The organism is Neptunomonas sp. XY-337 (assembly GCF_004959845.1).
In the GTDB taxonomy this organism is placed as follows: domain Bacteria; phylum Pseudomonadota; class Gammaproteobacteria; order Pseudomonadales; family Balneatricaceae; genus Neptunomonas; species Neptunomonas marina.
Map to the genome: position 1 here is coordinate 288,358 of NZ_SPLL01000004.1, position 107,194 is coordinate 395,551.

Annotated in this window: 104 protein-coding genes (1 of these 104 cut by a window edge); 55 read left to right on the forward strand and 49 right to left on the reverse strand. The window is 50.0% G+C overall.

The genetic code is table 11. From position 1 onward, the window contains the following. The 3 genes in view from rsmB to E4L36_RS11340 are tightly spaced (at most 23 nt apart) and all read left to right on the forward strand, a layout consistent with a single transcriptional unit that may run on beyond the window. Window positions 1-545, forward strand: partial view of a 16S rRNA (cytosine(967)-C(5))-methyltransferase RsmB gene (rsmB, locus tag E4L36_RS11330; RefSeq protein ID WP_136680705.1) — the final stretch only. The gene continues 760 nt to the left of window position 1, outside the view; the window shows 545 of its 1,305 coding nt (coding positions 761-1,305); its start codon lies off the left edge, out of view; it ends in the stop codon at window positions 543-545. 3 nt (window positions 546-548) lie between these two features. Continuing rightward, entirely contained in the window at window positions 549-1,925 is a 1,377-nt protein-coding gene (trkA, locus tag E4L36_RS11335) for a Trk system potassium transporter TrkA (protein WP_127693578.1), read from the forward strand. Between the two features lie 23 nt (window positions 1,926-1,948). Further along, window positions 1,949-3,397 (forward strand): TrkH family potassium uptake protein, encoded by a 1,449-nt coding sequence (locus E4L36_RS11340; protein WP_136680706.1) that lies wholly within the window; start codon window positions 1,949-1,951, stop codon window positions 3,395-3,397. A 15-nt stretch (window positions 3,398-3,412) separates the two neighbouring features. Here E4L36_RS11340 and E4L36_RS11345 read toward each other — a convergent pair whose 3' ends face one another. Next, a complete protein-coding gene (locus tag E4L36_RS11345) occupies window positions 3,413-4,306 on the reverse strand; it encodes a lysophospholipid acyltransferase family protein (RefSeq protein WP_136680707.1) in 894 nt (297 codons plus the stop codon). 233 nt (window positions 4,307-4,539) lie between these two features. On the opposite strand from E4L36_RS11345, the gene glyQ reads away from it, so the two are divergent. Continuing rightward, window positions 4,540-5,511 (forward strand): glycine--tRNA ligase subunit alpha, encoded by a 972-nt coding sequence (gene glyQ / locus E4L36_RS11350; RefSeq protein WP_136680787.1) that lies wholly within the window; start codon window positions 4,540-4,542, stop codon window positions 5,509-5,511. Beyond that, window positions 5,511-7,592 (forward strand): glycine--tRNA ligase subunit beta, encoded by a 2,082-nt coding sequence (gene glyS / locus E4L36_RS11355; protein ID WP_136680708.1) that lies wholly within the window; start codon window positions 5,511-5,513, stop codon window positions 7,590-7,592. The genes glyQ and glyS overlap by 1 nt, the downstream gene beginning before the upstream one ends. A gap of 432 nt (window positions 7,593-8,024) precedes the next feature. On the opposite strand, the gene E4L36_RS11360 is transcribed toward glyS, so the two are convergent. From E4L36_RS11360 to E4L36_RS11370, 3 genes are read right to left on the reverse strand one after another with little or no spacing between them, the layout of a single operon-like run. Then, window positions 8,025-8,402, reverse strand: a complete 378-nt coding sequence (locus E4L36_RS11360) for a RidA family protein (RefSeq protein WP_136680709.1) — start codon at window positions 8,400-8,402, stop codon at window positions 8,025-8,027. Between the two features lie 21 nt (window positions 8,403-8,423). Continuing rightward, complete coding sequence (locus tag E4L36_RS11365) at window positions 8,424-9,689, reverse strand: FAD-binding oxidoreductase (RefSeq protein ID WP_136680710.1); 1,266 nt, start codon at window positions 9,687-9,689, stop codon at window positions 8,424-8,426. A gap of 14 nt (window positions 9,690-9,703) precedes the next feature. Then, entirely contained in the window at window positions 9,704-10,507 is an 804-nt protein-coding gene (locus tag E4L36_RS11370; RefSeq protein WP_136680711.1) for an IclR family transcriptional regulator C-terminal domain-containing protein, read from the reverse strand. Window positions 10,508-10,710: 203 nt separating this feature from the next. Here E4L36_RS11370 and hutG point away from each other — a divergent pair, with 203 nt between their 5' ends. The 6 genes from hutG to E4L36_RS17910 all read left to right on the forward strand — a co-directional run bounded on the left by hutG (window position 10,711) and on the right by E4L36_RS17910 (window position 17,012). Beyond that, a complete protein-coding gene (gene hutG / locus E4L36_RS11375; protein WP_136680712.1) occupies window positions 10,711-11,730 on the forward strand; it encodes a formimidoylglutamase in 1,020 nt (339 codons plus the stop codon). Between the two features lie 3 nt (window positions 11,731-11,733). Then, window positions 11,734-12,702, forward strand: a complete 969-nt coding sequence (locus tag E4L36_RS11380; RefSeq protein WP_136680713.1) for a TAXI family TRAP transporter solute-binding subunit — start codon at window positions 11,734-11,736, stop codon at window positions 12,700-12,702. Beyond that, window positions 12,680-13,180, forward strand: a complete 501-nt coding sequence (locus tag E4L36_RS11385) for a DUF1850 domain-containing protein (RefSeq protein ID WP_136680714.1) — start codon at window positions 12,680-12,682, stop codon at window positions 13,178-13,180. Before E4L36_RS11380 ends, E4L36_RS11385 begins: the two co-directional genes overlap by 23 nt. Then, window positions 13,177-15,423 carry a TRAP transporter permease gene (locus E4L36_RS11390; protein ID WP_136680715.1) on the forward strand — a complete coding sequence of 749 codons (2,247 nt, stop codon included), beginning with the start codon at window positions 13,177-13,179 and terminating at the stop codon, window positions 15,421-15,423. The genes E4L36_RS11385 and E4L36_RS11390 overlap by 4 nt, the downstream gene beginning before the upstream one ends. 70 nt (window positions 15,424-15,493) lie before the next feature. After that, window positions 15,494-16,267 carry an IclR family transcriptional regulator gene (locus E4L36_RS11395; RefSeq protein WP_127693599.1) on the forward strand — a complete coding sequence of 258 codons (774 nt, stop codon included), beginning with the start codon at window positions 15,494-15,496 and terminating at the stop codon, window positions 16,265-16,267. A gap of 433 nt (window positions 16,268-16,700) precedes the next feature. Further along, window positions 16,701-17,012: a hypothetical protein gene (locus E4L36_RS17910; RefSeq protein WP_206064544.1), complete on the forward strand. Its 312-nt coding sequence runs from the start codon at window positions 16,701-16,703 to the stop codon at window positions 17,010-17,012. 42 nt (window positions 17,013-17,054) lie between these two features. Here E4L36_RS17910 and E4L36_RS11405 read toward each other — a convergent pair whose 3' ends face one another. Further along, window positions 17,055-17,705, reverse strand: a complete 651-nt coding sequence (locus tag E4L36_RS11405; protein ID WP_136680716.1) for a hypothetical protein — start codon at window positions 17,703-17,705, stop codon at window positions 17,055-17,057. Window positions 17,706-17,835: 130 nt separating this feature from the next. Then, window positions 17,836-18,735: a LysR substrate-binding domain-containing protein gene (locus tag E4L36_RS11410; protein WP_136680717.1), complete on the reverse strand. Its 900-nt coding sequence runs from the start codon at window positions 18,733-18,735 to the stop codon at window positions 17,836-17,838. 802 nt (window positions 18,736-19,537) lie between these two features. On the opposite strand from E4L36_RS11410, the gene E4L36_RS11415 reads away from it, so the two are divergent. Continuing rightward, complete coding sequence (locus E4L36_RS11415; protein ID WP_136680718.1) at window positions 19,538-20,560, forward strand: LysR family transcriptional regulator; 1,023 nt, start codon at window positions 19,538-19,540, stop codon at window positions 20,558-20,560. 56 nt (window positions 20,561-20,616) lie between these two features. Here E4L36_RS11415 and E4L36_RS11420 read toward each other — a convergent pair whose 3' ends face one another. The 10 genes from E4L36_RS11420 to dnaA form a co-directional block, all read right to left on the reverse strand. After that, window positions 20,617-22,002 carry an MmgE/PrpD family protein gene (locus E4L36_RS11420; protein ID WP_136680719.1) on the reverse strand — a complete coding sequence of 462 codons (1,386 nt, stop codon included), beginning with the start codon at window positions 22,000-22,002 and terminating at the stop codon, window positions 20,617-20,619. Window positions 22,003-22,004: 2 nt separating this feature from the next. Continuing rightward, window positions 22,005-23,420 carry an aspartate ammonia-lyase gene (locus E4L36_RS11425; RefSeq protein WP_136680720.1) on the reverse strand — a complete coding sequence of 472 codons (1,416 nt, stop codon included), beginning with the start codon at window positions 23,418-23,420 and terminating at the stop codon, window positions 22,005-22,007. Window positions 23,421-23,436: 16 nt separating this feature from the next. Beyond that, the gene (locus E4L36_RS11430; protein ID WP_136680721.1) at window positions 23,437-23,931 is read right to left on the reverse strand and encodes an asparaginase domain-containing protein; all 495 of its coding nucleotides are present in this window, start codon (window positions 23,929-23,931) and stop codon (window positions 23,437-23,439) included. A 24-nt stretch (window positions 23,932-23,955) separates the two neighbouring features. After that, on the reverse strand, window positions 23,956-25,260 hold the full coding sequence (locus E4L36_RS11435) for a TRAP transporter large permease (RefSeq protein WP_136680722.1): 1,305 nt from the start codon (window positions 25,258-25,260) through the stop codon (window positions 23,956-23,958). A 14-nt stretch (window positions 25,261-25,274) separates the two neighbouring features. After that, window positions 25,275-25,805, reverse strand: a complete 531-nt coding sequence (locus E4L36_RS11440) for a TRAP transporter small permease subunit (protein ID WP_136680723.1) — start codon at window positions 25,803-25,805, stop codon at window positions 25,275-25,277. A gap of 107 nt (window positions 25,806-25,912) precedes the next feature. Continuing rightward, window positions 25,913-26,938 (reverse strand): TRAP transporter substrate-binding protein DctP, encoded by a 1,026-nt coding sequence (gene dctP / locus E4L36_RS11445; protein ID WP_136680724.1) that lies wholly within the window; start codon window positions 26,936-26,938, stop codon window positions 25,913-25,915. A 398-nt stretch (window positions 26,939-27,336) separates the two neighbouring features. Further along, window positions 27,337-29,757 carry a DNA topoisomerase (ATP-hydrolyzing) subunit B gene (gene gyrB, locus E4L36_RS11450; RefSeq protein ID WP_136680725.1) on the reverse strand — a complete coding sequence of 807 codons (2,421 nt, stop codon included), beginning with the start codon at window positions 29,755-29,757 and terminating at the stop codon, window positions 27,337-27,339. A 15-nt stretch (window positions 29,758-29,772) separates the two neighbouring features. Further along, window positions 29,773-30,861, reverse strand: coding sequence for a DNA replication/repair protein RecF (recF, locus tag E4L36_RS11455; protein ID WP_136680726.1), 1,089 nt, complete (start codon window positions 30,859-30,861; stop codon window positions 29,773-29,775). Window positions 30,862-30,910: 49 nt separating this feature from the next. Continuing rightward, window positions 30,911-32,014: a DNA polymerase III subunit beta gene (dnaN, locus tag E4L36_RS11460; protein ID WP_127693607.1), complete on the reverse strand. Its 1,104-nt coding sequence runs from the start codon at window positions 32,012-32,014 to the stop codon at window positions 30,911-30,913. Between the two features lie 27 nt (window positions 32,015-32,041). After that, window positions 32,042-33,604 (reverse strand): chromosomal replication initiator protein DnaA, encoded by a 1,563-nt coding sequence (gene dnaA, locus E4L36_RS11465; RefSeq protein ID WP_136680727.1) that lies wholly within the window; start codon window positions 33,602-33,604, stop codon window positions 32,042-32,044. Between the two features lie 466 nt (window positions 33,605-34,070). On the opposite strand from dnaA, the gene rpmH reads away from it, so the two are divergent. The 4 genes from rpmH to mnmE all read left to right on the forward strand — a co-directional run bounded on the left by rpmH (window position 34,071) and on the right by mnmE (window position 37,717). Next, window positions 34,071-34,205: a 50S ribosomal protein L34 gene (gene rpmH, locus E4L36_RS11470; protein ID WP_127693609.1), complete on the forward strand. Its 135-nt coding sequence runs from the start codon at window positions 34,071-34,073 to the stop codon at window positions 34,203-34,205. A 33-nt stretch (window positions 34,206-34,238) separates the two neighbouring features. Beyond that, a complete protein-coding gene (gene rnpA / locus E4L36_RS11475) occupies window positions 34,239-34,616 on the forward strand; it encodes a ribonuclease P protein component (RefSeq protein ID WP_136680728.1) in 378 nt (125 codons plus the stop codon). Between the two features lie 14 nt (window positions 34,617-34,630). Next, the gene (yidC, locus tag E4L36_RS11480) at window positions 34,631-36,283 is read left to right on the forward strand and encodes a membrane protein insertase YidC (RefSeq protein WP_136680729.1); all 1,653 of its coding nucleotides are present in this window, start codon (window positions 34,631-34,633) and stop codon (window positions 36,281-36,283) included. Window positions 36,284-36,349: 66 nt separating this feature from the next. Further along, window positions 36,350-37,717, forward strand: a complete 1,368-nt coding sequence (gene mnmE / locus E4L36_RS11485; RefSeq protein ID WP_136680730.1) for a tRNA uridine-5-carboxymethylaminomethyl(34) synthesis GTPase MnmE — start codon at window positions 36,350-36,352, stop codon at window positions 37,715-37,717. A gap of 184 nt (window positions 37,718-37,901) precedes the next feature. Here mnmE and E4L36_RS11490 read toward each other — a convergent pair whose 3' ends face one another. The 5 genes from E4L36_RS11490 to E4L36_RS11510 form a co-directional block, all read right to left on the reverse strand. Then, window positions 37,902-38,984 carry a BMP family ABC transporter substrate-binding protein gene (locus E4L36_RS11490; RefSeq protein ID WP_127693613.1) on the reverse strand — a complete coding sequence of 361 codons (1,083 nt, stop codon included), beginning with the start codon at window positions 38,982-38,984 and terminating at the stop codon, window positions 37,902-37,904. Window positions 38,985-39,032: 48 nt separating this feature from the next. Next, window positions 39,033-39,536: a xanthine phosphoribosyltransferase gene (gene gpt / locus E4L36_RS11495; protein WP_136680731.1), complete on the reverse strand. Its 504-nt coding sequence runs from the start codon at window positions 39,534-39,536 to the stop codon at window positions 39,033-39,035. 135 nt (window positions 39,537-39,671) lie between these two features. Beyond that, entirely contained in the window at window positions 39,672-40,598 is a 927-nt protein-coding gene (locus E4L36_RS11500) for an ABC transporter permease (protein ID WP_136680732.1), read from the reverse strand. Beyond that, window positions 40,598-41,692 carry an ABC transporter permease gene (locus E4L36_RS11505; protein ID WP_136680733.1) on the reverse strand — a complete coding sequence of 365 codons (1,095 nt, stop codon included), beginning with the start codon at window positions 41,690-41,692 and terminating at the stop codon, window positions 40,598-40,600. Before E4L36_RS11505 ends, E4L36_RS11500 begins: the two co-directional genes overlap by 1 nt. A gap of 9 nt (window positions 41,693-41,701) precedes the next feature. Then, window positions 41,702-43,267 (reverse strand): ABC transporter ATP-binding protein, encoded by a 1,566-nt coding sequence (locus E4L36_RS11510; protein WP_136680734.1) that lies wholly within the window; start codon window positions 43,265-43,267, stop codon window positions 41,702-41,704. 1,053 nt (window positions 43,268-44,320) lie between these two features. Between E4L36_RS11510 and mnmG the strand changes: the two genes are divergently transcribed. The 13 genes from mnmG (at window position 44,321) to E4L36_RS11575 (ending at window position 55,791) form a co-directional block, all read left to right on the forward strand. After that, window positions 44,321-46,216, forward strand: coding sequence for a tRNA uridine-5-carboxymethylaminomethyl(34) synthesis enzyme MnmG (gene mnmG / locus E4L36_RS11515; protein ID WP_136680735.1), 1,896 nt, complete (start codon window positions 44,321-44,323; stop codon window positions 46,214-46,216). Next, complete coding sequence (gene rsmG, locus E4L36_RS11520) at window positions 46,216-46,845, forward strand: 16S rRNA (guanine(527)-N(7))-methyltransferase RsmG (protein WP_136680736.1); 630 nt, start codon at window positions 46,216-46,218, stop codon at window positions 46,843-46,845. Before mnmG ends, rsmG begins: the two co-directional genes overlap by 1 nt. A gap of 2 nt (window positions 46,846-46,847) precedes the next feature. Beyond that, window positions 46,848-47,642, forward strand: coding sequence for a ParA family protein (locus tag E4L36_RS11525; RefSeq protein ID WP_136680737.1), 795 nt, complete (start codon window positions 46,848-46,850; stop codon window positions 47,640-47,642). A gap of 11 nt (window positions 47,643-47,653) precedes the next feature. After that, window positions 47,654-48,547 (forward strand): ParB/RepB/Spo0J family partition protein, encoded by an 894-nt coding sequence (locus E4L36_RS11530; RefSeq protein WP_136680738.1) that lies wholly within the window; start codon window positions 47,654-47,656, stop codon window positions 48,545-48,547. Between the two features lie 204 nt (window positions 48,548-48,751). Continuing rightward, on the forward strand, window positions 48,752-49,159 hold the full coding sequence (locus E4L36_RS11535) for an ATP synthase subunit I (protein WP_127693621.1): 408 nt from the start codon (window positions 48,752-48,754) through the stop codon (window positions 49,157-49,159). Window positions 49,160-49,175: 16 nt separating this feature from the next. After that, on the forward strand, window positions 49,176-50,012 hold the full coding sequence (gene atpB / locus E4L36_RS11540) for a F0F1 ATP synthase subunit A (RefSeq protein ID WP_127693622.1): 837 nt from the start codon (window positions 49,176-49,178) through the stop codon (window positions 50,010-50,012). Between the two features lie 90 nt (window positions 50,013-50,102). Beyond that, a complete protein-coding gene (gene atpE, locus E4L36_RS11545; protein WP_127693623.1) occupies window positions 50,103-50,339 on the forward strand; it encodes a F0F1 ATP synthase subunit C in 237 nt (78 codons plus the stop codon). A 68-nt stretch (window positions 50,340-50,407) separates the two neighbouring features. Continuing rightward, window positions 50,408-50,878 (forward strand): F0F1 ATP synthase subunit B, encoded by a 471-nt coding sequence (locus tag E4L36_RS11550; RefSeq protein WP_127693624.1) that lies wholly within the window; start codon window positions 50,408-50,410, stop codon window positions 50,876-50,878. Between the two features lie 12 nt (window positions 50,879-50,890). Beyond that, the gene (locus tag E4L36_RS11555; protein ID WP_136680739.1) at window positions 50,891-51,427 is read left to right on the forward strand and encodes a F0F1 ATP synthase subunit delta; all 537 of its coding nucleotides are present in this window, start codon (window positions 50,891-50,893) and stop codon (window positions 51,425-51,427) included. 15 nt (window positions 51,428-51,442) lie between these two features. After that, window positions 51,443-52,987 carry a F0F1 ATP synthase subunit alpha gene (gene atpA, locus E4L36_RS11560; protein WP_127693626.1) on the forward strand — a complete coding sequence of 515 codons (1,545 nt, stop codon included), beginning with the start codon at window positions 51,443-51,445 and terminating at the stop codon, window positions 52,985-52,987. A 71-nt stretch (window positions 52,988-53,058) separates the two neighbouring features. Then, window positions 53,059-53,919, forward strand: a complete 861-nt coding sequence (gene atpG, locus E4L36_RS11565; protein WP_127693627.1) for a F0F1 ATP synthase subunit gamma — start codon at window positions 53,059-53,061, stop codon at window positions 53,917-53,919. Window positions 53,920-53,956: 37 nt separating this feature from the next. Continuing rightward, the gene (atpD, locus tag E4L36_RS11570) at window positions 53,957-55,333 is read left to right on the forward strand and encodes a F0F1 ATP synthase subunit beta (RefSeq protein WP_136680740.1); all 1,377 of its coding nucleotides are present in this window, start codon (window positions 53,957-53,959) and stop codon (window positions 55,331-55,333) included. Window positions 55,334-55,365: 32 nt separating this feature from the next. After that, the gene (locus E4L36_RS11575; RefSeq protein WP_127693629.1) at window positions 55,366-55,791 is read left to right on the forward strand and encodes a F0F1 ATP synthase subunit epsilon; all 426 of its coding nucleotides are present in this window, start codon (window positions 55,366-55,368) and stop codon (window positions 55,789-55,791) included. Between the two features lie 355 nt (window positions 55,792-56,146). Here the strand turns inward: E4L36_RS11575 and E4L36_RS11580 are convergent, their stop codons facing one another. Beyond that, on the reverse strand, window positions 56,147-56,887 hold the full coding sequence (locus E4L36_RS11580) for a helix-turn-helix domain-containing protein (protein WP_136680741.1): 741 nt from the start codon (window positions 56,885-56,887) through the stop codon (window positions 56,147-56,149). Window positions 56,888-56,997: 110 nt separating this feature from the next. Between E4L36_RS11580 and glmU the strand changes: the two genes are divergently transcribed. Further along, window positions 56,998-58,356, forward strand: coding sequence for a bifunctional UDP-N-acetylglucosamine diphosphorylase/glucosamine-1-phosphate N-acetyltransferase GlmU (gene glmU / locus E4L36_RS11585; protein WP_136680742.1), 1,359 nt, complete (start codon window positions 56,998-57,000; stop codon window positions 58,354-58,356). A gap of 10 nt (window positions 58,357-58,366) precedes the next feature. After that, entirely contained in the window at window positions 58,367-60,193 is a 1,827-nt protein-coding gene (glmS, locus tag E4L36_RS11590) for a glutamine--fructose-6-phosphate transaminase (isomerizing) (RefSeq protein ID WP_136680743.1), read from the forward strand. An 81-nt stretch (window positions 60,194-60,274) separates the two neighbouring features. Here the strand turns inward: glmS and E4L36_RS11595 are convergent, their stop codons facing one another. After that, on the reverse strand, window positions 60,275-60,739 hold the full coding sequence (locus E4L36_RS11595) for a helix-turn-helix domain-containing protein (protein ID WP_136680744.1): 465 nt from the start codon (window positions 60,737-60,739) through the stop codon (window positions 60,275-60,277). A gap of 80 nt (window positions 60,740-60,819) precedes the next feature. Here E4L36_RS11595 and E4L36_RS11600 point away from each other — a divergent pair, with 80 nt between their 5' ends. Next, window positions 60,820-61,455, forward strand: a complete 636-nt coding sequence (locus E4L36_RS11600; protein ID WP_136680745.1) for a cation diffusion facilitator family transporter — start codon at window positions 60,820-60,822, stop codon at window positions 61,453-61,455. A gap of 11 nt (window positions 61,456-61,466) precedes the next feature. Here E4L36_RS11600 and E4L36_RS11605 read toward each other — a convergent pair whose 3' ends face one another. After that, window positions 61,467-62,231 carry a helix-turn-helix transcriptional regulator gene (locus tag E4L36_RS11605; protein ID WP_136680746.1) on the reverse strand — a complete coding sequence of 255 codons (765 nt, stop codon included), beginning with the start codon at window positions 62,229-62,231 and terminating at the stop codon, window positions 61,467-61,469. A gap of 131 nt (window positions 62,232-62,362) precedes the next feature. On the opposite strand from E4L36_RS11605, the gene E4L36_RS11610 reads away from it, so the two are divergent. Continuing rightward, entirely contained in the window at window positions 62,363-63,226 is an 864-nt protein-coding gene (locus E4L36_RS11610; RefSeq protein ID WP_136680747.1) for an SMP-30/gluconolactonase/LRE family protein, read from the forward strand. A gap of 46 nt (window positions 63,227-63,272) precedes the next feature. Here the strand turns inward: E4L36_RS11610 and E4L36_RS11615 are convergent, their stop codons facing one another. The 3 genes from E4L36_RS11615 to E4L36_RS11625 are packed head-to-tail and all read right to left on the reverse strand — an operon-like array spanning window position 63,273 to window position 65,079. After that, entirely contained in the window at window positions 63,273-63,959 is a 687-nt protein-coding gene (locus E4L36_RS11615; protein WP_136680748.1) for a transmembrane anchor protein, read from the reverse strand. A gap of 16 nt (window positions 63,960-63,975) precedes the next feature. After that, window positions 63,976-64,707, reverse strand: a complete 732-nt coding sequence (locus tag E4L36_RS11620; RefSeq protein ID WP_136680749.1) for a HupE/UreJ family protein — start codon at window positions 64,705-64,707, stop codon at window positions 63,976-63,978. 45 nt (window positions 64,708-64,752) lie between these two features. Then, window positions 64,753-65,079: a hypothetical protein gene (locus tag E4L36_RS11625; protein WP_136680750.1), complete on the reverse strand. Its 327-nt coding sequence runs from the start codon at window positions 65,077-65,079 to the stop codon at window positions 64,753-64,755. A 170-nt stretch (window positions 65,080-65,249) separates the two neighbouring features. Between E4L36_RS11625 and E4L36_RS11630 the strand changes: the two genes are divergently transcribed. After that, on the forward strand, window positions 65,250-66,740 hold the full coding sequence (locus tag E4L36_RS11630) for an FMN-binding glutamate synthase family protein (protein ID WP_169051529.1): 1,491 nt from the start codon (window positions 65,250-65,252) through the stop codon (window positions 66,738-66,740). Between the two features lie 4 nt (window positions 66,741-66,744). Here E4L36_RS11630 and E4L36_RS11635 read toward each other — a convergent pair whose 3' ends face one another. After that, entirely contained in the window at window positions 66,745-66,954 is a 210-nt protein-coding gene (locus tag E4L36_RS11635; RefSeq protein WP_127693640.1) for a hypothetical protein, read from the reverse strand. A 175-nt stretch (window positions 66,955-67,129) separates the two neighbouring features. After that, window positions 67,130-68,005 (reverse strand): transcriptional regulator HexR, encoded by an 876-nt coding sequence (gene hexR / locus E4L36_RS11640; protein WP_127693641.1) that lies wholly within the window; start codon window positions 68,003-68,005, stop codon window positions 67,130-67,132. 295 nt (window positions 68,006-68,300) lie between these two features. Between hexR and E4L36_RS11645 the strand changes: the two genes are divergently transcribed. Beyond that, complete coding sequence (locus tag E4L36_RS11645; protein WP_346763628.1) at window positions 68,301-69,323, forward strand: TRAP transporter substrate-binding protein; 1,023 nt, start codon at window positions 68,301-68,303, stop codon at window positions 69,321-69,323. 130 nt (window positions 69,324-69,453) lie between these two features. Here E4L36_RS11645 and E4L36_RS11650 read toward each other — a convergent pair whose 3' ends face one another. Further along, window positions 69,454-70,833, reverse strand: coding sequence for a TRAP transporter large permease subunit (locus E4L36_RS11650; RefSeq protein WP_136680753.1), 1,380 nt, complete (start codon window positions 70,831-70,833; stop codon window positions 69,454-69,456). After that, entirely contained in the window at window positions 70,830-71,381 is a 552-nt protein-coding gene (locus tag E4L36_RS11655) for a TRAP transporter small permease subunit (protein ID WP_136680754.1), read from the reverse strand. The genes E4L36_RS11650 and E4L36_RS11655 overlap by 4 nt, the downstream gene beginning before the upstream one ends. A gap of 166 nt (window positions 71,382-71,547) precedes the next feature. Here E4L36_RS11655 and E4L36_RS11660 point away from each other — a divergent pair, with 166 nt between their 5' ends. From E4L36_RS11660 to E4L36_RS11680, 5 genes are all read left to right on the forward strand, one after another. Further along, the gene (locus E4L36_RS11660; RefSeq protein ID WP_127693645.1) at window positions 71,548-72,156 is read left to right on the forward strand and encodes a YjaG family protein; all 609 of its coding nucleotides are present in this window, start codon (window positions 71,548-71,550) and stop codon (window positions 72,154-72,156) included. Next, complete coding sequence (locus E4L36_RS11665) at window positions 72,156-72,413, forward strand: hypothetical protein (RefSeq protein WP_136680755.1); 258 nt, start codon at window positions 72,156-72,158, stop codon at window positions 72,411-72,413. The genes E4L36_RS11660 and E4L36_RS11665 overlap by 1 nt, the downstream gene beginning before the upstream one ends. A gap of 24 nt (window positions 72,414-72,437) precedes the next feature. Further along, complete coding sequence (locus E4L36_RS17990; RefSeq protein WP_240770714.1) at window positions 72,438-72,869, forward strand: hypothetical protein; 432 nt, start codon at window positions 72,438-72,440, stop codon at window positions 72,867-72,869. 188 nt (window positions 72,870-73,057) lie between these two features. Then, window positions 73,058-74,044, forward strand: coding sequence for an ATP/GTP-binding protein (locus E4L36_RS11675; RefSeq protein ID WP_136680756.1), 987 nt, complete (start codon window positions 73,058-73,060; stop codon window positions 74,042-74,044). A gap of 10 nt (window positions 74,045-74,054) precedes the next feature. After that, entirely contained in the window at window positions 74,055-74,717 is a 663-nt protein-coding gene (locus E4L36_RS11680) for a hypothetical protein (RefSeq protein WP_136680757.1), read from the forward strand. Between the two features lie 18 nt (window positions 74,718-74,735). Here E4L36_RS11680 and E4L36_RS11685 read toward each other — a convergent pair whose 3' ends face one another. Further along, complete coding sequence (locus E4L36_RS11685) at window positions 74,736-75,677, reverse strand: NADP-dependent oxidoreductase (RefSeq protein ID WP_136680758.1); 942 nt, start codon at window positions 75,675-75,677, stop codon at window positions 74,736-74,738. A gap of 127 nt (window positions 75,678-75,804) precedes the next feature. Between E4L36_RS11685 and E4L36_RS11690 the strand changes: the two genes are divergently transcribed. Beyond that, on the forward strand, window positions 75,805-76,032 hold the full coding sequence (locus tag E4L36_RS11690; RefSeq protein ID WP_127693650.1) for a hypothetical protein: 228 nt from the start codon (window positions 75,805-75,807) through the stop codon (window positions 76,030-76,032). 8 nt (window positions 76,033-76,040) lie between these two features. Then, window positions 76,041-76,781: a sulfate transporter CysZ gene (cysZ, locus tag E4L36_RS11695; RefSeq protein ID WP_136680759.1), complete on the forward strand. Its 741-nt coding sequence runs from the start codon at window positions 76,041-76,043 to the stop codon at window positions 76,779-76,781. A gap of 3 nt (window positions 76,782-76,784) precedes the next feature. Here the strand turns inward: cysZ and phoR are convergent, their stop codons facing one another. The 4 genes from phoR to E4L36_RS11715 all read right to left on the reverse strand — a co-directional run bounded on the left by phoR (window position 76,785) and on the right by E4L36_RS11715 (window position 80,432). Beyond that, entirely contained in the window at window positions 76,785-78,089 is a 1,305-nt protein-coding gene (phoR, locus tag E4L36_RS11700) for a phosphate regulon sensor histidine kinase PhoR (protein ID WP_136680760.1), read from the reverse strand. Window positions 78,090-78,124: 35 nt separating this feature from the next. Continuing rightward, the gene (phoB, locus tag E4L36_RS11705) at window positions 78,125-78,820 is read right to left on the reverse strand and encodes a phosphate regulon transcriptional regulator PhoB (protein WP_127693653.1); all 696 of its coding nucleotides are present in this window, start codon (window positions 78,818-78,820) and stop codon (window positions 78,125-78,127) included. Window positions 78,821-78,906: 86 nt separating this feature from the next. After that, window positions 78,907-79,764 carry a 4-hydroxybenzoate octaprenyltransferase gene (gene ubiA / locus E4L36_RS11710; protein WP_136680788.1) on the reverse strand — a complete coding sequence of 286 codons (858 nt, stop codon included), beginning with the start codon at window positions 79,762-79,764 and terminating at the stop codon, window positions 78,907-78,909. Window positions 79,765-79,877: 113 nt separating this feature from the next. After that, on the reverse strand, window positions 79,878-80,432 hold the full coding sequence (locus tag E4L36_RS11715; protein ID WP_136680761.1) for a chorismate lyase: 555 nt from the start codon (window positions 80,430-80,432) through the stop codon (window positions 79,878-79,880). 125 nt (window positions 80,433-80,557) lie between these two features. Here E4L36_RS11715 and E4L36_RS11720 point away from each other — a divergent pair, with 125 nt between their 5' ends. After that, entirely contained in the window at window positions 80,558-81,145 is a 588-nt protein-coding gene (locus E4L36_RS11720) for a DUF1415 domain-containing protein (protein WP_136680762.1), read from the forward strand. On the opposite strand, the gene E4L36_RS11725 is transcribed toward E4L36_RS11720, so the two are convergent. The 6 genes from E4L36_RS11725 to E4L36_RS11750 all read right to left on the reverse strand — a co-directional run bounded on the left by E4L36_RS11725 (window position 81,142) and on the right by E4L36_RS11750 (window position 89,580). After that, entirely contained in the window at window positions 81,142-82,653 is a 1,512-nt protein-coding gene (locus tag E4L36_RS11725; protein WP_136680763.1) for a diguanylate cyclase, read from the reverse strand. The genes E4L36_RS11720 and E4L36_RS11725 overlap by 4 nt on opposite strands. Window positions 82,654-82,815: 162 nt before the next feature. Further along, window positions 82,816-83,553, reverse strand: a complete 738-nt coding sequence (gene phoU, locus E4L36_RS11730) for a phosphate signaling complex protein PhoU (protein WP_136680764.1) — start codon at window positions 83,551-83,553, stop codon at window positions 82,816-82,818. Between the two features lie 50 nt (window positions 83,554-83,603). Beyond that, on the reverse strand, window positions 83,604-84,437 hold the full coding sequence (gene pstB, locus E4L36_RS11735; RefSeq protein ID WP_127693658.1) for a phosphate ABC transporter ATP-binding protein PstB: 834 nt from the start codon (window positions 84,435-84,437) through the stop codon (window positions 83,604-83,606). Between the two features lie 38 nt (window positions 84,438-84,475). After that, window positions 84,476-86,164: a phosphate ABC transporter permease PstA gene (pstA, locus tag E4L36_RS11740; RefSeq protein ID WP_206064545.1), complete on the reverse strand. Its 1,689-nt coding sequence runs from the start codon at window positions 86,162-86,164 to the stop codon at window positions 84,476-84,478. 26 nt (window positions 86,165-86,190) lie between these two features. After that, entirely contained in the window at window positions 86,191-88,461 is a 2,271-nt protein-coding gene (locus tag E4L36_RS11745) for an ABC transporter permease subunit (RefSeq protein ID WP_136680766.1), read from the reverse strand. A 147-nt stretch (window positions 88,462-88,608) separates the two neighbouring features. Then, complete coding sequence (locus E4L36_RS11750; protein ID WP_136680767.1) at window positions 88,609-89,580, reverse strand: phosphate ABC transporter substrate-binding protein PstS family protein; 972 nt, start codon at window positions 89,578-89,580, stop codon at window positions 88,609-88,611. A gap of 214 nt (window positions 89,581-89,794) precedes the next feature. On the opposite strand from E4L36_RS11750, the gene E4L36_RS11755 reads away from it, so the two are divergent. Continuing rightward, on the forward strand, window positions 89,795-90,205 hold the full coding sequence (locus tag E4L36_RS11755; RefSeq protein ID WP_240656934.1) for a hotdog domain-containing protein: 411 nt from the start codon (window positions 89,795-89,797) through the stop codon (window positions 90,203-90,205). Window positions 90,206-90,211: 6 nt separating this feature from the next. Here E4L36_RS11755 and E4L36_RS11760 read toward each other — a convergent pair whose 3' ends face one another. The 3 genes from E4L36_RS11760 to E4L36_RS11770 form a co-directional block, all read right to left on the reverse strand. Beyond that, window positions 90,212-90,799 (reverse strand): DUF938 domain-containing protein, encoded by a 588-nt coding sequence (locus E4L36_RS11760; protein WP_136680768.1) that lies wholly within the window; start codon window positions 90,797-90,799, stop codon window positions 90,212-90,214. 66 nt (window positions 90,800-90,865) lie between these two features. Further along, window positions 90,866-91,429: a lysophospholipid acyltransferase family protein gene (locus tag E4L36_RS11765; protein WP_136680769.1), complete on the reverse strand. Its 564-nt coding sequence runs from the start codon at window positions 91,427-91,429 to the stop codon at window positions 90,866-90,868. 6 nt (window positions 91,430-91,435) lie between these two features. Further along, window positions 91,436-91,711 carry a DUF3144 domain-containing protein gene (locus E4L36_RS11770; protein WP_206052630.1) on the reverse strand — a complete coding sequence of 92 codons (276 nt, stop codon included), beginning with the start codon at window positions 91,709-91,711 and terminating at the stop codon, window positions 91,436-91,438. Between the two features lie 134 nt (window positions 91,712-91,845). On the opposite strand from E4L36_RS11770, the gene E4L36_RS11775 reads away from it, so the two are divergent. Next, window positions 91,846-92,217, forward strand: a complete 372-nt coding sequence (locus tag E4L36_RS11775) for a VanZ family protein (protein WP_127693663.1) — start codon at window positions 91,846-91,848, stop codon at window positions 92,215-92,217. Here the strand turns inward: E4L36_RS11775 and uvrD are convergent. From uvrD to E4L36_RS11790, 3 genes are read right to left on the reverse strand one after another with little or no spacing between them, the layout of a single operon-like run. After that, window positions 92,214-94,418, reverse strand: a complete 2,205-nt coding sequence (gene uvrD, locus E4L36_RS11780; RefSeq protein WP_136680770.1) for a DNA helicase II — start codon at window positions 94,416-94,418, stop codon at window positions 92,214-92,216. The two genes, E4L36_RS11775 and uvrD, sit on opposite strands and share 4 nt — an antisense overlap. 33 nt (window positions 94,419-94,451) lie before the next feature. Next, a complete protein-coding gene (locus E4L36_RS11785; protein ID WP_276317500.1) occupies window positions 94,452-95,480 on the reverse strand; it encodes a homoserine kinase in 1,029 nt (342 codons plus the stop codon). Continuing rightward, a complete protein-coding gene (locus E4L36_RS11790; RefSeq protein ID WP_127693666.1) occupies window positions 95,434-95,715 on the reverse strand; it encodes a DUF2782 domain-containing protein in 282 nt (93 codons plus the stop codon). Before E4L36_RS11790 ends, E4L36_RS11785 begins: the two co-directional genes overlap by 47 nt. A gap of 98 nt (window positions 95,716-95,813) precedes the next feature. On the opposite strand from E4L36_RS11790, the gene polA reads away from it, so the two are divergent. Continuing rightward, window positions 95,814-98,549, forward strand: a complete 2,736-nt coding sequence (polA, locus tag E4L36_RS11795; protein WP_136680771.1) for a DNA polymerase I — start codon at window positions 95,814-95,816, stop codon at window positions 98,547-98,549. Between the two features lie 187 nt (window positions 98,550-98,736). On the opposite strand, the gene yihA is transcribed toward polA, so the two are convergent. Next, the gene (gene yihA / locus E4L36_RS11800; RefSeq protein ID WP_127693668.1) at window positions 98,737-99,405 is read right to left on the reverse strand and encodes a ribosome biogenesis GTP-binding protein YihA/YsxC; all 669 of its coding nucleotides are present in this window, start codon (window positions 99,403-99,405) and stop codon (window positions 98,737-98,739) included. A gap of 205 nt (window positions 99,406-99,610) precedes the next feature. On the opposite strand from yihA, the gene E4L36_RS11805 reads away from it, so the two are divergent. From E4L36_RS11805 to tatC, 9 genes are all read left to right on the forward strand, one after another. After that, complete coding sequence (locus tag E4L36_RS11805; protein WP_136680772.1) at window positions 99,611-100,213, forward strand: c-type cytochrome; 603 nt, start codon at window positions 99,611-99,613, stop codon at window positions 100,211-100,213. 119 nt (window positions 100,214-100,332) lie between these two features. Further along, window positions 100,333-100,950, forward strand: coding sequence for a thiol:disulfide interchange protein DsbA/DsbL (locus E4L36_RS11810; RefSeq protein ID WP_136680773.1), 618 nt, complete (start codon window positions 100,333-100,335; stop codon window positions 100,948-100,950). Between the two features lie 139 nt (window positions 100,951-101,089). After that, window positions 101,090-102,625: a GGDEF domain-containing protein gene (locus E4L36_RS11815; RefSeq protein WP_136680774.1), complete on the forward strand. Its 1,536-nt coding sequence runs from the start codon at window positions 101,090-101,092 to the stop codon at window positions 102,623-102,625. A gap of 72 nt (window positions 102,626-102,697) precedes the next feature. Further along, window positions 102,698-104,329, forward strand: coding sequence for a ubiquinone biosynthesis regulatory protein kinase UbiB (ubiB, locus tag E4L36_RS11820; protein ID WP_136680775.1), 1,632 nt, complete (start codon window positions 102,698-102,700; stop codon window positions 104,327-104,329). Window positions 104,330-104,418: 89 nt separating this feature from the next. Beyond that, window positions 104,419-104,817: a phosphoribosyl-AMP cyclohydrolase gene (gene hisI, locus E4L36_RS11825; RefSeq protein WP_127693706.1), complete on the forward strand. Its 399-nt coding sequence runs from the start codon at window positions 104,419-104,421 to the stop codon at window positions 104,815-104,817. Beyond that, the gene (locus E4L36_RS11830) at window positions 104,817-105,149 is read left to right on the forward strand and encodes a phosphoribosyl-ATP diphosphatase (protein ID WP_127693673.1); all 333 of its coding nucleotides are present in this window, start codon (window positions 104,817-104,819) and stop codon (window positions 105,147-105,149) included. Before hisI ends, E4L36_RS11830 begins: the two co-directional genes overlap by 1 nt. A 41-nt stretch (window positions 105,150-105,190) precedes the next feature. After that, the gene (gene tatA, locus E4L36_RS11835; RefSeq protein ID WP_136680776.1) at window positions 105,191-105,445 is read left to right on the forward strand and encodes a Sec-independent protein translocase subunit TatA; all 255 of its coding nucleotides are present in this window, start codon (window positions 105,191-105,193) and stop codon (window positions 105,443-105,445) included. 11 nt (window positions 105,446-105,456) lie between these two features. Further along, on the forward strand, window positions 105,457-105,825 hold the full coding sequence (tatB, locus tag E4L36_RS11840; RefSeq protein WP_136680777.1) for a Sec-independent protein translocase protein TatB: 369 nt from the start codon (window positions 105,457-105,459) through the stop codon (window positions 105,823-105,825). After that, window positions 105,822-106,613 carry a twin-arginine translocase subunit TatC gene (gene tatC / locus E4L36_RS11845; RefSeq protein ID WP_136680778.1) on the forward strand — a complete coding sequence of 264 codons (792 nt, stop codon included), beginning with the start codon at window positions 105,822-105,824 and terminating at the stop codon, window positions 106,611-106,613. Before tatB ends, tatC begins: the two co-directional genes overlap by 4 nt. The last annotated feature ends 581 nt before the right edge of the window (window positions 106,614-107,194 follow it).

A 107,194-nucleotide genomic window follows, 5' to 3' on the forward strand; every position in this document is an offset into this window, starting at 1 on the left:
CCGGAGGGAAGCTATGCCACCTATTGGAACACCAACCGAAGGCTATCATTCAAGCCCTTGAGTTAGATCAGCGACGCGCAGCGCGCATAACTGAGAATCTAACACGGCTAAAACTGGATGCCGCCCTCGAGGTAGGCGATGCCGCCGAACAGGGCTGGTGGGATGGGTCGCTCTACGACAAAATTTTGTTGGATGCACCCTGCAGCGCAACCGGCGTTATCCGCCGCAACCCTGATATTAAAATGCTGCGTCAAGGCGAAGATATCCATACACAGGCGAAGTTACAGATGCGCATCCTAGAGAATCTCTGGACGATGCTGAAACCTGGAGGCACTCTGGTTTATGCGACCTGTTCGATCTTCTCCCAAGAGAACGAGCGCATTATCGAGCGCTTCGTGACTGAACATGACGACGCATCTGAAATTCCAGTCGACGCACCTTGGGGTGTTGCTAGACCATTTGGCCGCCAACTCTTCCCGCAAGAGAACGGCCACGATGGCTTCTACTACGCAAAGCTGGTTAAGGAAAAAGCAGTTCTTGGTTAACCGATGAAGATAATCATACTCGGCGCAGGGCAGGTGGGCGGTACGCTCGCAGAGAACCTCGCAAGCGAAGCAAACGACATTACCGTCGTGGATACGGATCATAGCCGTCTACGTGAATTACAAGACCGGTTGGATATCCGAACCGTTGAAGGCAAGGCATCCCACCCCAGCGCGCTCGAACAGGCCGGTGCACGGGATGCCGATATGCTCATCGCGGTTACCAACAGTGATGAGGTCAACATGGTGGCCTGCCAGGTAGGGCAGACGATGTATAACATCCCCACCAAAATTGCCCGCGTGCGAGAGCAAGACTATTTGCAACGTGACCGCATGCTGTTCGCTCGTGAAGAGATGCCGATCAATGTACTGATCAGCCCTGAGCAACTCGTCACAAAACACATAAAACGTTTGATACAACAGCCAGGTGCCTTGCAGGTGCTCGACTTCGCCGAGGGCAAAGCTCAATTAGTGGCGGTCCGCGCTTACTACGGCGGCCCTCTCGTTGGCCGCGAGATCGCCTATTTGCGCACGCATATGCCCGCAGTCGATACCCGTGTGGCAGCGATTTTCCGCCAAGGTAAACCGATCATCCCCCAAGGCAACACTGTTATCGAAGCCGATGACGAGGTGTTCTTTATCGCCGCACGCAAAGATATTCGTGCAGTGATGAGCGAACTTCGCCGCCTTGATAAGCCCTATAAGCGCATTATTATTGCCGGTGGCGGTAACATCGGAGCACGCCTTGCCGGCGAGATTGAGAACGACTTCCAAGTTAAAATCATCGAGCGCAGCATCAACCGTTGCAATCAGTTGGCCCGCCAGCTGAACAACACAATTGTGCTGCACGGTAGTGCCTCAGCAAAAGATCTATTACTCGAAGAGAACATCGAAGATACCGATGTATTCTGTGCGCTAACCAACGATGACGAGGCCAATATCATGGCCTCGATGCTCGCCAAGCGCCTCGGTGCACGCACCGTGATGACATTAATTAATAACCCCGCATACGTCGATCTTGTCCAAGGCGGCGTGATCGATATCGCCATTTCACCTCAGCAAACTACGATTGGCGCGCTATTAACCCACGTGCGTCGTGGCGATGTGGCGGCGGTTCACTCATTACGCCGCGGGGCCGCAGAGGCGCTCGAAGCGGTGGCACATGGTGATAAACGCAGCTCAAAAGTCGTAGGACGTGCGCTTGAGGATATCGACCTACCACCGGGCACAACCATTGGCGCGATCGTACGGAACGATGAAGTACTCATTGCCCACGATGATGTGGTTGTCGAGAATGGCGATCACGTGATTCTCTTCTTGGTCGATAAGCGCCGCATCGGCGATGTCGAGCGGCTCTTCCAAGTAGGTTTGACCTTCTTCTAGGTTTCAAAAAAGGCTAGGCAACTATGCACTATCGCGTCATCCTTCGCATTCTCGGTATCCTGCTGATGGTCTTCAGCTTGTCGATGCTACCCCCGGTGGGCGTTTCGATGTTCTATGAAGATGGCCATAGCTTTATCTTCGTTGCTGCTTTTGTTATCACACTCGCGACAGGCTTTCTTATCTGGCTGCCGGTGTATCGCGTAAGAGAGGATTTACGAACGCGGGACGGCTTCCTTGTTACCGTCTTGTTTTGGACCGTACTCGGCCTGTTCGGAGCCATACCCCTTGTGCTGTCCGAAAGCCCCCATCTTTCCATTGTCGATGCGGTGTTTGAGTCACTGTCGGGTCTCACAACCACCGGCGCTACTGTGATGACAGGTATCGACACACTGCCTGAATCCATTCTCTATTACCGCCAACAGCTGCAATGGTTTGGCGGCATGGGGATTATCGTGCTGGCGGTTGCCATCCTGCCCATGCTCGGTATCGGGGGAATGCAGCTCTATCGTGCTGAGACACCCGGCCCGGTCAAAGATAGCAAGCTGACACCCCGCATCACTGAAACCGCAAAGGCGCTATGGTACATCTATCTGTCTCTCACAATCGCTTGTGCAGTCGGCTATTGGCTCGCGGGAATGACACCGTTTGATGCGATAGGGCATAGCTTCTCCACGGTTGCGATTGGTGGATTCTCTACACACGATGCCAGCATCGGCTACTTCGATAGCCCAGCTATCGAGATGATCTGCACCTTCTTTATGACCGTCTCTGCGATCAACTTTGGATTACACTTCTTTGCTTGGCGCCAGCGCACCTTTCGCCACTATTTCGAAGACCCGGAAGTGAAGTTCTACCTTGGCATTTTGTTTGTCACCATCCTTTTCGCGCTATTTGTGCTGGTCATCACAGCGACTTACCCGCCTATCGAAGCACTGCGTAAAGCGGTGTTTATGGTGGTATCCGTCGCCACTACGACCGGTTTCGGTACTGCCGACTTCGCCCACTGGCCGGTGATGCTGCCTTTCTTGCTGTTTGTCGCAGCGTTCGCTGGCGGCTGTGCAGGCTCAACTGGGGGCGGCATGAAGGTCATCCGTATTCTGTTGATCTTGAAACAGGGCTATCGAGAGATCCAGCGTCTTGTACACCCTAATGCCGTTATACCTGTGAAGCTGGGCAACAAGCCCATCTCGGATCGCGTACTACAGGCCGTCTGGGGGTTTTTCTCCGTGTATTTGCTGGTGTTTGTCGTGATGCTGATCGCATTACTAGGAACCGGCCTTGACCAAGTAACGGCTTGGTCGGCGGTCGGCGCGACGCTCAATAACTTAGGACCGGGGCTTGGGGATGTATCTGCCCATTATGGCGGCTTGAACGATACGGCGAAGTGGATCTTATGCTTTGCGATGCTGCTAGGGCGTCTTGAGGTGTTTACGTTGCTGGTGCTCTTTACACCCGCATTCTGGAAGCGCTAACTCAGCATTGAGCCCCTACCGACTGTAGGGGCTGACAACGCCATCAGGTTGGTGGTTGAAGCGCTTGTACTCCCACTGGTATTGAGCCGGCAACGCTTTCACACACTGCTCCACTGATCGATTCAGCCCCAATAATGCCTCGTTCAAATCCGCGCTATAGATCAGTTCATCGGCCGCCTTAAAGTGAATTTCAAACCCCTCTCCACCAGGAAGGCGTTCGGCAAACCCACAGATAACACGCGCTTTGGTTTTGCGCACGAGCTGCGGCAACAACTTCATCGTATAAGCAGGGTGGCCAAAAAAGGGCGCCCACTCACCGCCAGTCACCGGCTCCTGATCAGGTAGTATACCCACCATCTCGGTACGTTTAAGCGCGCTCATAACCATCCGCACACCGGAGGCATCCGCAGGAGCCATCCGCGTACCAAGGCGTGCGCGCATACGTTTAATTAGCGTGTCTAAGAGCTTAAGTTTCGGCGGGCGGTACATGGCTGTAAACGGGTAACGCTTCGATAGATAGAGGTTCAGTATTTCCCAATTACCCAGATGCGGAGCGATCAAAATAACACCATGCCCCTGCGCTAGCGCCTCGTCGATTAGGTGCTCATGATGAACGGCTTTTACCTTCTTCAGCGAGCGCGCTGGGGACCACAGCCACGCCATCCCCATCTCTGAGAATGAGCGGCCTGTCTCGATCATACTTAGCTCAGCCAACGCCACACGCTCGGCTTCTGCCTGTTCCGGAAATGCAATATCGATGTTGGTGCGAGTTACGCGCATTAAGCTGCTCTCTGGCCGGGCAGCAAAGTACTTCCCGATCCGGCCACCCAAACGCTGAGCCCAACGCAAAGGCAACAAGGCTAACAAGCCCAAAAAGAGCACGGCAACAATAGCTTTGAGCTGCTTCATAACCACTCCAAAATTAAGAATAAGCAAATATTACCATGCAACGCAGTCGATTTCTTAAAGGGGAAGATTACGCCTTTAGGTAAATACGGTTTACTAACGGCACCAGCCGCGCACCTAAGATGTGTCACTGGAACAGATTTTTTGCCGCTATCGTGGCGCAAAGGGCCTCTATCAGGCGCATTCAAACACCATTCGTGTATAATTTAGCGCTTATTTTATTCCGTGATAAATGGGTGGTTATCGTGACTAACTCTACAACTCCAGACGTCAGCACCTTCCAGGGACTTATCCTGGCGCTACAGTCGTTTTGGGCCGAACAAGGCTGCGTTATTGTTCAACCGTTAGACATGGAAGTTGGGGCCGGAACATTCCACCCAGCTACATTCCTACGAGCTATCGGGCCAGAGACATGGCGCTCCGCATACGTACAACCTAGCCGCCGTCCTACTGATGGCCGCTATGGTGAAAACCCAAACCGCTTACAACATTACTACCAGTTCCAAGTGGTGTTAAAGCCTTCTCCAGACAACATCCAAGAGCTGTACTTAGGCTCCCTAGAGGCGATGGGGCTTGACCTATCGGTTCACGATGTACGTTTCGTAGAGGACAACTGGGAATCACCCACCCTTGGCGCATGGGGTCTGGGTTGGGAAGTGTGGCTAAACGGTATGGAAGTCACACAGTTTACTTACTTCCAGCAGGCTGGCGGTCTAGAGTGCTATCCGGTAACCGGCGAAATCACCTATGGTCTTGAGCGTATTGCGATGTATCTGCAAAACGTAGACAGCGTTTATGACCTTATTTGGGCGAAGAATCCAGATGGCAGCGTTGTGACCTATGGCGATGTGTTTCACCAGAATGAAGTTGAGCAATCAACGTACAACTTCGAGCATGCCGATGTCCCACAGCTGTTTGCTAACTTCGATCACCATGAAGCTGAGTGCCAAAAACTACTTACGCTAGAAACGCCGCTACCATTGCCAGCGTATGAGCAAGTACTGAAAGCATCACACACGTTCAACATGCTCGATGCTCGCCACGCGATATCCGTCACCGAGCGTCAGCGCTACATCCTGCGTGTACGCACACTGGCTCGTGATGTTGCATCAGCATACTTTGAATCACGCCGCGCGCTGGGCTTCCCACTTGCAGAAGAGGGAATCCGCCAAGAGGTGCTAGCCGCGTGTGAAGAGGAGAGCAAATAATGGCTACACAAGATTTTCTGTTTGAACTTGGCACAGAAGAGCTACCACCCAAAGCTCTGAAAGGCCTATCTAAGGCTCTCGAGAACGAAGTCGTCTTAGGCATCAAGCACCTGTTTGATAAGGACTCAGCAACAGCGCTAGAAAGCATGCGTGTTGACTCTTTTGCATCACCACGCCGTTTAGCTGTGCGCATCTCAGATCTTGCAGAACAAGTGCCTAGCTCCACTTTTTTGATGCAAGGCCCGCCAGCACGTATCGCTTTTGATGCGGATGGCAACCCAACCAAAGCACTGGAAGGCTTCGCGAAGAAATGTGGCGCGACGGTAGAGCAGCTAGAAGATATCGATGGCAAAATGTGCATGCGCCAAGAGGTACCAGCTAAGCCTGTTGCTGGTGCCTTACCTGACATCGTGACACACGCCTTGAGCAAATTACCGATCCCTAAGCGTATGCGCTGGGGTGCAACACGTACCGAGTTCGTGCGCCCCGTTAAATGGGTCATGATGCTGATGGGCGATCAGGTGATCGAGTGTGAGATCCTTGGCTTACCAGCCGGACGCACAACACAGGGACATCGCTTCCACCATAACGCGGCAATCGAGATTACAACGCCTGCCGAGTACGAAGAGAAGCTATTAAACATCGGTAAAGTTGTTGCAGACTTCGCGACCCGACGTGAGCAGATCCGCAGCCAAGTTGAATCAGAAGGGCAGCGTATCGGCGGTATCGCCCAGGTCGATGACGACCTGCTAGATGAAGTTACCGCACTGAACGAATGGCCTGTTGCGCTGACAGGCGGCTTCGAAGAAGCTTTCTTGGCAGTGCCAGCTGAAGCCCTGATCTCGTCGATGAAGGAACACCAAAAGTACTTCCACGTGAATGATGAAAAGGGCAACTTGATGCCATTCTTCATCACAATCGCGAACATCGCTTCCAACGACCCACAGCAGGTGATCAAAGGGAACGAGAAGGTTATTCGCCCACGCTTAGCGGATGCGAAGTTCTTCTTCGAGACCGACAAAAAAGTTACGCTTGAATCCCGCGTAGAGAAGCTCAAAACCATCGTATTCCAAAACCAGCTAGGCACCGTGTACGACAAAGCCGCTCGCATCTCCGCATTGGCTGGCTTTATTGCAGAAGCCCTAGAGCAAGATAGCGCTAAAGCAAGCCGTGCTGGCTTGCTATCTAAAGCTGACCTGCTTAGCGATATGGTTTATGAATTCACTGACCTCCAAGGTTTGATGGGTTACCACTACGCACTGGCAGATGGCGAGGATGCCGAAGTTGCGAAGGCAATTTACGAGCAGTACTTGCCTAAATATGCAGGTGACGACCTTCCTGAAACCAACGCTGGTATTGCCGTTGCGCTGGCTGATAGGCTCGACACATTAACCGGCCTTTTCGGTATCAACCAACCGCCAACGGGATCCAAAGACCCGTTCGCACTGCGCCGCGCGGCGTTAGGTATCTTGCGTATCTTGGTTGAAAAAGAGCTTAGTCTCGACCTTGAAGTGCTTGTGGAAAAGGCGGCTAGCCTTCACAGCGACCTGCCTGCGGCAGACACGGTTGTTACACAAGTCACAGACTTTATGCTGGAGCGCTTCCGCGCATGGTATGAAGACAAGGGCGTCGCTATCGATAGCTACCTTGCGGTAAACGCTGTACGCCCAACACGACCACTCGACTTCGACCAACGCGTGCGTGCAGTGAACAGCTTTAAAGAGCTAGCAGCGTCCGACGCTTTGGCCGCTGCGAACAAGCGGGTGTCTAACATTCTGGCTAAAAATGCGACGGAGTCTCAAGCGGACTTCGATCCATCTTTACTATCAGAAGCGGCAGAAAAAGAGCTTGCTGATGTATTGGCGCAAAAAGAAACAGTGGTTGCGCCGCTGTTTGCTGCCGGTAAATACGATGAAGCTCTGACGGAGTTAGCAGCATTGCAGGCAAGCGTTGATAACTTCTTCGACAATGTCATGGTGATGGCAGACGACGAAAAAGTGCGCGCAAACCGCATTAGTTTACTCGCTCGTCTACGTGCACTGTTCTTACAGGTAGCCGATATTTCTGTTCTGAGTAACTGATCATTCTGCTCTAAGTTAAAAGCCGGCGATAGCCGGCTTTTTTGTTTCACGTGAAACACGCTAATAAAAACTTCTTGATGCTAAAGCCCGTAACCGATACAGCGACTTAAACCGACCGAAGCAATTATAGAAAATATGCTGAGCACCTAATTATGCTCAAATTTTGAGGTAGCGTGATTTAAGCAGCAAAAGCCTAATGCCAAGCGTCAAGCATCTTAACGACCATCGCTTTAAGAGACTTATAAGCAAGAGAGCCAAACCAGAAAGAACGCCTGCTGTGTGAAACCAGCATGGTATAAAAGAGGCATTCGCCAAGTTATGAAAAATAGGGCACCTAAAAAGGGCGCCCTTGTAGCAGTCGCTACGAATACCGCATAGCTTTTCAGCAGCGATAGTTAAGTGAACGTAAAATCTTAGAAAACGGTTGTGTGGCTAACTCTCAAGCGCGGCGTAAGCGACCATCTCCACTAGCATCTCTTCGCGCGCTAAACCTGAGATCACCATCGCCGCGCGATTTGGGTAAGGGGCCTGTAGGTACTCTGCGTAAACCTTATTCACCACAGGTAAGTAGCTACGATCCGTTACATAGATCAGCACCTGAGTCAGTCGGTCAAGGCCTGCACCGGCCTTCTCTAGTGTGTGTTTCAGGTTATCCATGGTTTGGCGCGTTTGCGCCTCAATACCCCCTTCAACCACGTTACCATCGGCGTTAATCGGTATTTGCGCGGTAAAGAGAATGCCGTTGCCCACCGTTGCCCATTCAAGTGGGGAGGGTGAAGCGTAAAGGTCGGTTTTTACGGTTGTGATCATGCTGTTCTCCTGTCCTGTCGATTAGATTTCGCCACCGGCAAGTTGTTTTTCGAGCGTACTGACTGCCAAGAAGCCGAGTTGACGAAACGGCTCTGGAGGCATCCAGCTAGGCTGTCCAAAAAGTTCGTGTACGGGTATCGTCGCCGCGCCGGTCGCCAAGTCTGCAAGCGCACCGCCCAGCATCCAGCCCTTGACCAAACCCACACCATTGCAACCCACCGAAGCGAATAGCCCGGGACGTAGCTCACCCCACAGCGGCGCACCATTCGCTGTCAGCGAAGTTGTGCCTCCCCACCAATGGGCAAGTTGTTGTGCGCCTTCCAGTTCTGGATAACGGCTGTGCAGGCTGCGCAGTAGTATTTGCTCAACCTCGTCGCCTCCCTCTTGCTCGTATCCGTACATGCCACGCACCAGTAACCGGCCATCTTGCGTTGAGCGGAAAGTTGTCCCTAAACGGTGAGCGGGTAGTAGCCCCCACTCACCACGCTGATTGATCTGGGCACGCTCCGTATCACTGAGGATGGGTGTGAGCCCTGCATAGGTGTAGATGGTGACGCTGCGCGACGCGCCATAGCCAAGGCCTTTAATAAAGGCGTTGTTCGCAAGAAACAGGCGAGGCGCCTCAGCCATCGCCGACGCAGTGCGTACCACCCAGCGTGATGCGTGCTGTTCGAGTTCAAGCGCCGCTGAGTTCTCATATAAGGTGACGTTCGCTGGTAGCGTCTGTGCCACGGCACGAATCGTGCGCACCGGATTTAATAAGCGGTTACCCGGCAGCAGCAGGCCGCTGCAGTAATAAGTTGATCCGGTGATTTGCGCCAGTGCTGCGGCATCTAGCAACTCCGCCGATTGACCGCTGGCGACCATAAAACGCTCGAGCTGTTTGATGTAACGCTCACCTCGGGAGGTTGCCGCCGCTTTAAAGACCGGCTGCGTGTTCGTATCGCTCAACCCCGCTGCCGTTATCAGTTGCGTGTGAGCACGCTGATAGAGGGTATGCAGCTGCTGTGCTTGCGCAGTGCTAGGCGCACTCAATGCGGCTTCCAGCGCAAAGCCTGAATTACGCCCAGGGGAGCCACTGCCCACCTGTTCCGCTTCCAACACTGCTATACGGTAATTTGGCTGGCGCTCTGCCAAGCGGCGCGCGATCGCAAGCCCTGTATAACCCGCACCAATAATGATCGCATCAAAATGTTGATGCCCCGTTAGTGCGGGCTTTACTGCGCCATCAAACGCAGGGTCCGGCCAGCAACAGGGACGCTGATAGTGGGGGTAAGCTGTCGACATAACGCGCTCCTCAATTAGCGCTCTTCAGTAGCGCCATATAGCCGCTGCGTAATCACCTGAGCATGCTGCCGAAGCTGATCACACAACGCGTGGTAATACGTTTCATTCATTTGCTTTCGCGGTACGCTGCAGCTCAGAGCGGCCACTGGCGCACCGGATGGATCCATAATCGGGCTGGCTATGCCTGTAAACTCAGGAGGCTCTGTACCTTCAACACCGCCTGTCACACCTAAGCGCCGACACATCGCAACCGCTTGGTCGACATCAAACCGCTCAATACCGTACGAACGCTGCAACGTGGCGGCATTGCGTGCCAGTATCTGGTCGTACTCGCTACGACTTAGATGACTCAAGATGGCGATCGATGCTTGCCCTAAGCCATGGCGAATCCGATCACCCAAATCACTGACATAGCTGCGCGTCGGTTGGCTACCATCTTGAATATCCAAACACAGCACATTGAAGCCATCGGGCACGAACAGAAAAAAGCTGTTATCAAACTGGTCAGCTAAGCTACGCAACGGGCCACGCGCCGCACGCTTAATACATTGGGTTTGCCCCGCAGCACTGCCCCACACAATCAACTGATGTCCAAGGAGGTAAGGCCCCCGATCACAAATCTGGCGCAGTAAACCCAGCCGCTTCAGCGCCTGCGCTAACCGATATACCGTGGCAATAGAGAAACCACTCGCTGCCTCCAGCTGCGCCGCAGTCATTCCCTGATGTCCGGCGCGGGTAACTAGCTCCACCAGCAACATGCTGCGATCCAGTGTTTGGATGCCGCTATCTGGCATCACGGCAGGATCCGCTCGGTTCATCTTCTCGTGCTCCTTTTATTGCGCCCACTATAAATGGCGCTCGCCTCAAAGGCTTATCGCTATGCGATAAAATCCCGCAAAAACGCATTTTTTATACATATAGAAATTTAATTTTTATATAAAAATTTATTGATAATAAAAGCGGTTTAAAGCGCCGTTTAAGTATGTTTATATGTCTATAAAATTAAAAGAGAGATTTCCATATGAAGCGAGTTCTGCCTCCTGCACCTTGGCAGGGACGGAATGACCAAGATCAGCCCGAGCAGGCCAAGCGCTGGCATCATCAGGTTGAGATTCAAACCGACGCCCACATGCCTACCGACGCGACCCACGGCCTGATCGGCTTCTGCTGTGATGCGGGAGTGCGCCGCAATCACGGTCGTCCTGGTGCCGCAGAAGGTCCGGCTGCACTTAGACGCCAGCTTGCCAACCTTGCATGCCACGACACAGCGGTACGCTTGGGTGATTTTGGTGATGTTATTGCGGAAGGGGATGAACTTGAGGCGGCGCAGGTAACACTGGCAAACAGCGTTGCACAGGTGTTGAGTCACACGGATATCTCGCGCTTGTTGGTGGTCGGTGGCGGCCATGAAACCGCTTGGGGCAGCTTCTGCGGACTCTATCAAGCACTGGGCCCTGATGTGCGTATTGGCATCATCAACTTAGATGCCCACTTTGATCTACGTAAACCCGAAGCACTGGGGCCATCTTCCGGTACGCCTTTTTATCAGATTCGCGAGTTCGTCGGCGCCGATAACTTCTTCTATACCTGTTTGGGCGTCGCCCAAGAGTCCAACACCGCAACGCTATTCCAGCGTGCGACGGCGTGGGGCGTGCACTATCGAGCTGATCACGAGATGGCAGCCGCACACCTACCAGCAATTTGTGACGAGATAGACGCCTTTGCGCAATCTGTCGATGCGCTGTATCTGACAATCGATCTGGATGTATTACCGCACTACCAAGCGCCGGGCGTTAGCGCGCCGGCCTCCCGCGGGGTTAGCCTTGCTGTTATTGAGGCGGTCATCGCTCAGATCAAGCAAAGTGCTCAACACTGCCGCCTAGGGTTGCCCTTGGTGGAGCTAACCGAATTAAACCCCTCCTGCGACTTGCAAGGGGTAACAGCACGCACCGCTGCGATATTGGCGAACGCGCTGCTTAGTGACTCGGCATCTGCCGGAAAACCCGTGCGTGATCTCACGCCTCTAATCGAAAGGAAGTAAACAATGAAAACAAAGCTAAAGACACTTCTGATCTCCGCTGCGTTATCCACAGGGCTAGCAGCGGGTGTCGCTCAGGCTCAGGAACGTGTGTTTTTCGGTATCGCAACGGGCGGCACCGGCGGTACTTATTATCCACTGGGAGGGATGCTGGCACAGGTCATCTCTAACAACAGTGAGCTGCAAGGGAAGAAGATTTCGGCAACGGCAGAGACAGGTAATGCCTCGGTCGCTAACGCAGGCTTACTAGGCCGTGGTTCTATCGAATCAGCGTTTGTTGCCGCTGATGTGCTTGATGCAGCTTACAACGGTAAAAACCAGTTCAAAGGTAAAGAGATCAAAAACCTGCGTGCGCTGGGCGCTCTGTACCCAGAGACCGTACAACTGGTGGCTCAGCCGGGCATCAATAACTTCGCTGACTTGAAGGGCCGTTCTATCAGCTCGGGCTCGCCAGGTTCTGGCCAGTGGCAACTACTGGGCGACCTACTCAGCGCTTATGACATGAGCCGCGATGATATCAAAGAGGATTACTCTTCGTTCTCGCAATCTGCTGAAAAGATCAAGGATGGCAACTTAGATGCATCGCTGATCACGGCAGGCTCGCCGACCGCCTCCATTGTCGAGTTATCCAATGGCCACGATATCAGCATTGTGCCACTGACCGGCGCACCTGTGAAAAAGCTGTTAGAGAAACAACCCTATTATGCACAGACAATCCTGCCAGCTGGCACGTATAAGGGTGTGGATAAAGATGTGGAAACGATTGCTGTGCGCGCTATCTGGGCAACGCACACAGACCTACCAGAGGATATCGCTTACGCGGTGACCAAAGCGCTGTACGAAAACACCGATACATTGGCGAAAGTACACGTGAAGGGTAAAGAGATCAGCGTACAAACGGCACTAGAGTCTGTATCAATTCCATTGCACCCAGGTGCTGAGCGTTACTACCGTGAAAAAGGCCTTATTAAGTAAGGCTATCCCTTGGCTAGCAAGCTCGTTCGCGATGCTTGTCAGCCATCAGAGTGGGGCGGTTGCACTGCAGATAGAGGACTATCGTGCAGCGCAATCACTCACCTGTGTTGCTCTGCCGACACCTACTTTTTCGTTATCGTTTATCCATTCGGTTTCACTCACACCGGTGACCGATCGTTATCGTATCGAGCAGGATTCCGCAGGGTATCGCATCGTGCAAACGGCAGAGCACTTTATCGCCCACGGACAAGGGCTGCCATCCATGCTAGGGGAGCCAGATGCCATCGCTTTCGAGCATAAAGAGGGTGAGTTCGTATTACACATGGAACGGCCAATACCCGATCTGCTCGTGCGTACCGATGCACGTTTTAAAAACCGGTTGCACACCGACAACACAACAATAAATCTAAATCAGTGGTCCGATAACGGTTTACGTATTCGTCCGGTCAGCCACTGCAACACTGAGCAAAAGCTATGAACACTGAGCGCACCCAGGGCGAGCAGCCCACGCATGGAACGACGCAGATGCATCAGGAAGATCTGGACAACCTGATCAAAGAGTATGACAACGAGAGCAACTTTCGCGACCTTCGCGGCGGCCTGAAACACTTTGTCACCTTGGTGTGTGTCTCTCTGAGTGTCTTCCACATCTACACAGCAGGCTTTGGTCTACTCAACGAAGTTTCTCACCGCACCGTCCACATGACGATGATCATGGGGCTGCTATTCTTGGTTTTCCCGCGTAAAGCGGCAAAGCGCCCAAAAGTGGGCATCGCGTTAGGCCTGATGTATGGTCTCTTTTATCTGTTGATCGCCCACCAGCTGGTCTCGGCACTGGGTAACAACCTGTCTTGGGTGATCAATGCTGGCATCTATCTCTTTGCGGGGATGATGGCGCTATCGGCGTTGCCCTTGTCGTTCTTGGGTGGGCGCGGCAACAAGCCCGGTTGGTTGGACTGGCCGTTAGCGATACTCGGTGCGGGCTTCTCGGGTTATCTGGTCTACTTCTTTGATGAGATCTTCATCATCAACGTGGGCTTCCCGCAAACGATGGACTACCTGATGGGTGGCGTCGCCATTTTGATGGTGATTGAGGGTGCCCGCCGTACGATGGGCGAGTCGCTGTCTATTATTGGCGTTTTGGCGTTGCTGTACGCCATGTTTGGCCCTCAGCTGCCGGGCGTTTTAGCGCACCGTGGCTACGATATCATCCGCCTTGTTGAGCATCTCTACTTAGGCACCGAGGGTATCTATGGCATCGCCATTGGTGTTGTCGCAACCTACGTGTTCCATTTCGTACTCTTTGGTGTCTTGGCTCAGGCTTCCGGGCTTGGCCAGCTGTTCATTGAGCTGGCAACGCTGCTGGCTGGCCGCTATGCCGGAGGCCCAGCCAAAGTTTCCGTGGTGTCATCTGGCTTTTTTGGCATGATCTCCGGTTCACCGGTTGCCAATACGGTAACCACAGGCGCTTTTACCATCCCGATGATGCAGCGCTACGGTTTCAGCGGGCGTTTCGCAGCGGCAACAGAAGCCGCGGCATCCTGCGGTGGACAGATCACACCGCCGATTATGGGTGCATCTGCCTTTGTCATGTCGGAAATGCTGGGGGTGCCCTATAACGAGCTGATTCTTATCGCCATTATTCCCGCCGCATTCCACTACCTTGCGACACTGTGCATGGTTCACTTTGAGGCGCGCCGCTTGGGCCTTGAGGGTATGCCCGCTGAAGATATCCCGCGTTTTCGTGATGTTATGGCACGCCATTGGCACCAAACCATTCCACTCATCGTGATGGTTACGCTACTCTTGATGCAGTTCACGCCATTCCTTGCGGCATTCTGGGGCATTATCCTTACGGTGTTGTGTTCCTACATCCCGCTACTGCTCAAACCAATGGGTTTCACAAAACTTGATAGCGAGAGCGTGCTGACACCTTCACGGCTGATTTTCAGCCTAGAGGAGGGCGCTAAGCAGTCGATTGCGATCACCGCAGCCTGCGCTTGCGTCGGCTTCCTGTTAGGCGTAACCACGCTGACCGGTCTTGGCTTTAAGTTCTCCGGCGCGATTGTTGGCTTAGCCACAGATTTCGGCACCTGGTTGACGATGATCGTCCCCTTTGGCTTGCTCGATCAAGCCTCCACTACGCTGTTTGTCGCACTGATCTTGGTATCACTGGCCTGTATCCTAATGGGCGCGGGTATCCCAACAACACCGACATACATTATCTTGGCATCGATCGTTGCTCCGGCACTGGATGAGTTTGGCATTGCGCTGCTAGCCTGCCACTTCTTCATCTTCTACTACGGTGTATTAGCTGATGTGACACCACCCGTGGCGCTGGCGGCATATGCAGGCGCGGGCATCTCGGGGTCTGACCCCATGCGCACCGGCACAACCGCGTTCCGTCTATCGATGGGTAAAGCACTGGTGCCATTTATGTTTATCTATGCGCCGAGCTTGTTGTTCCTCGATTTTGATGCACAAGAGTTTGCCTTGGCCATGATCAGCGGTATCCTCTGCATCCTGGCACTGTCTGCTGCGTATATCGGCTTCTTCTGCGCACCGCTGCAAAAGGCCGAGAAAGCCCTGCTGACTATTGCCGGATTGGCACTGGTTGGATCTCTACCTTGGCTGGTGCTGCTTGCCGGTTCGGTGGTTGTGGCGATACTGCTGCGTAACTACCGCCAGAGCCGCGTGCAACCCTACGTTGCCGCCAACTAACGCACAGGACGCTGGCGAAAAAAGAGCACCTCAAGGTGCTCTTTTGCGAACCGTATACAGGTAAGGATTGATGGCTGAAAACAAAAACAACTACATAGTACCGGCGCTCGAAAAGGGGCTTCAAATCCTTGAGATGTTTGATAGCCAACGCCGTAACCTTTCACAAGCGGAGATGGCCGCCGCTTTAGGCGTTAGCTCGAACTCGCTGTACCGCATCGTACAAACGCTGACCTCCATGGGCTACCTAAAGAAAACAGGAACCAATACCTATTCATTGGGTTCGCAGGTTGTCAGCCGCGGCTTTAGCTATCTAGCCAGCCGCGAAATTGTTGAAGTGGCTGCTCCTTTTATCACTCAACTTCGGGACAGCACTTCCTTATCCAGCCACCTTGCCATCCGCGAGGGCAACGAGACCCTTTATGTGTTTCGCGCATTGGCGTTACAACGGGTTTCTGTAAACGTTCCTGTTGGCACGCGATTTCCTTGCCATATCACGGCCATGGGGCGCGCACTGTTGATCGGCTTATCACCAGATGAGCTTGAGCAGCTTTATCAAGGGCAACGCTTAGATGGCTACCCAGAGCCTGCGCCACAGACGTTACCTGATCTACTGGCGATGTGTGAAAAAGAGCGTGCACAAGGCTGGAGCATGCACTATTCCGACTACTCAACAGCGATTGCCGTACCGGTGCGGAACTTCACAGGTGAGGTAGTAGCGGCCATCAATATTTCTGGCCCAGATGTGGTGATGCATAAAGACGGTGTCCAAGAGCGCTTGGTGACGGCGCTAAAAAAGAGCGCCAGCCAAATTATGCACGAGCTGGGTGGCACAACCCGCCGTTAAACCTACCTATCAGCATGTTTTGGTGAGTGCCGTGCTTGTTATATACAAAGCAGGCACAGGCCAAGAGAAACTCTACCTTCACCGCACGATTATTTGCTTTCACTAGGCCAGAGCGGTTAATTTTGGCTCATAGCTGATACAAGCCGAAGCACAGGAGCATGCGCGTGACAAACAAAGAGACGCACTGGAGCAACCACCCCGGAGACGAAGGGCCAGTCACTGTTAGTGTTTCACGCAAGGTGAAGCCAGGCTCGGAAGCCGCGTATGAGCAGTGTGTATCTGACCTTGTGAGCGCCGCAGCTGATTTTAAGGGCCACCAAGGCGCCACTATTCTGCGGCCAAGTCAGCCACCAATGATGAGTACGTCATTATCTATCGGTTCGATAACTACACCAACTGCCAAGGATGGGAGCAGTCGGAGGTCCGTGCTCAGTTGTTGAAGCATCTGGAAGGCTTAGTTGAGGGCGAAGCATCAACCCAGCAGGGCACCGGCTTAGAGTTTTGGTTTACATTACCAGAGCTACCGGCCCATAAACCACCTAGCCCGCATAAAATGGCTATCGTGCTTATCGGTATCGTTTACGCTTTGGTGCTAGGCCTAAACCTTCTGCTAAAACCTTTCCTTGGACCACTCCCCAGCGCAATCACCATATTGATCGTTGTCGTCCTACAGGTTTTGCTGATGACATACGTCATTATGCCGAGAGTCACCGTCCTACTGAAGCACTGGCTCTTCGACAACTAAATTCACGAGACTAGATAATGACAAGCGGCGAGCTGGCCTAATTTACTTAGCCGATCTAGAACGCCTACGATTTAGATGAACTAGAAAAACAAGACATACAAGCATTAGCGACCAAGAAGTAGGTTCTGAAATGCCAGTAGGCCTCAGTGACTCCAACCACAAACGATAACCATCTGATGTTACGATGGAAAACTGCGACCACTCAGAAGGAGCATCGGACTTACTTAAAAGGGTAAATGTGCCAGCACGGACTCCTGAATAACAGCTGCCTTGCCAATAGGTCATGGCAAACAAGCATCCCATGCCCACATTTTGTCCAACAATCTCTTTAGATAGGTCCAACGGAGCAGGTGCGTACGTATGAGGAGTGCCAAAAGAAATTCTAGAAAAATCGTCCCGATTAAATATCTGCTTTACTCCTGAAGGGTAAATGACACTGAGAGAAAGCTCGGTTATCAATGGAGAGGAAGCAGCAACATGAGAATTCTTGAATTTACCTCCTGGGGGAGCGAAGATATCAGGATAATAGCCGGGTAATATCTGGTCATCGAAGGCTAGAAAACCATAGGCTCGAACCATGTTACCGTAGAGGGCGCCGCTCCACTCCATCTTAAGTCTTATCAAGCTTGCCTGAGAAACAGAACACAGAGAAATCAATAAAAGAGCTGAACAACACTTGCTTAAAAGCTTCATCACTAAGTCCATTTAGTTTGTTAAAAATAATATATTTCTTTAGTACATATAGAGATATAAGACTCTCGTAGACTAACAGTCTGAGCGACACACTCTGCTTCGAGACAACGCAAAAACCGATCTTACATTCTCAAACACCAACCAAAAGCGACTTCAACCACGCCAAAAAGACTTGGTTCTCACGCCGGTCTGCTTTTTCACGCGGGCACGCATAATAGCGTGCCATCCCCGTATCCATTGCTGTTTCTGGAAAGAGCTTAACTAAACGCCCAGCGCGAACGTCAGGCTCAGCCAATAAACTGCGGCTAAGGACAATACCAGCACCATCCATCGCCGCTTGTAAGGCGTGGTCTGCTTGGTTAAAACGCACACCACTGTGGGTATCGACGCCGGTAATCCCTTGCTGCTGGGCATAGCTTTCCCAGCTTGGCGCTGAGGGGTCAAAGAAGATGGAATCGTCATGAATAAGCGGGTGATTAAATATGTCCGCAGGCTGACGTAAGCTACCTTGAGCCGCTAGCCAACCCGGATGGCAGAGGGGCACAACAAACTCATCCACCAGCTTTTCCGCAAACAGGTGGGTATCATCAAAGCGCCCAAACCTTACTGCAGCATCAACGGGCTCCACTCTAAAGTTAGTAATGTGCAGGCTCGCCAAAATACTCGCATTCACATCAGGGTAGAGCGCCGAGAACTCGTGTAACCGCGGAGCAAGCCACTTGATAGCAAATGCAGGGCCGGTACTAACAACAAAATTAGGAGAGGAGACCTGCTCTAATAAGCCAATGCCTTTTTCGATCTGCTCAAAGCCTAAGCTCAATAACGGCAGGGCTTGCCGCGCTTCTTTAGTCAACACAACCTGCCGATTATGGCGCTCGAAGAGCGTCATACCCAGATGCTCCTCCAGCAGTTTTATCTGATAGCTGATAGCCGCGGGCGTCACAAATAGCTCCTCAGCGGCTTTCTTAAAGCTCAAGTGCCGAGAAGCCACTTCAAAGGCCCGAATAGCATTTAATGGGGGGAGTCGCATATCTTCTCAATAAAAATATTTTAATTGATAGGTCAATATAACTCGTTTGTCGCCAAACCTAAACCACCGCAATATAAGCCTGCAAATCAGTAAGCCAGAGGGTGTTAGGATGCAACCTAGAAAAGAAAATTTAACGAGCGAAGATATCGATTTCTATCTACAACGTGGCAGACTGGAGCGCGCAAAGGTGGCAATTAGGATGCTAAAGGCGCTGAAAAATGCTGCTTGTCGCATGCTATGTTATATAAAGAGAGGTGTGACTAGATCGTGCCAAAACCAGAACAGAGAGCAAGTGTAAGCTAGCCCCCACCGGGTGTTAATCTCTTGTAGCTACACACAGAGAAGACTTTATGCTGAGCACTCAATATAGAAAATCTAATTGGATCGGTTGGAACTTACGGTTTATAGCAGATGATGCGCAGCGGTCGAGCAGGTATCGAAAAGCAACTGCTGATTTTAGTAGCTAGCCGCTCTAACTACTCCAGCTAAATGAGAAATTACACCTGGCCAGGGTTCTCATTCTCCATGCAGCGTTATGTGAGCTCAGCTCTCACATAGCACGAGCCCTGCCAGATACCGATTGCCTGCCCAACGTTTTCTACCCAAGAGGGAGCTGCGAAGCACTATCAATTCTTTTTTAGCTTCACTACCTAAAAGCTCCCTTAAGCTTTAAGCAGTAAAAGGCATCAGGATCGAGTTATCTAATTGTTATGATTAGTTTTAACGATGCTTGCATCATTTTATATGATTATTAATAGCCGTAGCTTAGAATATTACTGAACTTGAGGGTGGGAGTGACACCATGAGATCGCCTACAAGACACAAGATTCATTCAGTTCTATACAGCTCCACACTGGATACCTTTCTAGCTGTTTGTCAGCATCGAAGCTTCACAAAAGCGGCAAAAGTACTAGGCCTTAGCCAGTCATCAGTTTCGCAGAATATTCTCAAGCTAGAAGAGAGCTTGGGAGTTAGTTTATTCGATCGCGAAGTACGCCCCATCATGCTGAAGCCTGAAGCGATAATGTTAAAGGAACAGCTCGAGAAGCAGTTTTCGGGCATCGAGGAAACTGTAGACCTGATCCGCGAAAAAAATGAGCTAAAGCCCATCGTTAAGATTGGTGTAGTTGATTCTCTCTCATCTAACATTGCCCCTGCACTTATAAGAATACTCACAGAGCAGACGAGGCAGATATCAGTATTGAGTGGTATATCTCCCAATATTGCTAACGACCTGATCAACAAAGAGGTCGATATTATTATCACTAGCGACTCTCTAGATGGAGTAGACGGGCTAAGTCGCTACTTTCTCTGCCAAGAGCCACATCTCTTAATACTCCCTAAAAGCTCTCACCTAGTGGGGGAGACTATCACCTGGCAGCAACTAATAAGCTGCGAAATACCTATGGTAAGATATTCTAGACGCTCAGCCTCTGGGAGAATTGCAGAAACTCATTTCTCCAGAATGCGAATGACTGTACCCAGTAAAATAGAAGCTGATACGACGAGGGTAGTGCTCTCTATGATCGCTGACGGTTTAGGTTGGGGTCTTTCTTCCCCTTTATGCCTAATGCAATGCCCTGACATGCTTAACGATATCCACTTTCAGCCTGCTCCTCAGCCTTCCTATAGCCGCGAGCTCTATGTCGTGACACGAAAGAATGAGTATCAGCCTCTAATTGAAATTATCCTTGCCGAATGTGCTCATCAATTAAAAGCTACACTGCTTCCAGAGATACAAGAAAACTTTCCGTGGCTTATCGATGATATTGTCATCGATAAGCACGCTTTATTGCTTTATGAAAATGAAAAAAAGGGGTGTTAAACCCCTCCAAAAGAGTGACAGCTACAAAACCATCACTGGGTAACCACGCTTGACTACTAACGTCCGAGTTGAGAAGTGACGGTTCTAATGCTGCTTACTTTGTCTAACTGAAGTAAATCATTTATGAGCGTCGCTGCTTGATCTTCTGAAAGAATCCCTTTTGTGCTCTCAGTGAATTTATTAGTAAACTCTTCATCTGAAAACGGTTTCTCGTGATTACCACGCGCCAAGTTGTTCTCTAGGAAAATTTGTTCTCCTGACACTAAATTGATCCAGACTTTGATGGGTGCCGTGCCGATAAACCCAAGCTTCGCAAGATCGTCATCTACACCCATCGTAATTCGAGACATCAAAGACTGAACTACCGGATCAAGAATCACTTCCTCTCGAAACTCTTCAAGTGTTACACGCCCGAAGATCAAAGCAGATGCCAAGGCAAACTGAATCGAGAAACGAGCTTCAACAGGCGATTGAGGCTGATGGCAAACTAACTCTTTTGGGCCTAATAAGCTGACACCACAGTGAATTGATTCGATTTCCTCAACAGGAATTTCTCTATAGCTGAGTAACTCCAAGAGGACATCACAAGCAGGGTGGTTACCACTACAATTGGGATACTTTTTAAACGCGAACCCTCTATTTGCGATATCCCATCCAGAACCGAACATGATTGGCCTAACCATATTCCTAGCTTTTTTGGCCAAGCACGCATTAGCGAAGCACTGAATGAAGCCGTCCTGACCTTCCAGCGCAAAAGGAGAAGACGTTACTCCATCAAACGTGAGAGTGACTGCTTCTAAACCTGCTTTTGCAGACATTCCTGCATGATAAGGTTTAGCTTGAGTACCAAAGTTACTTCTTATTCCACTGGATCTAGATAACGAAAGAGCCAAGGACTGCGTGGTCTGCTCCGCATCTAACTGCAATAACTGGCATACAGCCGCAGCCGTTCCTAGGGCATAAAAGATACCGGTAGTATGCCATCCATTTTCAGATGCTTCCGGCATCATCAGGTCAGCAATTTTATGCGTCACCTCAATACCAGCGATGTAAGCTAATAGAACACGTTTACCGGAAAAGTTATGCTCTTCTGCAATAGCTAAGATAGCGGGCAAAATTACTGTTGTTGGATGGCCAATGGTTGCCCAACTAGTATCGTCAAAGTCTAGAGCATGCCCAGAAGCAGCATTAACTAGTGCTGCGTTTTCTGGATCGAGTCTCACTTCTCGCCCAATAACTGTGGCATCAGAGCTCCAGCTCCTTTTACCTGCCCAACGAAATAGATTCTCAGATACAGGCTGGCGGCTACCGGGTATAGCGACCCCGATGTAATCCAAAATAGCTCGTTTGGAAGTTTCTACTACTTCGTTAGGAACATGGTCATATTCCAAATTGCTTAGAAATTGAGCTGCCTGCTCTAAAATTGGAAGCTTAGTATTCATGCTCAACTACCACGTTTTGAATTAAACAATTCGTTAAAGCGGTCCGGAGATGTCATCATTAATGGGTCCAAGTAACGACCAGCGTCCTCTTCACTCATGACTTTATTTTCGATGACCACCTGCTTGATGGTTTTGTTCTCAAGGTCAGCTTGCTTAGCCAACTTAGACGCAGTTTGATAATCAAAAAGTGTTGCTATAACGGTAGAAAGGGCGAGCGATTGCTCAGCATCCTTAAAGCACTTCTCGGAATTCGCGACAATTCCATCAATACACTTCTTTGCAAGCAGTGGCATGCATTCTGTCAAAAGCTCACAAGACTCTGTTACACAATTCAGAATCAGCGACTCCCAAACGTTAAGATCTAACTCCCCCTCACACGCTCGACTGATTGCAACATCATTACCAAGTACTCTGAAATAAACCTGCATAGCCATTTCAGGCATAACAGGGTTTACTTTACCTGGCATAATTGAGGATCCAGGCTGTACCGCAGGTAATGAAATCTCTTCTAAGCCAGCTCGAGGGCCTGAAGACATTAAACGTAAATCACCAGATAGTTTATGTAGGTTCAGAGCTACTGCTTTGGTAACAGCAGATACCTTAAGCCATAAATCAGCATTCTGAAGACCATCAAAGAGGTTATGCTCAATACCCCACTCTACACCTGTGAGCTCACAGAGCGCTTTATATAGACCTTCCTTATATCCAGGAAAGGTACCAAACTCTGTTCCGATAGCTGTTGCTGATAGAGGTAACTCCAAACATACGGACTTAACGTCTTGGACATCGACAAGCATCCTTTCAAAAGCGCTTTTGTATCCGCTGAACTGCTGCCCAAGTGTAATTGGAAGTGCATCCTGAAGGCAGGTTCTTCCTAGTTTAACGATCTCATTAAATTCCGACTCTTTTTTATCCAACGAATGAATAAATCCGCCTAACGCATTTTCTAGTTTTGTAAGACGTTGATAGACCGTCATCTTCATCGCTGCAGGAATCACATCGTTAGTCGATTGTCCCATATTTACATGCGTGTTCGGGTGAACAAAATCATACCCTTTATGCCCTGTAGCTATCTCATTCGCTCTATTCGCCAAGACCTCGTTTACGTTCATGTTTGCTGAAGTACCGCCGCCGCCGTGATATATATCTACGACAAAATCTCTTGGGCTGAGGTCTTTTAGTGTGTCGCTAGCAGCTTTACCAATAGCGTCGCTTACAGATTGATCTAGAACTCCAGCTCGATTATTAGCAATTGCGGCTGCATGCTTTATTTGCACTATGCTGGCAACAAAATCGGGAATATGGGCAATAGTCTTACCCGAGATTGCAAAATTTTCTTTAGCTCTCAGAGTTTGAATGCCGTAGCTTAGGCTTTTATCTAGCTTACGCTCACCTAGAGCATCATGTTCAATACGCATATTTCAATCTCCAAACTCAGTGCCAAACATCTTTTTCGTAGGGAAGATAAACCTTCCCATCAATACATACATATACACCCGGTGCAGCCAATTGAGCGGCCAATGCAGACGCTCCAAGATTGAAAAGCCCATCACTGTGAGTAAAGCCATCGATAGGCCGCAGAGCACCTGTAAGAACAACCGTCTTTCCCAAAAGCTCAGCCTGATGCTCAACTAGAAACCGTGCTGTTTCAAAGACAGTAAAAGACCCGTGTGTCAGAACGACTGACTGCATCGGACTATTGCTGATGGCTGCAACCATCCCAGCTCTATCTCGATCATTTATTTCACGACTATCTTTCATGCATAGCTGTGAAAACATGTAGGCTTCCTGGGTTAATCCAACATGCTGATTTAGGTACCTTGGTAATATGCTCTTGTCATAACAAAGGACTGTGCACTGGTCCGGATCATAATAAGAATCAATAGTTCCACCCGTTGCTATCAGATGAAATTTGGTTGAATTAGTCATAATTCCTCCATAAGAATATTCAAATTAAAGCCCGGTAATCAGGCGAGGCAGCCATAGTGCCAACTCAGGTACGAACGTTGTAAGCATCACAACGGGAAGGTAGGTTAGAAATACAAACACTAATGTGGGCTTTAAAACTTGAGGTAATTTCACACCTCCAATAAGCGTCCCGAAATAAAGTATTGGAGCGGTTGGTGGAGTTATTAGACCCATGCCTAAGTTGGTTCCAATAATCGCCGCAAAGTGAACTGGATGTACCCCGATCTCATTCATCACAGGTAATAGTAGTGGGGCTGCCAGCAGAATCCCTGAAACGTCTTCCATAAACATCCCAATCAAAAGTAAAAACAGATTCACTAACAAGAGCAGAACAATTTTATTATCGGAGATAGCTAGCATTGCTTCTAAGATTTGCTGCGGCACATCCTCAAAAGTGAGTACACGGGCAAGCATGCTTGCACAGAAAATAACAAGCATCAGTACTGCTGTTACTTGAGCGGCTTTCCATACGGCTTCATAAAAGGAGTTCCAAGTCATCTCCTTATAGATCCAGAAGGCAACAGGCAGAGCATAAACGACAGCCACTGCAGCAGCTTCTGTTGGAGTGGTTACGCCTCCGTAGATGAAACCAAGAATGATCAAAGGCATGGCCAAACCAAAACCTGCTTTCTTCGTTTTCACGAAAACGTTTTGACTTGCCGTTTTAAAGTCGGGTTTGTCATCTACAACCAGAGGCATATTCCGGGTAAGAACGAAGTTCCAAAAGCAAAATAGAATGACCAGTAAGAAAGCAGGCAATACTGGTGCTAGAAAAGCAGCTGTAATCGATGTGCCTGTTACCCAGCCATATAAAATCATTGTCGCGCTAGGCGGAATCAAGAGGGCTAATACGGCTGAGCAAGAGACTAATGCTGTCGCGTAGCCTCGGTCATAGCCTTTTTCAACCATACGGGGAATCATAATCGAACCAATTGCAGCCACAGCAGATGAGGCCATACCAGATATGGCCCCAAAGACAGCGGTTGTAACTACAGTGACAATACCAAGACCGCCGCGATAATGGCCAAATAGGCTATCGGCCAATTCTAATAGCCGTTTTGCGATCCCGCCGTTTGTCATCACTGAGCCAGCAAGGATATATAGAGGGATCGCAAGCAGAACCATTGAAGAGGTTTTACTAAAACCAGAAGTAATCAGGAATGAAGTACTTCCGTAATCCCCCATAACAATCAGAAATAGTGCAGCTGCAACAAAAGTTAGTGCAACTGGAACCCCTATAATCATAAGGGTTACAAGAAGGACAACGTCCCAAACAATAATGGCACTCATGGCAGAGTCCTCAATCAGTGGCTATGCCGGAAAAAATCGTAAATAGCTTCAATGACTTCAATAAAAAAGTAGAAAGTCATTAGAGCCATACCGACAAGCATACCGCTATATACCCAAGCCATCGGAATTCGTAGCTCTACGGAGCGAGTTTCCATTTCCAGATTAAATTGCACTAGATGCCAGGTTTCCCAGCACAGGTAAGCACATAAAAGCGTTGAGATAATACGGGTTATAAAGTGTGCGACATCAACAAAGAGGCCTGGCTGACAGAGAGTATCAACTATACTTGCCGATATATGACCTTTAGCTTGAGTACCATAAGCAGCACCAATGAAGTACATAATCGCAGCTAAATAGCTCGCGCTCTCTTCGATACCAAATATGGAGTAGTTGAAGATATATCGGCTTACCACCTGAATAAACACAAGTAAGGTGAAAGCGATACTAGCGATGAACATTACCAGCCTCTGCAACCTAAGCTTGAACTGCCAGATAGAGGATAAAGTTGTAGTTACTTTGGTAGCTTTAATTGTCGTTGTATTCATAGCCGCAGGCCTAATAAGTGAAAAATTGTGAGCAGAAGTTAGGTACAAACCTTCTGCTCTCAGCTCTGGGTTACTGAAAAAGACGAGTAACCCAGATGGCTTTGTTATCAGTTGCTGTAATGTGCGTTCAACTTCTGATACAACTCGTCACCAATTTCATCTTTAATTTTCGGCCAAACATCCGCTCGAATCGCTTTCGAAATAGCAGCTATCTCGTCATCAGAGAACGTTACGACTTCCACACCACTGTCACTCAGCTGTTTACGATAGTCCTCATCAGCTTGAGCTACGCGCTGAAAGCGCTCGCTCGCCATCTCAGCGGCAATGTCGCGCATGATCTGCTGGTCTTCCGCATCCAGACGTTTAAATTTACGACTGTTAACGAATAAAGAATTTACTTCAAAGAAGTTGTTGATCTGGAGCCATGTTTTAACAATACCGTTCCAATCCCGAACAGCATTCTCAGGCGTTCCTCCGATCATGCCGTCGATAACACCTGTCTGCACGCCAGTGTAAAGTTCCGCCCATGGCATCGTTGTAATGTTATATCCAAGACGCTCTAGTACAGGGCCTTGGGTACCTACCGCAGAGGGCCATACGCGAATCTTCAATTCACTATGTTTGGCATCAGGATCTGCAGGGTTTGTCACACTCGAGCCAACAGCCATACCGCCCATCCCTACGGCATAAGGGGCCAGCATAGTAATGTTCTGTGGCGCCAGTAGCTTATTCACCTCATTGAAGATGAAGCCGCCATCATTCCAAGAGCTCTCGGCTTCAGCATACGTAGAAACAGAGTAAGGGAACCAAGAAATACTCAAACGCTTGTCATACTTGGTGGAAAAGGACTGAACAGCTGCATCAATAACGCCCTGGCTTACTAGTTCATATACTTCTTCGATATCACCCAACTGGTTAGCAGGGTAGACCCTCACGTTAACTCGGCCCTCCGTTTGCGCAGTAACTCGCTTTGCAAACTCATTAGACCACACATCTTGTTCAGAGCCCGGAGGAGCTGGGTGGGATAGACGAATACTTGTCGCTGCATGAGAAATAGCGGCGGAGAGTGTTAATACCCCAGTTGTCAGGGCAATTGCACCAAACTTCAGAAATCGTTTCGAAGAGTTCCTCATCGGATTTACCTCTTAAGAATCATTATGCTTATTTTAGTTACGATGTAGCTGCTTAGTTTTAACTTATAACTACATAGCATCTATTTAGCTCTGATCTTTTGAGGAGCTCTATTAGGATCGAGAAATCTTATATCTACTATCGCTTGAGGTAATAACAAAATCGGTTCAGCTAATAGCGATACATAGCCACCAAATCGACACTGACTTAAGGACGGTTTAGCGAACCAACTAAAAGCTATCGGTACTCGAGTAAAGACCTACCCAAAACAGTGAAAATAAGACTAGAAGAGGTTGGTTGTAGCGAGGGAGCGGTGTTTACTATATATGGCTAGAGAACGAATAAACTAAAAAGCAGCCAGATGGCTGCTTTTTAGTTTTTACTTCATTTCAAACGAAAATTAAGCGTCGATATTCGTCGCATGCAGTGCGTTGCTTTCGATAAAGTCGCGGCGCGGTTCTACTTCATCACCCATCAGTGTAGTGAACAGCTGATCGGCCGTGATCGCGTCTTCAATCGTGACTTGCAACATACGGCGTGCTTCTGGGTCCATAGTGGTTTCCCACAGTTGTTCTGGGTTCATCTCACCCAGTCCCTTATAACGCTGTACCGAGTTGCCGCGGCGGGAGAGATCCAGCAGCCATTCGATGCCATCTTTGAAGCGGCTGATTTCTAAGCGGCGTTCGCCACGTTGCACATAAGCGCCTTCCTCTAACATGCCATCTAGCGTGTTTGCGAGGTTTGCAATCGCTGTGTACTCTTTCGATGCAAAGAAATCACCTTTAAACACATAGTGCGAATCAACACCATGGTGGATATACGTGATCTCTGGAATGTAAAGGCTATGCTCTTTGTCATAGGTGATACGGCCATCAAATTGCTCGCTAGCCAGTGCATTGTCTTGCAGTGCGTCAGTCAGTTGGTCTAGCCACTCACTGACTTGTTCTTCACTATGCAAGGCTTCTTGGCTCAAGGTTGGCAGGTAGATCATCTGCGTTAACGCTTGAGCAGGGTACAGTTTGCTCAGGCGCTCGATAATACGATCAACTGTGCGGTACTGGTTAACTAGCGCTTCAAGTGCTTCGCCTTTGACTGCTGGGGCGTCTTCACTCACGTGGAAGCTCGCGCCATCTAACGCGCCTTGCAGTAGGTAGTTTTCTAGCGCGTCATCATCTTTTAAGTACTGCTCTTGCTTACCTTTTTTGATTTTGTAGAGCGGCGGCTGGGCAATATATACATGGCCACGCTCAATCAGCTCTGGCATTTGACGGAAGAAGAAGGTCAGCAGCAGGGTACGGATGTGCGATCCATCCACGTCGGCATCGGTCATGATAATGATGCGATGGTAACGTAACTTGTCTGGATTGAACTCTTCACGGCCAATACCGCAGCCAAGTGCAGTAATCAGCGTGCCCACTTCTGCAGAGGTGAGCATTTTATCAAAGCGCGCTTTTTCTACGTTAAGGATTTTACCTTTCAGCGGCAGAATGGCTTGGTTTTTACGGTTACGGCCCTGTTTAGCCGACCCGCCTGCAGAGTCACCCTCCACGAGGTAGAGTTCTGAAAGCGCTGGGTCTTTCTCTTGGCAGTCTGCCAATTTACCTGGCAAACCCGCAATATCGAGCGCACCTTTACGACGTGTCATTTCCCGCGCTTTACGTGCCGCTTCACGGGCACGCGCCGCATCGATCATCTTGTTCACAACCGCTTTTGATTCCTGCGGGTTTTCCTGCAGATAATCAACAAACTCTTGTGCAAACAGCTGCTCAACGGCAGTTTTTACCTCAGAAGAGACGAGTTTGTCTTTGGTCTGTGAAGAGAACTTAGGGTCAGGGACTTTAACGGAGATAATCGCACACAAGCCTTCGCGGCAATCATCACCCGAGGTTGCGATCTTACCGCCTTTGTTAAGGCCTTCACTCTCAATGTAGCTGTTCAACGAGCGCGTTAGCGCCGAACGGAAGCCAGATAGGTGGGTACCACCATCACGTTGCGGAATGTTGTTGGTGAAACAGTGAATGCTCTCTTGGTAGGAGTCGTTCCACTGTAGGGAAACCTCAACACCCACGCCATTTTCGTGTATCGCAGTGAAGTGGAAGATCTTATTCACTGACGATTTGTTCTGGTTGAGGAACTCAACAAACGCGCTCAAACCACCTGCGTATTCGAACACCTCTTCGCGACCACTGCGCTCATCAAGCAGCACAATGCGTACACCAGAGTTCAAGAATGATAACTCACGCAAGCGTTTAGCTAAGATATCGAACTGGAACTCAACGTTGCTGAAAGTTTCTTCAGAGGCGCGGAAGCGCACTTCAGTGCCCGACTGATCCGTTTCACCCACCACTTTCAATGGCGCTTGCGGTACACCGTGGACGTAGGTTTGCTCGTGTACTTGGCCGTTGCGGCGGATCGTCATTTTCAGCTCGCTAGAGAGGGCGTTTACAACCGATACACCCACACCGTGCAAACCACCAGAGACTTTATAGCTGTTGTCATCAAACTTACCACCGGCGTGCAGTACCGTCATGATAACCTCAGCAGCAGACACGCCTTCCTCTGGGTGAATATCCGTTGGGATACCTCGGCCGTTATCCGATACCGAGACGCTCTCGTCAGGGTGGATCACGACCTTGATCTCGCTACAGTGGCCCGCGAGCGCTTCGTCGATGGAGTTATCGACAATCTCAAATACCATATGGTGCAAGCCGGTGCCGTCGTCCGTGTCACCGATATACATTCCAGGGCGTTTGCGAACGGCATCGAGCCCTTTCAGGACTTTAATACTACTGGAATCGTAATTCTGCTCTTCGCCGCTCATGGGCTATCTCCTGACTCAGTGTGTCTGCACCAGCTCTCCGGCGTTGATCTTGAAGTAGGCGACATCCGTTTCTGGGCGCCATACTGTGCGTAAACTCGCAGGATCAACACAGGTGATGAAACATTGATTAGTTGTTTGTTCTAAGTATTCGCAAAACAGGCGGCTATGCTGCTGATCAAGCTCTGACGGTAGATCGTCGATCAGATACACACATGGGCGACCACTCAAGCGGTGATACAACGTGCCCTGCGCCAGCTTTAATGCGCTGACCACCAGTTTCTTTTGGCCACGGGATAAACGCTCAGCAGCGCTAATGCCATCGGCTTTTACTCGTAAATCTGCCCGTTGCGGCCCAGCACTGGTATAACCTTGCCGGATATCACGCTCCAGTTGCGCTCCCAATAGCTCATCGAGTGGCACCTTCTGATCCCAACCAGGGGAGAAGTTCAGACGTATCTCTGCGCCACTGAACAGATGCGCCAAAATGGCTTCAAAGTCGGGAATAAGCTGCGCTATATAGGCAAAACGCAGCTCCGTAATACGCTGTGCATACTGGATAAATTCGCGATCCCAAACTTGCCGCACGGCAGGGTCGATTTTACCACATTTCAGTAGGGAATTTCTCTGCTGAAGTACACGTTTAAAGCCTCTCCACACCTGAATAAACGCAGGATCGAAGTAAAACGCACCCCAGTCGATAAACTGGCGCCGATTGGCTGGGCTACCCTCGAGTAGATCGAAGGTGTCGGTATTAATCACTTGCAGCGGTAGTAAGCCAGCCAGCTCGGCAAGATCAATCGTATTCGCATCATAGCGGATGCGCACATCACCGCTGGTTTGGCGCTCCACACCCAGTGGTTTAGCTGCATGTGCGCCCTGCGCTAGCTGCGCAAAAACCAGTGCTTGGGGGGTATCTTGCGTCACGAGATATTTAAACTGGCTGGTACGAAAGGAGCGCGTCAGGCCCAAAAAGTGGATCGCTTCCAACAATGAGGTTTTACCACTGCCATTTTCACCATAGATAACGTTTATCCGCGATGAGGGTCTCAGTTCGGCCTGTTGAATATTGCGTATGTGGGAGATCGAGAGGGAGCTAATAGGCATATAAAAAGAGCAGGGGAGCCATGCTCCCCTGACACCGTTTCGGGCGCGCTTACATACGCATCGGCATAACAACGAACAGACTTCCGTCCTCGTCGTAGCCCTCTACTAGGGCACTGCTGTTGGAATCAGACAGGGTGAAGCGCACCACATCTGAGTTCAGAATGGATAACACATCCAGCAGGTAGTTCACGTTGAAGCCGATCTCTAGCGTATCGCCTTGATAATCGATCGCAACCGTTTCTTCCGCTTCTTCCTGCTCTGGGTTGTTCGCCATAACCTGTAAAGCGCCGCTCGTCAGCGATAGACGCACACCGCGATATTTTTCGTTAGAGAGAATCGCGATACGGCTAAAGACTTTACGCAGTTCTTGGCGATCACCCAGTACCGCTTTATCGCCATTACGCGGGATCACGCGCTGATAATCAGGGAATTTGCCGTCAACTAGCTTCGACGTGAAGATAAAATCGCCCACGTGAGCACGGATATGGTTGGCGCCGATCACCAGCTTCAATGGCTCATCGCCTTGCTGTAACAGGCGCGCTAGCTCAAGAATACCTTTGCGCGGCACGATGATCTGATGTTGCGACGTCTGATCTGTCTCAACAGGGGCAACACTGGTTGCCAACCGGTGGCCATCTGTTGCAACGGTGCGCAACGAGCCGTCTGCGATCTCTAGCAGCATACCGTTAAGGTAATAGCGCACATCCTGCTGAGCCATGGAGAAGCCAGTTTGCTCAATAAGATGGCGCAGCTGACCTTGCGACAGCGTTAGATCCAAGGTTTGTGGGCTATCTTCAACGTTCGGGAACTCAGTTGCCGGTAACGTGGATAACGTAAAGCGGCTACGGCCAGCTTTAATGACCATCTTTTGGCCATCGAGCGTGAATTCGATCTGTGCATCATCCGATAGAGATTTACAGATATCCATCAACTTACGCGCCGGTACCGTAATGGAGCCAGCATCAGCAGGCTGGTCCAACGTGACGCGGCCCACTAGCTCGACCTCTAAGTCGGTACCCGTTAGCGACAGCTGATCGCCCTCGGCCACCAGCAAAATGTTAGATAGCACAGGTAATGTCTGACGGCGCTCAACGACACCTGCAACCAACTGCAGTGGCTTGATTAGTGCTTCACGTGAAATTACGAATCTCATGGTTATCTACCTTAGTTAGATCCGACACTACGCCGTCAAATGACGCAGCAGGTTCTGGTAATCCTCTCTTATATCTACATCGGTTTCGCGCAACTCTTTGATTTTGCGGCACGCATGTAGAACCGTCGTGTGATCTCGGCCACCAAAGGCGTTGCCGATCTCCGGCAAGCTATGGTTGGTGAGTTCTTTTGCAATGCTCATCGCAACCTGACGTGGCCGCGCGACAGAACGACTTCTGCGTTTCGATAATAGATCGGAGACTTTAATTTTATAATACTCGGCGACCACACGCTGAATATTGTCAATACTAACTTGTTTGTCCTGTAATGCTAGCAGGTCTTTCAGCGACTCTTTAATGAACGGCGTGGTGATCGCATTGCCCGTGAAATGAGCGTTGGCAATCACGCGTTTTAACGCGCCCTCAAGCTCGCGAACATTCGAACGAATCTTTTGTGCAAGGAAGAACGCTGCATCATCTGGCAGGCTGATTTTTGCCTCTTGCGCCTTCTTCATAACAATCGCGACACGGGTCTCAAGCTCAGGTGGCTCGATCGCAACCGTCAAACCCCAACCGAAACGGGATTTTAGGCGCTCTTCAACACCATTAATCTCTTTAGGGTAGCGGTCACTCGTTAAGATCATCTGCTGGCCACCCTCTAACAATGCGTTAAAGGTGTGGAAGAACTCCTCTTGAGAGCGTTCTTTGCCAGCGAAGAACTGAATATCGTCAATGAGGAGCGCATCAACCGAACGGTAGTAACGCTTGAAATCATTGATAGCATTCAGCTGCAAAGCCTTAACCATATCGGCAACAAAGCGCTCTGAATGTAAATACACGATCCGAGCGTTTGGATTTTGACGCAGCATCTCCATACCGACAGCGTGCATCAAGTGGGTTTTACCAAGACCCACACCACCATATATAAAGAGTGGGTTGTAAGCACCGCCGGGGTTGTCCGCTACTTGCTGAGCTGCCGCTAATGCCAGCTGGTTCGACTTACCCTGGACAAAAGACTGGAACGTAAACGCTTGGTTTAGGTTCGATTGATGGCGTACGCCGCCCTCAACATCAACATGGCGTTCTGGCTCAGCCGCTGGGCCTACATCTAGCTCCAGTTGTGGAGGTGGCGTGTAGAGCGACATCTCTGATGCAGGCTCTGGAGCTGCCATCGCAGGCACAGGTTGAACCACTTCCGGCTCCGGTCGATAGACAGGCTGCTGCACAGGTGCGGCAACCGGTGCTGGCTGCGGAGGCGGCTCGTAAGCTGGCGGAGCAGGGGGCGGCGGGGGAGCAACAGGGCGCGGCGGAGCGGGAGGCATACGTCGGCTCATCATATGCGGCGATACCGCACTGGCCTCTACCCGCACATCGGCGCTGATATCACCCGATACATCACACACCACTTGGCGAATACGGGATAGAAACTTGTCGTTGACCCAATCGCGTACAAAACGATTAGGCGCAACCAACACAAGTACGGAGCCACTGCCCTCTTCAACGCGCAGTGGCCGAATCCACATATTGTATTGTTGGGCTGGGAATTCGCTCTGCAAGCTAGGCAAGCAGCGTTCCCATAATTCAACCAACATAGTTGCTCCGAAACATAAGCAGTAAGATGACAGACGCTTGTAATGAGGGGCGGTGTAATGCCCGACTAACATCCGTTTCTAATTAATAATCCCGCCATTTTACATTGACTTAAAGCACTTATCCACACCCAGTGCATAAATAAGCACTAAATTGGATAAAAAGATTAGATACACGCCATTTCACGACAAATCGATACTTAAATGCATCGTTTTCTGGGATAACAACAGACTATCTAAAGACTTAATAACAGCACAAATATTTGTTTATAAACACAATATTTAAGTTAATAACATAAAAACAAAACTCTGTTTTTAATGCCGCTATCGTAAAATATCTGCCCTATTTTTCAAAAAAGGGTTTGATAATCGATCAATATTTAACTAGAATTTCGCGTCTTTAATTTTGCTCTTATGTCGGCCCCGCCCGCAATTACGAGCACCAACGAGCGTTAGACAGGACTGACTGATGAAAAGAACATTTCAACCAAGCGTTTTGAAACGTGCACGTACTCACGGTTTCCGTGCTCGCATGGCTACTAAAAGCGGCCGCGCAGTAATCAACCGTCGTCGTGCTAAAGGCCGCAAGCGTCTGTCTGCCTAATATAGGTAGCAGCCGAGGTCTGGTTACTTTTGAATGACCGAGTTCGGATTTCCCCGGCAGCTACGTCTTTTAACGGCCGGGGACTTCAAGTCCGTCTTTGACGACGTCACCCTGAAAGTACCAGACCAGCGGATCCTTATTCTTGCCCGCCCAAATGGACTCGACCATCCTCGGTTAGGGTTCGTCATCTCGAAAAAAAATGTTCGCAGAGCAGTGAAACGAAATCACGTTCGGCGTATCATTCGCGAGTCTTTTCGCCTCAACCAGCAGCAACTTCCACCCGTCGATATGGTGATATTGGCACGTTCCGGTTTGGGAGACCTCAGCGCGGATGAACTTCATCGCCTGACCAAAAAATGCTGGGCGCGGTTGAATAAAAAAGCCAAAAAACCAACGAACAAGCAAAGTTAACGGTCCCTTATCTTATGGATGTACAGCGAGTCATATTGGTTGCAGCTTTAGCTCTCATCTCCTATATGCTGGTGTTGCAGTGGAATGAAGACTATGGCCAGCCAGCCCAGGCACAAGCTCCGGTAGCCTCTGTTTCTCAATACGGTAGTACACCTGTTGCAGGCGATTTACCGACTGAAGAGAGTAAAGCGGCGGGAGATATTCCATCCACCGGCACTTCAGAAACTCAGGCACAGGCACAATTGATCTCTGCCAAAACTGACGTGCTAGATGTCCTGATCGATAGCAAAGGCGGCGACATTATTCAGGTAGCCTTGCCAAAACATGCGGCGAGCGTCGGTAGTGAGCTTTCCTTTGTGATGCTCGAGCAAACCGGCAACCGTACGTATGTATCACAGAGCGGCTTGATCGGTAAAGATGGCCCAGACGCAAGCAAAGATGGCCGCCCAACTTATCGCGTCAGCCAAACGGCGTTTGAGATGGGCGAGAGCGGCACGCTAGATGTCGATCTAACCTTTACTGATGGCCAAGGCGTGAACTACATTAAACGCTTCACGTTTACGCAGGGCTCATACCTCATCAACGTCTCTTACATCGTTGATAACCAGTCCCAAGAAACATTCCAAGCCAGCCTGTTCGGTCAGATCAAGCGTGACCGCAGCGAAGATCCAAATGCATCAACAGACATGGGAATGCAGTCATACTTGGGGCCGGTGTTCTCGACAGCAGAGAACAACTATAACAAGTACGACTTTGACGATATCGATGATGCAAACTTTAAACAAACCTCAGCAGATGGTTGGGTTGCGATGGTTCAGCACTACTTTACAAGTGCATGGATTCCATCACCGGGTGCAGATTACACCTACAGCTCACGCAAGCTAAACGGCAACTATATTGTTGGTTTTGTGTCACCTGTTCTGGAAGTGGCACCTGGCCAAGAAAAAACCGTTTCTGCTAATTTCTACGTCGGCCCTAAAGACCTTGACCAGATGGAAGCGGCAGCACCTAACCTTGAGCTAACGCTAGATTATGGCTGGCTCTGGTGGGTTGCATCACCTCTGCACTGGTTGCTAGACACCATCCATGACTTAGTAGGTAACTGGGGCTTGGCAATCATTGGTATCACGATTGTTGTTAAAGCTGCGCTCTTTAACCTGAACGCTAAGGCGTTCAAGTCAATGGCGAAGATGCGTAAATTCGGCCCAGAGATGCAGCGTCTCAAAGAGCTCTATGGTGATGATCGCCAGAAGATGTCTCAAGAGATGATGTCCCTCTACCAGAAAGAGAAGATCAATCCACTGGGTGGCTGTTTACCTATTCTTGCTCAGATGCCGATCTTCATCGCGCTATACTGGGTGCTGATGGAGTCTGTGGAGCTGCGCCATGCAGATTTCCTATATCTGACAGACCTATCCGTCAAAGATCCTTACTTTATCCTGCCAATTTTGATGGGCGCGACGATGTTCATTCAGCAGTTGTTGAACCCAACACCGCCGGACCCAATGCAGGCAAAAGTGATGAAAATGCTACCGATTCTCTTCACTTTCTTCTTCCTGTGGTTCCCAGCAGGTCTGACACTGTACTGGGTGGTTAACAACATCTTGTCGATCGCACAGCAGTACGTTATCAACAAACAGATTGAAGCAGGCGATAGCGCATCTTAAGATAGCGTCATCCCTCAAAAAGGCTCCTACGGGAGCCTTTTTTGTTACTAAACTCAGGAGTTTGCTATGTCTTTTGTCAACCAAGACACCATCGCTGCACAAGCAACAGCGCCAGGACGCGGAGGTGTGGGTATCGTGCGCGTCTCGGGCCCGAAAGCGCAGGCGATTGCCCAAGAGGTGCTTGGCATGCTTCCCGCGCCGCGTCACGCGCACTATGGAGCCTTCCTCGATGCGAATGGCGCTGAGTTAGACGAGGGCATCGCACTGTTTTTCCCAGGCCCCAATTCGTTTACCGGTGAAGACGTATTAGAGCTACAAGGCCACGGCGGTCCCATCGTGATCGACTTCCTGCTGCAACGTGTGCAAGCATTGGGCGCTCGATTAGCCCGCCCGGGTGAGTTCTCAGAACGGGCGTTCCTCAACGATAAGATGGACTTAACTCAAGCCGAAGCGATTGCTGACCTGATCGACAGCGCCTCACAACAGGCTGCACGCTGTGCGCTGCGGTCGCTACAAGGGGAGTTTTCCAAGCGCGTTGACGTGCTGCTTGAATCGCTGATCCAGTTGCGCATCTATGTAGAAGCGGCGATCGACTTCCCCGAGGAGGAGATCGACTTCTTGGCCGATGGCAAAGTGCTCAGCGACCTACAAGCGATTATGGCAAACCTTAATGCCGTTCAGCAGGAAGCGCGGCAGGGCTCCCTGATTCGCGAAGGGATGAGCGTTGTCATCGCTGGGCGCCCAAATGCAGGCAAATCGAGCCTGCTGAACGCACTGGCAGGGCGCGAAACAGCGATTGTGACGGATATCGAAGGGACCACACGCGATGTCCTGCGCGAGCATATCCATATCGATGGGATGCCCCTTCATATCATCGACACAGCAGGCTTACGTGACGCTCCTGATGAAGTGGAGCGGATCGGCATTCAACGTGCATGGGAGGAGATCCACAAGGCGGACCGCGTATTACTAATGGTTGATAGTACGAAAACCGCAGCAGACGATCCGCACCAGATCTGGCCAGAGTTCGTTGATCAGCTTCGGGACGACAGCAAAATTACCGTTATTCGCAACAAAGCCGACCTTAGCAATGAGGTCATTGGCATGACGAGCGCAGGAGAGATCCCTGTTTTACATCTCTCGGCAAAGGCTGATCAGGGCATTGAGCAACTGCGCGAGCACTTAAAAACATGCATGGGTTATCAAGCAACAACAGAGGGTGGATTCCTTGCGCGCCGCCGCCACTTAGAGGCACTACAAACGGCACAGGAGTCTTTGCAAACAGGTCTTGATCAGTTGCAGCTTCACGGGGCTGGCGAGCTACTGGCAGAGGATTTACGCCAAGCTCAGCACGCGTTAGGAGAGATTACCGGACAGTTCAGTAGCGATGACCTGTTAGGCCGCATATTCTCAAGCTTCTGTATCGGTAAATAAGTGAGTTGAGCCACGATTTATCAAAAAGTCTGTATTAAAGTAGCTTTTCTATATTGAGGATAAGAAGATAGTAAGCACTTACTTTTGAATATTTCCCAGCGTGACAAAACAAGTTTTTTAAATAAATAGATAGCCACAAAAAAGCCCAGCTATGCTGGGCTTTTTTTAGGTTAAGCAGAGCAGATTACTTTGGAATCTCGCTGCTAACACCTTCGATAAACCAGTTCATACCAGCCATTTCACCGTGCTCTAGGATTTCACCTTCAGCAACTTTTAGCTCACCCTTTTGGTTTTTAATCGGGCCAGCGAATGGGTGTAGCTTGCCTGCACTAATCGCATCGATCAGGCTCTGAGCTTCTTCAGCCACGTCTGCCGGAACGTTGGTAAACTCAGGAATAACGATCTCACCTTCTGCCATGCCGCCCCAGTGATCCTCGGACTTCCACGTACCATCCATCACCTGCTGAACGCGGTTGATGTAGAACGGAGCCCATTCGTTAACCACAGACATCACATGCGCTTTTGGACCAAAGTGCTGCATATCTGATGCTTGGCCGACTGCGTAAACACCGCGACGGTTAGCTGCTTGCATCGCCGCTGGGCTATCCGTGTGCTGCAGAATCACGTCAACACCTTGGTCGATCATCGCATTTGCCGCATCCGCTTCTTTACCTGGATCGAACCAGCTGTTCACCCATATGATCTTCAGCTCAGCCTCTGGGTTGTACTTGTTCAAAGCCATTTGAACGGCATTGATATCACGAATAACCTCTGGAATCGGGAACGATGCGATATAACCAATCTTGTTCGACTTGGTTACTTTCGCCGCCACAAAGCCTGCAACATAACGGCCTTCGTAGGTATTAGAGATATAAGTACCTACGTTTTTCGCTTGCTTGTAACCTGTTGCGTGCTCAAATGTTACACGAGGGAACTGCTTCGCAACTTTCAACGTCGGGTTCATAAAACCAAATGACGTCGTAAAGATCAGTTTGTGGCCAGTCTTTGCTAGGTTACGAATCACACGCTCAGCGTCAGCGCCCTCTGGCACGTTTTCAACGTAAGTGGTTTTCACTTTGTCACCAAAGTGCTTTTCAACCGCTAAACGGCCTTGGTCGTGCTGGTAGCTCCAGCCGTGGTCACCGATTGGGCCAACATAAACAAAGCCGACTTTCATTTGATCAGCAGCTTGTACGCTAAGGGTGGCAGCTAAACCTAAACCTGCAACAAGACCGGTTAGGAGCTTCTTCAACGCTGGTTTTTTCATTTACGCGTTCCTCGTTAAAACTTCACATTCAATTGGAGTAGTTAGGTTTCAACCCGAATGGCGGTCTGCCAATGGGGTCGAGAAGGTATATTCCATATCCCAAGGGAAGCGAATCCAAGTATCTTGGCTGACTTCCATCACATAGGTGTCCACAAGCGGACGGCCCGCAGGCTTGGCGTAAAGCGTCACAAAGTGCGCCTTGGGCAGCATCTCACGGACGAATTTAGCTGTTTTACCCGTATCGACGAGATCATCCACCAGCAAATAGCCTTCACCGTCGCCTTCAACAGACTTGAGTACATTAAGTTCGCCTTGTTGCATCGCTTCGCCTTGATTATCGGCCGTGCCATAGCTGGTGACGCAAATCGTGTCGATTAAGCGGATATCCAACTCACGCGCTAAGATCGCTGCCGGTACCAAACCACCACGTGTAATTGCGATGATGCCTTTCCAGGGGCCAAGCTCCAGTAGGCGCCACGATAGCGCACGTGAGTTTCGGTGTAATTCATCCCATGAAACCGGGAAATCTTTGCTGTAGGGCAGCTGAGCCATTGAGTCTTCCTCTTAAAGCGAAATAGAGCGCCCCAATCTCTACCTTGGGGCGATGTTAATCGCGAATTATAACCTAAAGGTCAGGTTTTATTGCCGTTACCTATCAAACCTTGATAGCGAGCAAACACTTGTGCATTAGCTACTCGCATGGAATGGCTTACCAAGCGACGCTGGTGTGTACAACTTACTGCGCCCGCTGTTGCGAGACAGCATAACCAAAACCAGAATTGTCGCGATGTAGGGCAGCATTGCCAGCAGGTTTGGTGATACCGCAAAGCCCAAACCTTGTGCCACAAGATGGAGAATGCTCGCCAAACCAAACAGATAGGCTCCCAAAAGCACCCGCTCAGCACGCCAAGTTGCAAATACCACCAGCGCTAACGCGATCCAACCACGCCCTGCCGTCATATTTTCTGCCCACAAAGGTGTATAGGCCAGCGATAGATATCCACCCGCTAAACCTGCCATAGCGCCACCAAACGCAACGGCAAGATAGCGCGTACGCATCACCGGTAAACCGATCGCATTCGCGGCGTGTGGGTTCTCGCCCACGGCTTTAACGACTAACCCCGTGCGGCTAGAGCGGAAGAACCAGTAAACGGCAGCAAATAAGCCAAAAGAGAAGTAGACGATCAGGTCCTGTGCAAACAGCATCTTGCCGATAATGGGAATATCGCTCAGTACAGGAATAGCGATCACACCTAAACCGCCGATCGGCTTGCCAACATAGTCAGAACCGATAAACGCAGATAAACCCGTACCAAAAATTGTCAAGGCAAGCCCGGTAGCCACTTGGTTGGCGCTCAGACCCAGAGCAATTACAGCAAATAACTGGGACATCAAAACACCGGCCAGCATCGCACAAATAAAGCCTAACCAAACGTTGCCAGAGAGCAGGGTAGCGATAAAGCCGATGACCGCTCCCATCAGCATCATCCCTTCCTGACCAAGGTTTAACACGCCGCTTTTTTCGCAGACCATTTCGCCCAATGCCACAATCAGCAGCGGTGTTCCAGTACGGATCATCGCATAGAGCACGTTGGTAATTAGATCGATATCCATTAGTTTACTTGCTCCGCTGTCGTCTTTTGCGAGGATAACCAAGGTAGGGTGACACGGAAGTTGATCAATACATCACATGCCAATAGATAGAAGAGCAGTAAACCTTGGAACAAGCCGGTGATGGCCACCGGCATATTCAGCTCGATCTGGGCCATCTCACCGCCCATGTAGATCAAAGCCATCAGCAAGCTCGCCAACAAAATGCCCACCGGGTGCAAACGGCCAAGGAACGCAACGATAATCGCAGCATAGCCATAGCCCGGTGAAATTTGCGGTACTAACTGACCAAGTGGGCCTGTCACTTCGCCGGCACCCGCAAGGCCGGCTAAGCCGCCGCTGATCAGCATGGTTACCCACACCAAACGCTTACTTTTAAAGCCCGCCAAACGCGCGGCGCTGTGATCCAGTCCAAGTACTTTAATCTGGAAGCCCATAAAGCTGCGGCTGAGCAATACCCATATTGCAGCAACAGCGAATAGAGCAAATAAAATACCTGCATGGACCCGTGTATCCTCAATTAAGATAGGCATCAGCGATGCATCGCCAAACATGGCAGATTCAGGGAAATTGAAACCGTTGGGATCTTTTAAAGGGCCGTGCACCGAGAACACTAATAGGTTCAAGGCGATATAGTTGAGCATGATGGTCGTGAGGATCTCGTTGGCGTTGAAGTGTGTCTTTAGCCATGCCGCGAGCAAAGCCCACAACGCACCACCAATAACACCTGCCAGAAGAATCGCTGGTAGTACCCAGATACCCTCCGCTTCGATCACATTCACAGCAACGCTACTGGCCAGTAGTCCACCCATCAATAACTGGCCCTCAGCACCGATATTCCACACTTGTGCTTTAAAGACCACAGCAAGCCCAATCGCACATAACAGAATCGGTGCTGCCTTTACGCACCATTCAGCCAGGCCATAGGTGTCTGAAATAGGTGTGTAAAGCATGGTTTTCAGGGCGTGTATCGGGTCGAGTCCTTGCAGGAAAAAGAAGATACCGCTAGTGATCAATGTGAGTACACCCGCCAGTACTGGCGATAGATATGCCATCTTACGCGAGTGCTGACCACGGGGTTCGAGCTTAACAAGCATGATATATCCTTACGATGTAGAGTTCGCATGAGTGGCGGTATTAAACACACCAGTCATCCACTGGCCGACCTCCTCTAAAGAGGTTTCCGGCGTCGGTTTCAGTGGCGATAGTTCACCATCGCAGATGGCGCACAAGCGATCAGAGATTAGAAATAGTTCATCGATATCTTCAGATACCACCAGAATCGCAGCACCTTGGTTACGCAGCTCAATGAGCGCCTGATGGATCGCTGTTGCCGCGCCGATATCCACACCCCAAGTGGGGTGAGCAGCAATCAGCAGCTGCGGTTTTTGCATGATCTCACGACCAATGATGAACTTTTGTAGATTACCGCCAGAAAGGCTCTTCGCATGAGTCTCACTGCCCGGCGTTTTGACCTTAAACTGGTTGATGATCTTCTGTGCAAAGCTTTCAGTGCCCTGGTGGTCGATCATGCCACGTTTACTTACGAGCCCTGTTAAAAAGCCCGTTAACAGCGCGTTTTCCTTCAAGCTCATATCCGGCACAGCACCACGACCCAAGCGCTCTTCAGGTACAAACGCCAAGCCTTTGCGGCGGCGTTTTTCAGGGCAAAGGTGCCCGACAGGACCACAAGGAAAGTGAATCGCATCATGGTTTTCAACGGTATCTTCACCACTGAGAGCAGCGAGTAGCTCCTCTTGGCCATTTCCCGCAACACCGGCGATACCCACGATTTCGCCCGCATGAACATCCAAATCAATGCCTTTAAGGTCCACACCAAATGGATCCTCGCTGATACGCGTTAAGCCGCGAACTTGCAAGAACACATCACTACCTAGCACCTTCTCATAGTCCATCGTGATCGGTGTTTCGTCACCCACCATCATTCTCGCCATGCTAGCCGGGCTCTCTTGTGCAGGGATGCAGTCACCCGATAGGCGGCCACCTCGAAGAATCGTGGCGTGATGGCAAAGCGCTTTGACTTCATTGAGTTTGTGGCTGATAAACAAGATGCTGCAGCCCTCTTCAGCAAGGCGGCGCAGGGTAATAAAGAGCGTATCAACCTCTTGAGGGGTCAGTACCGAGGTAGGCTCGTCGAGAATCAGTAGCTTAATATCCTGAACCAAGCAGCGCACAATCTCGACGCGTTGGCGCTCACCGACGGATAAGGAGTGCACGTGGCGATCTGGATTCAAGGCCATACCATAACGCTCAGAAACGGTACGTATCTTATCAGCCAAAGCCTTCAGATCCCCAGCTTCATCACCTAATGCCAATGCGATATTTTCTGTGATGGTCAGCGTTTCAAAGAGGGAGAAGTGCTGAAACACCATCCCAACACCGAGTCGTCTTGCGTGGGCCGGATCTTTAATTTGTACCCGCTCGCCTTCCCAGTAAACTTCGCCGCTATCTGGCTTTACGACACCATAGATGATTTTCATTAGGGTGCTTTTACCGGCACCGTTCTCACCGAGTAGCGCGTGAATCTCACCACCGGCGATCTCTAGATCAACCGCATCGTTAGCGAGACAGCCAGGATACTGCTTGGTGATACTTTTCATTACCAGCCTAGGTGGTTGGTTTGGCGTATCACCTGCCAAAGAAGTCGTCATTATCGTCCTCGTTCTGACCCGTTCAGCCCTGGCTCTCAAAAAACCTGACTCAAGAGTCAAAAATATGTTCTCTTTTCTGAAAAACGATGGCAGAATCTAAAGAACCTGACTAAAAAGACAGGTTCACAGTAGCAACAAACTCCCTCTCCATACGCTTTCGTGAAAAAGCTGGAAAATCCCTAGTAAACAAATAGATACGAAAGCTACAGTGGAAAATCTCGGAAAGAATACCGAGTTCTTTTAGCGTTCTGCTCGCGAAAAAACGCCAATTTTAACACGTATTCCTTATGTGGGCCTATCACTTTTCTGGCCTTGCCTCAGCACGCTGTTTTACCTCAACTTCAACTGCTACACACCCAATACACAGTCTTTAAGCACGATACCCCCAAAGAACTGTGGATAACATTTAAAAAGCTGACATAAAAATGATCATTTAGAGTTAAACACAAGCCACACAGGAATATTAAGCCTCAATAACAAGTCTGTGGGCATTTTGTTGGAAACAACGAAGTAGGAAATAACTCATTGTTTATATAGGAAAAATAACAGGAATTATTAAAAATCTTTTTGTGGATAACAGAATGTAAATAGATATACCCGCTTCTCACACACTTATACACAAAGCAATCAACATAATTAAGTTACTGCGAATACCCGTGAAGAAACCTGTTTAAAAAACGGTGCATATTTTAGTGGGTAACCAAGGCTGTGAAAAAAGCACATTTTTACTCACAAGCTACCAAAAGGGTGTGCTCACCTCTGAGACAACTACTCAACACGGTTAGATAGCAAGTATCTTGTTGTTATGTAATGATTTTTATCACTTGGTAACATAAATTCGGCGCTTAATAACAATCAACATAATAATCTTCTAAATATATATATTCTCTTTTCTTTATTTATATACAGGTGGATAAAGAAATTTGGTTAGACAGGTAGAGCTGATCAATTTTTATACATTTCTTCCCGTTGAATAGAGTTGTATAATGCGGCTCTTTTCTTTCACCGGTCAGCCGTATCGGTAGGTACATGTTTCATTGGGGTATAGATTAAGTGGATTATCCAGATCGTTTTGATGTCATTGTGATCGGCGGTGGACACGCTGGAACAGAAGCAGCACTGGCTGCAGCGCGTATGGGAGCGTCAACACTGCTGCTGAGCCATAATATTGAGACATTAGGACAGATGTCCTGTAATCCAGCGATAGGTGGTATCGGTAAGAGCCATTTGGTTAAGGAGATCGATGCGCTTGATGGCGCAATGGCAAAAGCTACTGATAAGGCAGGTATCCAATTTCGGACACTCAACTCCCGAAAAGGCCCTGCTGTTCGTGCTACGCGTGCTCAAGCTGACCGGGTGTTATATAAAGCAGCGATACGTGAGACCTTAGAAAACCAACCCAACCTTCAGCTATTCCAACAAGGCGCTGATGACCTGATCGTTGAACAGGATCAAGTTAAGGGTGTTGTCACCCAAACGGGTATTCGCTTTTATGCTGAATCAGTTGTGTTAACTGCAGGAACATTCTTGGGCGGTAAGATCCATATTGGCATGGATAACTACCAAGGCGGTCGAGCAGGCGACCCTCCATCACTGGCCCTAGCTGAGAGGCTACGTGCACTGCCCCTGCGGGTAGATCGCCTAAAAACAGGTACCCCCCCCAGAATTGACGCACGTAGCGTTGATTTCTCACTGATGCAGGAGCAACCTGGCGATACGCCAACGCCTGTGATGTCTTTCATGGGATCAACGGCAGATCATCCGCGTCAGATAAGTTGTTATATCACCCACACCAATGAGCGTACTCACGAAATATTGCGCAGTGGCCTTGATCGATCGCCGTTATACACAGGGGTAATCGATGGCGTTGGCCCGCGCTACTGCCCGTCGGTTGAGGATAAAATTATGCGCTTCGCGGACAAAGACCAGCATCAGGTTTTTGTGGAGCCAGAAGGGTTAACAACACATGAGCTATATCCAAATGGCATCTCAACCAGCTTGCCATTTGATATTCAGCTAGCGGCAGTGCGCTCAATTCGTGGCTTTGAGAGCGCACATATCCTGCGTCCAGGCTATGCCATCGAATACGATTACTTCAATCCGCAGGACCTTAAGCACACCTTGGAAACCAAAGTGATCGACGGCCTCTACTTTGCGGGTCAGATCAACGGTACCACCGGTTATGAAGAGGCGGGAGCACAAGGGTTGCTTGCTGGTGCGAATGCGGCAGCACGTGCACTTGATAAAGAGCAGTGGTACCCACGCCGTGATGAAGCCTATATCGGGGTGCTGGTCGATGACTTAATTACCCTCGGTACCTCCGAGCCGTATCGTATGTTCACAAGCCGCGCTGAATATCGTTTGATTTTGCGTGAAGATAACGCAGATTTACGTTTGACGGAAAAAGGCCGCGAGTTAGGTCTTGTCGGTGATGAGCGTTGGGCTTCATTTTGTCGCAAAAAAGAGGCGATTGAGCTTGAACAGCAACGCTTAAAGAGCACATGGGTTCAGCCGGGCACACAAGCTGCAGAGGTCCTTAACACTAAACTATCGTCACCGCTGACGCGCGAGTACAACTTAGCCGATCTGATCAAACGACCTGAGCTAACCTACAGCGATGTCGCAGCCTTAAAAGGCGAAGCGGTTGAGGATCCCCGTGTCGCAGAACAGGTTGAGATCCAGTTTAAGTACGCGGGCTATATCGATCGCCAAATTGACGATATAGAGCGTATGCGCCAACAAGAAAACACCCCTCTGCCTGATGACTTTGATTACGAGCTTGTGGGCGGCTTATCTAATGAATTGAAAACTAAACTAATTGCCCAAAAGCCGGTCAGTATCGCGCAAGCTTCGCGAATCCAAGGGATAACACCTGCGGCGATCTCGCTACTCTTGGTTCATATCAAAAAACAACAGATGTTAAAAAAGCAGAGTAAGGCAGCCAATTAATGGATTTGATGTCGCTTCGGGCGCTACTAGAGCAGCAAGCAACCGCGCTCTCATTAAACTTAACGGATCAGCAAATTGATCAGCTGATCAACTACCTTGAGCTGCTTATCAAGTGGAATAAAGCATACAATTTGACCGCTGTGCGGGATCCTTCCGAAATGGTGTCGCGCCACTTGGTGGATAGCTTAAGCGTTGTGCCTTTTGTTAAAGGCCCTCGCATCATCGATGTGGGCAGTGGTCCGGGACTGCCAGGTATCCCGCTGGCGATCTGTTTACCCAATATTCGCGTGGTGACGCTCGACTCCAACGGTAAAAAGACGCGTTTTCAAAATCACGTCAAGGTAACGCTGGGACTGGACAATCTCGCAATTATCAACGGGCGAGCAGAGGAGTGCGACGAAACCGCGTTCCCTGAGGTGATCTCTCGCGCTTTCGCATCACTGGAAGATATGATCACTTGGACAAAACAACTGTGCGCGGATGATGGGGTATTTTTAGCCATGAAAGGGCAGTACCCAGATGAAGAATTAGCAGCACTACCAGCCGGTTTCGAGCTTAAAGAGAGCCATCCATTGCTCGTACCCGGTACCGATGGAACGCGCCACCTGTTGGTGTTAGGAAGGGAATAACCATGGCCAAAATTCTGACCATCACTAACCAAAAGGGTGGAGTGGGCAAGACGACAACCTGCGTTAATTTGGCAGCATCACTTGCTGCAACTAAAAAACGTGTACTACTGATCGATCTTGACCCGCAAGGTAACGCTACGATGGGCAGCGGGGTTGATAAGCACGAGCTTGAGACCTCCGCGTATGAATTGCTGACCGGACAAGCTGATGCTCAAGAGTGTGTTATTAAAGGCTTGCCAGTTCACTATGATGTGATCGGTGCCAATGGAGATTTAACGGCGGCCGAGGTAGAACTACTGCAACTGCCACGACGCGAGTTCCGTTTGAAAATGGCGTTGCAAAACATTGCCGATCAGTACGACTTCATTTTGTTAGATAACCCGCCATCGCTGAACCTGCTGACAGTGAATGCATTAGCTGCTTCGGCTGGTGTCATTATCCCCATGCAGTGTGAGTACTATGCATTGGAAGGGATTAGTGCGTTGATTGGTACGGTTGAGAAGATCAATAAACGCCTCAACCCCGAGCTTAAAATCGAAGGGATTCTGCGTACCATGTTTGACCCGCGCATGAGTCTCACTAAAGACGTCTCAAGCCATCTAGTAGACTACTTTGGCGATAAAGTTTACCGTACGGTCATACCGCGCAACGTTCGTCTAGCAGAAGCGCCATCTCACGGCCTTCCTGCTCTTCTCTATGATAAAAACTCACGTGGCTCGCTCGCTTACCTTGCGCTTGCGGGTGAACTATCGCGCAAAACGGAAATGGATCAGCGAACTGCTGAACTGGCTGACTAGCAGGATATAACATGGCCAAAAAACGAGGACTTGGGCGCGGTCTTGATGCGCTACTTGGCGGAGTGAATAACCCTACCACGGACGCAGCTGAACCTGCATCAGAAGGCCTAGAGCAAGCGGCAGCCGACGCTTACCCTGAATTATCTGTCCATAAAATCCAGCGGGGTCGTTATCAGCCGCGCCGAGATATAGAGCCTGAAGCGTTGGAAGAGTTAGCGGAGTCTATTCGCGCTCACGGTGTCATGCAGCCGATTGTCGTTCGTCCCATCGAAGATGCACGTTATGAGATCATCGCCGGTGAGCGGCGCTGGCGAGCAGCGCAGATGGCGGGTCTGGAAGTCATTCCCGCCGTTGTCAAAGATGTACCCGATGAAGCTGCGATTGCGATGGCGCTTATCGAAAATATTCAGCGCGAAAATCTCAACCCAATGGAAGAGGCGATTGCTCTACAGCGCTTACAATCTGAGTTTGAACTAACCCAGCAACAGGTCGCCGATGCGGTTGGCAAGTCACGCTCAGCTATCGCGAACCTGCTACGCTTGATTAAACTCACTCCCGATGTGCGCAAAATGCTGGAGTATGGCGATATTGAGATGGGTCATGCGCGTGCATTATTGGCACTGGATGGAGCGCTTCAGGTTGAAGCTGCGCAAGAGGTGACAGGAAAAGCGCTGTCGGTGCGTCAAGCCGAAGAGCTTGTCAGACGTATTCAGGCCGGCGAGCAACCGCCACAGCAAGCGAAACCTGCACTACAACATCCTGCACTGTCGCAAATCGCCAGCGATCTATCTCGCCATTTAGCGACCAAAGTGGCAATCAATCAAAACGCCAAGGGAAAAGGAAAGATAACAATCAATTTCGATTCCGAAGAGCTGCGTGATTCGATACTTAACTTGTTGAAATAAAAGAAATATAAAACACACTAGTTAAGTTTAATCAGGAAACACCCGCATAAACGTTGTGATCTGCGTTAATACATTAGTGCAAAACCCGAAAACGCCGGTTGAGAATAGCGTGCGAAGTCCATATAATCGGCACGCTATTTCGGATCTGTGTATCCAAAATTTGCATAACATACAAAGACTGATGATGAGCTATCTGAGAAAGTCATGAGTAATTCATCCCCTGGTGGGAAGTTTACGCGGCTAACGCGTAAGAAAGTGACGCGAATCTTCCAGATACAAACCGTGTTTACGTTGTGCGTTGCGTTAATCTCGTTACTACACAGTGTGACCGCCGGGTACTCTGCTTTGTTAGGGGGCGTTACTTACCTTGTCCCTAATGCTTATTTTGCATGGCGGGTTCTTAGCCGAAGCAGCGATACGCCGCGAGGTGTATTGGCTGATATGTACATCGGTGAAATATGGAAAATGGTGATTACGATAGCGTGCTTTGCCGCTGTCTTTATCTTGGTTCAACCGTTGAGCCCATTTCCCTTATTTCTGACCTTTGTGCTGCTGCAGATACTTAATTGGTACCTGCAAATGAAGGTCGATGACCGATTCCTTAAACTTTGAAACGAGAGAACTGAGAATGGCTAGCAGCGGTGACACAGTAACATCCTCAGAGTATATATCCCACCACTTAACGAACCTCACGTTCGGCTATCACGAAAAGACAGACAGCTGGCGCTTCGTTGATACTGCAAATGGTGTTATGCCTGGTGACTTCGGCTTTTGGGCGATTCACGTGGATACTATGCTCTGGTCTATTGGGCTGGGTTTATTTTTCATTTGGTTGTTCAAAAAAGTTGCTGAAACAGCAACAGCGGGCGTCCCTGGGCGTTTGCAAAACTTCATCGAAACGATCATCGACTTCGTAGATGACAACGTTAAGAGTATTTTCCATTACAAAAATGCTGTGATTGCACCGCTTGCTTTGACCATTTTCGTGTGGATCTTCCTCATGAACTTGATGGACCTTGTGCCAATCGATTGGGTACCTTATCTTGCCCAGCAAATGGGTGTTGGTTACATGAAAATCGTACCAACAACTGACCCTAACGCGACACTAGGTATGGCGTTCAGTGTTTTCTTCCTGATCGTTTACTACAGCATCAAACAGAAAGGCGTTGGCGGCTTCTTAGCAGAGCTGTCTTTCATGCCGCTAGGTAAATGGTTCTTGCCATTCAACTTGTTCCTAGAGGTTGTAGGTCTACTTGCTAAGCCTATCTCCTTGGCATTGCGACTATTCGGTAACATGTACGCAGGTGAGATGATCTTCATCCTGATTGCATTGCTACCTTTCTGGGCACAATGGTTCTTGTCTGTACCATGGGCGATCTTCCACATTCTGGTAATCACTCTGCAGGCATTTATCTTTATGGTACTGACGATCGTTTACCTCGCTATGGCGCACGACGATCACTAAATCCCAGTGTGAACTGGCATTTGATTAATAACTGAAGATTTACATTTTAACTTTAACTTTAACTTTAAAACTTTAAGTGGAGAAAAACTGATGGAAATGGCTAACGCTCTAGTATTCCTGGCTGCTGCTGTCCTGATGGGCCTTGCTGCAATTGGTGCTGCTGTTGGTATCGGTAACCTAGGTGGTAAATTCTTGGAAGGCGCTGCGCGTCAACCTGAGTTGGTACCACTACTACGCTCTAACTTCTTCATCGTAATGGGTCTGGTAGATGCGGTTCCAATGATCGGTGTTGGTCTGGGCATGTACCTGATGTTCGCTGTTGCGTAACTCTCGGATAGAAAATTCTTAATCTAAATCGAGTTACTACGTAATAACGAACCGCGAGAGGTAATGGCGTGAATATTAATTTAACCATCATCGGCCAAGCTATCTCCTTCGCTATCTTCGTCATGTTCTGCATGAAGTATGTATGGCCACCTATCACAGGTGCCCTAGCAGAGCGTAAGAAGAAGATTGCAGATGGTTTGGACGCTGCTGAACGTGCTGAGCGTGACCTGCAATTGGCTCAAGAAAAAGCTGTTGCAAACATGCGTGAGAGCAAAGAGCAGGCAGCCGCCATCATCGAACAGGCTAATAAGCGGGCAAACCAATTGGTCGAAGAAGCTAAAGAGCAAGCGCGTGCAGAAGCAGAACGCATCAAGCACGCGGCTGAAGCTGAAATCGAACAGGAAGTTAACCGTGCTAAAGAAGCTTTACGTGAGCAAGTAGCTGTATTGGCTGTTGCTGGCGCAGAGAAGATTCTTGAAGCATCGGTTGACCAGGCAGCCCACGCTAAGCTGGTTGATAAACTGGCAGCGGAGCTTTAAGCGAGGTTTACGATGGCTGAACTCAATACAGTCGCTCGTCCCTACACGAAAGCTGCATTTGAATTTGCGTTAGAAAAGGGTGCGGTTGATCAATGGTCAACTATGTTGGCATCTGTTGCTGCGGTTTCAGTTGATGAAGCTATGGCACAGGTGCTGAATAACCCGGCAGTAACAACTGAGCAAAAGAGCGACGTTATCGTTGCTGTTTGCGAAAAAGTGCTAGATGAGTCTGGCAGCAACTTTGTACGTTTGCTGGCCGATAACAAGCGCTTAGCTTTGTTACCTGAAATTAGTGCGCAGTTTGAGCAGCTTAAAGCGATTCAGCAGAAGTCAGTCGATATCGATTTGACGACTGCTTATGAACTGGATGAGCAGCAGCAACAAAAATTAACTCAGGCTCTCAGCGCGAAGCTGGGTCGTGACGTGAATATTACACCTGCGGTCGATAAATCGATTCTTGGTGGCGTAATCGTGCGTTCACAGGACCTGGTAATCGATGGCTCTGTTCGCTCGCGTTTAGCGAAACTAGCCGAAGCTATGAAGTCCTGAGTATGAGGAATAACCATGCAGCAACTGAATCCATCTGAGATCAGCGAGATTCTCAAGAAGCGCATCGAAGAACTGGATGTGTCTTCTGAAGCCCGAAACGAGGGCACTATCGTCAGCGTATCTGATGGTATCATTCTGATCCACGGTCTAGCTGACGTAATGTACGGGGAAATGATCGAGTTCCCTAATGGTATCTACGGTATGGCGCTTAACCTAGAGCGCGACTCAGTAGGTGCTGTAGTACTGGGCGATTACCAAAGCCTAGTCGAAGGTATGACTGCACGTTGTACTGGTCGCATCTTGGAAGTACCTGTTGGCCCACAACTTCGTGGCCGCGTTGTTGACGCGTTGGGTAACCCAATCGATGGTAAAGGTCCGATCGAAACTGATCTGACTGATGCTGTTGAAAAAGTTGCACCAGGTGTAATCGAGCGTCAAGGTGTAGACCAGCCTGTACAAACAGGTCTGAAATCAATCGACGCAATGGTTCCAATCGGTCGTGGTCAGCGTGAGTTGATCATCGGTGACCGTCAGATTGGTAAATCTGCGATCGCTATCGACGCTATTATCAACCAGAAAGATACGGGTGTTACTTGTATCTACGTAGCGGTTGGTCAAAAGCAGTCGACTATTGCAAACGTTGTACGCAAGCTTGAAGAGCACGGCGCAATGGATCACACCATTGTTGTTGCTGCTGGTGCGGCTGATCCTGCAGCAATGCAGTTCTTGGCACCATACGCTGGTTGTACAATGGGCGAATACTTCCGTGACCGCGGTGAAGATGCACTGATCGTATACGATGACCTGACAAAACAGGCATGGGCATACCGTCAGATCTCCTTGCTGTTGCGTCGTCCACCGGGTCGTGAAGCTTACCCTGGTGACGTTTTCTATCTTCACTCTCGTCTGCTGGAGCGTGCTGCGCGCGTTAACGCTGACTACGTTGAGAAATTCACGAACGGTGAAGTGAAAGGCCAAACAGGTTCTTTGACAGCTCTGCCTGTTATCGAAACTCAAGGCGGTGACGTATCTGCATTCGTACCAACGAACGTTATCTCCATCACTGATGGTCAGATCTTCTTGGAATCTAGCCTGTTTAACTCAGGTGTACGTCCAGCGATCAACGCTGGTTTGTCTGTATCCCGTGTAGGTGGTGCAGCACAGACTAAGATCATCAAGAAGTTGGGTGGCGGTGTGCGTCTAGCTCTTGCTCAGTACCGTGAATTGGCTGCGTTCGCGCAGTTCGCATCAGATCTTGATGATGCAACACGTGCCCAGCTCGAGCATGGTCAAGCTGTAACTGAGCTGATGAAGCAGAAGCAGTATTCACCAATGTCTGTAGCTGAAATGGGCCTTAGCCTGTACGCTGCAAACGAAGGTTACCTGAAAGACGTCGAACTGAACAAAATCCTAGACTTTGAAGCGGCTCTTATCTCCTTCTTCAACAGCGAATACGCTGATCTGATGGGCGATATCAACCAGAGCGGTAACTACAGCGATGAAATCGCTGCGCAGTTCAAAGCTGGTATCGAGAAGTTCAAGTCAACGCAAACTTGGTAAGCGCTACTGCGTGATGGCCTGCTACTAACATGAGGCAGGCCTTACTAAGTTAAGGTAATAAAGGCGGAACTATGGCAGTCGGAAAAGAGATTAAGACGCAAATTGCGAGTATCGGTAGCACACGTAAGATTACCAGCGCTATGGAAATGGTTGCTGCAAGTAAGATGCGTAAGGCTCAAGATCGCATGCAGTCTTCCCGCCCGTATTCTCGCAGTATCCGTGGCGTTGTTCAGCACTTGGCGAAATCCAAACCTGAATACAAGCACCTTTACATGGAAGAACGTGATGTAAAGCGTGTTGGTTTCATCGTTGTCGCAACTGATCGTGGTTTGTGTGGTGGTTTGAACGTGAATGCGTTTAAGCAAGCCGTACTTAGCATGAAAGAGTACAGCGACAAGGGTGTAGAGATTGATATCTGTGCACTGGGGTCTAAAGCGGTCACATTCTTTAAGAATTATGGCGGCAATGTAGTAGCAGCAAAAACTCATCTAGGTGATGCACCGCAGATGGAAGACCTAATTGGGTCTGTAAAAGTGATGCTGGACTCCTTTAGCAATGGCAATATCGATCGTCTGTTCATTGTATCGAATGACTTCGTTAATACGATGACACAGAAACCTACCGTAGAGCAGGTGCTGCCGTTACCGGCAAAGGACGACGACGAGCTGAACCACCACTGGGATTACATTTACGAGCCGGATGCAAAAGAGCTACTAGATAGCTTGCTGACGCGTTACGTTGAATGTGTCGTTTACCAGGCGGTTGTTGAGAACAATGCTTGTGAACAAGCAGCACGAATGCTGGCGATGAAAAACGCAACAGATAACGCAGGCAACCTCATCGATGAGTTGCAGATGGTTTACAACAAAGCGCGTCAAGCAGCGATCACTCAGGAAATCTCTGAGATCGTTGGTGGTGCGGCTGCGGTTTAATGCGTTTAACGGGTTAAGAATTTAAGAGGATCCGAACATGAGTAGCGGACAAATTGTTCAGATTATCGGTGCGGTAGTCGACGTGGAATTCCCACGTGACAGTGTACCGAAGGTATACGATGCGCTGACCGTTGGTAAAACAGGTCTAACGCTTGAAGTTCAGCAACAGCTGGGTGATGGTGTTGTACGCGCAATCGCTATGGGTCAGACCGAAGGTGTGAGCCGTGGTTGGGACGTAGAAAACACAGGTGCTCCAGTATCTGTTCCTGTCGGTACAGCGACGCTGGGCCGTATCATGGACGTACTAGGTAATCCTATTGATGAGTGTGGCGAAATCGGTGAAGAAGAGCGTATGCCTATCCACCGCTCTGCGCCATCTTACGCTGAGCAAGCGGCCTCTAACGAGCTGCTAGAGACTGGTATCAAGGTAATCGACTTGGTATGCCCATTCGCTAAGGGTGGTAAAGTAGGTCTGTTCGGTGGTGCGGGTGTAGGTAAAACCGTAAACATGATGGAGCTGATCCGTAACATCGCGATCGAGCACTCAGGTTTCTCCGTATTCGCAGGTGTAGGTGAGCGTACTCGTGAGGGTAACGATTTCTACTACGAGATGAAAGAATCCAACGTATTGGATAAAGTATCTCTGGTTTACGGTCAGATGAATGAGCCACCAGGTAACCGTCTGCGTGTAGCGCTGACAGGCCTGACAATGGCTGAGAAATTCCGTGATGAAGGCCGTGACGTACTGTTGTTCGTAGATAACATCTACCGTTACACACTAGCAGGTACTGAGGTATCAGCGCTGCTAGGTCGTATGCCTTCTGCCGTAGGTTACCAGCCTACTCTAGCGGAAGAGATGGGTGTTCTTCAGGAGCGTATCACATCGACTAAGACGGGCTCTATCACGTCTATCCAAGCGGTATACGTACCAGCGGATGACTTGACTGACCCATCTCCAGCAACAACCTTCTCTCACCTTGACGCAACAGTTGTATTGTCTCGTCAAATCGCAGAGCTAGGTATCTACCCAGCGGTAGATCCACTGGATTCTACATCTCGTCAGTTGGATCCACTGGTAATCGGTCAAGAGCACTACGACATCGCTCGTAATGTTCAAGGTGTTCTGCAGCGCTACAAAGAGCTGAAAGACATCATCGCGATCTTGGGTATGGATGAGCTGTCTGAAGAAGACAAGCAGATCGTTGCTCGTGCTCGTAAAATCCAGCGTTTCCTATCTCAGCCATTCTTCGTAGCTGAGGTATTTACAGGTGCGCCTGGTAAGTACGTTCCTTTGAAAGAAACTATCCGTGGCTTTAAAGGCATTCTGGAAGGCGAATATGACAGCCTACCAGAGCAAGCTTTCTACATGGTTGGTGGTATCGAAGAAGCGATCGAAAAAGCCAAGAGCATGTAAGCGTCTGGTGACAACCTAAAGAGGTAAGAAACATGGCTATGACTGTTCATTGCGATATCGTAAGTGCTCAAGAAGAGATCTTCTCGGGCTTGATCGAATTCGTATCCGTAACAGGTAGCCTGGGTGACTTGGGTGTATACCCAGGTCACGCTCCGCTTCTCACGGAACTGAAACCAGGCCCTGTCGAACTGCGCAAGCAGGGCGGCGAGCAGGATATTTTTTATGTTTCTGGCGGCTTCCTAGAAGTTCAGCCTAACAAGGTAACAGTACTTGCAGACTCTGCGTTGCATGCTGCTGATCTTGACGAAGCAGCGGCTCTAGAAGCTCAGAAACAAGCACAACAGGCAATTGGCGAAAAGCAGAGCGAGCTAGATTATGGCCGCGCTGCATCTCAGTTGGCCGAAGCAGCTGCTCAGTTGCGTACGGTTCAAGAGATTCGCAAAAAGCTTGGAAAGTAACACTGACGTCGTCGAGTTACGACTCGCACAAAAAAGGCAGCTTCGGCTGCCTTTTTTTGTTTGGCTTAATCAGTCTCGGCGTAGCGGCGTGTTGCTGGGCTAATTTTCAGGATTGCTGAGCTCATAAAGAAAAGGGAAGACACTATTGGTGGGTAAAACGGACTTGTTGGCCTTCATATAGTCGCACTAAAGCATCTACACTCATCTGACCAGGTAGGTCGAAAAGTAGTGTTAGCAAAGAAAAACAGCACGAATGGCTGCGCGTGTCGCGTACGTTTAAATTCCATTTATATCCGCTGTGATACTAGATTGTCCTTAATATTTTCTTAGTATAACGATTATTGTGGCGCGATCGTTACAATAAGCGCCACAGTGTATCGAATATGATCTGTTGAGCGCCAGCAACCTCCTTTGAGTCGATGACCACTGCGGTGGGGTAGTTATTTGAAGCCAAAGAGATCACCGCACACTTCGGTGGGTAGATGGCAATATAGGCAGCATCGACTTTTCCTTCAGTTTTTATCCATTTTCGCTCTGATAACTTAGCATCTTCACCACCGTCTCCAATTGCAATCACCTGAACTTGGATCCCACGTTGAATACGCTGAACCGTATAGTTGGGAAAGGGGCGGTAAAGGTGATCCCTGATAGGCTTAGAAGAGAAAACACAGTAGCGCCTCTCGGGCAGCGTAGAGACGCTGTTCAGAATATCCCGTAGAACAAACTCGATGCCATCATCGCCTTCATAGAACTGGACATTGGCGGCACTAAAATCGGGTTGTAGGTGCGTTAGCTCAGGGATAATGCTGGTTTTAAGCTTAGTAATGGCGTCGTCTAGCGACTGTTGGCGCTGTTCTGCCAGTTGGAGTAATACCTCTGGTGGTTGCGGAGAGAATAAACGCCGCTTGCCTTTGGGCAGGTAACTGACTAAACCTTTTTGTAGTAAGACTTTTAGGCAGTCGTAAGTTGTGCCTCGATTTATGTCTGCTTTTTCCGCGATGGCTCTTATTGGGCTCGGGCCCAGTGCGAGCAAGGCTCGATAAATGGAGACTTCGCGTTGACTCAGGCCAATGTTTTCAAGTGCTGGATAATGCATTTGTCAAAATATTCCTGACAATGAGTATTGTATAGATATCGGTTTGATATAGATTAGCCGTAAAGACCCTATTAATGTCAATAAATGCCCTTCAATCAAAAGTGAACAACATGACAACGGATATTGTGATTCTGGCTGCGGGCCAAGGTAGCCGAATGAAGTCGGCGCTTCCTAAAGTACTTCACTGTGTTGGTGGTAAACCGATGGTGAAGCATGTTCTTGAAAACGCAGCAGAGCTTGGCAGTGTCCAGCCGCATGTGGTGATAGGTCATGGTGCGGAGAAAGTACGTGAAACGCTTGCCGATGCAGCGGTCACTTTCGCCCTGCAAACTGAGCAACTAGGCACCGGCCATGCGGTTGCGCAGGCACTGCCGGCGCTAGATCCTGCAGGTGTCTCACTAATTTTGTATGGTGATGTACCGCTTACACGTTCAGAAACGATGGCTGAGCTGGTGTCTTCTGCGCAGAATGACAAGCTAGGATTACTGACTGTGAAACTGGACAACCCCACAGGATATGGCCGTATTGTCCGAGACAACGGCCGCGTGGTTGCCATTGTTGAGCAGAAAGATGCCAATGCAGAGCAACTTGCCATCAATGAAGTGAACACAGGCATCATGGCGTTGCCGAACCGTTGGTTGATTGACTGGTTGCCTCAGCTATCTTCTGACAATGCGCAAGGCGAATACTACTTAACTGACGTAATCGCTATGGCATCGGAGCGCAGTATCGAGATCGAAACCCAGCACCCATCCTGTGAGCAAGAGGTACAAGGCGTCAATAACCGTGTACAGCTGGCTGAGTTGGAGCGCTGGTATCAAGCACAGCAGGCTGAGCAGTTAATGGTGAATGGTGCCACACTGGCAGACCCGAGCCGTGTTGATGTGCGAGGCCATGTCAGCGTTGCAGGTGACGTGATCATTGATGTAAACGCTGTTTTCGAGGGTACGGTTGAGATTGGTAAAGACGTACAGATCGGCCCTAACTGCTATATCAAGAACGCGTCAATCGCAGCAGGTACGGTAGTTAAAGCGAATACTGTCATCGAGGACGCTGTTATTGGTGAGGCATGTGATATTGGTCCATTCGCCCGTATCCGTCCAGGTACTGAGCTGGCAACCGGTGCAAAAGTTGGCAACTTTGTTGAGACGAAGAAAGCGAAAATCGGCCCTGGCTCAAAAGTGAATCACCTTACCTATATTGGCGATGCCGAAATCGGCAGCAACGTAAACGTAGGTGCGGGCACAATCACGTGTAACTACGATGGTGTGAATAAATCTAAAACCGAGATCGGTGATGGAGCATTTATTGGCTCCAATACGTCACTCGTTGCCCCAGTGAGTGTGGGAGCAGGAGCGACAGTGGGAGCCGGTTCTACGATCACAAAAAACATTGATGGTGATGAGCTTGCCGTCGCACGCGCTAAGCAAGTCAACCTATCCAACTGGCAGCGCCCGGTAAAGAAGTAAGGAGTTAATTATGTGTGGAATTGTTGGGGCTGCAGCAGAACGTTCGGTATCTGGTGTTTTATTGGAGGGGCTACGCCGTCTTGAGTACCGTGGCTATGACTCTGCCGGTATGGCTGTGTGGAGTGGTGCTGAGATTCAGCGTCTACGCCGTGAAGGTAAGGTTCAGGCGTTAGCTGATGCCCATGATGATACGCCGCTCACCGGCTCTACTGGTATTGCGCATACGCGCTGGGCTACCCATGGTAAGCCATCAGAACGTAATGCTCATCCGCACATGTCGGGTAGCGCTATCGCTGTTGTTCACAACGGCATTATTGAGAACTTCGAAGCGCTGAAAGCCGATCTAACGTCGAGCGGCTATGCGTTTAGCTCCGATACGGATACTGAGGTTATCGCTCACCTATTAGATCGTGCTATGCAAACAGGCTTGGATCTAACACAAGCTGTGCAGCAGATCGTTGCCTCATTGGAGGGTGCTTTTGCGCTGGGTGTAATGCACCGTGATAAGCCGGGTGAGCTGGTGGCTGCACGTAAAGGTAGCCCGCTGGTAATTGGCGTAGGTATTGGCGAGAACTTTATCGCGTCTGACCAGCTTGCGCTGCTGCCGGTAACGGATCGCTTTATGTTCCTAGAAGAGGGCGATATTGCGCTGCTGACAAAAGATGAAATCATCGTTTGGGATAAAGTGGGCGAACCTGCCGAGCGTGCAGTATCACAATACGAGCACAGCGTGACATCGGCCGATAAAGCAGGCTTCAAGCATTACATGCTCAAAGAGATCTACGAGCAGCCAGCGGTAACTCACGCGGCCTTTGAAGATCGCATCAAAGATGGCTTGGTTGACGAAAGTGCGTTTGGTGAACAAGCTGCAGCGATCTTTGATCAGGTTAAGCAGGTACAAATTATTGCCTGCGGTACCAGCTACCACGCCGGTATGATCGCAAAATATTGGATGGAAGGTTTAGCGGGCATCCCATGTCATGTTGAGGTGGCCAGCGAATACCGCTATCGCCCTGTTGTGATCAGTGAAGGTACGCTGTTCATCTCGATCTCTCAGTCGGGTGAAACGGCTGACACCTTGGCTGCGTTGCGCGATGTGCAAGACCAAATACTGGCGAGCCTGACGATCTGTAACGTACCTGCTAGTTCCCTCGTACGTGAATCGGATCTCAACTTGATGACAAACGCGGGCCCAGAAATTGGTGTTGCCTCAACCAAAGCGTTTACGACGCAGTTGGTCGGTTTGTTGCTGACTACACTGGTATTGGGACGCCGCTTCAAGCTGAGCCAAGAGAAGGAGCGTGAGATCGTTGCGTTGCTTGCGCAATTGCCGGGGCTGATGGAGCACGCTATTAAGATGGATGGCTCTATTGAAGAGATGTCCCAAGCGTTTGCCGAGAAAAACCACTCTCTCTTCTTAGGGCGTGGAACGCTCTATCCGGTGGCGATGGAAGGTGCGCTGAAGCTCAAAGAGATCTCGTACATCCACGCTGAAGCCTATCCGGCGGGCGAGCTTAAGCATGGCCCTCTTGCTCTCGTCGATAAAGATATGCCTGTGGTCACGGTGGCGCCGCGTAACGAGATGCTGGATAAGCTGAAAGCGAACCTGCAAGAGGTGAGCGCTCGTGGTGGAGAGTTGTTTGTGTTTGCAGGTTGCTCTCAAGAGGTACAACCGGGTGAAGGTATCCATGTATTGGAGATGCCAGAAGTCCCAGAGGTGCTAGAACCGATCGTTTATACTGTGCCGCTACAACTGCTTTCCTACCATGTTGCGGTACTCAAAGGTACGGATGTGGATCAGCCGCGTAACCTAGCCAAGTCGGTAACGGTTGAATAAACCTTAGCAACGTAACCTTTGCTTTAAGCCCCCTAAGTGATCGTCGCTTAGGGGGCTTTTTCGTGAGCTTCCCTCAGCACTTCAACCTGTTTTATCCGCTGTAAAATCGACATCATCAAACTCATGGTGCGTTTGGCACAGCGTGTGGTCGGCAAGTACATCTAACACGTGGCACTGGTGCTCCTGATCATAATTACATTGGGTAATCATCTGCTCTAATTCTGTTTCCATTGCACGTAGCTGACGGATCTTTTGCTGGATATCCGCGAGATGACGCCGCGCAATATCATCGGCTTGGAGATGGTCGGTTAAGCAACAGCTACTGAGCATCTTAAGTTGCTCTATCGCTGCGAGGTCGAATCCGAGCGCACGTGCGTGGCGAATAAAACGTAACTCTTTGAGGTGGGTATCGCGGTAGCGGCGTTGGTTGCCTGCGTTTCTCTCAGGTTTGGAGAGTAGGCCGCGTGCTTCATACCAGCGAATAGTGGGGACTTTGCAGCCACTGTACTTGGCTAACGTTCCGATCGAATAGGTTGTGTTAGGCATTGGTATTTAACCTCTTGAACCTCTAGCTACTATAGGTTTTATAGTTATTCTGATGATCAACAAGTAAAGAGGTTCCGACAGTGTCTAGTTGTTGCGCAAAGACGGAGTTTACCGGGCTAAGCGAGAGCTACAAACGCGTTCTCTGGTTTATTATCGCGATCAATGCGGTGATGTTTGGTGTCGAGATGCTGGCAGGTATCAGCGCACAATCACAGGCCTTACAAGCAGATGCGCTTGATTTTCTGGGAGATACCTTAAGCTACGGTATTAGTTTGTGGGCGATTGGCAAAGCGCTAACCGTGCGCAGCAGTGCTGCATTAATTAAGGGGATCAGCTTGTTATTGATGGCGATCTGGGTAGTGGGCAGTACGCTTTATCGAATCTGGGTGCTGAATCAGCCAGACGCTTTCACAATGGGCTGGGTAGCAGTAGCAGCGTTTAGTGCCAATATGCTGAGCGTGCTGCTCTTAATGCGTTACCGCAATGGCGATGCAAATGTGCGCTCGGTTTGGCTTTGTAGCCGTAATGATGCGATAGGCAACTTGGTTGTGTTACTCGCTGCAAGCGGTGTGTGGTACACCGATACTCCCTGGCCCGATCTCCTAACAGCGCTGATTATGGCGACGCTGTTCCTTAGCTCATCTTGGCAGATCATCCGCCAAGCATTGGCTGAAAAGCGCGCGGCTGCGGCTCAGTTGGCTGAATCCGGCTCCTGAATGGCAGCACGCTAAGGTTGTTCGTCAAACGGCGGCAATTCGAAAAACTTAGATACTGTAAATGGGGCGAGGGTGGTGACCATCTTATAGGGCACCAGTGTTTCGACAGGGTAGAACAGTTGATCCAATGATGCTTGCTTTTGAAAGCGCTGATAGAGCTGATTGACCTCCTCTTGCAGTTGTTTTGCACTGTGCTGACTGAGCAAGCGGCTTGTTGAAAAGAAAGGAAAGTTGCCGCTATGTTGCTCGTTGATGGTGTGCTCGATAAAGGCCTGATTGATCTGAACAAGCATTTGATGCAAAGGCCCGTCTAGACGCCAACGAATCGGCACTTGTACCGTCAGGTGAACGGAGTCATTTTTCCCTAGCCGTAGGAGCTGTAGCTTCTCTAGTTCGCGCATATAGCGATAGGTGTCAGCTTGGCTAAGCTGGTTTGCGTGAGCAATATCGTGACTGCTAAAACCGCTAAGAAGCAGTACCAAGCAGCTGAACAGCGCCGGTTTCTCTGCAAGCGCTTGCTCTGTTTCAGTCGACAGAGTTGAGGGCTCGGTTGGTGTATATTCGGCTAAGCTCATTAACTCCGTGAGGCTGATACCAAGTACCTCGCATATCTCCGTTAAGCGGCTCATTTTGCAATCCTGCTCCTGAAAGAGCCGCTTAACGGTTACTTCTGACGTTTCTAGCATTACCGCAAGATCGCGATAGCGCAGCCCCTGCGTTTTCAGCACCTGTTTAAGGGCACGGAATAGACCATTAAGTTCTTGCTGAGGTGCCATGATGTGCGCTCCAATTTTCACTTAAGTATCAATTTTAGCTACCTGATTAGCTAATCGTTGTTACCCGGTATCTTTTAAATATCCTCTTGTTGTGTAGCAAGATCAATGACTATCTTCAGGAGAGTGTATTTATGTCTTTTAAATTAGCGAAGGCCGCGTTAGGAAGTTTACTGCTTAGCAGCCAAGTATTAATGGCAGAGCCGGCATTGCAGCAAGCATGGCAGCTTGATGCACTAGACCAGCCGGAGTCGGTGGTTGCGGATGCAAAGGGTGAATGGCTGTACATCTCAAATATCAATGGCGCGCCGCTGGAACTCAACGGTAAAGGTTACATCAGCCGAGTGGATCGCGAGGGTCAGCGTTTTACACGGCAGTGGCTCGCTGGCTTTAATGCGCCTAAAGGAATGGCCATAAGTAAGGGTAAGCTCTATGTGGCAGATATGCAGGTGTTACATGAGATCGACCTTACCAGCGGCAAGGTATCTGAGCGCTATCATGCACCTCATGCCCAAATGCTAAATGATGTGGCGGCCGCGCCCGATGGATCCATATATGTTTCGGATATGTTAGCTGGAGGCATCTATCGCCTCGCGGATCAGCAATTGGCGTTGTGGTTGGAGCCAGAAAAAATGCCCCACCCCAATGGGCTACTTTGGGAAGATGGACAGCTTATTGTGGCGAGTTGGGGGTTGGATATTCAATCGGATTTCACCACTAAAACGCCGGGTACGTTATACCAGATAGACCCAAGCAGTCAGCAGCTCAAGCCTATAGCGACGGGTTATCAACTTGGTAATTTAGATGGGGTCGTGAGCTATCAGAAGACGTTATATATCAGCGATTGGATCAGTGGTGCGCTGTATCGGTTGGAAGATAACGAGCGCCGAACAGTGCTACAAACAGCTCCGGGCTTGGCGGATATTGGCAGATACGGAAGTATGTTGTATGCACCGATGATGTTGGACAACAAGGTGGTTGCTTGGATGCTGCCCTAGCATACGGCACATAAAAGAGGGGCTAAGATGCCCCTCATTGGAGTGGTTACTTCGTGCGCTTTAACACGAGGTAGCTGCCCTTGGTATTGAGCGTAAACGTCACTGTTTGCGGATTACGATTGCGGAAAAACCAGCCATGGTTGCCATCAAATGCTGCGGTCAGCTCACCGGCTTCGCCAGCAACACCGCGGCCTTTTTTATAGCTAATGGAGCCTTCTGGCCCTTCACCATGAGTATCAAAGTTCAATGGGCCCTCAGGAGACTGCCACTCAAATTGGGCGACCTCACCTTTGCGCATCGTCATCTTGATCTCGGTGCCTTGTCCGGGCGTCAAGGTGACGGTGGTGGTATCCCGCCAAACGGGGGCGGGTGGTGTAGGCTGAGCGGTGGCGACCTCTTGCACTGTGCTTGGTTTAGCCATCGTTGGTAACGGTTGCAAGCTTGTCGGTTTCGGCTCAGCGATTGCTGGCGCCAGCTCAACTTCGCGTTGGGGCGCTGTTGCAGCAGAGCTTTGCTCATCCGCAGCGGCTTCTGCCGCTAGTTGTTCTCTGATCTCGCCCATTTCGGTCAGGCCGATTACCCGGCCAATGCCCGTGGGATCAATGGCATACTCAGCCGGTAAAACAACCGTGATGAGCAGCACTATCGCCGCAACCAATGCCAGTAGGGTGGACTTAATAAGTTGCTGGGTAGAGGGGAGTTCTGCTGTTGATGGAATATGTTTATTAAACATGATGTGTCTCTCTTAACTAGCTGACCGCAAGGCCAACAAGGTGATAACCGATTAACGTGAAGCCCGCGCCCATCATTAGTACATTGGCAGAGTAGGCATGTTTGAAGAAGCTTGGTTGGCGACGCCAGTAACCCATCAGAATCGAAATGGCGCTGAGCGCGATCAGTTGCCCCATCTCGACACCAACGTTGAAAGCGATCAGGTTGGGAAGTAACCCATCTTGGGCAATTTCGTAGTCGATCACTTTGGATGCCAAGCCAAACCCGTGACACAGACCAAAAATCATCGTCATGACACGTGTATTGGGCTGAAAACCAAACCAGCGCTGATAGGCGCCGAGATTATCTAGCGCTTTGTAAACAACAGAGAGACCAATAATGGCGTCAATAATGTAGCTATTGATTGCCAGATTGAAGTACACGCCGATCACCATTGTGGTTGAGTGGCCGAGCGCAAACAGGCTGACGTAGAGCGTAATATCCCGCAGCCGGTAGAGAAAAAAGATAATACCGAGTAGAAACAGTAAATGGTCGTACCCCGTTACCATATGCTTGGCACCGAGATAGATGAAAGCGATCAGCTTTACGCCGCTGATCTCTTGAATGTAGCCCTTATCACCTTGAGTAACAGCGTGGGCTAGCGCTTGTTCGCTGATGCCCAGCAGCAGTAGAACAAGCAAAAGCGTGAGGAGGAGCGATAGCGGCGCAATAAATAGACGCAACGACCCTCGCAACAGTGCAAGTTGCATAAAAAATCTCCGAAATTGATCGAAATTTACAAATAAATTTGGGCGTTAGATAAAACGCGCAGGCTTCGGAGGAGGCTTAGGCACATTGGCGGCGTGGTTGGAGTAAATGACCTGAATCGCGCTTGTTTCGCGCACAGGTGCTAGGTAATAGGTTCCAGGGCTGTGGCGGTAGGCGGATGTTTCGTGAACGTGATCGGATATATCGTGATGCGCGGAGGCGTCTGTGTGTAACTCGTGTTGGTGCTCAGCGAAATATAACATCGCGATGCCATGCGACGACTGCATCCCAATCGGCGACAGGATACCGCCAAAGATAAGCAGAGCGCAGATAGCGATGTAGTTAAGCGACTTTTGCACAGTTACAGTACTCATGAAACGTATCACGACGACCAGAATGGATGCCAACCGCGGCGATAAGTTCCCCTCAGCGGATATTATTGATCTACATTCACACTACTATAACATCGTACTTGCCGCACTTATCAGTTGGCAGAGGATACAGTAGGATGCGTAAAAACCTCCCAAAGTAGGATAATAAGATAATGGATGCGGTTACTTCTTTTGCGGTCAATTTCATCGCCGTTGTTGGCGTTATTTTTCTATTAGTTATCGCCGGTCTGCTGAGTACTGCTGCTGTACTTTACTATCAAGATAAACAACAAACTGCCCAGACGATTCGCCGCAACTACCCTCTTATTGGGCGCTTCAGGTATCTGTTTGAGCACCTTGGAGAGTTCTTTCGCCAGTACTTTTTTGCGATGGACCGAGAAGAGCTACCTTTTAACCGCGCGCAACGCAGCTGGGTGTATCGGGCCGCCAAAGGGGTAGACAACACCATTGCGTTTGGTTCGACTAAAGATCTGCGTAAACCTGGCACCTACTACTTTTTGAATTGCCCGTTTCCAACCTTGGAAGAAGATGCAGCGCCTACGCAAACGATGGTAATAGGCCCCTTCTGTGAACAGCCCTATGAAGCCGCTTCGTTTTTTAATATCTCTGGAATGAGCTATGGCGCATTGTCTAAACCTGCGGTGCAAGCTTTATCGCGTGGTGCCGCCAAAGCGGGTTGTTGGATGAACACCGGTGAGGGTGGGGTGTCGCCATTCCACTTGGAAGGTGGTTGTGATCTGGTGTATCAGATCGGGACTGCGAAATACGGTGTTCGTGATGCTGAAGGTCAGTTGAGTGATGAAAAGCTCAAGGAGAAAGCATCGATTGGCCAAGTGAAGATGTTCGAAATTAAGCTCAGCCAAGGCGCGAAGCCCGGAAAAGGTGGCATCCTGCCTGCGGAGAAAGTTAATCGAGATATTGCTGAGATTCGAGGCATACCCGAAGGTAAGGCTTCGATTAGTCCGAATCGCCATCCCGATATTGGCTCAGTTGCTGATCTGCTAGATATGGTTGAGCGGGTTCGTCGAGTAACCGGTAAACCTTGCGGCTTTAAGCTTGTTTTGGGCACCACCGCATGGATTGATGAGTTCTGCCAAACTGTGATCGAGCGTGGTATTGAACGCGCGCCAGACTTCATCACATTAGACAGTGCAGACGGCGGCACTGGCGCAGCCCCCATGCCATTGATGGACAATGTGGGTTTGCCGCTGCGCGAAAGCTTACCTTTGCTGGTGGATAAGTTAGCTCAGCACGGATTACGTAGCCGAATACGTCTTGTTGTTTCAGGTAAGATGATCAACCCAACAGATGTGGCCGCAGCGATCTGTCTTGGTGCTGATTTTGTCGTTTCGGCGCGTGGCTTTATGTTCTCTCTTGGATGCATACAGGCGTTACAGTGCAACAAAAACACCTGCCCAACGGGTATCACTACCCATGACCCAGAGCTTCAACAAGGTCTTGTGCCAGATGATAAAGCGGAGCGTGTCTACAAGTACCATAACAAGCTGGTACACGAAGTGGAGATGATTGCACATTCATGTGGAGCGCCCGAGCCGCGTCAGCTCAAGCGCCACCATGCTGCGGTTGTGTTAGGGGATGGGCAGTCTGTGCCGCTGAATATCTTATATTCAGATGCGTCTTAGCGGGCTATTCTAGCTCTCCGAACCATGCGTCTTGGTCGATATCTTCGGCCAAGCGCAGCGCTTCTTTGTGCTCTTCTATGGCACGCCGAGCAGCTAACAGCCGTTTGGAAGCGAGCTGTTTGCTCTTGATCTTCTCCTCTTCCTCAAAGCCAATTAATGTATCAATCACTTCAATCTGCACATTGCTCAGATCGCTGGTTTTTTGATTTAACATAGTCGTCAACCTCGCTCATTCCTCTGAGTACCAGCCGAATTTTATGCCTCAGGACAGGTCCTCAGGATACATCAACACTATATATCTAGCGAAAAGCTGCTCACTTTTCAACCAGATTTAGGCTAAAGGTTAGTCAGCTTATCTTGCAGAAATATGACAATAAGGCAGGCTTTTATCAGGGGCGACGAGGTGGAATTCGCTTCTCTTGCTGGCGCAAACTGCGCAAGCTGCGCTTGATGGTCTTGAGGTGATCCAGTAGTTGCGGGCCGAGTCGCATTGCAACACCAACTGCTAGCACATCGATAACAACCAAGTGGAGCACGCGGGATGACATCAGGGTGCTCAGGTCTTTATCTTCCTCGACATCGATATGGATCGCGATGCTCGCCATCTCGGCCAGCGGCGTATTGCTTGGGCACAGGGCTATCACCGTTGCGCCGGTTTCGCGTACAAGCTTGACCGTGTGCAGCAGGTCTTTAGTGCGGCCTGTTTGGGAGATCGCAACCACCACATCGTTCTTAGTCAGTGAGACTGCTGAGATGGTCTGCATATGAGGATCAGAGTACGCGGCTGCAGAGATCTGCAAGCGGTAGAACTTGTGCTGAGCATCGCTACAGACAGCGGCAGAGGCGCCGAAGCCGTAGAACTCGATCCGTTTAGCATTCACCAACGCTTCTATGGCGCGCTCCAGATCGTGTGCTTCAAGTTGATCACGGATATTGATCATGTTGCCGATCATCGAGTCGAAGATTTTCTGCTTGAACTGCGCAACAGTATCTTTCGAGTCGAGGGCAAATTGTTCGAAGTTTGCGTTGCTTGCTAAGCCTTGAGCTAGTGTGAGTTTGAAGTCTTGGAAACCATCATAGTGTAGACCTCGGCAAAAGCGCACCACGGTTGGCTCACTGACATTGGCTTCGGATGCGAGGTCGACGATCCGCATATGGATCACCTCGTTTGGGTGCGCCAAAACGTAGTCGGCTACCTTTTGCTCCGATTTTCGCAGCTTAGGCCGTGCATCTTCGATCGATTTCAGCAGGTTCGAGGAGTTCAACGTAGGGCCACATTCAACGCTAACAACTAAAGTGAGCCTTTAGTATATCAGCGAAACGTAAAACCCCCTAACGTGTGGTGGCGAGTGCCCCTGTGAGAATGGCGATAAGTCGCTGTTGTGTCAGTAATTTCACGTACGTATTAGCAAAGGGCTATACAGGATTGCAGGGGGGTAGGGTGCATGCTATGTTCAAACTACTATCCTGAAAAAATGAATAACGAATAAAGGGAGTAGATCAGTGAAGCGTCGTCAATTTTTGAAAGGTGCAGGTGCTACAGCGGTAGCTACTGGCGCCATGATGTCTACAACTGCTCAGGCAGCACCTGAGTTCAAATGGAAAATGGTGACTACGTGGCCGAAGAACTTCCCTGGTTTGGGAACGGGCGCGAACAACCTAGCTAAGCTCATCAACGAAATGACAGGTGGCCGCGTACAGGTAAAAGTGTACGGCGCCAAAGAGCTTGTTGGTGCGTTGGAGATCTTCGATGCTGTATCACGTGGTACTGCGGAAATGGGGCACGGCGCCTCTTACTACTGGAAAGGTAAGAGCCGCGCAGCTCAATTCTTCGCAGCTGTGCCATTTGGCCTAACGGCTCAAGAGATGAACAGCTGGCTTTACCACGGTGGTGGTATGGAGCTGTGGGAAGAAGTTTATGCTGAATTCGGCCTTGTGCCGGGTGCTGCGGGTAACACAGGCGTTCAGATGGGCGGTTGGTTCAACAAAGAGATCAACACAGTTGACGACCTAAAAGGCCTGAAAATGCGTATGCCGGGTCTCGGTGGTGAAGTCTTGAAACGTGCCGGCGGTACGCCAGTCTTGTTGCCGGGTGGTGAAATCTTCCCATCACTACAATCAGGTGCGATTGACGCGACTGAGTGGGTGGGTCCATATAACGATGCCGCGTTCGGTTTGCACAAAGCTGCTAAGTTCTACTACTACCCAGGTTGGCATGAGCCAGGCACAACGCTGGAATGCTTCGTCAATAAAGAAGCACTTGAAGCGCTTCCTAAGGACTTGCAAGTATTGGTACGTAACGCGATTCGTGTTGCTAACCAAGACATGCTGGCTGACTTCACGGCGAAGAATAACCGCTCTCTTGAGCAGTTGGTTAAAGAACAAGGCGTGCAACTGCGTAAGTTCCCAGATGATGTTCTTAGCAAGCTGAAGCAACTCTCTGACGAAGTTGTTGCAGAAGAAGCGGCTAAAGACGAGATGACGAAGAAAGTTTATGAGTCATTCGTTCAATTCCGTGATCAAGCAACAAAATGGCACCAAGTGTCTGAACAAGCATATCTGAATGCACGTAACCCTGTGTAAGTGATGATGATTGCTAAAAGCCGCTCAATAGAGCGGCTTTTTTGTGCCTGCCTTTTAGGTTTTAGCTGCCAGCGCAGAGGCTTAGGCATAAAAAAGCCACCTCTAAAGGTGGCTTTGACAGCATTGTTATCTAGCCGTAGACAACCTCTGGTAGCCAAGTGGCCAACGATGGCCATGCGGCCAGCAAGCCAAGCATACAGAGCTGAATAACGATGAATGGAATAACACCCTTGTATATCTGCATGGTCGCGATCGATTCCGGTGCAACACCTCGCAAATAGAAGAGCGCAAACCCGAACGGCGGTGTCAGGAATGACGTTTGGAGGTTAAGCGCAATCATGATACCTAGCCATACTGGGTCCAGTCCCATGGTGAGCAGAATAGGCGCAACGATTGGCACGACAACGAATGTGATCTCGATAAAGTCGAGGAAGAAGCCGAGCAAGAACATCACAAGCATCACAACAACCAAAGCACCCCACACACCACCGGGTAGATCGGTCAGGAATTCGCGAACCAGATCGTCGCCGCCGTAGCCGCGGAATACGAGAGAGAAGATCGATGCACCCACCAAAATGATAAACACCATGGAGCTAACCTGAGTGGTGGAGCGCATCACTTCGTTGAGTACTTTAAGATTGAAGCTGCGCTTAAACATCGACAGTACAATCGCACCAACAGCACCGACAGCCGCAGCTTCAGTGGGTGTCGCAAGGCCTCCAAGGATCGAACCAAGTACTAAGCCGATCAGCATAATAGGTGGCAGTAACACCTTCATAACTTTACCTGGTAGCTCTGCACGTGAGCCACGATCCTCTTCAGGAATAGCAGGTACGGTTTCAGGGGCCGCGACCGCTTTGTAAACCAAGTAGAGAATGTAAGCTAAAACAAGCAACAAACCGGGTATTAATGCACCTAAGAAAAGGTCGCCGACGGTGACGGTTTCGGGTGAAAAGATACCTTGGTCGATCTGTGCTTGTTGGTACGCTGAGCTGATAACATCACCCAGTAACACCAATACAATAGAGGGTGGGATTATCTGGCCGAGCGTACCTGACGCGCAAATAACACCGGTAGCAACCTGTGGATCATAACCGCGTCGTAGCATGGTTGGCAGCGACAACAAGCCCATGGTAACAACGGTTGCGCCCACGATACCGGTACTCGCAGCGAGCAGCATGCCCACCACCGTGACAGAGATACCCAGGCCTCCGCGTATTGGACCGAACAGAGACGCCATCGTATCGAGCAGTTCCTCTGCGATCTTGGATTTCTCGAGCATAACGCCCATAAAGACGAACAGCGGGACGGCTATTAAGACCTCATTGTTCATGATGCCAAATAGACGGTTCGGGATCGCCTCTAGGAATACGGCATCAAAGTGGCCGGTTGCTGCGCCTACGGCGGCGAAAAGTAACCCAGTTCCGGCTAATGAGAAGGCTACGGAGTAGCCCATCAGCAGCACGAGTACAGCCGCTAAAAATAGGAAAAGAGATAGATACTCGATCATACTGGGTGCTCCGAAACATCTTCCTCTAACAGGTGGCCTTGACCCGTTAATACAAGAATACAGCGACCTAATTCCGCAACCCCTTGGAGAATCATTAGCGTTGGCATTACCACAAGCGCACTCTTCAGTAAGTATCTAAAGTCTAAACCGCCAGCTTCTTGTGACCCCTCTTTGAGTTCCCATGAGCTGGCTACATAGTCCCAAGAGATGTAACCGATAAAACCGGCCACAGGAATCAGCAGGAACAGGGTACCGATGATGTTGATGATCGCTTTGTTACGCTCTGAAAGCGGGCGATAGAAGATATCAACACGCACGTGGCCATCATGCTTAAGCGTATACGCTGCACCTAATAGGAACACGAAGCTGTGCATGTAAATGACCGATTCTTGAAGCGCCACGTTTCCGATACTCAGGACGTAGCGCATAACAACGATGACAAAGGTGACGATGACCATGAGTAGTGTTAGCCAAGCGATAAGCTTGCCGGTCCACTCGCTGAGGCAATCGATCCCTTTGACTAAGGGGATAAGAAAGCTGCTTTGCATTATTCTTCTCGTCATTTTGCAAAAGGGTTACGGATTCTGAAAAAGTATATCAACAAAGGTATGAGTTATTTATCCGTAAAACCACGGTTTCCTTTCAGAGTAGCTGCAAATCCGCTGAAATATCATACAATAGGGGCCTCATCAGACGTGGAAAGAGATCATTCACATGACAGACCGACTACCTGTAGAGGGGCAACTGCGGACTTTGGACCATATCAAGCTCGCCGCATACTGCGCAGCGTTGACCGAGCGGCAGTTTCCGAACTTTGCTTTGTTCAGTAGCCTTGTGGAGTTTGGTGATCAAAAGCAGCTAGCTACGATTTTGGATGGCGTTTGGCAGTCGTTGGTACCGGGCGGCGCGAAGATGAACTTCGAGGTGCAGCTGGATAAAGTCGAAAACAATATGCCAGATCTGGATGAGTTTGAGATGTATGGTGCATCACCTGCGCTGGATGCGGTGGTATCACTTTACTCAACGCTAGTTTGCCTACTGGAGGCAGACGTTGATGAAGCGGTTGCTGTAGGCAACGTATCCCGTGAAGCTGTTGCCACCTTTATTGAAGTCTCTGAAGGCGATGATCAGATGTCTGATGAAGAGATTATCCGCTTCATTACCAACCACGAACTGATGATCCAAGAAGATGAGTTCCAAGAGACAGTTGTCGAGCGCCTGCTCAATACTAAACAACTGGACCGAGATTTTGTGAAGTCGCTCCGTGAGCTGGCACGCAATGAAGGCTTTAGCAATATTGGCATCAGCACAGAAGATATCTAATGTTACGCGTCGGACTCATTCTGCTGGTGCTGCCATGCTTGGCGCTCATGGTGGGCTTTATGTATGAACAAAGCAGCGTTAACGATTGCTTGTCCAGTGGTGGTAGTTTCAACTACAGCCTAATGGCGTGCGATATGGATAACCAGCACCCCTTTGTGCCTTACATGGCACGTCATCCTCTTGCAGTGAACGGCGGTATGCTGGTGGCTGTGTTAGGTCTCTTTATGTGTATTTTTGGTCTCTACAGGCGTCGTTAACGGCCCCGCTGATAAGGAACTGTCATGGCAAAAAAAGTGTGGTTGGGAGCGCTGCTTCTAGTTGTCGTTGCTACATCCCTGTTTTGGCTGAATCGCGATGCATGGTTAGCGGACTTTAACGCTGAACGTGCCGAGCAAAAAGAACAGTATCAACGTGCTGGGCTCGATTTTGGTAAGCAAAACGACCAGCAAGCGTGTTTAAATGAGGCGTTGCAGTCCTTTGATGGTTGCCTCGGATATAGCTGTACCGTCAATAACGGTGTGTTTCTCAAAGCCTGTCTAAGCCAAGCAACCGCAACACCAGGCTTCTGTGATGGCGTGCCGGAGTTCCGAGATAAGCCAACCGAAGATGACAAATCTTGGGCGAAATATTTTTGTTGGGATAACAACATTCGTGGCGAGGGTTGTCGGTTACTGATGCGCCAGCAAGCATTTTTCTGCTCTAATCCCCCTTAATTTCGTATGCATTCAGGCTTAATTAACTGAACTTGGGTTGCTCCCTTCATTTATGTCGGTAATTAGGCTATTTTTTATACTCTGCCTTTCAGGGATGCGAAAGCTGGCTAGGCGCCAAACCTGTCACGAGTAGACTCACAACAATAATAATGAAGCGCTGCAACGCCAGCGCATTTGGATCGCTACGAATGGACTATCATAAACTGCTTTTTATCGGGCCAGTTGGGGCAGGTAAGACCTCGGCTATTCGCTCGATTTGCGATGACCACGAGAATATTGAAACCGAAGCGAAGGCTTCAGATGTCACCGGAAGACGAAAGCCTACGACGACGGTAGCTATGGATTACGGCTGTCTCACTTTAAGTGACAATGAAGCTGTGCAACTCTACGGTACGCCTGGGCAGGCGCGCTTCAAATTTATGTGGGATATGCTGGCGACCAACATCGCCGCTGACTGCGCGGGTATCGTCTTTTTGGTGGACAATACACGCAACTATCCCATGCGAGACCTTAAGTACTATGCGCAAGAGTTCGCTGAGCTTATCTCGCGTAAACCTGTCATCGTTGGGGTAACCCGATCTGATCTACGTGATACCCCAACACTACTAGAGTATGAAAATACGCTAGAAGAGATGGGTATTAACGCCCGAGTGCGTTTTATCGATGCACGTAAAGCATCCAGTGTCTTGCCAGTTGTTGAGGAACTCCTGCAAGATAAAGTACGCTTTAACGAGTGGGCTGAGCTTGCCAAGAGAGCGATAGCTAATGACGCTGAGCTTGAAGAGGAATGGGTACCTGTTGATGCATCCAGCTATGAGATTCAGGACTATCGCGGAGAAGAGGTCGTGATGAAAGATTCAATTGTTGATGACGTAATGAACTTTAAAGGCGTCAAAGGGGCGGCGTTAACCGATGATATGGGTGATGTAGTTACCTCCTCTATTGAGTCTGGTGAAGTCAACGACTTCGTAGGGTTCGTCTCTGGCGTTGTCAAAGTGTTCGAAGAAGTATCTGACCTTGGTAAGGTGCAAAGTGTCTCTTTGCGTAGCGCGAAAGAGGATAACATCACGGTATTTCTCAATGACTCGGAACAGGTGCTCGGGATCCAATCCTCCAATCGGGTATCGTTTCGCGCGTTGAAGCAACAAGTTGACGATCTTTTGCAGTGGGGTTGACGTTTAAGCTATGGAAAAAATATTAAAAGACCTCGAACTACTCGGTGGGATTCACCATAGCTGCCTCTTCAAGGAGGACGCTGTCGATGCCTCTACATTCCCCAGCATTCTGGATGAAAACATCGCGGGTGCCTGCCGTGTCATTAGGCAGATCTTTATGGCGGTTGAGGGGATGGACCTAGACCACCGAGAGGTATTTCTCGAATTAGATGAAAACTTATTGATTGGCTACGCGATCAATTCAGATGTGCTACTGCTGATGATGACGGATAAGGACGTGAATCTAGCCCTTATCAATACCAGCATTCGCTCTGCTGTACCGAAAATCCGCAAGCAGCTAACACCTGATGCGGTGGAGGAAACACCTGCGCCGGCACCAGATAAAGCTGCAGCTAAGCCTAAGCGCCCAGGGCGCCCTTGGCATGAGGCGGAACTGCTAGGTGTTATGGATCAGTTGCGTGAAGGGTTAGCCATTTATATTGGTCCAGCGGCATCGATTGTTTTCGATGATGCATATGATCAATGGTATAGCGAGCATGGTGCGCAAAAGAGTAAGGTTGCTGAGTTGATCAAAGTACTTGCAACCGAGATTGACGATAAAAGCGAGCGCAGCCAGTTTTTGCAAAACGCTGTCAATATTGTGCGTGCTAGCGCACAGCAGGGAGCACGCTAGCACGGCGTATCAGCTCAGCTACTTGAAGCGTAAAACCAGCTTGCCTTGGGTTCGTCCTGAGGCGATCTGGTCAAACGCTTCACCCAACTGCTCAGGCTTATATTCAGCAGCGACAGACAGTACGAGATCTCCGCTTGCCGCTAGACTGAGCATTTGGGCCAGTTGTTCGGCATTAGGCACCGCCCGCATACTGAGCACTTTCCGGTCGGCTGCTTCGCCCGCCGCTATCACCTCATCCTTTGTTACCGTGGGTAGTGTGACCATCACGCCGTCCGCTTTGAGTGCGGGTAGAGCGTTGATGGCGTGTTGCCCACCCACGCAGTCGAGAATCACATCAACAGGGTCGATCACATCTGCCACGTTGGCGGCTTGGTAGTCGATCACTTCATGACAGCCTAACTCGCGAAGATAAGCATGCTTAGGTGCAGAGGCCGTACCAATAACGGTGGCGTTTTTGTGTGCTGCCAACTGAACGGCTAAATGGCCCACACCGCCTGCAGCCGCTAGGATGAGAATGCGTTGCTTGGGTTGCAAGTTAGCGCCCTCAAAGAGCGCTTGCCACGCTGTTAAACCTGCTAGAGGGAGTGCTGCTGCCACATTCATATCGACATTTTCGGGGACTCTTGCCAGTGATGCGGCGGGTGCTGCGATCTGTTCAGCAAAGCAGCCTGCGCGCGCTGGGAAGTGGATAAAGCCACAGACGCGATCAGCAGTTTGATAGTCCGCTACATCTGCACCACATGCCATCACTGTACCTGAGAACTCCCATCCTGGAATAAAGGGTAACTCACCAATGAAGGGTGCAGCACCGCCGCCAGAACATGTTTTCCAATCGATGGGGTTGATACCCGCCGCATGGGTTTGAATCAGCACATCACCTAACTTCAGGCTCGGTTCGCTTACCTCTTCATATCCTAAGACATCGTTACCGCCAAAGGTGTGTAGTTGTATTGCTTTCACGCGGTGCTCCTCGCTACTGGGCTGTTTCGGTCAAACATTAGAGTAGACTTAAGCCTATCTGTGCAGCTCCTGTAACGCAATTCTGCTAGTCTATGGCACCTTATAAGACCAAAAGGAGCAGTGATAAATGAACTTTCTAGCCACGATTGAGCCTTTTCTATTCTGGGGTGGATTGATCGTATTTTGCGTATCGTTGGCGATGTATGTTGGACGTACCAAAGATATGAAGTCAGTGCTGATGTTTTGGCAGCCAACGATCAGCTTTAATGCGATCGAATTCAAAGTAAACCGTGCAGGACTAGGCTTGATGATTCTTGCTGTGGTCATGCGCTTTATCGTCTTTTTTGTTGCTTAGGAGTTAAGATGCGAGGAAATCCTGTCAAAGGAGCGGGCTACCTTTTACGTGGTTTTAGCATGCTGACGCAGCCGGGTATTCGCCAGTTCGTTCTGATCCCGATGTTGATAAACATTCTGCTGTTCTCGGGTGCTATCTGGTTGCTGATCAATGAGTTTGATCGCTGGGTGGCGTACTGGATGTCGCAGTTGCCAACGTGGTTATCTTTTCTTGATTTCCTACTTTGGCCTTTGTTTGCACTGTTGGTGTTAATTGTTGTTTATTACGGCTTCTCTATCGTAGCGAACCTGATCGCCGCGCCGTTCAATGGCTTCCTGTCTGAGAAGGTGGAGCTACAGCAACGTGGTGTGCGTATCGCCGATGATGGTTGGAAGGGGTTGCTGACGATGGTGCCACGCGCGCTTGCGCGTGAGCTGTCTAAGCTAGCGTACTACTTGCCACGTTTATTAGCGTTGCTCGTTATCAGCCTGATACCCGGCGTTAACTTGCTCTCGCCACTGCTCTGGTTTGTCTTCGGCGCTTGGATGATGGCAATTCAATATTGTGACTATCCCATGGATAACAACAAAGTTACTTTCCGTCGTATGAAAGAACTGCTAGCCGAGCGCAATCTCACGTCATTGAGCTTTGGTGCCATCGTTCAGATGGGAATGCTGATTCCGGTGGTGAATCTGATCATGATGCCTGCTGCGGTCATTGGTGCGACGTTGTACTGGAGCGAAGACCAAGCCCAGCGCGCAGGTTGCTAGTACCTAGCTCACCAGCGACTGCGGTGTCTTGGTGAGCATATCCCGGGAGAAGTGGCAGCAGAAGCTGCTACCAACCCCGGGTTGGCTTTCAATCTCTAAGCGAGCGCCGTGGCGCTGCAGCGCGTGCTTCACAATTGCGAGCCCCAAGCCCGTTCCACCTGTGGCAGAAGAGCGCCCTTCATCGACGCGATAAAAACGCTCAGTTAGACGCCCAAGGTGGATCGAATCGATACCAATACCATTATCGGTCACACATAAATGACCACCTTCAGTGTCTACTTCCCAAGTCACCTTGATATGGCCTTGAGCGGGCGTGTAGCGAACCGCGTTAAACACAAGGTTAGAGAAGGCGTTTTGCAGCTCTTGTGACTGCCCTAGCAGATCATAGTTGGGGTTGGCATCTAACTCTATATGATGCTCCTTATCGCCAGATAGTGCGATAGCATCAGCCTGAATGGAACGCAGCATCCCTTGAATATTGACAGGGTTTTCATCGGGAATGTGTTGGCTGGCTTCAAGCCGCGACAGTAGCAGCAGATCGGATACTAAGCTTTCCATACGAATGGCTTGGTTCTGCATCTGCGTGAGTGCGCGCTCCATGGGTTTGGGTAGTGGCTGGTCCAGAAAGGTTTCGAGGTAGCCGCGAATAACTGTAAGCGGTGTGCGCAGCTCGTGTGATGCATTAGCAACAAAGTCTTGTCGCGTCTGCTCAAGACGTATTAGTCGCGTAATATCACGGGCAACAATCAAACGATCACCCACACCAAACTCGGTGATCTGGTACTGTAAAACCGTATCGTTGTGCAGCGGGCTAGGTAACTGCAAAGGCTCTTCGTACTGCGCTTTGCGGTAATAGCGAATAAAGCGAGGGTCGCGCAGCAAGTTCATGAGAGGTTTGCCGCGATCGGCTGAGCTTTTCAAGCCGATCAGCCGCTCAGCTGCACGATTCCACCACTCTAAGTTATTTTGCTTATCAACAATAACGACCGCATCAGGGAGAGCAGAGGAGGACTGCTGGAAGCGGCTGATAACACTACGTAGATCTTTGCTCTTGTTGCGATGGCGCTTTTGCAAGCGTGCGAGATCGTCGAAGATATCGCCCCACTGGCCATGGCTTTCAGGCGGCAGTAAATCGGTGCTTAATAGCCATTTTTGCAGGCGGCGTGTTTGTCGTAGTTGCAGGTAGGCCCAGAGCGATAAACCCGCAACCAGTCCCCAACTTAAACTACCTAGCAGTAAGCCAATAAAAGCTGGCAGTGCGATAACAGCAAAGAGGCCGCTAACGCCAGCACGAGGCGATTTTTGCATAAACTGTTTAACCTAGATTGCGTGCAGCAGCGGTGCTATGCAACCTGCGTCGAGAAGCGGTAGCCCGTGCCGCGCACTGTTTGTACCAAATGGTCGTGCTGACTACCCAGCGCTTTGCGCAAGCGTCGGATATGCACATCCACAGTGCGTTCTTCAACGTAAACATTGCCACCCCAAACCATATCGAGCAACTGCCCACGGGAGTATGCGCGGTCTTGGTGGGTCATGAAGAACTGTAACAAACGAAACTCGGTTGGGCCAAGTTCTATTGGCTTGTCATTGGCGGTCACGCGGTGTGAAATTGGATCGAGTGTTAACCCTTCAACTGTAACGGGTTCTTCGATCCCTTTAGGCGTCGCTCGGCGAAGCACTGCTTTGAGGCGTGCAACGAGTTCGCGTGGTGAAAAAGGCTTGGTGATGTAGTCATCAACACCGGCTTCAAGGCCTTTTACCTTATGCTCCTCTTCCGTTTTAGCCGTGAGCATAATAATCGGCACATCAGCGGTGGTTTCATCTTTACGCAGGCGGCGTGCCAACTCAATGCCACTCATGTTTGGCATCATCCAATCGAGCAGAATCATATCTGGCTTTTGATCAACAACTAACGCATGTGCTTCTTGAGCATTATCTGCCTCGATGCACTCGTAGCCTGCCATCTCCAGAGCTACTGCAATCATTTCCCTGATAGGAGCTTCGTCATCAACGATCAGCACTTTCTTGCTTGCCGACATGGGTAAACCGCCTCTTACGCTTAAAATAAGACGGGAGTATTACAATGTTTTATTGTGACACTATTGTTACATGCTAGAACAATTCACTAAAGATAGTGAAGAAAAATGCCAACAAAGACCGACAACCCCGCGTAGTGGTTATTCAAAAAGGCACGAAAACAAGGGGCTCGCTCGCGATCTTTGATCAGCCGCATCTGGTAAACAAAGCAACCGACAGCCCCCAGTAGGCCGAGATAGTAAAAGCCACCGAGCTGAGCCAGAAAGCCCGCTACTACAAGGAGGATAAGGGTGAGTATCAGCAGTATCGCGATAATGAGTTTATCGTATTGGCCAAACAGAATAGCGGTCGATTTGATACCAATCTTGAGGTCATCATCTCGGTCAACCATGGCGTACATGGTGTCGTAAGCCACGGTCCAGAGTAGCTTGGCACTGTAGATCACCCATGCGATCAGCGGAATCTGTTCGCCAACAGCGGTAAATGCCATGGGGATCGCCCACCCAAACGCTGCGCCGAGAACCACTTGCGGTAGGTGGGTATAACGTTTCATAAAAGGGTAGAGTGATGCGAGAAACAGACCACCAAATGACATAAGAATCGTCATCGTATTGGTTAGCAGCACTAAGCCAAATGCAACAAGCATGAGCGCAGCAAACAGTAATAGTGCTTCTTTGGCGGTGATTTTTCCCGTCGCTAAGGGGCGTTGAGCGGTGCGCTTTACATGCCCATCAACTTTCCGATCTGCAAAGTCGTTGATAACACAGCCAGCGGAGCGCGTCAGAAAAACGCCCAATGTAAAGACAGCAATGAGCTTGAGGTCGGGAATGCCTTCAGATGCGATCCATAGTGCCCACAAGGTTGGCCATAACAGCAGGTAGCTGCCGATAGGCCGGTTGAAACGCGTCAAATTGACATAGACATCCAACCGCTCGCGTAAGCTCATGGGCTTAAATAGGGGGGCACCGGGCATAACAATCCTTTTATATCATCACCCGTCACCTTTGAAAGTCACCGTGACGGTATGCTAATGGAATTCAACCCCGTTTGAGATCAGGGCTAGCTCGTTGTGGGCTGATAGTTTACCTGCTCTAGTGCCGGTAAAAAAACCTCACATACGAGTAGGGGTTTATTGGATAGATAAAACTGGGAGCGCCGTGCCCATAGCGTTTGCTCGCTGGTGATATCGAACCGGCTGACTTCGAGGGGGCCGCGGCGCATGGTTCGGTCATTAAAGAGCACACTGCCTAGCGACCGGTTACCGACGTGGTGGAGCTGTCGCTCGCGACCTGTCAGCGTTGCCGCAGGAATAATTGAGCGTGCGTAAACCCACGGCTCCTGATTGCCCAGTAAGTGGACTTCACGAATGAGTGCGAGCTGGCGTGGTGGCATTCCCAATATCTGTGCTTCCGAGCGGTTCGGGCGTCCCCAGCCTTGTGCAATCACTTCAACGCTAAAATGACCTTGGCTGGCATTTATCAGGTGCTGTGTCAGTGAGCCGCGGTCAGTTAACCAGCGCTGCCAGTGGTAGGGCGCATGGAGTGCGGACAAGCGGCGCAAATGATACCAGCGGGCATCAAAACTGGCGTGAATAAGAGAGTGGCGGACGGGCACAAACAATTCCTTTATAAGCTCGGCAGGTATTCTACTCCTTTCCCATGCAGCACGTCACCGCTGGCCTTACGAAAGCGTGCGCTTGGTCACTTTCGATTAGCGCCACAATGAATTAGGATGCGGCCATGAAAATATGTTCAGAACAAGACAAAGTAGCAGCGGCTACATTAACGCGTGCATGGGTTGAAACGATGGTGGTGGGGCTGAACTTATGCCCGTTTGCCGCGCCCGTCGTTAAGCAAGATTCATTGCGTTACAGCGTTACTGACGCCGCAACCGATGAGGCCGTCGCAGCGGGCTTTTTAGATGAGTTAGACCTCATTCAGCGTAGCGATGAAAAAAGCGTGGCAACAACACTCTATATATTTCCCAACGCAACCGCTGACTTTTACGACTATCTCGATCTGTTACACACCTGCGAGCGGTTACTCGATCAAGCGGGAATGAGTGAGCAGTTTCAGGTCGCTAGCTTTCACCCGGGTTATCTGTTTGCGGGTGTGGATCAAGATGACTTAAGCCATTGGACTAACCGCTCTCCCTTTCCAATGTTGCACATCATTCGTGAAAACCAGATGAGCAGAGTCTTGGCCCACTACAAGGACCCTGATGCGATCCCTGAGCGGAATATTGCCTTGATGCATGAGCTGGGCAAAGCGGGACTGATCGAGAGATTCCCGCCGTTAGCCGACTATTGGGATACGCACGCGCGTTAGGCAGCAACCACGCAGTTACGGCTGCGCTTTTTCGCTTTATAGAGCGCAGTGTCGGCGTGCTCTACCAGTTGGTGCGGGCTGTTTTCGGCACTGGGCACTAAGGTTTCCAAGCCTTGGCTGGCGGTCACCACCAGGCCGGCTGATGAGCGGTCGTGAGGAATACCAAGGGCGAGAATTTGATCGCGAATAGCTTGTGCCACGTTGAGCGCGCCGGCTTTATCCGTATCTGGTAGCAGCACGGCGAACTCCTCTCCGCCGTAGCGAAAAATAGCATCGTGGGAGCGATTAACACTGTTTTGCATGGCACTGGCCACACGTCGCAGGCAGCTATCGCCCGCTAAATGACCGTATCGGTCGTTAAATGCTTTGAAATGATCAACATCCACCATAATGAGTGACAACGGCTGACGGGTGCGGGCACAGCGGCGCCACTCCATCTCGAGCTGCTTTTCGAACTCACGACGGTTGTTTACACCGGTAAGGCCATCGATCCGAGCCGAACGCTCCAGCACATCACGCGAGCGCTTGAGATCTAGCATCATGCGTATACGCGCTTTGAGCACTGCGGGGGCGCGATCTTGGACAAGATAATCCGATACACCGTGGGAGTAAGCGGTGACCTCCTGTTGATCATCTGATTCTGCGCCCGCAATCGCGATCGGTATAAACGCATGATTAAACTGCTGCACCATCCGTTGGCAGTAGAGCAAGTTTTGCAGCCACCCATCACCTGCGGCGACCAGAATTAGATCCGGCGTTTGCTCGGCGGATTCCAATAATTGTTTCAGGTCAGCGAAGGTGGCGGGGAGTAAAATATTGTAACTGGCGCGCAAAGCATCAATGGTTTGCCAGACGGTGCTGATACCCTCGGGGGCGAATACTGCGATGGTATGGTGCTGCGCGTACTTGCAGGCTTTACCCGAGTCATACTCAACATCGGTGGACTCACCCGCAAAGAATGCGGTGATCTCTTCGTTGGTAGCTAATCCGAGTAGCTTACGCCCGTCGTTGGCAAGAATAACAGGGACGCGGGATCCCACATGGCTAGACTCCCAAGCATCCTGCCAGGTATCAAGTATCTCTTCGCACTCAAAATCGACCGATAACTCGGTGGGTAAACCGGCGGCTTCCAAACAATCAAAGATGACCGCAGGACTTGCGATATCAAGGCCATCAACCCAAAGCGCTTTGTAAAACAGGCGGCGGAACAGTTGGGCTTTTTCAGGATCGATGAGACCCGCAGCAATAACGCATAAGTTGGCAAAGCGGCTATCAGGGCGCTCGGGAGGTAGAGCAATACTGATATCACTGGCGTAGCTGCGAACCGAAAAAACGTCGCTGGCAAGCTCCGCGAGTAGATCGGGAGAGTTACCCTGCAAGCCGATATCTTGGGCATGTTCGACCAAGCGGTACTCAACTTGATCAAGCAAGTTCAATGCATACAGGCGCTCGTGCAGTGCATAGCTGTACGGGCAGTTGAGGTCGGCATAAACGATATATTGCAGCATAGATCAAACCACTCGGTGCGTTACCTGGAATACCTATTCAATCAAGGTATCGGCCAATAGAGAAAAAACTTGGGAGCAGGCTAGCGTGTGTTGGCTTAGTCGTCGCTGAGTGAAACGAAAAACAGCGCCATGTGGCGCTGTTTAGATGCGCTTGAGGGGCGCTTAATCTTCGGTGCTGTCACTAATGCCAGCCGTCTCTTTAATCTCAGACAGAGGCAGGTGGCGTACATCGGTACCGCTAACGAGGTAGATCAGGTGCTCAGACATATTACGTGCGTGATCACCGATACGCTCCAAGCTACGCAGTACCCAGATGACGTTTAGACAGCTCGAGATCGCGCGTGAGTCTTCCATCATATAGGTCATCAGTGAGCGCATCGCCGTCCGGTATTCAAGATCAACCGCTTTGTCTTGCTTAGCAACATGGTAAGCAAGCTCAGCATCGTTACGTGCAAAGGCGGTCAGTACATCTTTCACCATGTTGCGCACTAGGTTACCGATGTGACGAACTTCCTGATAACCGCGTTGGGAGTCGCCATCTTCAACCAGCTCAATGGCATGGCGGCAGATACGGCTAGCTTCATCGCCCATACGCTCTAGGTCGTTGACCGCTTTCGAGATCGCTACGATCAGGCGCAGGTCGCTCGCTGCCGGTTGGCGGCGGGCAATGATCGTTGTGCAGCGCTCGTCGATCATCACTTCCATGTCGTTAGTTTGCTTGTCAACGCGACGTGACCGCTCGGCCATCTCCGCATCACCGGTCAGAAGGGCTTCAATCGCATCATGTACTTGGCGCTCTACGATACCACCCATGGTAAGTAGCTCGGTACGAATCTCTTCCAGCTCATCGTTAAATTGCTGTGAGATGTGAGTCGAGTAGTTGTCCTGTTTGAGTTCCACTGTTAGGTACTCCGGCCTATATATTCAGTTAATTGAGAACGCGATTACGGTTAACCGTAACGACCTGTGATGTAGTCTTCGGTCTGCTTCTTCTCAGGGTTAGTGAAGAGGGTGTCTGTCACACCAAACTCGATCAAATCACCCATATACATGAAGGCAGTATAGTCGGAAACACGGGCTGCCTGTTGCATGTTGTGGGTAACGATCACGATCGTGAAGTCATTTTTCAGCTCGTGGATCAGCTCTTCAATTTTCAAAGTAGAGATAGGGTCTAGTGCAGAAGCGGGTTCGTCGAGTAGCAGAACCTCTGGCTTCACGGCGATGGTACGCGCGATAACCAAACGTTGCTGCTGACCACCGGACATACCCAGTGCGCTTTCGTGTAAGCGATCTTTTACCTCATCCCACAGTGCAGCGGATTTAAGCGCCCACTCAACCGTTTCATCAATTTCACGCTTCTTATTGATGCCTTGGATACGCAGGCCATAAGCCACGTTCTCGTAGATCGATTTTGGGAATGGGTTGGGCTTCTGGAACACCATACCCACGCGGCGGCGCAAGTCAGCAACTTCTACCGCACGGTCGTAGATGTTGTTGCCATCCAGCAAGATCTGGCCGGAGATATTACAACCATCAACTAAGTCGTTCATACGGTTGAAGCAGCGTAGCAGGGTAGACTTACCGCAACCGGATGGGCCGATAAAGGCTGTTACACGCTTCTTCGGAATATCCATGTTGATACCGTGTAGCGCTTCTTTTTCGCCATACGCCAAGCGTAGGTCCTTTACCTGTAGCGTCGTTGTTTCGGTATCGAGGCTAAGGTTGCGGTCGGCACGCTGCAACGAAGAGATATCGATGCCATGAGTTTTCGCGTCAGTCGTCATCTTCAATAAACCTTTTTCTAAAATTCGTTAAAACAGCGTTACATTTCGAGCGCTTTGTATTTTTCACGCAGATGGTTACGGATCTGGACTGCTGAGATGTTAAGCAGTGCGATAACCGCAACCAGCAATAGTGCTGTTGCATATACTAGCGGTCGAGCCGCTTCAACGTTAGGGCTCTGGAAGCCCACATCATAGATATGGAAGCCCAAGTGCATAAATTTCTGATCCAAGTGCAGGAATGGGTAGTTACCATCCAGCGGCAAGTTTGGCGCTAGCTTCACAACGCCCACCAACATGAGGGGTGCTACCTCACCGGCTGCACGTGCGATGGCAAGAATGACACCGGTCATCATGGCAGGGCTCGCCATGGGCAGTACGACTTTCCATAGTGTCTCTGCTTTTGTTGCGCCAAGCGCCAAAGAACCCTCACGGATCGCGCGTGGAATACGTGTTAAACCCTCTTCCGTTGCTACGATAACCACCGGAACAGTAAGCAGTGCTAGCGTGATGGATGCCCACATAAGACCGCCCGTACCAAAGGTAGGTGATGGTAGGGCTTCAGGGTAGAACAAACGGTCGATGTTACCGCCTAAGAAGTAGACGAAGAAACCTAAGCCGAATACACCATAAACGATGGATGGAACGCCTGCTAAGTTGTTCACCGCAATGCGGATCAAACGCGTAGTGAAGCCTTGTTTGGCATACTCGCGCAGGTAAACCGCTGCGATAACTCCGAAAGGTGTTACCAGAACCGACATGATGATGACCATCAAAACGGTACCGAAGATCGCTGGGAAAATACCCCCTTCCGTATTCGCTTCACGTGGCTCGTCTGAGACAAACTCCCACAGTTTGCTACCGTAATGGCCAAGCTTTGCAAAGATACCCATATCGTTCGGGCGGAAAGCGCGAACGATTTTGGCGATATCGATCTCGATAGTTTGGCCACCTGATACTTCAGCCACGATTTTGTCGCGGTTGATCTGGCCGTATAGATCGATAAGTTCATCCTGCAGTACTTTATATTCTTCGCCAAGCTCTGCGCGGCGAGCGTCAATTTCCGCGAATGCGGCAGCATCGGTAGAGCCGTCTAGCTCCAATGAGCGCTGCTTCAAGCGCAGGCGCTCGATCTCATAGTTGATGGCGCCGATCTCATGCTTTTCGATCTGGTAGATCGAGTCATGAATCTCCTGCGCGCGCTCAATGCTCGCCTCAAACTTGTCCCACAGCGCTAAATATTCAGGCGTTTTGTCGTAGCCATCGTACTGGCCGACAACGGTGTCGCCCTCTTTAAGTGCGCGCAGGTAGCCATAGAAGTTACCCCATTCGTGGCGCTCTGCCGCGAATAGCATCTCTGGATACTGCTGGTTGGATAGGTTGTCGTGTAGTACCCACGTGAAATCGGTACCGCCTACGTCACGGTTACCAATTTTCATCAGGTCGCGGCGCATCTCTTCGACACCTTCTGGTACATCTACGCCAGCATCCCGCAGCTGTGTTGCAGGGACTTGCTCGCTATCAACTGTTTCACCGATGATGCGAATAGAGTGGTTATTTTGCGAATAGGTTGCTTGCAAAATATCCGCAGGCCAGAAGTGCACCAAGCCGCGCGATGCGATCAGGAGCAATAGCCCCACGACCATAATAATGCTGATGGCAACAGCCCCAGCGTTTAACCAAACCCAAGGTGATCCGGATTTGGCCCATTCAGAAAAAGAGACTTTCATTTTCATCAATCCTCGATAATCCGGTATTACAGTGAGCCGTACTTCTTACGTAGATGCTGGCGCACCAGCTCGGCAAGCGTATTGACGACAAAGGTAAACAGGAACAGTACGAACGCTGCTAAGAACAGAATGCGGTAGTGGGTACTGCCGACCTCTGACTCGGGCATCTCGACAGCGATGTTAGCTGCCAGCGTACGCATACCCTCAAAGATGTTCATATCCATGATGGGCGTATTACCTGTTGCCATCAGTACGATCATGGTTTCACCTACTGCACGACCCATACCGATCATCAGAGCGGAGAAGATACCTGGGCTGGCTGTTGGCAGCACCACACGTGTCAGTGTTTGCCACGGTGTCGCGCCCAGTGCCAAAGAGCCATAGCTCAAGTGTTTAGGGACTGCAAAGATCGCATCCTCAGTGATCGAGAAGATCGTTGGGATAACGGCAAAGCCCATCGCGATACCCACCACGAGGGCGTTACGCTGATCATATGGAATCTCCAGACCCTGGCTGATCCATAGACGCATATCGCCGCCAAAGAGCAGAACCTCGATGCCATCGGAAATATTCAAACTAAACAGCACCGCGAGAATAATCACAGGCACCAGCAAAGCAGCATCCCAGCCCTCTGGAATAAGGAAACGGATGCGGTTAGGTACTTGCGCCCACACGAAGCCAAAGGTCACGATGGCGATAGGGACAACCATCAGGATCACGAATATGCCCGCTAACTGGTCCTCCATAAAAGGTGCCAACCATAGACCGGCCAAGAAGCCCAAAATAACCGTTGGTAGTGCTTCCATCAACTCGATGAACGGTTTGACCTTGCGGCGCATCGCCGGAACCATGAAATATGCCGTGTAGACAGCACCTGCGATGGCAAGTGGTGTACCCAGAAGCATGGCGTAGAACGCTGCTTTCAATGTACCAAACGCCAGTGGCATCAGGCTGTATTTGGGCTCGAAGTCATTATTTGCAGCAGAGGACTGCCAGATAAATTCGGGCTCTTGGTAACCTTCGTACCACACCTTCTCCCACAGTGCGCTCCAAGAAACATCTGGGTGCTCATTGTGGATGGCCCACAATGTCAGCATGTTGTTCTCTTCTACGAGCAGAGCGTTCGAGCGTGGCGCATAAGCGATGTAGTCTGCTTCACCTGAGGTTACGGCCTCTGTTAGCGCATTGCGGTGTGCCGTCGTGTTAAACAGGCGCAATGTACCGGCTTCATCAATTGAGGCGAAACCTTTGCGGCGATGCTCGGTGGAGATATCTACCACCGGTGAGCTACCACCTTCAAAGCTACGAATCTTCGTTAGGTGCCAATTAGTGTCCTGATCGCGCACCAAGAACCACTGGTCGATATTGCCTTGGTTATCGCCGATCAACAGCGCATTCCCACCTAGCAGCAATTGGAATACGGTGATTTCACCGCTGGTTGCTTCGACAACTTGCGATGTTTGTGGGCCATCGTCAGCTTGTAGATCGACAACCGCGACTTTGTTTTTGCCTGCGATCATTAACCAGCGGCGATCAGGCAGCTGGATGATCTTTTGAGCTTTGATGTTGAATGCCGGTAATTCGATAGACGACAGACTTGTCTCTACCTCGTCGGTCATCATGTTGACCTCAACGGATAGAATTGTCTGTGTCATACCTGTCGCATCACCACCGATCAAGCTCCAGTTCTCTTCATCGAACGCTACCGCTAGCTTATTGAGTGGCTTATCGCCGACACGAATAAGCTCGCTACCGACAGGGTATTCAATACTCGGTGTAATAACGCGCACACCGTCTGGGTAGGTCGACTTGTAGTCGTGCTTAAAGATGAGCGCTTCACCATTGCTGTAGCCCAGTGCAAGTAGATGCTGCGCCTCTGATATAACCGATAAGCTCGCGATCTCAGCATCAGCGGGGCGTGGTAGCGCTTGTTCTTTAAGAACGGTGCCATCTAACGTATTAAAAAAGACCGCTTGGCCTTGATCTGTAATACGAACGCCGATCTCAGCTTGCTCTTCCATAGAGAGGTAAAGCGTTTTGCCTTCACCCGGAGAGGCATAGGCTTCGACTGTACGGCCGTCCTGCTGCCAACGATCCATCGTTGCCGATTGGAACAGCGGAGCGACTTCGTATAGCAAGTAGAAGAAGATCAGTAGGATTGCGATGATCACGCTGATGCCGCCAAACGCAATACCCACAGTCGCAGATTTATCTTTCAATGCACGGAGTTTGCGCAGGCGTTGCTGTGCAGGTGTATTGAAATCGATTTGTGGAGTCGTGGTGTTTTCAGTGCTCATGGGAAATATCAGTCCTGGTGGAGCTATTCTGTGCCGCTAGGGTAATGATTCTTTGTGACACTAATGTTACAAGGCATACCTAACGACAAAAGGGAGTTCCTTGCGGAACTCCCTTAAGCTATTGATATAGCTATGTTTTGTCTGGTCTTATAGACCTAGTTGAGACATTTGCTTCTCAACAACTTTCGCTGGTAGTGGGATGTAGCCGTCTTTCACAACAACTTCTTGACCCACTTTAGCCATAACCATCTTCAGGAACTCACGCTCCATTGGTGGCAATGCTTGACCAGGCTTCTTGTTAACGTAAACGTACAAGAAGCGAGATAGTGGGTAAGTACCGTTTACCGCATTTTCAGGTGTTGCTTCTACGAATGCTTGACCTTCTTTCTTAGCCAATGGCAGGGCACGAACAGAAGATGTTTTGTAACCGATGCCGGAGTAGCCGATACCGTTCAAAGATGTGGAGATCGACTGTACAACCGACGCAGAACCTGGCTGCTCGTTTACGTTGTTTTTGAAGTCACCTTTACATAGTGCTTTCTTCTTGAAGTAACCGTAAGTACCAGATACTGAGTTACGACCGAACAGTTGGATGCTCTTGTCAGCCAAAGAACCCTCAACACCTACGTCACCCCAAGTGCTTGCTTCTGCTTTTGCGCCACACTTACGTGTAGAAGAGAAGATCGCGTCAACCTGTGGGATAGATAGACCTTGGATAGGGTTATCTTTGTGCGCGAACACAGCGAGTGCGTCGATTGCTACAGCAACCGGTGTTGGCTTGTAACCGAATTTTTTCTCAAACGCTTCGATCTCTTTGTCTTTCATCTTACGAGACATAGGACCCATGTTTGATGTGCCTTCAGTCAATGCTGGTGGCGCAGTAGAAGAACCCGCTGCTTGGATCTGAACGTTAACGTTTGGGTAAGTACGCTTGAACTCTTCTGCCCAAAGCGTCATTAGGTTAGCCAGTGTGTCAGAACCTACGCTAGACAGGTTACCGGAAACGCCAGATGCCTTGTTGTAAGTTGGCAGATTTGGGTCCAGCAGGTCTGCAGCGTTAGCAGTCATGCAAGTCGCAGAAATGGCAGCAGCTGCGATTAACTTCTTCATTGGTTTCATCATGTGCTCCAGCAGAGACGAGTTGTTTTAGTTAAGTTGGGCTCACTATAAGAGTGCTTTGTGACACTAATGTGACATGATGAAATTTTTGCTGCGGGTGATCTCCTAACTATAAGCGCAGCTGACGCTAAACTCGCGTCGCAATATGGGGAGGGTTGGCGTAAACTGATTGAAAATCATAACCCTAAATAGATACAGGGACTTTGTAGTAGTCGTGAACGAGATTGATAGCGCACAGGATGAAACTGCTTTGCAGCAACCTGAAGGTGAGTTAACGCTGAAGCGCCCCGCAGGGGCTGATGCCACCAATATGTTTGGTGATGTCTTCGGTGGTTGGGTGTCTTCACAAGCGGTGCTTGCCGCTGAGATGCGCGCGGGTGCGGTGACAGAAGGCCGAGTGGCGACTGTCTCAACCGGCGGCATGGAGTTTTTCTCGCCAGTGCTGGTGGGGACTATTCTGAGCTTCTACACCCAGGTAGTGGAAACCGGTACCAGTTCAATCCGCATCAAAGTTGAAGTATGGGGCCGCTGCCCGGATGGCTCGACACGCCGAAAAGTGACGGAAACCGAATGTGTGCAAGTTGCCATCGATAACAGTGGCCATATTCGGGCTTTCTCGGCGTAACCGCTATTAGAGGCGTTGCCAAATCAACAGTTGATTATTCGCTGGCATCGCCACGTCGACTCGCAAAGCAAAACCATGCTGCTCTGCTAGTTGAGTTACCTGCTCGAAATCGCGGATACCGCTTTCGCTATCACGTGCTTTGAGCCAAGCATCAAATTCGCGGTTGCTCTCGGATGTATAGCTGTCTCGATAACGAAACGGACCATAGATAAAGAGCCAACCTCGGCGCGATACCGCACGGCCTGCTCCTGCAAATAGCGCTTCTACCTCTTTCCAGCTCATGATATGCAAACTGTTGGCACTAAACAGGGCGTCGTATTGCCGTGTTGGCCAGTGGCTTGATACATCCAGCTCTATGGGGTGTGGCAGTGAGCTAATTCCGTATTGCTCAAGGTTGATTGAGAGCGCATCCAAGTACTGCTCACGATCGGAAGCTTGCCAAATGAGATGTGGGTGCTGGCTAGTAAGAAAAATAGCGTGTTGACCCGAACCACTGCCCACTTCAAGCACTGAGCGGACGTTGGGCAAGTATGCATCAAGGTGAGTGGCAATCGCATACTTGTTGCGTTCGCAGGCTTCGCTATAGTTGAGCATTGATTCAAATTTCAGTTGGTATTTTAAGACGCAATTCTGAGAGGGATTTTATGAATATATCCTGACTCATTGGGTTAGCCTAGCGTAAATACCCTGAATTTGTTGCAAATCGGCATCATAGTCGCCGGTTGGGTAGAAGGCTTGCGCAATCCCGCCTACTTTACGCTTGTAATCAATGTAACCGAGCAAAATTGGCACGTTGCCCTGCACGGCAATATGGTAAAACCCGCTTTTCCAGCCTTTGACCGCCGAACGGGTACCCTCGGGTGCCATAAGAATGCGCAATGACGCATCCGTCTCAAACAGTTGTGCTGTTGTGGTGACCGTATTATGTGACCGAGAGCGATCAACAGGAATTCCTCCCATCCAACGCATCAGCCCGCCAAAAGGAAACTTAAAGATGGAATCTTTACCCATCCAAAAAAGCGGCACTTTTAGCTGAAATGCGATCATCAAGCTGAAGGGAAGATCCCAATTTGTCGTATGCGGTGCGCCAATAATGATGCAGCGCGGAGTATCTGCCGCGTTAATACCTTTTATCTGCCAGCCCAACAGCTTTAGTGCTGTTGCGGAAACCGCGCTGATGAGTGGCGTGATAACGGGAGTCGAGAAGATCGTATAACGCGGCATAACGACTTACGCTTTACCTGATTTTGCTTCAAGCTCAGCTTTTTTCGATGTTTGTACAAAAGAGAGCGTCTCTTTGTACTTGTCTGCGATAGCGTCGATACCTTTAGGTGTCAGGATGCCTTCGTTGCCAGCGACAGAATAGGTCGTGTAGACACACGATGCGCTCATCATCGCAGCTGAAACGATCTCGATGCTGTAGCCTTCGTTCTTCATCTGGTTAGCAAGAGCAACAAACTTGTTAGTTAATTCTGCGTGCTCACCACGGGTGTTTTTCTTAGACAAGGTCTCTCTCCGGTAAATCGTGAAAATAGCGCTAAATTGTCGCTGAAAGTCGCCTCTAATAGCAAATGACTTTCTTGCTATCTAACAGTATGCTGGCCGTCACATTGACGAGAACTAGGTAGCAGGGGATAAACATGGAGCGGCTAATTGGGTGGATAGAGCAGCGTTGGCCAATGCTGACCGTTGCTTTGTTGATGCTAATTACCACGCTTTCATTGTGGCCCGTTGAGCAGCTACCGCAGGGCGTACCCGGGAGTGACAAATCCCATCATCTCATCGCTTACATGGCGCTGGTCTTGCCACTTGCGTTGCGCCAGCCACGTTACTGGTGGTGGGGTGTTGCGGTACTTTTTGGCTGGAGCGGTATGATTGAGCTGATCCAGCCTTATGTCAATCGCTGGGGGGAGTGGCTGGATCTGTTTGCCAACGGTGTTGGTCTGCTGTTGGGATGCACGATTGGCGTTATGCTGAAACGTTACCAGCACAACGCCGCAAAAGTGCGCTAGATCGGCTCAAGCTTCGCAAACCCGACCACTAACCACTTGGTGCCTTCGTCATCAAAGTTCACATGCACCCGCGCACGCGGACCGCTACCTTCACAGTTCAACACCACGCCAACCCCAAAGATCGGATGCTTCACGGCTTGTCCGACATAAATAGCAGGCGTGTCGCTCGTTTCCTCAACATGGTTGTTGAACTGATTGACCTCGCGACGATCGACAGCGGCCATCGGTCGGCTGATCGTGGCATTGAGGCGTACTTCTTCGATCAGCTCAATAGGAATCTCTTGGATAAAGCGCGAAGGGCGGTTGTAGTTATCTTGGCCATGCATACGGCGGGCTTCGGCATAGGTTAGGTAGAGCTTTTGCATCGCACGGGTGATACCAACATATGCCAGTCGGCGCTCCTCCTCTAAGCGGCCGGGCTCTTCGGCAGACATGCTGTGTGGGAACAACCCTTCCTCCATACCGGCGAGGAATACCATTGGGAACTCAAGGCCTTTGGCGGAGTGTAGAGTCATCAGTTGAGTGCTGTCTTTGTGCTCTTCCGCTTGCGCATCGCCAGCGTCCAGCGCTGCTTGATCAAGGAAGGCTGCCAGCTCGGTGGTGTTCTCTTGGGCTTCCATAGTGGCTTCCCACTGACCGCTAAACTGCTTCGCGGCGTTGACCAACTCCTCTAAGTTCTCAATACGGGATTGGCCCTTCTCGCCTTTCTCTTTTTTGTGATGGTCAATCAGACCGCTGAGCTCAATTGCATGGTCGGTTTGCTCATGCAGTGTTGTGCCTGCGGAGTCTGTATCGATCTGATTGATCAGATCAAGGAAGCCTTGTAGCGCGTTTAACGCACGGGCTGGCAGCTTTTTGTATTCAACGACTTCGCTGGCAGCTCGCCACATTGAGATGTTCTCGGCGCGTGCATGTTCGCGCACAATATCAATGGTGCGCGTACCGATACCGCGCGTCGGAACGTTAATCACGCGCTCCATGGCGGTATCGTCATTGCGGTTCGAGACCAGTCGCAGGTATGCCAGCGCGTTCTTAATTTCTAAGCGATCATAAAAGCGGTGACCGCCGTAAATTCGATAAGGAACGCCTGAGCGTATTAACGCTTCCTCAAGCACCCGAGATTGAGCGTTGGAGCGGTATAGGATCGCCGTATCGCTGAGCATATTGCCATCAGCTAGCCACTTTTCGATCTGGCCAACAATAAAGCGGGCTTCGTCCTGCTCATTGAAGGCAGCGTATAAAGAGAGTTTCTCGCCATCGTTGCCGTCGGTCCAAAGCTCTTTGCCCAAGCGCCCCTGGTTGTTGGCAATCACCGCATTCGCGGCTTTCAAGATACTTTGCGTTGAGCGGTAGTTTTGCTCAAGACGGATCGTCTCGACGGCGCCAAAGTGTGTCGGTAGTTGCTGAATATTCTCGATGCGAGCACCGCGCCAACCATAGATAGATTGATCATCATCTCCCACGGCCATCAATTTGGGTTCGCTACCGCATAGTAAGCGTAACCACGCATATTGGATGGCGTTAGTATCTTGGAACTCGTCAACGAGGATATAGCGAAAACGCTCTTGGTAGTGGCGCAACAGGGACGGGTTTAGGTCGCGCAGCAACTCTAAACAGCGCAGTAATAACTCGCCAAAGTCGATCATGCCACCACGGTCGCAGGCCTCTTCGTAAGCCTCGTACATACCAATCATGGTTTTGGTGTGTGGATCGTTTGAGCGTTCGATGTGACGGCTGCGTAGTCCCTCATCCTTTTGCGCGTTGATATACCATTGGAATTGACGTGCAGGCCAGCGATTCTCATCTAGATTCGCTTCCTTGCAGAGGCGTTTGATCAAGCGAAGCTGATCATCACTGTCCATGATCTGGAAGTTTTCATTGAGGTTCGCATCTTTCCAGTGCGCACGTAAGATGCGATGCGCCAATCCGTGGAATGTGCCAACCCACATGCCATTGGGGTTAACACCCAGTAGCTCTTCGATACGCCCGCGCATCTCGCGCGCTGCTTTATTGGTGAAGGTTACCGCCATGATGGAGTAGGGGGATAGCCCCTCGGTCTGTACGAGCCACGCAATACGGTGTACCAAAACGCGGGTTTTACCGGAGCCGGCCCCAGCTAACACCAACAGGTTCTGAAGGGGAGCGGAGACCGCCGCGCGTTGTGCGTCGTTTAGACCATCAAGTATTTCTGTAACGTCCATTAAAATTCGCAGTGCTTATCGATTAATAACTAACTAGGCAGGTAGATCAGTGGGTTGGTTGATACGCTGCAGCAAGATGCGCTTGAGCTCGTCAGGATCCTTGATCACCATGTCACCACCTTGGCGATTCTCTTGAGCGATACCACAGGCCGGAATCAAACGAGACAGCCAGAAGCGCATCGCTGCTGTACGTGCCATTTGTGGCCACGCTTTGTGCTCATCGTCTGTGAAGGGGCGTATTTTGTGGTATGCCGCTAGCAATGCGGCTTCTCTCTCAAGGTCGATGGAACCGTCGGGGCGTGTGCACCAGTCGTTCGCTACGATGGCTAGGTCAAACAGCCAAAATGCAGTGGCTGCGTTGTAGACATCCAATATGGCGGAGACCTCTTCGCCTTCGAATAGCGCATTGTCATGGAAAAGGTCGCCATGAATAATGCCCATCGGCAGCCCCCAAGGTTGCTCGCGAAGCTCATCAAATAGACGGACCTCTTGCAGCAGCAACTCACCCTCTTCACGGCTCAGGTGGCGTTGAATGTTATGGCTCTCGCGGCGCCACCAAAATACGCCGCGATGTGCTTGGCGACGCAGGTAGAAGTTTTCACCGGCGATATGGAACTGCGCTAGCTGCGCACCGATAGAGGCGCAGTGCGCGGGCGTTAGGTCGGCTTGGGCGACGTGATGTCCGTAAAAGCGCGGTTGCAACAGCGCAGGGCGGCCATGAATCTTTTTCAGCGCAATGCCGTTTTGATCTTGGAAAGGCGAGGGCACGGCAAGCCCGCGCTCGGCCAGCCAAGTGGTGAGCTCAACGAAGAAGGGCATGTCATCCATGCCGAACTCTTCAAAGATGGTTAATACAAACTCACTTGTCGTACCGGCTTTATCCAGTGTGACGAAGTAGTTGGTATTTTCGATACCGCCTTCGATGCCTTTATAGGAAACCAGCTGGCCCAGATCAAACTGCTCGACCAGGCTCTGCATCTCATTGTCGTTTAGTTGAGTGTATACAGCCACAGAATTACCAACGGAAAATGACCCATTTTGGGAGTAATAAGGAGGACTCATCGAAACGTGCGAATGAGCCATCATCAGAAGGCACCAGATAGTAAGGCTTTCCGACAGCCGGAACCACCTTTATTTCTTTGAGCTGCCCGCCAATGCGGTACTCATAATAGGTCTTATCTTCTTTATAGCTGATCCGAATATCTGGCTCGCCTTCGTCCGGATCGCCGGGAATACCAGTAGCGGAGACTGCCAGCGGCAGCGAGAGGGCCAGAATCATCAATAAACGTTTAATCATCGTCTTTACTCATTGGTTGGCTGCGCCAGATTGACTATGATTGTGGGCTTGGAAATCGCTGCTGTAAAGCGCCTGCAACTTTTACAAACGGATAGATCATGACTCAAAATGCTGCCCCTCTCATCTTAGTTGATGGCTCCTCATACCTTTACCGTGCTTTTTTTGCCTCTCAGCAGGCGGACCTACGCACGTCAGATGGGATGCCAAGTGGTGCGATTCGTGTCGTGACATCCATGCTACGTAGTTTGATTAAGCAGTACGCGGATGCCCGTATCGCCGTGATCTTTGATGCCAAGGGCAAAACCTTCCGCGATGAGTTGTACGCAGAATACAAAGCGAACCGACCATCCATGCCAGATGATCTGCGAGCACAGGTTGAGCCAATCCACAGCATTATTCGTGCGATGGGGCTGCCCTTAATCGTTGAAGAGGGTGTGGAAGCTGACGATGTTATCGGCACCATGGCACGCCAAGCGAGCGCAGCCGGTATCGAGACTGTGATCTCCACCGGCGATAAAGATATGGCCCAACTGGTGGATGAGCACGTTACCTTGATCAATACCATGACGGATACCACGATGGACCGCGCGGGTGTTGAGGAGAAATTTGGTATTCCGCCGGAGCTCATCATCGACTACTTGGCGCTGCTTGGCGATAAAGTCGATAACATTCCGGGTGTGCCAGGTGTGGGTGAGAAAACAGCGCTCGCTCTATTACAAGGTATTGGCGGTCTGCAGGCGCTATATGAGCGTTTGGATGATATCGCGGCGCTGGGCTTTCGGGGCTCCAAAACAATGGCGAAGAAGCTGACGGAGCATCGCGAGATCGCCGAGTTATCTTACCTACTAGCAACGATCAAAACCGATGTGCCACTAGACTTCACGCTCGATGAGATCGGCACGCCGCAGCCAGATAGCGCTGCGCTGCTGGCGCTGTTCCAGCAGTACGAGTTCCGCAGCTGGGTACGCGAGTTAGAGGGCGATAGCGGTGCGACAGAAACAGGTGAGCAGCCGGCGGCACCGGTGCAGACGAACTATGAAGTGATCACCGATATGGCGCGTTTCGATGCTTGGCTAACGCGTTTGCAAGCCGCTGAACTGATCGCCTTTGATACAGAAACTGACCGGCTTGACTATATGGAAGCGCAGCTGGTGGGCGTCTCCTTTGCTGTTGAGGTGGGTGAGGCGGCTTACGTGCCATTCGGGCACGATTATGTCGGTGCTCCAGCTCAACTGGACCGTGATGTGGTGCTCGCAAAGCTGAAGCCACTGCTGCAGAATGAATCGTTATCTAAAGTGGGTCAGCACATCAAGTTTGATATGAATGTGCTAGCCCGGTATGACATCGCCATGCGTGGCATCGCTTTCGATACCATGCTGGAGTCGTATGTACTGAACTCCACGGCCACGCGCCATGATATGGATAGCCTTGCTGATAAATATTTAGGTGTGAAAACGGTCTCATTTGAAGAGATTGCAGGCAAAGGTAAGAAGCAGCTGACGTTTAACCAGATCGATCTGGAGCAAGCAGGCCCTTACGCTGCTGAAGATGCGGATATCACGTTGCGCCTGCATCACGCGATTGCGCCGCAGTTAGACGCAGAGACTCGCCTTACTGAGGTGTTCACTGAGATAGAGAAACCTCTGATTCCTGTGCTGTCGGGTATGGAGCGCACCGGTGCGCTGGTCAATGCGGATCTATTGGGCAAACAAAGCCTAGAGATAGAGACACGCTTAACCGCCTTAGAGCGCGAAGCGCATGAGCTCGCAGGGGAGCCTTTCAATTTGGCTTCCACGAAACAGCTACAACATATCTTGTTCGAGAAGCAGGCGTTGCCGGTGCTTAAAAAGACACCGAAGGGTGTCCCCTCAACGGCAGAGGAGGTGCTTCAAGAGCTGGCGCTGGATTATCCGCTACCTAAACTACTGCTAGAGTACCGTAGCCTGAGCAAGCTGAAATCTACCTACACGGATAAGTTGCCGCAGATGATTAATCCAACGACGGGGCGCATTCATACGTCCTATCATCAGGCCGTCACAGCGACCGGGCGCCTCTCCTCAACAGACCCTAACTTGCAGAACATTCCAATCCGTACCGCGGAAGGCCGTCGTATCCGTCAGGCGTTTATTGCGCCAGAGGGCTACCAACTTGTGGCTGCGGACTACTCTCAGATTGAGCTGCGCATCATGGCGCACCTGTCGGGCGATGAGGGGCTGCTAAACGCGTTTAATCACGGTGACGACATTCACCGCGCGACCGCGGCAGAGGTGTTCAAAACCAGTATCGAGCAGGTCAGTACGGAGCAGCGCCGCCGTGCTAAGGCGATTAACTTTGGTTTGATCTATGGGATGTCGGCGTTTGGCTTGGGTAAACAGTTAGGCATTGGCCGCAACGAAGCGCAGGAGTATATCGACCACTACTTTGCGACATATCCTGGCGTGCAGCGTTATATGGAAGAGATCCGTGAAAAAGCGCGTGAGCAGGGGTATGTAGAAACCGTGTTTGGCCGTCGACTCTATCTGCCTGCTATTAATGCACGTAACGCCATGCAGCGCCAAGCGGCAGAACGCACCGCGATTAATGCTCCGATGCAAGGCACAGCTGCGGATATTATCAAGCGCGCGATGGTGCAGGTGGATGCGTGGTTGCCAAACAGTGGCTTTGATGCCCGTATGATTATGCAGGTCCACGATGAGTTGATCTTTGAAGTAACAACAGATCAAGTTGATGAATTTAAAGCAGAAATTGCTCATAAAATGCAGCAAGCGGCGGCGTTGGCGGTACCTTTAATCGTTGAAGCTGGCGCGGGCGACAATTGGGATCAGGCCCACTAGAGGAAAATAATTGGTTTTTTTTTGATCAATTGGGGAACTAACAAAAAAGGGTGTCGTCAATAAGAAGACACATCTTATCGTTCCCCTCCTAGTGTTCAGTAGTAAAGATGTGTGGGTTGCAGCAGGACGCCTTAGCCCCAGGCAGTGTGCTTTTTCCCCTTCCGCACATGTCTGGGTGCTAGTTTTTTTACTCCGGCTCGCTAGGTGCCACCGTTTCCGAGTGATCCGCACCCTCTTCTTCAGCTAACAACCAATCATTCAAGCGATGTTGAAGGACGTCGATGCCGCTGCGTTTTAGCGCCGAGAAAGGCTGTACGGATACGCTATCTCCCAAGAGCGCAGTGAGCTCTTTGCGAAGCTTAAGTACGGTGGATTGGGCGGGGCCCTTTTTCAGTTTGTCCGCTTTGGTGAGCAACACATGCAGTGGCACACCGGTGGTCGCACACCAATCAACCATCATCTGATCGAACTCTTTCATGGGATGGCGGATATCCATGACGAGTACGACGCCGCGCAGGCACATGCGTTCTTGGAGATATTGATCCAAGTGCTTCTGCCAGTGAACTTTCATCGCCACCGGCACTTTTGCATATCCGTAACCCGGTAAGTCAACGATTCGTAACGACTCATGATTGAGTGTAAAGAAGTTAATCAGCTGAGTTCGGCCCGGCGTTTTTGAGGTGCGAGCTAACTTGGAGTTGTTGGTTAATGCGTTAATCGCACTCGATTTGCCCGCATTCGAGCGGCCAGCGAACGCAACCTCTGCTCCCTCGTCAGGAGGGCATTGGCTCAGCTTGCTGGCACTTGTTAAAAAGTGTGCGGCATTGTAATGGATCGTTTTATTGATATGGGGCATATACTTTAGGTTACCGAAAAGGGCTGGCTACACATTAACCGTTCCAGTTTATAGGGATATTAAGTTATAATGCCGCCAAATTTTACCCGTGAATAGAGTCAACCTCTAGCAGATGGGCATAATAAAGGTTTACGTTGGTGCTGTTTTTGCCCAGCAATAAACAGTAAAAACATCCATTTTAAGATGACAAGAGTCTAGGTTAATCATGAACAAATTACTGATCAGCTTACTGTTAACCTTAGGTATAACGGGCGTAGCGAACGCAGCAGGTGATGCCGCTGCAGGACAAGGAAAAACTGCAGTATGTGCTGCCTGTCACGGTGCTGACGGCAACAGTGCAATTGCCAACTTCCCAAAACTAGCTGGCCAGAATGCTACATATCTGGTGAAGCAGCTCCAAGACATCAAATCAGGCGACCGTAAGATCGTTGAGATGACGGGCCTGCTGGATGCAATGAGCGATCAGGATTTAGAAGATATCGCGGCTTACTATGCGAGCAAAAAAGTGCAGGGCGGTAAGGTTGCACAAGACCAACTTGAGCTTGGTCAGCAAATCTATCGCGCAGGCCTAGCGGCTAAAGGTGTACCAGCATGCACAGCGTGTCACGGTGCCAATGGTCAAGGTATCGCATCTGCTGGCTATCCTGCATTGAGCGGTCAGCATGCAGATTACACTGCTAAGCAGTTGAAAGACTTCCGCGTATCTGCACGTAACCAAGATCCGCAAGCAATGATGCGTGATGTCGCTGCTAAACTGAGCGATGTTGAGATCAAAGCGGTATCTAGCTACATTCAAGGTCTTTACTAAGCGAGCGGCTTAGACCTCAAGATGAAGGCAGCTACGGCTGCCTTTTTTTATGAACGAAGGAACCCTTTTGTGTGGCACCGGTCACAGAGGTGTCCAAGAATAATGATCGGAGATTATCGATGTTTAAAAAACTGTTGTCAGCTGTTGTGTTAATTGGCGCAAGTTTGGTTGCACAAGCTGAAGAGTTTGAAGCAGGAAAGCACTACGAAGTACTGCCGACAGCGGTTAAAACAGCCGACCCATCCAAAGTCGAAGTTACCGAGATGTTTGGCTACCCATGCCCACATTGTAATACGTTTGAACCACTGCTAGAGAGTTGGGTTAAACAGCAAGCAGACGGCGTTGACTTTAAGCGTATTCCGGTTGTGTTTGGCCGTAGCTGGGAGCCGATGGCTCGCGCTTACTACACGGCTGAGCTGCTCGGTGAAGTTGAGAAAACTCACCAAGCGATGTTTGACGCGATTCACCTGCAGCGCAAACGCTTCCGTGATTTAGAGGCACTGGCTGATTACTATGCCGATTTAGGTGTCGATCGCGCTAAGTTTGAAAAAACCTTCAACTCATTTGCAGTGAATACTAAGCTTAACCAAGGCGATTCTAAGGTGCGTAGCTACCAGATTGATGGTGTTCCATCGATGGTTGTGAACGGCAAATATCGCATTACTGCAGCGATGGCTGGTGGTCAGCAGCAGATGTTAAAAGTCGTTGATTACTTGGTCGAGAAAGAACAGCAGTGATTTGGACGCGACATAGATACAAAAAAGCCGCTTCAATAGCGGCTTTTTTGTATCTGTATGATCGCTAATCTAGCCCGCGAAGAACCTTTGGACTAACATGAAGCTGGGCATGTCAACGTCTTTAGTCTGAGGCTGTAGAGTGAATAAGGAAACGATCGACTGGAAAGCGAAGTATAAGGAAGCGGCGCAGGAGCTAGAAGCGTACGAAAATGACCAAACTGCGCAGCAACTTAGGCAGCTTGCGACCCGTCTTAGTGTTGGCATTTCTGGCCAGTCTCAGGCGTTGGATGATGCGCTTAATGCGCTTCAACCTCACTTACAACCTCAGCAATCTACAACGCGGCTGCCCAAGTCAGCACTCGACCAAGTTGATCGGCAAATTCGAGCACTAGACCAACAGCGAGCAGCTTCTGGACAGGCTATTTTAGAAGCCGTTTCCACCTGGATTCGCCAGTTGAAGAGTTATCTGACGATGGAGTCCTCTCTATCGGAAGCGCTGCTGATACTTGAGCGCACTGCACCGGTGCAGCTAGAAAGTAACTATCAGCTGCCGGATGTTGTTGCTGAGCTTGTCGATTTGCAAGGTAAGCTAATTACAGAAATCGCAGGTGGCCCAAGCCAAGATGCTCCGACGGATATTGATCTGGCGCCGGTTGAAGCCGAGTTAGCAAGCTTGGTTGATCTTTTAATTTTGAGCGACTCAGCTCGCCAGCAGGCGAACCGTATTGCGGCGAGACTGCGCGAGGGGTTAACCCTCCCCGTCCTTGTAGACGCCCTAAAAGAAGTGGTTGAACTCGCGCGCGCTGCGCATACCTCCACGAACGAAGATTTCGAAAACTATCTCATTAACCTGAATTCACAGCTGGCTGAGGTGCAAAGCTTCTTGCAAGAGAGCTTCTCTGAGCAGCAGGTGGCGGGAGATGCGCACCGTTTGTTAGATCAAAAGGTGCGCGAGGATGTTGGGCAGATTCAAAGCGCGGTCAAAAGCTCTATCGATCTAAGCGAGCTTAAGCAGTCGGTTGCGACGCAACTGGCCGGTATTGTCGAAGCGATGGATGAGTTTCGCCGTAATGAAGAGCAGCGTGATACGCGTATGCAAGAGCGTTATGACTCACTCATGGCCCGCGTTGCTGAAATGGAGCTAGAAACTCAGCGCGTTAAAACACATATGGAGGAGGAGCGGCAAAAAGCGCGCACTGACTCGTTAACAGGGTTACCCAACCGTGCCGCGTACGATGACCACATGCGCAAAGAGTTTGAACGTTGGTCCCGTTACCAGCAGGGCTTTTCTGTTGCGGTGGGCGACCTTGATTACTTCAAGCGCATCAATGATACCTATGGCCACTTAGCGGGCGATAAGGTATTGAGACTCGTTGCACGTGTTTTATCACGCAATTTGCGCAGCGCAGACTTCATTGCCCGTTTCGGTGGAGAGGAGTTTGTTGTGTTAATGCCATCGACTAAAGCCAGCGAGGCTCAGACAGGCATCGACAAGCTACGCGCCGCCATTGGTAAAAGCCCGTTTAACTTTCACGGTAAACCCGTCACGATCACTATGTCATTTGGTGTTACTGAGATCCAAGCTGGTGATACGCCAGATCAACTTTTTGAGCGTGCGGACGGTGCACTGTATCAAGCAAAGCAAGAGGGACGAAACCGCGTCTGTGTTGCTTAGGCTTTACCTTATTAGCGATAAGGGGCACACTTTAGGCCGCTCTTCATCGCCGTCGATTTTTAGGATTTTTCAGTGCGCCGCCTAACCCGAAGTTTAAAAATAGCCCAAACCTTTATCCGTTATCGATTGGATACCTTTCTTGAGGAGCTGCCACTGCCGTGGTACTTGCGCTTCTTGGTGCTGATCTTGCCGTGGCGTTTATTTATTAAGGTAGAAGCTCCGCGCGCTGAGCGCCTAAGGTTAGCGCTAGAGTCTTTAGGGCCGGTATTTATTAAGTTTGGTCAGATGCTATCGACGCGCCGCGATCTGCTGCCAGATGATATTGCCAATGAGCTGAAGCAACTGCAGGATAATGTTCCGCCTTTCGATGGTCAGCAAGCACAGCGTATTATTGAGAAGTCGCTTGGAGCACCGGTCAGTGAGCTGTTTTCTGAGTTTGATACACAACCGCTAGCCTCTGCTTCTGTTGCACAGGTACATCTTGCGAAGCTACCGGATGGCGCTGAAGCGGTAGTCAAGGTCATCCGTCCTGGTATCGCCAAAACCATACGCAAAGATGTCGCACTACTCTTTACGCTTGCTCATATTATTCACGCATTGTGGCGAGAGGGTCGCCGACTGCGTCCTGTCGAAGTGGTCGCTGAATATGAGCAAACACTGTTAGATGAGTTAGATCTGCGTAAAGAGGCGGCCAATGGCTCGCAACTGAGACGCAACTTTGAGGGTTCCGACGTCCTCTATGTGCCAGAAGTGTATTGGGATCTAACCCGTCAAAATGTCATCGTCATGGAGCGTATTCGTGGCATCCCGGTGGCGAATGTTGATGAACTGGTAGCACAAGGCACCGATATGAAGAAACTAGCTGAACGGGGGGTAGAGATCTTCTTTACTCAGGTGTTCCGCGATAGCTTCTTCCATGCGGATATGCACCCTGGAAATATTTTTGTATCGCGTGATAACCCGCAAGAACCGCAATATATTGCTGTGGACTTCGGCATTATTGGTTCTTTAACCGCGGAAGATCAGAGTTACCTTGCACGTAATTTCTTAGCGTTCTTTACACGAGACTATCGGCAAGTAGCACAGCTGCATATTGATTCGGGTTGGGTGCCAGCAGATACCAATGTTACCGCATTTGAAACGGCTATTCGCAGTGTCTGCGAGCCGTTCTTTAATAAGCCGCTAAAAGATATCTCTTTTGGCCAAGTACTGCTGGGATTATTTCAGACGGCTCGCCGTTTCAACATGGAAGTCCAGCCTCAACTAGTACTACTACAAAAGACGCTGCTGAATATCGAGGGGTTAGGCCGTCAACTTTACCCAGAGCTCGATCTTTGGCAGACAGGTAAGCCTTTCCTTGAGAACTGGATGAAAGAGCGTATTGGCCCCAAGGCTGCCTACGCAACCGTGAAGCAGCAAGCGCCTGATTGGCTCGATAAGATGCCACAAGTACCGCAGCTCGTTTTTGAGGCGCTCCAGAGTGTTAAGAGCCAGCCTTTGAATGAGCTGCGCAATCGAGAAGCGCAAAAGGTGAAAGAAGCGACTCTTCGTCAGCGTCGCGTGAAAAGTCGCGTAATCGCAGCCCTTTTGATCGTTGCAGGGCTATGGGTTGGACATGAAACGACGCGAGAGCTCATTGAGAGTATTTCGTTAATGGGTTGGGCATTCATAGGTATTGGCAGCTACTTTGCTATGCGTGCCTGAGCCCTAAGTCGCAGGCGGTAAGATGGAGCTGCAAATGGGCTTCCGGTATGCTTGCACGATATTGAGTATCCAGAACAGTAGAAAAGATGATGACAGACAGCTGGCTAGCACAGGTAAAATGGGATAGTAATGGTCTCATTCCGGCCATTGCTCAGGATTACCAAACCGGGCGTATCCTCATGGTTGCTTGGATGAACGAAGAAGCGTTGCGCCTTACTGTTAGCGAGCAGCGAGCAATTTACTGGTCTCGGTCGCGCGGTAAACTCTGGCGTAAAGGCGAAGAGTCCGGCCATGTGCAGCGCTTACATGAGATCCGTTTAGACTGCGACAGTGATGTACTTTTGCTCGATGTTGAGCAGTTAGGTGGTATTGCTTGTCATACGGGTAGAGAGAGTTGTTTTTATCGTGTACTACGTGATGGCCAATGGGAGAGTGTTGATGAGGTGCTCAAAGACCCAAAAGCGATCTACAGCGGGAAAGAGAAGTAATGTCAGACGTATTGCAGCAACTTGATCAAATTCTTGAGGCACGAAAGCAGGCCAGTAGCGATAGCTCGTATGTCGCCAGCTTACATGCGAAAGGCTTAAATAAAATCCTAGAGAAGGTAGGTGAGGAGTCTGTTGAAGCCATTATTGCTGCGAAAGATGCTCAGCATAGTGGTGACAATAAAGATGTCATCTACGAAACCGCCGATCTGTGGTTTCACAGCCTAGTCATGCTTTCCCATTTAGGGGAGTCATCGCAGGCTGTCTTAGATGAGTTGGCGCGACGCTTTGATATGTCGGGCCTCGAAGAGAAAGCAAACAGACAACAAAAATAACGGCCATTCCTGAGTGGTAGGCTGAAGAACTGGAGGACAGTATGGGCATTGGTGGAATTAGTATTTGGCAGCTAGTCATTGTTCTAGGCATCATCATTCTACTTTTTGGCACTAAAAAGCTACGTAATTTAGGCGGTGACCTTGGTGGTGCAGTTAAGGGCTTTAAAAAAGCGATGAAGGAAGAGTCTGCAACCGAAGCAACTGACGAGAAAAAGATCGAACAAGACGCAACATTTAAAGCGGCGGATGAAACGGCGACGAAACAGCAAAAGCCGAATGATCAGCAGCAATCCTGATTTAAACGCCTATGTTTGATATCGGATTTGCAGAGCTATTAATGATTGGCGTTGTTGCGCTGGTTGTGCTCGGCCCTGAAAAGCTACCCACAGCTGTACGCACTGTGGGCTTGTGGGTGGGCCGTGCTAAGCGAACAATTAGCAGTGTTCAGAGTGAAATATCAGAAGAACTCCGAATGGATGAACTGCGGCGCACAGCAGCGATCCAGAAAGAGGAGCTGGACAAAGAGCTTGCAGAAATGAAGCAGCCCTTTAACAGTGCGTTTAGCGAGGAGTCACCTATGGCGCAAAGTGTCGATCAGGTAGAAAAACCACAGCCAGCCGACTCGCCTAAAGTCTCTCAAACCACAGATTCCGACAGTAAAAGTTCTAACGCATGAGCCAGCACGCCGAAACTGACCAAGAACAAACCTTGGTGTCTCACTTAGTAGAGTTACGGCAGCGCGTAATGCGCATGTTAGTTGTCGTGCTCGTCATCTTCCTAGGGTTGTTCTATTTTGCTAATGACCTTTACGAGTATCTGTCCGCTCCACTGACTGCGCTACTTCCTGAAGGCACAAGCATGATCGCAACGGATGTTACATCGCCGTTCTTTGCGCCTTTTAAACTGACCCTCGTTCTGGCTATTTTTGCAGCGGTCCCGTTTATATTGCACCAAGTATGGAGCTTTATTGCGCCTGGCCTGTACAGTCATGAAAAGCGTTTAGCAGTTCCATTACTTGTGTCGAGCATCTTCCTTTTCTATGCAGGGGTCGCATTTGCTTACTTTGTGGTCTTCCCACTGATATTTGGCTTTTTTACTAGTGTAGGGCCGGAAAGTGTTGCTGTTATGACGGATATCAGCAGCTATTTGGATTTTGTGCTGAAGCTATTCTTTGCATTTGGCGTTGTTTTTGAAATACCGATCGCCACACTCATGCTGATATGGTCGGGAGCCACTACGGCGGAGAGCCTAGCGGGCAAAAGAGCGTACGTTATCGTTGGGTGTTTTGTTATCGGTATGCTTTTAACGCCGCCGGATATTATCTCCCAGAGCTTGCTGGCAATACCCATGTGGTTATTGTTTGAACTAGGTATTCTGCTATCACGCTTCTTTGTCTCCAAAGATGACGAGCTTGATGATGAACTAGAGAGTGCAATGGCAGAAGAAGAGAATAACCAAAACTAGCCTTGCTTAATCTGTATTGCATAACGCCCCACTGGGGCGTTTTTTGTATCTGAAGTGGTTGTTTTTTGTTCGGTTTTAAATGGTTTTGTGTGTTTTTTAACCGGTTTTGACGTTTTTTTGAGTTTTTTATTAAAAAGTTGAAATAAGTGTTGACGGCAGAAGGGAGGTCTCTATAATACGCCTCCACTCGCTGAGGGAGTCACCGAAAGGACGACAAAGACAACGAGTCATAATGAAGATAACATGTTGTTTTAGAACATCTTTTTAAGTATCTTTGTTATGCGGTGTTTAACCGGTTTTAGTTTGTTTTCAGGTGTTGGCTTCGAAAATAAATTAAAAATAAAGGTTGACATCGAGGCGGGGTTCATTAAAATATGCGCCTCACTTGAACGGAAACGTTCAACGCTCTTTAACAGATTGGTCAGATAATTCGTGTGGGCGCTTGCCAGAACGAAGCTACAAAAAGCTTTATTCAGGTAAGCAACCAAGTGAATTCATTAACATACGTTTTATGAAGTAATTTGTTAGCGAACCTGAGTCAGATTTGGTTATGCATGTTGTTGTTTGCAGTAGCATGACGT

Bases quoted from the DNA above. Each gene is read 5' to 3' on its own strand.
- trkA (WP_127693578.1), top strand. From the start codon at position 549: ATGAAGATAATCATACTCGGCGCAGGGCAGGTGGGCGGTACGCTCGCA.
- E4L36_RS11340 (WP_136680706.1), top strand. From the start codon at position 1,949: ATGCACTATCGCGTCATCCTTCGCATTCTCGGTATCCTGCTGATGGTC.
- E4L36_RS11345 (WP_136680707.1), bottom strand. From the start codon at position 4,306: ATGAAGCAGCTCAAAGCTATTGTTGCCGTGCTCTTTTTGGGCTTGTTA.
- glyS (WP_136680708.1), top strand. From the start codon at position 5,511: ATGGCTACACAAGATTTTCTGTTTGAACTTGGCACAGAAGAGCTACCA.
- E4L36_RS11360 (WP_136680709.1), bottom strand. From the start codon at position 8,402: ATGATCACAACCGTAAAAACCGACCTTTACGCTTCACCCTCCCCACTT.
- E4L36_RS11365 (WP_136680710.1), bottom strand. From the start codon at position 9,689: ATGTCGACAGCTTACCCCCACTATCAGCGTCCCTGTTGCTGGCCGGAC.
- E4L36_RS11370 (WP_136680711.1), bottom strand. From the start codon at position 10,507: ATGAACCGAGCGGATCCTGCCGTGATGCCAGATAGCGGCATCCAAACA.
- hutG (WP_136680712.1), top strand. From the start codon at position 10,711: ATGAAGCGAGTTCTGCCTCCTGCACCTTGGCAGGGACGGAATGACCAA.
- E4L36_RS11380 (WP_136680713.1), top strand. From the start codon at position 11,734: ATGAAAACAAAGCTAAAGACACTTCTGATCTCCGCTGCGTTATCCACA.
- E4L36_RS11390 (WP_136680715.1), top strand. From the start codon at position 13,177: ATGAACACTGAGCGCACCCAGGGCGAGCAGCCCACGCATGGAACGACG.
- E4L36_RS11395 (WP_127693599.1), top strand. From the start codon at position 15,494: ATGGCTGAAAACAAAAACAACTACATAGTACCGGCGCTCGAAAAGGGG.
- E4L36_RS11405 (WP_136680716.1), bottom strand. From the start codon at position 17,705: ATGAAGCTTTTAAGCAAGTGTTGTTCAGCTCTTTTATTGATTTCTCTG.
- E4L36_RS11410 (WP_136680717.1), bottom strand. From the start codon at position 18,735: ATGCGACTCCCCCCATTAAATGCTATTCGGGCCTTTGAAGTGGCTTCT.
- E4L36_RS11415 (WP_136680718.1), top strand. From the start codon at position 19,538: ATGAGATCGCCTACAAGACACAAGATTCATTCAGTTCTATACAGCTCC.
- E4L36_RS11420 (WP_136680719.1), bottom strand. From the start codon at position 22,002: ATGAATACTAAGCTTCCAATTTTAGAGCAGGCAGCTCAATTTCTAAGC.
- E4L36_RS11425 (WP_136680720.1), bottom strand. From the start codon at position 23,420: ATGCGTATTGAACATGATGCTCTAGGTGAGCGTAAGCTAGATAAAAGC.
- E4L36_RS11430 (WP_136680721.1), bottom strand. From the start codon at position 23,931: ATGACTAATTCAACCAAATTTCATCTGATAGCAACGGGTGGAACTATT.
- E4L36_RS11435 (WP_136680722.1), bottom strand. From the start codon at position 25,260: ATGAGTGCCATTATTGTTTGGGACGTTGTCCTTCTTGTAACCCTTATG.
- E4L36_RS11440 (WP_136680723.1), bottom strand. From the start codon at position 25,805: ATGAATACAACGACAATTAAAGCTACCAAAGTAACTACAACTTTATCC.
- dctP (WP_136680724.1), bottom strand. From the start codon at position 26,938: ATGAGGAACTCTTCGAAACGATTTCTGAAGTTTGGTGCAATTGCCCTG.
- gyrB (WP_136680725.1), bottom strand. From the start codon at position 29,757: ATGAGCGGCGAAGAGCAGAATTACGATTCCAGTAGTATTAAAGTCCTG.
- recF (WP_136680726.1), bottom strand. From the start codon at position 30,861: ATGCCTATTAGCTCCCTCTCGATCTCCCACATACGCAATATTCAACAG.
- dnaN (WP_127693607.1), bottom strand. From the start codon at position 32,014: ATGAGATTCGTAATTTCACGTGAAGCACTAATCAAGCCACTGCAGTTG.
- dnaA (WP_136680727.1), bottom strand. From the start codon at position 33,604: ATGTTGGTTGAATTATGGGAACGCTGCTTGCCTAGCTTGCAGAGCGAA.
- rpmH (WP_127693609.1), top strand. From the start codon at position 34,071: ATGAAAAGAACATTTCAACCAAGCGTTTTGAAACGTGCACGTACTCAC.
- rnpA (WP_136680728.1), top strand. From the start codon at position 34,239: ATGACCGAGTTCGGATTTCCCCGGCAGCTACGTCTTTTAACGGCCGGG.
- yidC (WP_136680729.1), top strand. From the start codon at position 34,631: ATGGATGTACAGCGAGTCATATTGGTTGCAGCTTTAGCTCTCATCTCC.
- mnmE (WP_136680730.1), top strand. From the start codon at position 36,350: ATGTCTTTTGTCAACCAAGACACCATCGCTGCACAAGCAACAGCGCCA.
- E4L36_RS11490 (WP_127693613.1), bottom strand. From the start codon at position 38,984: ATGAAAAAACCAGCGTTGAAGAAGCTCCTAACCGGTCTTGTTGCAGGT.
- gpt (WP_136680731.1), bottom strand. From the start codon at position 39,536: ATGGCTCAGCTGCCCTACAGCAAAGATTTCCCGGTTTCATGGGATGAA.
- E4L36_RS11500 (WP_136680732.1), bottom strand. From the start codon at position 40,598: ATGGATATCGATCTAATTACCAACGTGCTCTATGCGATGATCCGTACT.
- E4L36_RS11505 (WP_136680733.1), bottom strand. From the start codon at position 41,692: ATGCTTGTTAAGCTCGAACCCCGTGGTCAGCACTCGCGTAAGATGGCA.
- E4L36_RS11510 (WP_136680734.1), bottom strand. From the start codon at position 43,267: ATGACGACTTCTTTGGCAGGTGATACGCCAAACCAACCACCTAGGCTG.
- rsmG (WP_136680736.1), top strand. From the start codon at position 46,216: ATGGATTTGATGTCGCTTCGGGCGCTACTAGAGCAGCAAGCAACCGCG.
- E4L36_RS11525 (WP_136680737.1), top strand. From the start codon at position 46,848: ATGGCCAAAATTCTGACCATCACTAACCAAAAGGGTGGAGTGGGCAAG.
- E4L36_RS11530 (WP_136680738.1), top strand. From the start codon at position 47,654: ATGGCCAAAAAACGAGGACTTGGGCGCGGTCTTGATGCGCTACTTGGC.
- E4L36_RS11535 (WP_127693621.1), top strand. From the start codon at position 48,752: ATGAGTAATTCATCCCCTGGTGGGAAGTTTACGCGGCTAACGCGTAAG.
- atpB (WP_127693622.1), top strand. From the start codon at position 49,176: ATGGCTAGCAGCGGTGACACAGTAACATCCTCAGAGTATATATCCCAC.
- atpE (WP_127693623.1), top strand. From the start codon at position 50,103: ATGGAAATGGCTAACGCTCTAGTATTCCTGGCTGCTGCTGTCCTGATG.
- E4L36_RS11555 (WP_136680739.1), top strand. From the start codon at position 50,891: ATGGCTGAACTCAATACAGTCGCTCGTCCCTACACGAAAGCTGCATTT.
- atpA (WP_127693626.1), top strand. From the start codon at position 51,443: ATGCAGCAACTGAATCCATCTGAGATCAGCGAGATTCTCAAGAAGCGC.
- atpG (WP_127693627.1), top strand. From the start codon at position 53,059: ATGGCAGTCGGAAAAGAGATTAAGACGCAAATTGCGAGTATCGGTAGC.
- atpD (WP_136680740.1), top strand. From the start codon at position 53,957: ATGAGTAGCGGACAAATTGTTCAGATTATCGGTGCGGTAGTCGACGTG.
- E4L36_RS11575 (WP_127693629.1), top strand. From the start codon at position 55,366: ATGGCTATGACTGTTCATTGCGATATCGTAAGTGCTCAAGAAGAGATC.
- E4L36_RS11580 (WP_136680741.1), bottom strand. From the start codon at position 56,887: ATGCATTATCCAGCACTTGAAAACATTGGCCTGAGTCAACGCGAAGTC.
- glmU (WP_136680742.1), top strand. From the start codon at position 56,998: ATGACAACGGATATTGTGATTCTGGCTGCGGGCCAAGGTAGCCGAATG.
- glmS (WP_136680743.1), top strand. From the start codon at position 58,367: ATGTGTGGAATTGTTGGGGCTGCAGCAGAACGTTCGGTATCTGGTGTT.
- E4L36_RS11595 (WP_136680744.1), bottom strand. From the start codon at position 60,739: ATGCCTAACACAACCTATTCGATCGGAACGTTAGCCAAGTACAGTGGC.
- E4L36_RS11605 (WP_136680746.1), bottom strand. From the start codon at position 62,231: ATGGCACCTCAGCAAGAACTTAATGGTCTATTCCGTGCCCTTAAACAG.
- E4L36_RS11610 (WP_136680747.1), top strand. From the start codon at position 62,363: ATGTCTTTTAAATTAGCGAAGGCCGCGTTAGGAAGTTTACTGCTTAGC.
- E4L36_RS11615 (WP_136680748.1), bottom strand. From the start codon at position 63,959: ATGTTTAATAAACATATTCCATCAACAGCAGAACTCCCCTCTACCCAG.
- E4L36_RS11620 (WP_136680749.1), bottom strand. From the start codon at position 64,707: ATGCAACTTGCACTGTTGCGAGGGTCGTTGCGTCTATTTATTGCGCCG.
- E4L36_RS11625 (WP_136680750.1), bottom strand. From the start codon at position 65,079: ATGAGTACTGTAACTGTGCAAAAGTCGCTTAACTACATCGCTATCTGC.
- E4L36_RS11630 (WP_169051529.1), top strand. From the start codon at position 65,250: ATGGATGCGGTTACTTCTTTTGCGGTCAATTTCATCGCCGTTGTTGGC.
- E4L36_RS11635 (WP_127693640.1), bottom strand. From the start codon at position 66,954: ATGTTAAATCAAAAAACCAGCGATCTGAGCAATGTGCAGATTGAAGTG.
- E4L36_RS11645 (WP_346763628.1), top strand. From the start codon at position 68,301: ATGATGTCTACAACTGCTCAGGCAGCACCTGAGTTCAAATGGAAAATG.
- E4L36_RS11650 (WP_136680753.1), bottom strand. From the start codon at position 70,833: ATGATCGAGTATCTATCTCTTTTCCTATTTTTAGCGGCTGTACTCGTG.
- E4L36_RS11655 (WP_136680754.1), bottom strand. From the start codon at position 71,381: ATGCAAAGCAGCTTTCTTATCCCCTTAGTCAAAGGGATCGATTGCCTC.
- E4L36_RS11660 (WP_127693645.1), top strand. From the start codon at position 71,548: ATGACAGACCGACTACCTGTAGAGGGGCAACTGCGGACTTTGGACCAT.
- E4L36_RS11665 (WP_136680755.1), top strand. From the start codon at position 72,156: ATGTTACGCGTCGGACTCATTCTGCTGGTGCTGCCATGCTTGGCGCTC.
- E4L36_RS17990 (WP_240770714.1), top strand. From the start codon at position 72,438: ATGGCAAAAAAAGTGTGGTTGGGAGCGCTGCTTCTAGTTGTCGTTGCT.
- E4L36_RS11675 (WP_136680756.1), top strand. From the start codon at position 73,058: ATGGACTATCATAAACTGCTTTTTATCGGGCCAGTTGGGGCAGGTAAG.
- E4L36_RS11680 (WP_136680757.1), top strand. From the start codon at position 74,055: ATGGAAAAAATATTAAAAGACCTCGAACTACTCGGTGGGATTCACCAT.
- E4L36_RS11690 (WP_127693650.1), top strand. From the start codon at position 75,805: ATGAACTTTCTAGCCACGATTGAGCCTTTTCTATTCTGGGGTGGATTG.
- cysZ (WP_136680759.1), top strand. From the start codon at position 76,041: ATGCGAGGAAATCCTGTCAAAGGAGCGGGCTACCTTTTACGTGGTTTT.
- phoR (WP_136680760.1), bottom strand. From the start codon at position 78,089: ATGCAAAAATCGCCTCGTGCTGGCGTTAGCGGCCTCTTTGCTGTTATC.
- phoB (WP_127693653.1), bottom strand. From the start codon at position 78,820: ATGTCGGCAAGCAAGAAAGTGCTGATCGTTGATGACGAAGCTCCTATC.
- ubiA (WP_136680788.1), bottom strand. From the start codon at position 79,764: ATGAGCTTACGCGAGCGGTTGGATGTCTATGTCAATTTGACGCGTTTC.
- E4L36_RS11720 (WP_136680762.1), top strand. From the start codon at position 80,558: ATGAAAATATGTTCAGAACAAGACAAAGTAGCAGCGGCTACATTAACG.
- E4L36_RS11725 (WP_136680763.1), bottom strand. From the start codon at position 82,653: ATGCTGCAATATATCGTTTATGCCGACCTCAACTGCCCGTACAGCTAT.
- pstB (WP_127693658.1), bottom strand. From the start codon at position 84,437: ATGACGACTGACGCGAAAACTCATGGCATCGATATCTCTTCGTTGCAG.
- pstA (WP_206064545.1), bottom strand. From the start codon at position 86,164: ATGAAAGTCTCTTTTTCTGAATGGGCCAAATCCGGATCACCTTGGGTT.
- E4L36_RS11745 (WP_136680766.1), bottom strand. From the start codon at position 88,461: ATGAGCACTGAAAACACCACGACTCCACAAATCGATTTCAATACACCT.
- E4L36_RS11750 (WP_136680767.1), bottom strand. From the start codon at position 89,580: ATGAAACCAATGAAGAAGTTAATCGCAGCTGCTGCCATTTCTGCGACT.
- E4L36_RS11760 (WP_136680768.1), bottom strand. From the start codon at position 90,799: ATGCTCAACTATAGCGAAGCCTGCGAACGCAACAAGTATGCGATTGCC.
- E4L36_RS11765 (WP_136680769.1), bottom strand. From the start codon at position 91,429: ATGCCGCGTTATACGATCTTCTCGACTCCCGTTATCACGCCACTCATC.
- E4L36_RS11775 (WP_127693663.1), top strand. From the start codon at position 91,846: ATGGAGCGGCTAATTGGGTGGATAGAGCAGCGTTGGCCAATGCTGACC.
- uvrD (WP_136680770.1), bottom strand. From the start codon at position 94,418: ATGGACGTTACAGAAATACTTGATGGTCTAAACGACGCACAACGCGCG.
- E4L36_RS11785 (WP_276317500.1), bottom strand. From the start codon at position 95,480: ATGAGTCCTCCTTATTACTCCCAAAATGGGTCATTTTCCGTTGGTAAT.
- E4L36_RS11790 (WP_127693666.1), bottom strand. From the start codon at position 95,715: ATGATTAAACGTTTATTGATGATTCTGGCCCTCTCGCTGCCGCTGGCA.
- polA (WP_136680771.1), top strand. From the start codon at position 95,814: ATGACTCAAAATGCTGCCCCTCTCATCTTAGTTGATGGCTCCTCATAC.
- yihA (WP_127693668.1), bottom strand. From the start codon at position 99,405: ATGCCCCATATCAATAAAACGATCCATTACAATGCCGCACACTTTTTA.
- E4L36_RS11805 (WP_136680772.1), top strand. From the start codon at position 99,611: ATGAACAAATTACTGATCAGCTTACTGTTAACCTTAGGTATAACGGGC.
- E4L36_RS11810 (WP_136680773.1), top strand. From the start codon at position 100,333: ATGTTTAAAAAACTGTTGTCAGCTGTTGTGTTAATTGGCGCAAGTTTG.
- hisI (WP_127693706.1), top strand. From the start codon at position 104,419: ATGACAGACAGCTGGCTAGCACAGGTAAAATGGGATAGTAATGGTCTC.
- E4L36_RS11830 (WP_127693673.1), top strand. From the start codon at position 104,817: ATGTCAGACGTATTGCAGCAACTTGATCAAATTCTTGAGGCACGAAAG.
- tatA (WP_136680776.1), top strand. From the start codon at position 105,191: ATGGGCATTGGTGGAATTAGTATTTGGCAGCTAGTCATTGTTCTAGGC.
- tatB (WP_136680777.1), top strand. From the start codon at position 105,457: ATGTTTGATATCGGATTTGCAGAGCTATTAATGATTGGCGTTGTTGCG.
- tatC (WP_136680778.1), top strand. From the start codon at position 105,822: ATGAGCCAGCACGCCGAAACTGACCAAGAACAAACCTTGGTGTCTCAC.